Origin of the sequence: Rhizobium sophorae (assembly GCF_013087515.1) — a bacterium.
GTDB classification, from domain to species: domain Bacteria; phylum Pseudomonadota; class Alphaproteobacteria; order Rhizobiales; family Rhizobiaceae; genus Rhizobium; species Rhizobium sophorae.
Genome location: NZ_JABFCN010000070.1, coordinates 170,679 through 284,752, shown reverse-complemented (window position 1 = coordinate 284,752; position 114,074 = coordinate 170,679). Strand labels below are relative to the sequence as shown.

Here is a 114,074-nt window from a genome sequence, read left to right as displayed (position 1 = left end):
GTAGAGAAATTACGCGTCGTCGGCTTCGAGGACAACACGATACCCCGCTGACTCCAGACGTTTTAGCGGTCGAGCACGGAGCGGATCTCGACGAGGTTCGAGCGCACCCTCAGAATATAGAAGCCCATGGTGGCGAGATGGCTCGGCATGATCCAGCCGTCCTCGCGACCGTTCGAGATGATCGCGGGCTGGATGCGCAGTGCGGCCTGGAACTGCCGCGTCGTGCTGCCCCAGATCGCGCCGAGATTGCGTTCCTGCACCACCTGCGAGAAATCCGCCTGGGCGGCGGCAAGGATGGCGTAGTAGGCATAGAGCTGGCCATAGGCGAACCAGAACCGGTCGTCGGCGCGTGTATCGAACCAGCCGCGATTGTGGTTTTCCGAGCGCTCGGCGAGCATGTCGGACGTGCCGCCGAGATCGTTGGCAATGCGGTCGATGAACTGCATCAGATTGTCGGCGCGGCCGTCGAAAATGACATTGCAGAGGGCGAGATCGGTGTTGAACTTGCGCAGGCTGCCGATCGCCGAGCGATAATAGGAAGGCGTCGGCGTCTTTGGCCCGAAGGGATTGAGCCCGAAATACCAGCTGTTTTCGTCGAACTGCAGATTGCCACGCGCGCTCTGCAGGTCGTTGTTGATGCCCGACGTGCCGCGCACGCGCCCAAGCGTATCGACCAGCTCCGCCGAGGTCCGCCGGACCGCCTGATTGACGCCGCGCTGGAACGACGCCTTGTTGTCGAGGAAAGGCGTATGGTCCCAGTCGATGCCGAAGAAGCCCATCTTGTAGAGCAGCATGGAGGAGATCCACGCGTTCTGATTGACATTGAAATCTGTCAGATCGGCCGCGACGTCGACGATCGCCGAGCGCTGGCAGGTCTTGGCAGGCGCAGCATTCGTCCCCTCGGCGACCGGCACTTCCTGCCCGGCGGCAACCTTGCGTTCGGAAAGCCGGTACTGGTCGACGAAGGCGGTGTTGAAATTCGACCAGACCTGTGTCTGCCAGAAGAAATAGCCGTAGAGCCCGACGAGCAGCACCACGAACGCGATGACCGGCAGCCGGATCATCCAGCTCCGGCGCTGATACCAGCCGTGCGCGGCAAGAAAGGGCCAGAAGGCCCAGGCGGAAAACAGGCGGGCCCAGCGGCCGATCGTCTGGCCGATCTGCCTGAAAAAACCGGCTATCCGGTCAAGCATCGTCGTCTCCTATCAGGCGAGGCGAACATCGGGACATTGCTGCCCCGCTGCATCCCACATATGCGCTCGATGGGCCGAGCACAACACGAGCCCTTCGATTTTTCGGAATGAAAGCATTGTGGAAGAGGGGTATTGCCTCGACCGGCGGGTCAGGAGCGCAGGAAAGGCCAGCTGAAACGGAAGGACCTGCGCGCCGTGTCGATCAGAGGCGCTCCCGATGTTTCCGGCGGCGGTTCGGCATAGGTCGGAAACCTTCTGGCGAATTCGAGATCGGCACGGCTCTTGCGCCGCTCCAGATCCTGAGCGACCAGCATGCCCTTCTCGAACAGCCTGATCGGCGCGGCGATATCGGGAAAGAGTTCCGGCTTGATCCTCACCTTCATGCCCGGCCGGTCGGTATCGACCTGCGCCTGGTAGATGATCAGCCGCTCTTCCACGTCGATGAACAGCTTGCGCAACAGCGCATTGCAGGCGGCGATCCGGCCGTTCAGCGAATCGACAAAGGTCTGGAACAGGCCGATGAAACGCTCGCGCCGCTGGCTGTCGTCGCGCATCTCGTGCTCCCCGGCGGAAATCCGCTCGGCCTCCGCCTTCAGCGCCCGCCGCTCCGCCTCCATCTGCTCCCAATGCGCCCTGTTGCCATAGACGCCGATACGGCCTTGCGTGGTCAGCGCCTTGGCATTGAGCTCCTTCATCTTGAGGCGGGCGATATCGATGGAAACGACCAGCCGACGCCTCTGCTCGACGATATCGACAAGGCTGAGTTCGGCCGCCTTGTGCCGGTCGGTGAGCGCGGCGCGCTGGCCGGCGATAAGCCCCGCGAGCGCGTCCGATTTCGTCAAAAGGTCGAGCAGCCGCTCGATGACGGGCGCCTCGCGCACGCGTTCGGTATACATGCGCCACATCCGTTGACGCGACACCCAGCCGGCCATCTTCTCGCGCAGCGTCAGCCCCCGGAAACTGTCGAGATCGGCAGAAACCTCGGCCGTCAGCCGATCGAGGCAAAAGACCAGCTCGGCCAGTTGGGCGTCGAGCGCCGCAGCATCAGCGATATGGGCCTGGAAGCGGGCATTTTGCTCGAGGAAGACCTCGTCGGCCGATCGTGTTTCGTCGCCGCCGAAGGCACCGATCGCGGCCACGCAATAGGCTCCCTCGGCCGCAATCCTTTCGGCAAGGCTGCCTGCGGCTTCATACTGGCTGTCGAATGGCGGGGGTTTGCGCACCAAGCCTCTCCAGGGAATCTCCTGACCCCAAGCTAGTCGCTTGCGGCGCCAAAGAAAACAGGCAGCGTCGCGGGCTTCAGACCGGCTCGGCGATCCAGGCGCCGTTCATCGCGTCGTCCCAGTGCCTGCGGCAGAGCGAGACATATTTCTCGTTGCCGCCGACATCGATCTGCGCGCCTTCGTGCAACACTTCTCCTTTCGCGTCGAGCCGCACAACCATCGTCGCCTTGCGTCCGCAATGGCAGATCGTGCGCACCTCGCGCATTTCGTCGGCGATCGCCAGCAGTTCCTGCGAGGCCGGAAACAGCTTGCCCTGGAAATCGGTTCTTAGCCCGTAGACCATCACAGGGATGCCGAGCCTGTCGACGACGCGAGCCAGCTGCCAGACATGGACAGGCGTCATGAAATGCGCCTCGTCGACGAAGATGCAGGAAATCGGCGCCCCTTCGCCGCTCAGCGTCGCGACCAACAGGAACAAATCCTCATGCGGCTCGAAGGGAATGGCGCTCGCCTCCAAGCCGATCCGCGAGCCGATGACGCCTCGGCCCGCGCGCTCGTCGAAGGCGGCGATCAGCTGCACCGTGCGCATGCCGCGCTCCTGGTAATTGTAGGAGGCCTGCAGCAGCATCGTCGACTTGCCGGCGTTCATCGTCGAGTAGTTGAAATAGAGTTTTGCCATCCGATTTCTCCTTGATCGGCTTATTGAAAGCTCGGAATGGCAAAGAAAAGCCCTGCGTCAGCGATAATCACAGGAATCCAGCCCGAAAACCGCTGAAAGCCCCTAAAACAAGGCATTGCCAAAAAATCCGCGGACGTCGCAATCGCATAGGTCGATACGGCGCAAACGCACGGAGGTCGCTTGTCAAACTCGACTATTGATGGTTGGCTTGGGAACCTAAAGACTGGGAGTCTAAAATGAAAACAACAAGCACGTTCAAACTCGTTACCGCAACTGCCGCCGCCGCCCTCTCCGTTGCGACCGCCGCCTTCGCTGCCGACCCCGACAGCTGCTCCACCGTTCGCTTCTCGGACGTCGGCTGGACGGATATCACCGCCACCACCGCCACCGCATCCGTCGTCTTGAAGAGCATCGGCTATCAGACCGACGTCAAGGTTCTCTCGGTGCCGGTCACTTATACCTCGCTGAAGAACAAGGACATCGATGTCTTCCTCGGCAACTGGATGGAGACGCAGGAGAAGGACGTCCGTCCCTATCTCGACGACAAGTCGGTCGAATCCTTCGGCCCGAACCTCGTCGGCGCCAAGTACACGCTCGCAACCAACGCCAAGGGTGCGGAACTCGGCATCAAGGACTTCAAGGATATCGCCGCTCACAAGGACGATCTCGACGGCAAGATCTACGGCATCGAGCCCGGCAATGACGGCAACCGCCTCATCATGGACATGATCGAGAAGAACGAGTTCGGCCTGAAGGATATGGAAGTCGTCGAATCCTCCGAACAGGGCATGCTCGCCCAGGTCGCCCGCGCCGACAAATCAGGCAAGCCCGTTGTTTTCCTCGGCTGGGAACCCCATCCGATGAACACCAACTTCAAGCTGACCTACCTCTCAGGCGGAGACAAAGTCTTCGGCCCTGACTTCGGCGGCGCCAAGGTCTTCACCAACGTGCGTGCCGGTTATCTCGACGAATGCCCGAATGTCGGCATGATGTTGAAGAACTTGAAGTTCTCCCTCGACATGGAGAACCAGATCATGGGCAAGATCCTCAACGACGGCAAGGAGCCGGAAGCTGCGGCTTCCGAATGGCTGAAGGCGAACCCCGCAGCGCTCGAGCCCTGGCTTGCGGGCGTCAAGACCCGCGACGGCAGCGGCGAAGCCCTCGCGGCCGCCAAGACCGGCCTCGGCCTTTGATGATATGAACGGGGCGGCTCGCCGCCCCGTTTCATTTTGTCCGATTGTTGTTTTTTTGGATAGGCGCCCCCTTGAATTGGATCACCGAATTTAAGATTCCCGTTGGCCCCTGGGCCAAGTCCTTCGTGGATTGGCTGACCTCGAACGGCGAATGGTTCTTCAACCAGATCGCCTTCCTGCTGTCGAGCGCCATAGACGGCCTGCTCTTCGTGCTGCAGAAGCCTCATCCGCTGATCGTCATCGCTGCCATCACCGCCATCGCCTTTTGGCTGCGCCGGTCGATCGCGGTCGCCGTCTTCACCTGTCTCGGGCTGCTGCTGATCGTGAACCAGGACTACTGGAAGGAAACGACGGAGACGCTCGCGCTCGTGCTCGCCGCCACCTTCGTCTGTATGGTGATCGGCATTCCGCTCGGCATTGCCGCCGCCCGCCGCCCTTGGGTCTATGCTGCCATGCGCCCGGTGCTCGATCTCATGCAGACCATACCGACATTCGTCTATCTGATCCCGGCGCTCATCCTGTTCGGCCTCGGCATGGTGCCGGGCCTGATCGCGACCGTCATCTTCGCAATCCCCGCCCCGATCCGGCTGACGCGCCTCGGCATCATCTCGACGCCGCCGTCCCTCGTCGAAGCCGCCGTCGCTTTCGGCGCGACGCCGATACAGGTGCTGCGCAAGATCGAGCTTCCCTTCGCCACGCCGCAGATCATGGCGGGTCTAACCCAGACCATCATGCTGTCTCTGTCGATGGTCGTCATCGCCGCCCTTGTCGGCGCTCCCGGGCTTGGCGTTCCCGTCGTCCGTGCGCTGAACACCGTCAATATCGCCAAGGGCTTCGAGGCGGGCTTCTGCATCGTTATCCTGGCAATCATTCTCGACCGGATGTTCCGCACCGCGGGTGAAGGAGGCGCTGCATGACCGCGGTAAGCTTTAACAATGTCAGCATCGTCTTCGGCGATCGGCCGGAAACCGCGCTTGCTATGGTCGACCAGGGCAAATCGCGCGACGAGATCGGCGCCGCCACCGGTCTGGTGCTCGGTGTGGCCAACGCCTCGCTGACGATCGAGGAAGGCGAGATCCTGGTGCTGATGGGTCTTTCCGGCTCCGGCAAGTCGACGCTGCTGCGCGCCGTCAACGGGCTCGCTCCCGTGGTGCGTGGCGATGTTGCGGTCTCGGCGGCCACCGGCCCCGTCAACCCCTACAGATGCAATGCCAAGGCGCTACGCGAGCTGCGCACCCACACCGTCTCCATGGTGTTCCAGCAATTCGCCCTCCTGCCCTGGCGCACCGTCGCCGACAATGTCGGCTTCGGCCTCGAGCTCGCGGGCATGCCGGAGGCCGAACGCAAGGTCCGCGTCGGCGAGCAGCTTGAACTCGTCAACCTGACGAAATGGGCGGACCGCAAGGTCAACGAACTCTCAGGCGGCATGCAGCAGCGCGTCGGGCTTGCCCGCGCCTTTGCCACCGGCGCCCCGATCCTGCTCATGGACGAGCCTTTCTCGGCGCTCGACCCCCTAATCCGCACCCGCCTGCAGGATGAACTCCTGGAATTCCAGCGGCGGCTGAAGAAGACCATTCTCTTCGTCAGCCACGATCTCGACGAGGCCTTCCGCATCGGCAATCGCATCGCCATCATGGAGAGCGGCCGCATCATCCAGTGCGGGACGCCCCACGATATCGTCAAGAACCCCGCAGACCAGTATGTCGCCGATTTCGTGCAGAACCTCAATCCGATCAACATGCTGACGGCGGCCGACGTCATGCAGCCAGGCCTCGGCCAGACTGCCGCCGGCATGAGCGTCAGCGCCACCGCCCGAGCCGCGACCCCGCTCATCGATATCCTCGATGCCCTTGCCCGCCAGCCGGGCAGTATCGGCATCGTCGAGAACGGCGCAATCGTCGGCACCATCTCGGCTCAGGATATCGTCGCCGGCCTCACCCGCCATCGCCGCAAGCAGGAAGCTTGATGTTTTCCATCCGCTTTGCCACAAAGCGGATATGAAAGATCAGCCTTCCCCCATACGCGAAACCGACGACGATGCCCGCAAGCTCGCCCGCGTGCTGCTGCGCTCCGCACGGCACGCGGCGATTGCCGTTCTCGACCCCGAGACCGGCTTTCCCTTCGCCAGCCGCGTGCTGATCGCCACCGATATCGACGGCACGCCGGTCATCCTGGTTTCGCAGCTGTCGGCCCATACCCGGGCGCTCGCCAAAGACCGGCGCGCCTCGCTCCTGACCGGCGAACCCGGCAAGGGCGATCCCCTTGCCTACCCCCGTCTGACGACCCAGTGCGTGGCAGAACCTATCGAGCGCAGCAATGCATTCTACGAGCGTATACGCACGCGTTTTCTCGCTCGCCACACCAAGGCGAAGCTTTATATCAACTTTCCTGATTTCCTGTTCTTCCGACTCAAGCCGGAACAGGCCAGCCTCAATGGCGGCTTCGGCCGCGCCTACCAGCTCGATGGGAGCGATCTCATAATCCAGTCGGCCGCGAATGAGGAGATTGCCGCCGGGGCAACAGAAGCAGTGCGAGATTTAGTAGAACGTCACCCCGATGTGGAGGAAAGCCTCGCTATCAGGCTACAGGCGCCGGAATCGGGTTCCTGGCGCATTTGTGGTATCGATCCCTCAGGTTTCGACATGATTTCCGGCGATTCTCTGCTGCGATACGAGTTCGAAACCCTCGCTGTGGATGCCGATCACATTTGTTCAAACATATCTAAAATAGCATACTCGATACCTTAAATTTAGGTATATACAATCTTCGAGCCCAGTTGCTAGTTTTTGATGTCAGCCAAAATCCCGGCTGGCGGCCTGCGCCAACACGCTTGATGTACGTTTCGCATTAGGAAGATAACATATGGAAACCTCTGATTTGGCCGATCACACGAACGTGGCGGCAGCTTTATTGTCGGCCATGGCAAACCCGAAGAGATTGCTGATCCTGTGTAGCCTCGTGAAGGGCGAAGTGGCCGTCGGCGTGCTTGCGACACAGGTCGGGCTCAGCCAGTCGGCTCTCTCTCAGCACCTGTCGAAGCTGCGCGCCCAAAAGCTGGTCAAGACCCGCCGGGACGCACAAACCATCTATTATTCGAGCACCTCCGAGCCGGTCATGAAGATCCTGGCAACGCTCGAAGACATCTACCTCGTGCAGAACCGGAACAGATCCGCCGCTTAATGATAGCGCTGACATGAACGTCGGCCGATGCCGTGCTGCAAGGGAATGTTCCCGGAGGCTTGGCAACGATATTTCAGCACGTGAATCTTATGGCACGACCGGCAAATTTGCGATTTGCCGGTCGTGTTTTTGGAATGGCAAGCCGGTCGCGCTGGAACGCCCGCAATTCCAGACGTAAAACTGCCGCGCACTTTTGCCGCAATTGCTTTAACTGCCGACCACGTCGTTGTTGATGCGGCTCAGCACCACCAGCGACGGACGGGCAGGCAAGCTCGACTTGAAGTCCGGCCAGTTGGTGCCTGCATCCTCCATCGAGGTCGCGTCCTCGTTGTCGGCCATCCGCAATTCACCCGGATGCTGGACCGAGAGGAAGACGCTGCTGCCGTCCGGGGTGAAGGTCGGCGAACAGGCTTCCGAACCGACGGGCGCAATATAGAACAGTTTCGGCAACGCACGGCCCGGGCCTTCGGTATCCATCACATAGACGGAATCGGCAATGCCTTCCGGCGGCGGGCCGTCGGTGGTGACCCAGAGGCGCCCGACCGGATCGACGGCGAGATTGTCGGGGTCGGTGAACCAGCCGGCGGAGGTCGTGGCCGGATGGAACATCGCCTGATCCTCGGCCTTGGCAGGATCGCCGCAGAGAATGAAGACATCCCATTTGAAGCTGTCGGCTGCATAATCCGGCTTTTCGGGACCTCCGGGTGCTGCGAGTTCCAGCAGGTGGCCATGCGGGTTGGGGCCGCGCGGATTGGCGATGTTGACCATCTCCTTCTCGTCGTCGCCCTCACCCTTCGGCAGCCGGTCCTCGTTCTCCGTCATGGCGACGTAAAGCTTGCCGGTGCCGAGATGCGGGATAAAGCCTTCCGGCGCGTCCATCGGCGTGGCACCGACGAGATCGGCCGCAGCGCGCGTCGCCAGCACGACGTCGGCCTTGCTCTTGAAGCCGGCTTCCGCCGTCAGCGGCCCCTCGCCCGCAATGAGCGGGATCCAACGCATCATGCCGTCGCTTTCGAACTTGGCGACATCAAGCGTGCCGTGGTCGAGCAGGTCCTTGTTAGCGGCGCGATCGTTGGGGTTCCAAGGATCGCGGGTGACGAAGCGGTAGATATATTCGAAGTCGTCGTCATCGCCCATGAAGACTACCACGCGGCCGTCAGGGGCGACGCAACACTGCGCGCCCTCATGCGTCATGCGGCCAAGCGAGGTGCGCTTGACCGGCTTTGCGGAAGGATCGAACGGATCGATCTCGACCACCCAGTCGAAACGCATCCATTCGTTCGGCTCTTCCTCGAACTTGAAGCGCGGCTCAATACGGCCGACGGAATAGATGTCGTTCTCGTCCTCATCCCAGCCCTGGCGCTCGACCAGCTCCTGGTTCGGCAATTTCTTATAATCGCCGGCGAAGACGTCCATCGCGCCTTCCTCGCCTGAAAGCATCGTGCCCCAGGGGGTGATGCCGCCGTTGCAATTCGAGATCGTGCCGAACACGACCGTGCCGGTCGGATCGGCCTTGGTCTTCAGGCGGTCGTCGCCGGCAGCCGGACCCGAGATGCCGATCTCGGTGCTCATATGGACGCGGCGATTGTATTTGCCATCCCTGACGATCGCCCACTGACCAGCCGTTTTCCTCACTTCGAAGATCGAGACGCCGAGGGCGGCCATGATGGCGCGGATCTGATTGTCCGTCAGCTTCTCGCGGTAGTTTTCGTCGGTCAGTCCGGGAAACATCAGGAAAGGCGTTGCATATTCATGGCTGACGACCATCAGCCCATGGTCGGAGCTCTTCTCGCCCCAGGGCAGCGGCAGAAACTGCGTGAAGTCGTTGTTGTAGCCGAACTGTCGCTCCGCCGCCTTGCCGTCCAGAGTCGCGATATCGAATTCCGGGCTGTCGGCAAACAGTGCATCACCCCAGCGCGCCAGGATCTGGCGCTCATAGCCCTCTGGCCAGTGGTCGGCGGTATCGCGCACGCGCTTGAGTTCCGGGAACGTCAGGCTGGAATCGGCAGCCTCGGCATGCGCGGTTCCGAGCGCCGGCGAAAGTGCCGCAGCGCCCATCGCCGCGAGAAAGCCCTTGAGCACGCTGCGGCGGCGAACGCCCTCTTCGAGAACGGCGCCGTAACTTGGCGCGAATGCATGGCGCCGCGTGGGGCGCGCCCTTGTCTTCTGGCGGTCAGACATCAGTATCTCCGATCGAAATATCGTTTGATTTCAGTGAATTGATGAAATGCAATTGCGCCCTGCGAGCCATCGTTTTTTGTAGCAAGCCGAGGCAAAGGATTGATGACGGGCAGCTTGCAGTGCCTGACCCTGGATATTTCCGGATTGATCGAAGCAAGTTGAGCCTTCTGTCAGGAGAGGCTCTGGGGACTTTTCCCGTTGACGCCTTGGGAAGCCCTGATAATTTGACCGGGCAGTAAAAATATGGGCGTGAAGCCCCGGGAAATGGCCGTCGGCGGCCAGGAGAACAGCATGTCCAATCGCCTCAATGCACCGAACGATCTTCGCGCCTTCTGGATGCCGTTTACGGCAAATCGCCAGTTCAAGAAGGAGCCGCGTTTGTTCGTCGGCGCCAAGGACATGTACTATACGACCCATGACGGCCGTCAGGTGCTGGACGGCACGGCTGGCCTCTGGTGCGTCAATGCCGGCCACTGCCGCCCGAAGATCACCGAGGCGATCCGCGAGCAGGCCGGCGAACTCGACTACGCACCGGCCTTCCAGCTCGGCCACCCTAAGGCCTTCGAACTGGCAAACCGCCTGGTCGACATCGCCCCCGAAGGCCTGAACCACGTTCTCTACACCAATTCCGGTTCCGAATCCGTCGAGACCGCGCTCAAGGTGGCGCTCGCCTATCACCGGGTGAAGGGCAATGGATCACGGTTCCGCCTGATCGGCCGCGAGCGTGGCTATCACGGCGTCAATTTCGGCGGCATCTCCGTCGGCGGCATCGTCACCAACCGCAAGATGTTCGGCACGCTGCTGACCGGCGTCGATCATATGCCGCACACCCACCAGCCCGGCAAGAACAACTTCACCCGCGGCGAGCCTGAGCATGGCGGCGACATCGCTACCGAACTCGAGCGCATCATCACCCTGCATGACGCCTCCACCGTCGCCGCCGTCATCGTCGAGCCGGTGGCAGGCTCCACCGGCGTCCTGATCCCGCCGAAGGGCTACCTGCAGAAGCTGCGCGAGATCTGCACCAAACACGGCATCCTTCTGATCTTCGACGAGGTCATCACCGGCTTCGGCCGCCTCGGCGCCCCGTTTGCCGCGCAATACTACGACGTCAAGCCCGACATGATCACCGCCGCCAAGGGACTGACCAACGGCGTCATTCCGATGGGCGCCGTCTTCGTCACCTCCGAGATTCATGATGCCTTCATGAACGGCCCGGAGCACATGATCGAGTTCTTCCACGGCTACACCTATTCCGGCAATCCGATCGCTTCTGCCGCAGCACTCGCCACGCTCGACACCTACAAGGAAGAAGGCCTGCTGACCCGCGCCGCCGAGCTTTCCGAATACTGGGCCGACGCGCTGCATTCGCTGAAGGATTGCCCCAATGTCATCGACATCAGGAACACCGGCCTGATTGGCGCAATCGAACTCGACCCGATCGCCGGCGAGCCCACCAAGCGCGCCTTCACCGCTTTCCTGAAAGCCTATGAAAGCGGCCTGCTGATCCGCACCACCGGCGATATCATCGCACTCTCCCCGCCGCTGATCATCGAGAAGCACCATATCGACGAGCTCTTCGGCAAGCTGCGGACCATCCTGCAGAACAACGTTTGAGAAAGCTCTGAAGACTTCCGGCATCACGGCCTGCGGCGGATCTCCTGCATAATTCCTAAAATCGGATTCGCTTTAAGGATAAATTATGCAGCCATTCAAAGTGTTACAGCGACGTTTGCGCGTCTGATAGACGCGCGGCGCTGTAAATCCATGCAGGCCCTTTTGTTGGGAAGACCGATAGGCCTTAGGTCACGGCGGCGACGGAAAGGCAGAGGGCGAATTTCTTCAGCAGCCGGAGATCGAATTGCCCTTCGTTGCCGAGCATCCATTTCAGTGCTTGGCTCGCACTCCATGGCGCCTTGTACGGCCGCACGGAGGTCATGGCGTCATAGACGTCGCAAATCGCAGCAAGACGCGCATGGAAGCTGACCTGTGCTTCGGAAAGCCTGCGGGGATAGCCCTTGCCGTCGATACGCTCATGGTGGTTGAGGCAGACGTCGAGAACGATCTCCGGCATCCCTTCCTGGCGTGAGAGAATTACGTGTCCCTTTTCCGGATGATCGCGGATCATCTTGATCTCGTCCTGGTCCAGGCGCCCTTCCTTGTTGAGTATCTCGAGCGGAATTTCGAGCTTGCCGACGTCGTGCAGCAATCCTGCAGTGCCGAGTATCTGCACGGTCGTCTCGTCAAGTCCGAGATGACGGCCGAAAAGGATCATCAGCGCACTCACCGAAAGGGAATGCAGAAACGTCACTTCGTCCTTGGATTTCAGTCGCGTAACGCTCAGAAAGACAGTGGGATTGTCATCCATCGACTTGGAGACTGAGGAAATCACCGGCGCCACCTGATCGAAGCTGATCCCATCGCCATGCTGGAGCCGGACGAAAACGCTTTCCAGGACCTGCACGGATTTCTGGATGGTCTCGCGTGCTGCCTTGGTGTCGATCTCGATATTGCCGCCTGGCAGACCGTCGATGTCGAGACCTCTGCTGGTGTTGATGATAACACCTTCAATGCCGCTCTTGCGAAGTTTCAGGGCATCGGCTTCACGGCGCAGCAGAAATCTTCGCTTGGATAGAAGAGGGTCCTGCCATGCACCCTCGATCGCCTCCACAAACATTCCGTTGCGCACCTGTCTGGCTTCGATACGCTTGAGCATCCAGATCTCTGTTCCTGAAATATTTCTCTGTTTATTATCGACCGTTCTTTTGCATCGCAGCAATATATGCACGAACGATGATTGTACTCTAATTGGTAGAATCAAGTGTTAATCTCGAAACGGAATTCGACTATTCAGAAAGGCGAAGAGTTTCGCGAAATTCGGCAAGTTCATCGGCACCGCGCAGGTGCTGGGACAGTACCCCCGGAGATCTGCAGACGGCGCCAAGATGGACGATTTTGGATTACTTCGTGCAGGATCGGCTCGATTTTCGTTTCATTTTGTTATCAACTTGCGGAATCTCACCAAAATTCCTAGAAATCTTGCCGTTGCGCCCATTCGAGCCAAATATGGCCGGAGGGCGCATCGATCGCGCCGATATCGATCGTCCTTGGCACGGCCTGGGGGCCGTTGAACGATCCGGAAAAGCCGGCGCGACGCTTCATCGCGGGTCGAATGACCCCATCCAAGGAGACAGACAATGACCCTCAAGACATTGACGGCGACCCTCGTCGCGTCACTCGCCTTTGCGCCGCTTGCCTATGCCGATATCACCATCGGCCTGATCGCGCCGCTGACCGGCCCCGTCGCCGCCTATGGCGACCAGGTGAAGAACGGTGCGCAGACCGCCGTCGACGAAATCAACAAGAAGGGCGGAATTCTCGGCGAGAAGGTCGTCCTCGAACTGGCCGACGATGCCGGCGAACCGAAACAGGGCGTTTCCGCCGCCAACAAGGTCGTCGGCGACGGCATCCGCTTCGTCGTAGGCCCGGTGACATCGGGCGTCGCCATTCCCGTTTCGGACGTGCTTGCTGAAAACGGCGTACTGATGGTCACCCCGACTGCGACGGCCCCCGACCTGACCAAGCGCGGCCTCACCAACGTGCTGCGCACCTGCGGCCGCGACGACCAGCAGGCCGAAGTCGCCGCCAAATATGTGCTGAAGAATTTCAAGGACAAGCGCGTCGCCATCGTCAACGACAAGGGCGCCTACGGCAAGGGCCTCGCCGACGCCTTCAAGGCGACGCTGAACGCCGGCGGCATTACCGAAGTCGTCAATGACGCGATCACGCCTGGCGACAAGGATTTCAGCGCGCTCACCACCCGCATCAAGTCCGAGAAGGTCGATGTGGTCTATTTCGGCGGCTACCACCCGGAAGGCGGCCTGCTCGCCCGCCAGCTGCATGACCTCGCCGCCAACGTGACGATCATCGGCGGCGACGGACTCTCCAACACCGAATTCTGGGCAATCGGCACGGATGCGGCAGGAGGCACCGTCTTCACCAACGCTTCGGACGCCACCAAGAGCCCTGATTCCAAGGCCGCAGCCGATGCGCTCACCGCCAAGAACATCCCGGCTGAGGCCTTCACGCTGAACGCCTATGCCGCCGTCGAAGTGCTGAAAGCCGGCATCGAGAAGGCCGGCAGCGCCGAGGATGCGGAAGCCGTCGCGACCGCGTTGAAGGACGGCAAGGAGATCCCGACCGCCATCGGCAAGGTCACCTACGGCGAGACCGGCGACCTGACCTCGCAGAGCTTCTCGCTCTACAAGTGGGAAGCCGGCAAGATCGTCGCCGCCGAGTAAGCCGTCGCTGACCGCACCGACCGGGCGCCCCTGTGGCGCCCGGTTTCCTATGCGGCACTCGCTTGTCGCGGCAGATCGGCTATAAGTTTCGGAATCGGTTGTAATGTGAGCAATGCCATGACCAGCAGACTCGAGCGTTTCATCGACCAGGGCGTCGGCCGCGTACCTGCCGATATCGTGCTGAAGGGCGGCCGTTTCTTCGATCTGGTCACCGGCGAACTCGTCCAGTCGGACATTGCGATCGGCGCCGATCGCATTGTCGGCACCTCAGGCAATTATGAGGGCGAGACCGAGATCGATATTTCGGGCAGGATCATCGTTCCCGGCTTCATCGACACACATCTGCACATCGAATCCTCGCTCGTCACACCGCATGAATTCGATCGCTGCGTTCTGCCCTATGGCGTCACCACTGCGATCTGCGATCCGCACGAGATCGCGAATGTGCTCGGAGCCGCCGGCATCGAATTCTTTCTCGAATCAGCACTTGAGACGATCATGGACATCCGCGTCCAGCTCTCTTCCTGTGTTCCGGCGACGCATCTTGAAACCTCCGGTGCAGATCTGCCGATCGAGCGCCTCCTGCCCTTCCGCGACCATCCGAAGGTGATCGGGCTTGCCGAATTCATGAATTTCCCCGGCGTGATCCACAAGGATCCCGTCTGTATGGCCAAGCTCGACGCCTTCCAGGGCGGCCATATCGACGGTCACGCGCCGCTGCTCTCCGGCAACGACCTCAACGGTTACCTCTCAGCCGGCATCCGCACCGAGCATGAATGCACGACCGCCGGCGAAGCCTTGGAAAAGATTCGTAAGGGCATGCACATCCTCGTGCGCGAGGGTTCGGTCTCCAAGGATCTCGCGGCGCTGATACCCATTATTACCGAGCGGCTTTCACCCTTCCTCGCGCTCTGCACCGACGACCGCAATCCGCTCGATATCGCCGAACAAGGCCATCTCGATCACATGATCCGCACATCGATTGCAAGCGGCGTCGAGCCCCTGGCGATCTACCGCGCCGCCTCGATTTCGGCCGCCCGCGCTTTCGGCCTCAAAGACCGTGGCCTGGTCGCGCCGGGCTGGCGCGCCGATCTGGTGGTTCTCGACAGTCTGGAGAACTGCCGTGCCGACATGGTCTTCTCGGCCGGCCGCCGCGTCACCGATGCGCTCTTTTCCTCGCGCAGACCGGTTGCGCCAATCGGCCTCGACAGCGTCAAGGCCCGGCCCGTCAACGCCGCCCATTTCGGCGTGCCGGTCGCCGAGGGCGAGACGCCCGTCATCGGCGTCATGCCGGGCAAGATCATCACCGAGCATCGCCGCTATCGCCTGCCCGTCAGGGGCAACGAGACGACGGTCGATCTTGCCAACGACATCATCAAGGTCGCCGTCATCGAACGCCACGGCAAGAATGGCAACCATGCCAATGGCTTCGTCCAGGGCTTCGGCCTGAAGAAGGGTGCGATCGCCTCGACCGTCGGCCATGACAGCCACAATATCTGCGTCGTCGGCGTCAGCGAGGACGACATGGCACACGCCGCAAACCGCCTTGGCGAGATCAAGGGCGGCTTCGTCGTCGTCGAAGACGGCAAGGTCACCGGCGAAATCGCCCTGCCCATCGCCGGTCTTATGAGCCTCGAGCCCTATGAGGAGGTTCGCGACATCCTCCACCATCTGCGCAAGGCCGCCTTCGCGCTCGGCGCCACGCTGGAAGAACCCTTCCTCCAGCTCGCTTTCCTCCCGCTGCCGGTCATCCCGCACCTGAAGATATCCGACCGCGGCATGGTGGATGTGGACAAGTTCGCACTCATCGGGTGATGCGATTGAAACAGGGTTGGCTCCGCAGTGAATAACCTCGACGGTCGCCTTCAGACACAGCAGTCGAACATCAAACCCGCGCACAAAACCCGTCAAGCGCCGCAAGCTTCACTGACCCCGCGCCCGCTACCGCCTCGAAGCCCGGCATCTCAAGCGGTTCCTCGATCACCATGTCATCGGGCAGGCGGAATTCCGCCGGTTTGCGCGTCAGGTTGAAAACGAAGAGCAGTTTTTCTCCGTCCTTTTCGCGGGTGAAGGCGAGCAGGTCCTGGTTGGTGCCGATGAAGGTCATGTCGCCGTCGATCAGTGCCGGATGGCTGTTCCGGAATGCAAGCGTCTTGCGGTAGTGATGCAGCACCGAGCTGTCGCTCGCCTCCTGCGTATCGACGGAAAGTGCTGCCTGCTCGTAAGGCACCGGCAGCCAGCTCTTTTCCGCGGAGGTGAAGCCCGCATGCGCCTTGCCGGCTTCCCAGGGCATCGGTGTGCGGCATCCATCGCGGCCCTTGAAGGCCGGCCAGAAGCGGATGCCGTAGGGGTCGCGCAGGTCTTCGAAGGCGAGTTCCGCCTCGGGCAGGCCGAGTTCCTCGCCCTGATAGAGGCAGATCGAGCCACGTAGCGCCGCCAGCACCGAGATCGCCAGCTTGGCGATAACCGGACGCTCTTCCTCCGTCCGCGCGAAACGGCTGACATGGCGCATGACGTCGTGGTTGGAAAAAGCCCAGCAGACCCAGCCGTCGGTCACCGCTTTCTGGAAGGCCTCGACGCAGCCGCGAATATGCTCTGCGGTGAAATCCGGTCCGAGCAGATCGAATGTGTAGCACATATGCAGCTTGTCGCCGCCGCTCGTATAGGCGCCAACCGTCTTCAGCGAGCGCGCCCCGTCGCCGACCTCGCCGACGGTCGTGCGATCCTCGTACTGATCGAGCAGCGCCCGGAAGCGCCTGAGGAAATCGACATTTTCCGGCTGCGTCTTGTCGTAGAGGTGGTTCTGCATGCCGTAGGGATTGCTGTCGGGCGCATCGAGGCCGGCGTCATCCTCATCAGGCTCGTGCGGCGGATTGCTCCTGAGCTGCTTGTCGCAGAAATAATAATTGACCGTGTCCAGCCGGAAGCCGTCGACGCCGCGGTCAAGCCAAAACTTCACCGTCTCCAGCACCGCATCCTGCACGGCCTTGCTGTGGAAATTGAGGTCCGGCTGCGAAGTCAGGAAATTGTGCTGGTAGTATTGGCGGCGCACGCCATCCCATTCCCAGCCCGGTCCGCCGAAGATCGACAGCCAGTTGTTCGGCGCCGTGCCGTCAGGCTTCGGGTCGGCCCAGACGTACCAGTCCGCTTTCGGATTGGTCCGGCTCGATCGGCTCTCGACGAACCAGGGATGCCGGTCGGAAGTGTGCGAGATCACCTGGTCGATGACGACCTTGATGCCGAGCCTGTGCGCTTCGGCCATCATCTCATCGAAATCGGCGAGCGTGCCGAAGATCGGATCGACGTCGCAATAATCGGAAACGTCGTAGCCCATGTCGGCCATGGGCGACTTGAAGAAGGGCGAGAGCCAGATCGCGTCGACGCCGAGGCTGGCAATATGCGGCAGCCGGCGGGTGATTCCCCTGAGATCGCCGAGACCGTCGCTGTTGGTGTCCTGAAAAGAGCGCGGATAGACCTGATAGATCACCGCACCGCGCCACCAGTCCGCACTCCCGCCTGCCTGCAATGCCATCGGCTACATCTCCTGCCTCGTTTGCGCTCGCCACACTAAAGCGGACGAAACAAAAGACAACCAGGTGAAGCGGTTATGAAGGCATTGCGAAACGCCGCGACGCATCGTCGCGATCCGACAAGGGGGAGACGTGTATAGGCTTGTCCACAACCCGTTTCTACCCTCCGGATTTGGGGTTGCAACGCAAAGCCTTTGCGATAATGTGCGCGCTGACCTGCACGTAAGAGGTCAAACACCGGGAACAAATGTCTAATAAAGGCGAAAAGCCTAGAAAGGTGGACCCACCATGAACCATTTCGCGAAAAAATTTCTTGCCTCTGCGATGCTTGGCACATTGCTGGCGTTTTCGGCCCATGCGGCCACGCTCAACATTCACAATGGTGGCGACCCGCAGTCGCTCGATCCGCAGAAGCTTTCCGGCGACTGGGAGAACCGTATCGCCGGTGACATTTTCGAAGGCCTCGTCACCGAGGACGCCAAGGATAATCCGATCCCCGGCCAGGCTGAAAGCTGGACGATTTCGCCTGATGGCAAGGTCTACACCTTCAAGCTTCGCGACGGCATCAAGTGGTCCGATGGCCAGCCGGTAACGGCAGGAGACTTCGTCTTCGCCTTCCAGCGCCTCGTCGACCCGAAGAATGCCGCCGATTATGCCTATCTGCAATTCACCATCAAGAATGCGGAAAAGATCAACAAGGGCGAGATCACCGATCTCAACGAACTCGGCGTCAAGGCGATCGACGACAAGACGCTGGAGATCACGCTTGAAAACTCGACTCCCTATTTCATCAATGCCCTGATGCATTACACTGCCTATCCGCTGCCGAAGCATGTCGTCGAGGCGAAGGGCCAGGATTGGGTCAAGATCGGCAACATTGTCACCAACGGCCCCTACAAGCCCGTCGAGTGGGTGCCGGGCTCGCATGTCACGACGGTCAAGAACGACCAGTGGTATGGCGCCAAGGACTTGAAGATCGATGGCGCGAAGTTCTTCGTGCTCGAAGACCAGGAAGCCGCGCTGAAACGCTACCGCGCCGGCGAATTCGACATCCTCACCGACTTCCCGACCGACCAGTATGAGTGGATGAAGAAGAACCTGCCGGGCCAGGCGCACGTCGCCCCCTTCTCCGGCCTCTACTATTACGTCGTCAACTCGCAGAAGCCGCCCTTCAGCGACAAGCGCGTCCGCCAGGCTCTCTCCATGGCGATCAACCGCGAAGTGATCGGCCCGCAAATCCTCGGCACGGGCGAACTGCCGGCCTATTCCTGGGTCCCGCCGGGCACGGCGAATTACGGCGAGCCGGCCTATGTCAGCTGGAAGGACCTGCCCTATAGCGAAAAGGTTGCCGAAGCCAAGAAGCTTCTGACCGAAGCCGGTTTCGGCCCGGACAAGCCGCTGCACGCCGTGCTCAGCTACAACACCAACGACAACCACAAGCGCATCGCCGTCGCCATCGCCTCCATGTGGAAGCCGCTCGGCGTCGATGTCGAGCTCGTCAATGCCGAAACCAAGGTGCATTACGACCAGATGCAGCGTGGCCAGGTCGAAATCGGCCGCGCCGGCTGGCTCGCCGACTATAACGACCCGGACAACTTCCTGAACCTCCTGGTGACAGGCGTGCAGATGAACTACGGCCGCTGGTCGAATCCCGAATACGACAAGCTGATCAAGGAAGGCAACGCCGAGACGGATCTCACAAAGCGTGCGGCGATCTTCAAGAAGGCCGAACAGCTGGCGCTGGATGAATCCGCCGCCCTGCCGATCTACTACTACGTCTCGAAGAATGTCGTTTCGCCGAAGATCGAAGGCTTCGTCGACAATATTCAGGACATCCACCGCACCCGCTGGCTGTCGATGAAAGAGTAAGGGAAAACGGTCCTTCCCGCGCGTTGCGGGAAGGACCGGCCCACGACCATGATCAAATACGCCCTCCGTCGCCTGCTATCGACGATCCCCGTTCTCTGGATCGCCGTCACAGCCTGCTTTTTTGTTTTGCGCCTTGCCCCCGGCGGCCCTTTCGATGGCGAAAGGCCATTGCCGCCGGTGATCCTGAAGAACCTTGCGATCCACTACAATCTCGACAAGCCGCTCATCCAGCAGTACCTGATCTATGTCGGGGACCTGCTCCGGGGCGATCTCGGCCCCTCCTTCGCCAGCGAGGATTTCACCGTCGCCCAGCAGATCATGATCGGTCTGCCCTACACCTTCACCATCGGTACGGTTGCCTTCCTGATTGCCATCATTGTCGGCGTCGCCGTCGGCTGTCTTGGGGCGCTCTATCAGAACAAGGCACCGGATTATATTCTGGGCGCGCTCATTCTGGTGGGCGTCGTGCTGCCGAACTTCCTGATTGCGCCCATCCTGCAGCTCGTCTTCGGCATCCATCTCGCTTGGTTTCCGGTCGGCGGCTGGGGCGACGGCTCGATCAAATACCTCATCCTGCCGATCGTCGTTCTGGCGCTGCCGCATGCCGGCCGTATCTCGCGCATCACCCGCGGCTCGATGATCGAGGTAATGAACCAGAACTTCATCCGCACGGCCAAGGCCAAAGGCATCGGCCCCCGCCTGACCGTCATGCGCCATGCGCTGAAGCCCGCCATGATGCCTGTCGTCTCCTATCTGGGTCCGGCTGCAAGCTACCTTCTCACCGGCTCGCTGGTTGTCGAAAGCATCTTCGGATTGCCCGGCATCGGCCGCTATTTCGTCAACGCAGCACTGAACCGCGATTACGGCATGGTTCTCGGCACGGTCATTTTCTACATGGTGCTCATCGTGTTCCTGAATCTTCTCGTCGATATCGCCTATGCGTGGCTCGATCCGAAAGTGAGAAACCGATGATCCTCAACCCCGCAAAACGCGAGCTGCTTGCCCAGGAGCTACTGGAAGCGGAAGGCCTTGCGCCCGAAAGCCGCTCGCTCACCAAGGATGCCTTGCGCCGCCTCGGGCGCAACAAGGCGGCCGTCCTGTCGATCGTCGTCCTGACGCTGCTGATCCTCGTGGCCTTCATCGGCCCCTGGTTCATTCCCTTCAACTATGAGGATCCGGATTGGGCGGCCTTCCGCATACCGCCCTCGATCGAGAGCGGCCACTATTTCGGCACCGACCCGAACGGCCGCGACCTTCTCGCCCGCGTGCTTTACGGCACCCGCGTCTCGCTGGCCGTGGCGCTGACGGCGACCGTTGTCTCCGTCTTTATCGGCGTGCTCTACGGTGCTGTCTCGGGCTATATCGGCGGCAGGCTGGATGCGATCATGATGCGCTTCGTCGATATCATGTACGCGCTTCCCTATATCCTCTTCGTCATCCTGCTGATGGTGATCTTCGGCCGCAACGTCTATCTGCTCTTTGCCGCCATCGGCGCGCTGGAATGGCTGACCATGGCCCGCATCGTGCGCGGCCAGACGCTGTCGATCAAGCATCGCGAATTCATCGAAGCGGCCCGCGCATCCGGGCAGCGGCCGTTCAAGATCATCATCAAGCACGTCATCCCGAACCTCGTCGGACCCGTCGTCATCTTCGCAGCGTTGACGGTGCCTGAAATCATCGCCACCGAAAGCTTCCTTTCCTATCTCGGCTTCGGCGTCCAGGAACCACTGACCTCGCTCGGCACGCTGATCGCCGAGGGAACCGATGCCATGGAAAGCATGCCGTGGCTGCTGGTCTTCCCGGCGGGCTTCCTCGTGGCCCTGCTGCTCAGCCTGCTCTTCATCGGCGACGGCCTGCGCGACGCGTTCGACCCGAAGGATCGCTAAGAATGTCCCAGGAAACACAAAAAGACACACTTCTCGAACTCAAAGATTACTCGATCACATTCAAGACGCCTGATGGAGAGGTGAAGGCGGTCTCGAACATGAACCTGACGGTCAAGCGCGGCGAGCGCATCGCCATCGTCGGCGAATCCGGCTCCGGCAAGAGCCAGACCTTCCTCGGCATCATGGGCCTGCTCGCCAAGAACGGCAAAACCACGGGACAGGCACTGCTTGAAGGCAAGGACGTGCTGGCGCTGAAACCGCGCGAACTCGACCAGATCCGCGGCAAGGACATGGCCATGGTCTTCCAGGATCCGATGACCGCCCTCAATCCAACGCTGAAGATTTCGCGGCAGTTGACGGAACAGCTCGAGGTGCACGGCGGGCTGACGGCGCGCGCCGCATCCGCCGCAGCGCTCGACATGCTGAAACGTGTCGGCATCCCCGACCCAACGCGGCGCTTCCATCTCTATCCGCACGAGCTCTCCGGCGGCATGCGCCAGCGCATCGTCATCGCCATGGCGCTGCTCACGAGGCCGAAGCTTTTGATCGCCGACGAGCCGACGACGGCGCTCGACGTCACCATCCAGGCGCAGATCCTCGATCTCTTCAACGATCTGACGGCGGAGATGAACACCGCACTTATCATGATCACCCACGATCTCGGCGTCGTTGCCGGCCTCGCCGACCGCGTCGCCGTCATGTATGCCGGCCGCATCGTCGAGGAGGCGCCCGTCGATGAGCTCTTCGACAATCCAGCGCACCCTTATACCGCAGCACTGCATGCCTCGATCCCGCGCCCCGACCAGGATGTCGACGACCTCGTCGTCATTCCCGGGCGTCCGCCGAACCTGCAGCACCTGCCGAAGGGCTGCAATTTCTCGCCACGCTGTTCGCAGGTCCAGGACGATTGCATTGACCGCCCGCCACCGCTTGAAACGCTGGCGCCGCGCCATTGCGCCGCCTGTTACCACCCCTTCCCGCGTCGCGAGGAGCTGTTGAATCATGGCTGAACGATCGCTTCTCAGGGTCGAGAACCTGACGACCCAATTCGAACTGCCGGCGAAAGGCTTCTTCAAGCCGCCGATCTTCTTGACCGCTGTCAACAATGTCAGCTTCGACCTCAGCGAAGGCCGCACGCTCGGCATCGTCGGCGAATCCGGCTGCGGCAAGTCCACGCTCGGCCGTTCCATTCTGCGGCTGTTGAAATCGCAGAAGGGCCGCATCCTGTGGCAGGGCCGCAACCTGCTCGACCTGTCGGATGAGGAAATGCGCGCCGCCCGCCGCGACATGCAGATCATCTTCCAGGATCCGATCGCCTCGCTCGACCCGCGCATGACGGTCGGCGACATCATCGCCGAACCACTCACCGTCTTCGAGCCGAAACTCTCCAAAGCCGAGCGCACCGAGCGTGTCCGCGAGATCATGACCGCAGTCGGCCTGGTGCCGGAGATGATCAACCGCTATCCGCACGAATTCTCCGGCGGCCAGGCGCAACGCATCGGCATCGCCCGCGCGGTCGTCACCAAGCCGAAGCTCATCATCTGCGACGAGCCGGTTTCTGCCCTCGACGTCTCGATCCAGGGCCAGGTCATCACGCTTCTGCGCAAGCTGCGCAAGGAATTCGGCCTGACGCTGATCTTCATCAGCCACGACCTCTCCGTCGTGCGCCTGATCTCCGACGATGTGCTGGTGCTCTATCTCGGCAGGGTGGTGGAAGCCGGCGACTGCGCTACCGTCTTCGATCACCCCGCCCATCCCTATACGCAGGCGCTTTTCTCCGCCGCGCCGATCCCGGATCCGAAGCTGGCGCGCCTGCGCACCCGCATCCGTCTGCAGGGTGACCCACCTTCGCCGCTCAACCCGCCGAAGGGCTGCGTCTTCTCACCGCGCTGCTGGAAGGCGACCGACATCTGTCGGACCGAAATGCCGCCGACCGAGGAGGTCCGCCCCGGCCAGAAGGCCGCCTGTTATCACATGGACAGGCCATGAGTGGAGTGAAGGTGGGATTCCATCTTCCTTATTATCGGCGCTTGCCACCTTCATGCTCTCCGCGTATCAGCGAATGAGGACCAGCGCATAACCCCCCGAAAATCGGAATCGATTTTCGGGGGGTTATGCGCCAGTTCAAAGTGATAGAGCGTCCTTAGCGTGTCGTGTTGGACGCGCGGCGCTCTGGTGCAATTCCAGCAGAAGTGTGCAGCTGTTTTGCGATAACGACATGCGTAGAAACAAGGACTTAAAGCCCGAGAGCGAATCTGAAGGATCGCGACGCGCTTTAGTGCGGGGAGGAAAAGGTGAGCAGACGGTTTCTATCGATCGGTGAATGCATGGTGGAACTCTCGCAGGCAGGCGATGGTCTGCTGCGCAAAGGCTTCGCCGGCGATACCTTCAACACCGCCTGGTATGCCCGCGCCTGCCTTGCCGCGGACTGGTCGGTCGACTACTTCACCGCCCTCGGTGACGACGCCATGTCGGATGAGATGCTGGCCTTCATCGACAAGGCGGGCATCGGCACGAGCCTCATCCGTCGCATCAGGGGCAGGACGCCCGGCCTCTACATGATCAACCTGAAAAACGGCGAACGCTCCTTCAGCTACTGGCGCGACAACTCGGCCGCCCGCAGCCTGGCTGCCGATCCCGACCGCCTGCGCGAGGCGGTGGAGAGCGCTGAAGTCGTCTATTTCTCCGGCATCACCCTTGCCATCCTGCCGCATGAGGATGCCGAGACGCTGCTTGCCGAAGTCCGCCGCGCCAAGGCCGCCGGCAAGCTCGTTGTGTTCGACCCGAACATCCGTCCCCGCCTCTGGTCGAGCTACGACGTGATGCATACGACAATCAGCGAGGGCGCCCGCTCCTCTGTGCTCGTCATGCCGAGCTTCGACGACGAGGCGGCCCATTTCGGCGATGATTCCATCGAGGCAACGATCCACCGCTACCGCGCACTGGGCGCCATTCATATCGTCGTCAAGAACGGCGCCGACGGTGTCACGCTGAATTTTGCCGGCGAGCAAACCTTCGTTCCTGCCGAAAAGGTGGAGAAGGTGGTCGACACGACCAGCGCCGGCGACAGCTTCAACGGCGCTTTTCTCGCACGATATCTTGAAGCCGGCGATGCGCCTGCTGCCGCCCGTTTCGCAGCAAAGGTCGCTGCCCGCGTCGTCAGCGAACATGGTGCATTGGTCCCAAGGGAAAAGCTTGGATTGGATGGCGGCTAAAGCGGCGCGATCTTTCAGATTCGCTTAGCGAGACATGCCTTTAGGCCGCACATGCTGACGCAGTATGAACGCCATGTGCGAGCGCTCCCCGCTTTCGGCATCGGTTGCCCGCTGCCAGGGGAAATCAGGACTTCGTCGGCCGATCGGAATCGCGAACTGCCTCGTCATGGTACCAGCAGCTGTCGAGCGCAGCATCGCAGACGTCTGCGGCCTCGCGCTCCATCAGCCTGGCGCGTTCGAACCGGTTGGCGTTTCGTATCGCCTTAACGGGAAACTGGTAGATCGTTGCGGATTCACGATGGAAACCGGTGGGCATGAGATCGCCTCCATTCAGTTCGGCGCATCAACATTTCAGGACCATCTACATAGCACAATGCACATAGTTTATGCAAATCGCATAAAATAAGGGCAATGTTGCAATTGTAATCGGTCGGCATGCTGTCTCGACTAACAGCTTCCGATAATTTGTTTAACACTTCATCATTTCAGCCTAACGCCGCAATTTTCATCCGGTTCCACATGGAAAAAATGCGATTTGATGGGCGATACCGCCAGTGAGCGTTAAAAACAGCACGATTTTCCAAAAGGGAAAAAATCGGCCGACACGCTGATTCGCGATTTTTCTTTCGCGTGGCGCCAAAACTGGCACGCTACGTGCTTTTAAAGCGTCATCCCTGGCGGTCGGATGCGCTTGCGCGCCGAGATCACCTCCGGATTTGCTCACCTTCGTAGCATTGAGAGAGTCACGATGACAAAATATAAGCTCGAGTATATTTGGCTCGATGGGTACACTCCGGTACCGAACCTGCGTGGCAAGACGCAGATCAAGGAATTCGACGCATTCCCGACGCTGGAACAGCTTCCGCTCTGGGGCTTTGACGGCTCGTCGACGCAGCAGGCTGAAGGCCGCAGCTCCGATTGCGTGCTGAAGCCGGTCGCTATCTATCCCGACCCGGCCCGGACCAACGGCGCTCTCGTCATGTGCGAAGTCATGATGCCGGATGGCGTCACGCCGCACGCATCGAATGCCCGCGCCACCATCCTCGACGACGAAGACGCCTGGTTCGGCTTCGAGCAGGAATATTTCTTCTACCAGAACGGCCGTCCGCTCGGCTTCCCTGAGCAGGGCTACCCCGCTCCGCAGGGCCCCTACTACACCGGCGTCGGCTATTCGAACGTCGGCGACGTTGCTCGCGAAATCGTCGAAGAGCATCTCGACCTTTGCCTCGCTGCCGGCATCAACCACGAAGGCATCAATGCCGAAGTGGCCAAGGGCCAGTGGGAATTCCAGATTTTCGGCAAGGGCTCCAAGAAGGCCGCCGACCAGATCTGGATGGCTCGCTACCTCCTGCAGCGCCTGACCGAAAAGTACGGCATCGACATCGAGTATCACTGCAAGCCGCTCGGCGACACCGACTGGAACGGCTCGGGCATGCATTGCAACTTCTCGACCAAGTACATGCGCGAAGTCGGCGGCAAAGCCTATTTCGAAGCGCTGATGGCGCAGTTCGAAAAGAACCTGATGGACCACATCAACGTCTACGGTCCTGACAACGACAAGCGCCTGACCGGCAAGCACGAGACGGCACCGTGGAACAAGTTCTCCTACGGCGTTGCCGACCGTGGTGCCTCGATCCGCGTACCGCACTCCTTCGTCAAGAACGACTACAAGGGCTATCTGGAAGATCGCCGCCCGAACTCGCAGGGCTGCCCCTACCAGATCGCTTCGCAGGTTCTGAAGACGATCTCGGAAGTTCCGACCGCTAGCTCGGCTTCCGCTGCAGCTTGACCTCCCAAGCGGCGCCGGTCCACGATCGGCGCCGTGACCTTCTTCTTTCAGAAGAAAACCGCGGCCAGCGACTGACATAATCGGGGCGATCAGGCCGGCGAAAGCCCTGCAATCCTTGCAATATGGGCTGTAATATTTCCATCATGATCATGCCTCAAAATAGAGAAGCGGGAATCGCCGTTCCGGAACCCCGCTTAGGGGTTAAGCGTTGGCATATCAGTGCGACGCGGATGGAAATCGTGACATGCTGCAACGTCCGGCAAACACTTATAGCGGCGAGAGCTGGACTAATGCCGCAGCCTCCGGGAACCGGCCTGAGAGGCTGGTGATCGTCACCGATGCCTGGCACCCGCAGGTCAATGGCGTCGTGCGCTCGATCGAGAACACCAACCGCGAACTTGCAAAGATGGGCGTCGAGGTTTCCATGGTGACGCCGGAGCGCTTCAACAGCATCCCCTGCCCGACCTATCCTGAGATCCGCCTGTCGATCGCCAATTACCGCCGCATCGCCCGCGAGATCGAAAAGCACAATCCCTCCTACGTGCATATTGCCACCGAAGGCCCGCTGGGGCTGACCGCCCGCCGCTGGTGCCTGAAGAACCGCATGCCGTTTTCGACGAGCTACCACACACGCTTCCCGGAATACGTCTCCGCGCGCCTGCCGATACCGAGGAGCTGGCTCTATTCCTTCGTCCGCTGGTTCCACAATGGCGGCGCCGGATGCATGGTGGCGACGCCGAGTCTTGCCCGCGAACTGTCGGAAAAAGGCATCCGCAACCTCATGCCCTGGAGCCGCGGCATCGACGCCACGCAGTTCCGTCCGATGGAGCTCGAGGAAAACCCGTTCGGCCTGTCGCGCCCGATCTTCATGACCGTCGGTCGCGTGGCGCTGGAAAAGAACCTGCCGGCCTTCCTCGATCTCGATCTGCCGGGTTCCAAGGTCGTCGTCGGCGACGGTCCGGCGCGCGCCGAACTCGAAAAACAATATCCCGACGTCTTCTTCGCCGGCGTGCAGTTCGGCGAGGATCTGGCGAAAACCTATGCACAGGCCGACGTCTTCGTCTTTCCCTCGCTCACCGACACCTTCGGCAACACCATCCTCGAAGCGCTGGCATCGGGCGTGCCGGTCGCAGCCTATCCGGTCACCGGCCCGCTCGACATCATCGGCGAGGATAGCGAAGTCGGGGCGCTCGACCAGAACCTGCAAGCCGCCTGCCTTGCCGCCCTCTCCGCCTCGCGCAGCAAGGCCCGCGAGCTCGCCATGCAATATTCCTGGGAAGCGGCGACGCTGCAGTTCATCAACAATATCCGCGCTGCTAACGGTGTCATCACGCCGAAATGGAAGAAGGCCTGGCAGTTTGCTAAATCGCTTCCGAGAAGCAGAAAGCCCGGCGAAACCGCCGGGCCTCTCCCGTCCGCAGACTGATTGGTTTCACTTGTGAAGTGCGCTGCGAAGCGTGTCGTTCGCAACCGCAATCGCGCTCCGCGCGGCAGGCGTTTCAGCAATGGCGTTCAGGAGCACGAAATCGTGGATCGTGCCGTTGTAACGCATCGACGTGACCTTCACGCCAGCTTGGCTGAGCTTGCGGGCATAGGCCTCGCCCTCGTCACGCAGCACGTCGTTCTCGTCAACGATGACGAGCGCCGGCGGCAGGCCGTTCAACCGCTCCAGCGATGCCTGCAGTGGTGAGGCCGTCGGCTCCTTGCGCTTGGCTTCGTCGGGCAGGTAGGCATTCCAGAACCACTTCATCGCTTCCTTCGTCAGCCACGGGCCATCGGCGAACTGGTTGTAGGACCCATTGTCGAAATTGGCGTCGGTGACGGGGTAGAACAGCACCTGCTGGTCGATGGCGGGACCGCCACGTTCCTTGGCAAGCAGCGTCACCACCGCCGCCATGTTGCCGCCGACGCTATCGCCTGCGACCGCGAGCCGGGAGGCATCGACCTTGAACTCCTTGGCATGTTCGGCGACATATTTGGTCGCGGCATAAGCCTGCTCGATGGCGACGGGATAACGGGCTTCGGGCGAGCGCTCATAATCGACGAAGACGACGGCGGCATCGGCGCCGTTGGCGATCTCACGAACCAGCCGGTCATGCGTATCGGCATCGCCCAGCACCCAGCCGCCGCCATGGAAATAGAGAATGACCGGCAGCGTGCCCTCGGCATGTTCCGGGCGGACGATATGCAGCTTGATGCTGCCTGTCGGGCCAGCCTTGATGACCCTATCCTCTTCCTTGGCAGCAAGCTTCTTCACGTCGCCCTTCTGCGCGCCGGCTAGGACATTGCGGGCATCGGCCGGCGACAGCGTGTAGATCGGCTTGCCGCCGGCAAGCCCGTCGATGAATTTCTGCGTTGTCGGTTCGAGTACCGGATCGGCAAGCGCGCCAACGGCGGAGGCTACGAGCAGTGCTGCTGCGGAAACTGCGGTCTTGATGGTCGACATTGTCTTGTCCTCTCGGTTTCGATGTTCGTCGTGAACACGTTTTATATCGCGCACGATTAATTATCGTACAATTTACATTTCTGCATAGCTACCGTGCATAAAAAGCGGCTACGATTATTTATCGCACGATATAAATTGGTTTAGTTTTGGAGATACCCCATGCAGGATCAGCTAAAGCTCGACAGTTTCATCTGCTTCGCCGTCTATACGGCAAGCCACGCACTGAATCGCGTCTACAAGCCGCTGCTCGATGCGTTGGGTCTCACCTATCCGCAATATCTAGCGATGGTTTCTCTCTGGGAGCAGGACGGCCAGACCGTCGGTGGCCTCGGTGAAAAGCTCTTCCTCGAATCGAGCACGCTGACCCCGCTGCTCAAACGCCTGGAAACCGCAGGTTATGTCAGACGCGAACGCAGCCGGGAGGACGAACGCGTCGTCGTCGTCCGCTTGAGCGAAGAAGGCATTCGCCTGAAGGAAAAGGCGATCGGCATCCCGGGTTGCATCGCCGCTGCCAGCGGTCGCGATGCCGTCGACCTCACCCGCCTCCAGGCCGAGATCGTGGCGCTGCGTGAGGCGCTGAACAAAAGTGTGGCTTAGATTCCCGGATAGCTATCGCACTGCCAGTGACACCCCTCTGCCCCATCGGGCATCTCCCCTACAGGCGGCGAAATCAGATGGATGTTACGGCTTCCCCAAACAATTACCGCTTGGCGGCCAGAGCATCGACAGAGAGGCACTGAGTGTTCGCCTCCTGCCTTTCTCCCTCCGTGTGAGGGTCGGAAGGACGGGTCGAGACCCGTGGCTCGACCCCGGGGTCCGACAGGGCAGAGGGGGTGGCCACACGACGTGCCTCAGAACTCGCCAATCAGCGCAAGCCCAAACCCTATGTTCGCCTCTTCTTGCCTTCGAACGGATTGTCAGGCGAGCGGAAATGGATGCGAATCGGCACGCTCGGCATGTCGAAATCCGCGCGCAACCCGTTGATCAGATAGCGTGTATAGGATTCCGGCAGCGCATCCGATCGGGTGCAGGAGATCATGAAGGCCGGCGGGCGGGCCTTCACCTGCGTCATATATTTCAGCTTGATGCGGCGGCCGGAAACGGCCGGTGGCGGATGCTGGATCTGCTGCGTCTCCAGCCAGCGGTTGAGCCGCGCCGTCGAGATGCGCTTGTTCCAGACCTTGTCGGTATCGATGATCGACTGCATGAGCTTGTCGAGCCCCCAGCCGGTCTGGCCGGAGATAGGCACGGCGCGAATGCCGCGCGCCTGCGGCAGCAGCCGGTCGGTCTTTTCGCGCAGATCCGCAAGCACCGCCTGCCGGTCTTCGATCATGTCCCATTTGTTGAAAGCGAGCACGGCGGCACGGCCTTCGCGAAGCACGAGGTCGACGATCTGCAGATCCTGCTTTTCGAAAGGGATCGTTGCATCGAAGACGATGACGACGGTTTCGGCGAAGCGGATGGCGCGCAGCGCATCGGCTACCGAAAGCTTCTCCAGCTTCTCGATCACCCGCGCCTTGCGGCGCATGCCTGCCGTATCGAACATCTTGATGGTGCGGCCACGCCAGTCCCATTCGACCGAGATGGAGTCGCGGGTGATGCCGGCCTCCGGCCCGGTCAAAAGCCGGTCCTCGCCGAGGAAGCGATTGATCAGTGTAGACTTGCCGGCATTCGGCCGGCCGACGATGGCCACCCTGAGCGGCTTCGTCTCGTCATAGGCCGGCTCTTCGTCCTCGTCGCTGTCTTCGCCTTCCGTCTGTGGAATGTCGACATCTGTAACGGCGACATCCTCCTTGGCGGGATAGGCCCGGTCCTCGCCGATTGCCGCAACGATCGCATCGCGCAAGTCGAGCATGCCCTGCCCATGTTCAGCCGAAATCGGGGTCGGTTCGCCGAGCCCGAGCGTGTAGGCGTCATAGAAGCCGCTGTCTGAACCGCGCGCTTCGGATTTGTTGGCGACGAGCACCACCGGTTTGCCGCGCCGGCGCAGCATCTCCGCAAGGTCGGTATCGACGGGCGTCAATCCGCTCTTGGCATCGACGACGAAAAGCGAAAGATCCGCCTCGTCGATCGCCGCTTCCGTCTGCGCCCGCATCCGGCCCTGCAGGCTTTCCGCGTCGGCCTCTTCCAGACCAGCCGTGTCGATGATCGTGAAAGTCAGGCCCATCAGCCGCGCATCGCCCGGCCGGCGGTCGCGGGTAACACCCGGCGTGTCGTCGACAAGCGCCAGCTTCTTACCCACCAGCCGGTTGAAAAGTGTCGACTTGCCGACATTCGGACGACCGACGATGGCGACCGTGAAACTCATATCTTGTCCTTAACACGATCAGCCCTGAGCGGCGGGCGCCTTGCCGGATGCGGTAATCAGATCAAGCATCATATGGGCGCGATTGGCAACATTGCGCGGGCTGTCGGTATCGTTGACGATCGACTGGAACCACTGCCGCGCCTGCGCCATGTTGCCGGCTTTGTAAGCGGCAAGGCCGAGTGCCTCGCGCGCCGAATGACGGAAGGCGTTGCCCGGAACGGCCATTTCCTCGACCGCCGCCGAAACCTGTTCGTAAGTGCCGTTCTCGATGAGCAGCCAGCCGGCGCGCATCTTGGCGGCATCGCGCACGGCGGCCGGAACGGCATTGTCCTTGCCGATCTCGTTGAAGGCGGCGATTGCCGCCGCGGCATCGCCCTTCTGCACCTGAACGGTCGCGGCGCGCATGCGCGCCAGCACCGGGTAGGCGCCATGGCCTTCCTTCTCGAGTTTGTCGAGCGCGGCCAGCGCCTCGTCGTTCTTGTTCTCGTCGGCTAGCTTCATCGCCGCCAGGAACTGGTCGCCGGTGCCGGAGGAGCGGTTGTCGTCCCAATAGTCGTAGAGAACCTTGCCGGCGGTGCCGACGACGATCAGGATGGCGACGACGACGATATAGCGGCCGAACCGGCGCCAGACGCCCTTCATCTGGTCAGACCGCAATTCCTCATTGACTTCACGGATGAAGCTGTCGTCGTTGAATGCCATTCTCGTCTCCGGCCGCGGAAATACCCATACACCATGCAAAACGCATATTGTCGGGCCTTCTACTCCATTTTGCCGCCGTTGTAAGGGGGATGTGAAAGATTCGTCACATGGCGAGCGGCGAAACCCCGATCAACCATTCGTGCAGCTTCCAGATGATCAGCACCCAGACGACGATGCCGATGACGATGGCATAGAGGTCGTACTTGGCCGAGACGAAGGGCCGGAGCGTGATCTCGCCCGCCCGCTCCCGCCGTTTCAGGGAAATGCGCATGACGACGCCCCAGGCCAGAAATGCGGCAAACAACAGCACGGATGATGTCTCACCATTGGCGAGCAGATGCGCCAATGCCCAGATCTTCACCGACAGCACCATCGGATGTTTGGTCTTCGTCGCGATATGCCCCGCCGGCAGCAGCGAGGCGACGAGACAGATCATCGCGATCAGCATCAGCGTGATTGCTATATGTGCCATCCAGACCGGGGGATTGTATAGCATTCCGGTCACCTGCCGCGCCTGCCCGAAGCCGTAAATCAACAGGATCAGCGTGGCGATGCTGGCAATCGAATAGGCCGCCCGCCAGCCCTTCTCGCCGAGGCTTGCAATCATCGAGCGGCGAAACTCCGGCGACACCACCCGCACCAGATGCACCCCAAGGAAAAGTATGATGCCGACGATAAGCAATGTCATTGCGGATCCCTTCCGTGCCGTTTGTCATGGCTTACCGGCTGGCGCGAGAAAATGCCAGCGCGACCGCAGCTTCGCCGCAATTCTGTCGGAGGGAAACCGCGAACAAATTGTCGCGGTGCCCATGTCTCGTTCCCTCCTCTCCGCCTGCCTTTCTGTTTCGCTCCTCGTTCCGGCAATTGCCGAGGCGGCCGACCGGCCGAAACAGCTCGTTATCATTTCCTTCGACGGCGCCCACGATAACGCACTCTGGCTGAAGAGCCGCGAGATGGCGGCGAAAAACGGCGCCCATTTCACCTATTTCCTTTCCTGCACTTTTCTGATGAACGAGGCGGCGAAGAAGGCCTACCAGGCGCCGCACCAGAAACGCGGAAAATCCAACGTCGGCTTCGCCCAGAGCGACGACGAGATCCGCGAGCGCCTTGGCAATATCTGGCACGCCCACCTCGAAGGACACGACATATCGAGCCATGCCTGTGGGCATTTCGACGGCCGCCTCTGGAGCGAGGCCGACTGGTCGGCCGAATACGCCACCTTCCACGCGACGCTTGAGAATGCCTGGAAGAGCGTCGGTCTCCACGAGCCGGCCGGCTGGCAGGATCTGGTCGATCACGGCATCAAGGGCTTTCGCGCCCCCTATCTCTCGGCAACTGCGGGCGCCGACATGATCGCCGCCGAAAAGAAGGCGGGCTTCACCTATGACGCGAGCCTCGTCACCAAGGGCCCTGCCATGCCTGTCGAGGAAGACGGCATCATCCGCTTCGGCCTGCCGCTGATCCCCGAAGGCCCGAATGACAAGCCGATCATCGGCATGGACTACAATCTCTTCGTCCGCCATTCCAAGGGTGAGGAGGATACGGCCGATTCCGGGGAATTCGAGGACCGCGCCTATGCCGCCTTCAAGGAGGCTTTCGACAGGCAATATGCCGGCTCCCGCATCCCGCTGCAGCTCGGCTTCCACTTCGTCGAAATGAACGGCGGCGCCTACTGGCGTGCCCTCGACAGGCTGGTCAGCGACGTCTGCCACCGAACGGATGTGGCCTGTGTCAGCTATTCGGAAGCGATCCCGATGATCGAGGCGCGCGGGAAATTGCAAACGTCAGGTCTTTGACGGCGTCTAAGGAAATGCTGTAGAGACGGCCCCTCATCTGCCTGTCGGCATCTTCTCCCCGCTGGGGAGAAGAGATTCGCTGCAATCGCTCGCTGAATACCCCGCGCATCAACCGTCGGCGTGCACGACGCCCGTCTCACGTTCCAGGTAGCGCTGGTCAATATCCGGCAGCGGTTCGTCATCGATTGCCGCCTCGAAGGCCTTGAGGCGTTTGTGGATCGAGAGCAACTCGATGATCGTCGTCCAGGAGTTGACGAGATACTGGAACGAGTTGCTGACCTGGCCGAAGGCGGTCGAGATCTGCTGGAAGATACCGTAGGTGATCGTGCCCGCCACGATCGTCGGCACCAGCATGAAGACCACGAAGAGCGCGTCGGCCTGGATATAGAAATAGCGGGCGACGTTGAAATACATGTAGTGGAAATACATGCGGTAATAATTGCGGCGGACGTTGTCGAAGAGCTCCCTGACTGTCAGCGGCTCGGCTCGGTCCGCATGGTCCTCGCCATAGACGAGCTCCTTGCGATAGGCCGCCTCGACACGCTGGTTGCGGAAATTCAGCCCCGGCAGCTTGACGCCGGCGACCGCCAGCAGAAGCGTGCCGAACGCCGACCAGAACAGCGCCAGCCAGAAGAGCGAATTCGCCACCGGCCCGATGAACGGCAGTTCGGTCACGTAATGCGACAGCGCCAGAAGGATCGGAAGGAACACCACGAGCGTCATCACCGAGTTGATGAGACTGATGCCAAGACCTTCGAGCGTGCTCGAAAAGCGCATCGTGTCTTCCTGAACGCGCTGCGAGGCGCCTTCGATGTGACGCAGCTTTTCCCACTTCGACATGTAGAAATTGTTCATCGCCGTTCGCCAGCGGAAGATGTAGTGGCTGGTGAAGAAGTCAGTCATGATCGATACGAACATGCTGAGGAATGCTATCTGGCAGAAGACCCACATTAGGCTGTAGAAATTGTCGACGGAAATGCCTGGCTGCTTCGACAATGCGTTCTGCAGAAGGTCACCAAACGGCCGGCGCCAGTTGTTGATCACAACGCTGATCTGGACGCCGAAGTAGGTCACGAAGATGATCAGTGCCGAACCCCAGATCGACCAAATCTTCCAAGGGTGGTTCAGCGCCTTCAGATGCCATGCACCGCAGAAGATTACTGCCGATAGAAGGAAATAGCCGTAGAACCAGACATTTTCGGGCAGTAGGAAGAACGAAAGGTCGATCGGCTGCTGCTCTTCAGGAATCGGTGCAAAACCGAGGGAAGCACCAAGACCAGCGGCGAAGAAATACCAGCCAAAAATCGCAGCCAGCGTCCAGATTGCGAGCGAAGTGAAGAACGCCTTTGGCTGTGGAAAGAAGGAATGAAACACGGAGGGCTTTGCTTTCCTGAACTGTGAGTCTCGGGAGTGTCGTGGAACACTGATTGTGCCGGAAACTAAGGCAGTTCCAAGGAAGCAGCAATGGGTTCGGCCCATTGTTACAGAGATGTAACCGGTTAAGCGATTTTCCTGATCACCGGCATCACCAGCGCTGCGCAGGCGACGAGTGCCACGGCGGCGATCACCGTCGGGACGGTGAAGTTGCCGCTGCGCTCGGCGATCCAGCCGGCAACGACAGGCCCGACGATCTGGCCGACGCCAAAGGCGGCCGTCATCATCGCCAGGATCCGCCGCGGGCTCTCGGGCGAAAGCTTGCGGCCGATCTGCAGCCCGTAGGCGGTGATTGCCAGGAACGTCGCCCCGAACAGCGCCCCGCCGATCAGCGGTGCGGCAGAAGCCGGCAGCGCAACGGTCGCTAGCACGCCGGTGGCTTCGACCAGAAGCGCCGCGACATAGACGCCGCCAAGCCCGAGCGGCTTGACCAGCGGCTTCCAGGCAAACAGCGCCACCGCCGCCGTCAGGCCGGCAATGAACCAGCACAGGAATTCGACGAAGGGCCCGGTTGCAGAAAGGCGCGCGATGGTGACGAGGAAGGTCGCGGTGATGACATAGCCGAAGCCGAACAGGCCGTAGGACAAAGTCAGCAACACCATCGGCCGGTTCCAGATGAGCGCCGGCTCCTTGCCCGACTGCGCCGATTGCGCCGGCGCCGACGGCAGCAGCAGGAAAACGACGACGAGGCTTGCCGCGCAACAAAGCGCCCCGCCGATCCAGTCGGCGCGCCAGCCGCCCGGCCCATCGTGAAAGCCGAGGCCGATCAGAAACACCATGACCGAGGACAGCGCGATGCCAGCACCCGGCCCGCCGAAATGCGCCGCCTGCACATGATCGTTGCCGGCAGCAGCCCCGTGGCTGAGCACAATCGACGAGGTGAAGACCATCGCAAAGGCGCTGGCGATGCCGGCGAGGAAACGGATGACGGCAAAAATCGCGACGGAATCGGTAGCGGCCATGGCAGCAAGCAGGATGGCGGTTGCCAGCAGCGACAGCAGCGCCACCAGCCGCTCCCGCCCCGCCGCCCAGCCATAGGCGGCAAGCACCGCGCCGACGAGATAACCGACGAAATTCGCCGATGCGATAAAGCCTGCATCCGCTGCCGAAAGCGGCACGCCGATGATCATACCGGGCAGGATCGGCGTGTAGGAGAAGCGCCCGAAGCCCATGGCAGCGGCCATGGCAACGGCGCCGGCAGCGGCGGTGGAGACAAGATTCGGCGGGGAGTGACCGGTGCGCACGAGCATGCAGCGCTTATCGCGCCGCAGCACCGGCATCACAATCAAGTAATTCTGATCGATCGATCAATTTCCCGAAACATCAAAAAATCTCTGCTGCACTTGAAAGGAATTATCTTACGATATATGTTTTACGACATAGTCGACGATATATCTAACGATGAAAGGAAACGGCATGAGAGGCTTTAAAGGCGGCATGTTCGGCGACGCTTTCCGCATGGGCCGCAAATTCGCGGCAGGCGATCTGCAACTAGTCATCCTGGCGCTGCTCGCTGAGCAGCCGCGCCACGGCTACGAATTGATAAAGTTGCTGGAGGAGCGTTCCGGCGGCTTCTACGTGCCGAGTCCCGGCGTCATCTATCCTGCACTCACCTATCTCGAAGAAACCGGTCTTGCCGAGGTCGAGGCCGAGGGCGCCAAGAAGCTCTATCGCATCACCGAGGCCGGCCGCCGCCGCGTCGAGGAAAACCGCGACATGATCCTGCACACGCTCGCCAAGCTCGAGCGCATCGGTGAGAAGATGGCCTATGTGAAGCGTGTCTTCGAAACCGACCGTCACGGCGCCGACGATGGCGATGACGGCGACTTCATGCAGGACGGCGGCGATATCCGCGCCGCCCGCATGCTGCTGCGCTCGGCGCTGCGGATGCGCTATCCCTGGTCGAAACCCGAAGCCGCCCGCATCGCCGGCATCCTCGAACGCGCCGCCACCGAAATCCTGCAAGGCGGCAGGCCGGGAACGCGGGGCTGAAGATGAAGGCCACACAGCGGGTGCTTCAGCGTCCGATGGATGCCAGGAGCAGCGCTGCGGCGCGTCCTTCGAGGCTCCGCCCTACAGGCTACGTACAAGGATGAGGGACGCTGGAGAATGCCGTGCTCCCGATAGAGATGTTGGAAAAAAGCCTTACCCCCGCTCATCCGGCAAGGTGAGAACCACCGGCCCGTTGCGCGTCGCGACCACCGTGTGTTCGTATTGCACGGTCGGCGCCTTCGGATCGGCATAGAGCGTCCAGGCATCGTCGCCGCCTTCGGCCCATGTCGCGCCGAGCGAGAGAAATGGCTCGACGGTGAAGACGAGACCTTCCGTCATCATCCGTTTTTCCGAAGGGTCCGGCCAGGTCGAGAGCTCGGCCGGCTCCTCATGCAGCGAGCGACCGACGCCGTGGCTCGCCAGATTGGCGACCAGCGTATAGCGGTTCTTCTGCGCGAAGGCGCCGACGGCTGTGCCGATCTTTGCCAGCGGCTCGCCTGATTTGACCTGGTTGAGCCCGATCCACAGCGCCCGCTTGCCGTCGCGGCAGAGCCGCTCGATCTTCGGCTTGACCGGCGGCATCGTGAAGGAGGCGCCGGTATCGGCGAAGAAGCCGTCCTTTTCCGCCGAGACGTCGATATTGATGAGATCGCCGGCGCGGATGACGCGCGGGCCGGGAATGCCGTGGGCGATTTCCTCGTTGATACTGATGCAGGTGGCACCGGGAAACTGGTAGCAGAACTCCGGCGCCGAACGCGCGCCCGAATCCTCGAGCACTTTGCGGCCGATCTGGTCGAGCTCCAGCGTCGTCATGCCGGGCTCCATCGCCGCCGCCATCACCTGGATGGCGTTGGCGCAGATGCGGCCGATCTCCTTGAGCTTGGTCAGTTCATCGTCGTTTGCGATAACCATTCGTCTGTTCCGGCCTTGCGCAGGGCGGCAGCGGCCGCCTTAGAGCGCCGCGCCTCCAACAGGAAGCCCTAAGGACGCTCTGTCCCTTCGAATCAGCGCATATTCCCATCCGAAAATCGATTCCGATCTTCGGCGTCATGCGCTCGTCAAGCCGTGGCTTTCGCCTCTTCGCTGCTATCAGTCAACGCCTTTCTGACGATCGGCGCGACTTTCGTGCCGTAAAGCTCGATGCCGCGCATGATCTCGGCATGCGGCATCAGGCCGATGGCCATCTGCAGCAGGAAGCGGTCGTTCTTGAAGAGCGCATGATGGGCGATGATCTTTTCGGCGACCACCTCGGGATCACCGACGAAGAGCGCGCCGTTCGGCCCGCGCGACATGTTGAAATGCGCCCGGTTCGTCGGTCCCCAGCCGCGCTCGCGGCCGATGCGGTTCATCACCTCGGCCTGCGGCCCGTAGAACTGGTCGGCCGCCGCCGCCGTCGTGTCGGCGATGAAACCGTGGACATTGATGCTGGTCTTCAGCTTCGACTGATCCTGTCCTGCCCGGCGCGCGGCCTCGCGGTAGAGATCGAAGAGCGGCGCAAAACGGCGCGGCTCGCCGCCGATGATCGCCAGCGCCACCGGCAGGCCCAGTGCGCCGGCGCGCGCCACCGACTGCGGCGTACCGCCGACCGCGACCCAGAGCGGCAACGGATCCTGCAGCGGCCTAGGATAGACACCGCGCCCGTTGATCGGCGCGCGAAGCTCACCCTTCCACTCCACAACCTCGCTGTCGCGCAGCGCCAGCAGCAGATCGAGCTTCTCCTCGAAAAGCTGGTCGTAGTCTTCGAGATTGTAGCCGAACAGCGGGAAGGACTCGATGAAGGAGCCACGCCCCGCCATGATTTCGGCGCGGCCATTGGAGATCAGATCGAGCGTCGAAAACTGCTGGAAGACACGCACCGGATCGTCGGAGGAGAGCACGGTGACCGCACTGGTCAGCCGGATGTTCTTCGTTTTGACCGCGGCCGCAGCCAATACGACTGCAGGAGCGGATGCCGCATAGTCCGGTCGATGATGCTCGCCGAGCCCGAAGACATCGAGTCCCACCTGATCGGCGAGCTCGATTTCCTCGATCAGGTTCTTCAGCCGCTCCGCCCCTTCGACACCTCTGCTACCGGCAGGCTTCGGATTGACGTCGGCAAATGTGTAAAGCCCCAGTTCCATCATCGGCATCCTGTTGAATTCTCGGTTGAGATAAGGATGCCGGGAATGCAGCGCAAATACAAATTGTGGAACAGAATGTTCGAGAATTTCGATGGCGGCATGATGTCTTTGGCGATCAGGCAGAGCAATCGACGATTAATTCGAATCTGAATTCAATGACTTCGAAGCGCCGGCGGATTCATCTTTCGAACCACCTTAGATCATACTTGAAGCGGCTGGACGGCGTACTCTCGCCGCGCTGTCCAGCCGCCGCTCACATCTTCGCCAGCAACTCCGCCAGTTGGTCCGCAGCCTTGCCCCACCCTTCGTGGAAACCCATCTTCTCGTGCGCCTCCTTGTCCTCGGCGCGCCAGTGCAGCGCCTTGGCCGTATATTTCGTGCGGCCGTTGCCGAGATCTTCGAGCAGGATGACGCCCGTGAAGAAAGGTTTCTCGGATGGTGCCCAGGCGCTGGTATAGGCATCGGTGAAGACGATCTTCTCGTTCTCGACGATCTCGAGATAGACGCCGCGGTTCGGGTATTGATTGCCCTCGGGGTCATGCATGACGACGACGTTGGAACCGCCGGGGCGGACGTCGAGCGTCGCTTCCGCCACACCCCAGGGACGCGGCACGAACCACTGCTTCAGCAGATCAGGATCGGTCCATGCCTTGTAGATCTTCTCGCGCGGCGCGTCGAATTCGCGAACGAGGACGAGTTCATGTTGAGTGCTGGCGGTCATTTCGACATCTCTCCATTTGAATGAAACCTGTTTCCTGTCAGGTCATTACAAGGACGTGTCAGAGTTCGCCGTTCCGACACCGCGCCGGCCTTCGCATTTTTATTTTGCGATTGGCTGCGTGGCCTCTTCCTGCATCTTGTCAATCTGCCGGCGGATATGGGCGGCCTCAGCTGCCGAATGGGCCAGTGCAATGGCGCGGTCGAAGGCTTCGCGCGCCTGGCTGGTCAAGCCAAGCTGCTTCAGCAATCCACCTCGCAGCCCGTGATAATAGAAATAGCCGCCGAGTTTTTCGCCAAGCGGATCGATGAGGTCGAGCGCATCCTGCGCACCCTGGAGCTTGGAGACGACGACGGCCCGGTTCAGCGTTATGACCGGCGACGGCTGGAGACGCTCCAGCGCGCGATAGAGCAGATCGATCTCCACCCAGTCTGTATCCTCGGCGCATTTTGCGCGGGAATGAACAGCGGCGATGGCAGCCTGAATCTGATAAGGAGCGGGCTTGCGGTGGCGCAGCGCCTTGTCGAGCAGCGCTAAGGCCTCATTGATGAACGGTTGGTTCCAGAGCGACCGGTCCTGATCTTCGAGCAGCACGATCTCGTCTCCGGCATTGAACCGCGCCGGCCGGCGCGAGATCTGCAGAAGCATGAGCGCAAGCAGTCCCATCAGCTCCGGTTCCGACGGGAAGATATGCAGCATCAGCCGAGCCAGCCGGATCGCCTCGTCGCTGAAGGCAGCCGCCTCATGCCTGGGGTCGGCCTGGCTGTAGCCCTCGTTGAAGATCAAATAGATCATCGTGCTGACGATCGACAAGCGTTCGGCCCTCTCCTCAGGGCTCGGCGTTTCGAAAGGCACGCCTGCCTTGGCAACGCGTGCCTTGGCCCGGGTGATGCGCTGTTCCATGGCGCTTTCGGACACCAGGAAGGCACGCGCGATCTGCTGCACCGAAAGGCCGGAAACGATGCGTAGCGCCAGCGCGATCTGCTGGGTTGCCGGCAGATCTGGATGGCAGCAGATGAACAGCAGCCGCAGAATATCGTCGCGATAATTGGAATCGTCCAGCCGCTCGATGATATCGCTTTCGGCATCCTCGGTATCGGAGATGACCTCCTCATCCGGCAGAGCCTGGGTCTTCGCCCGCTTGCGCACCGCATCAATGCCGCTGTTGCGGCCGACGAAGATGAGCCAGGCTGTGGGATCGCGTGGTGGCCCTTTCTCCGGCCATGTCCGGATTGCCCTCAGACACGCTTCCTGAAACGCCTCTTCCGCGGTATCGAGATTGCGGAAATAGCGCAGCAGCGCGCCGAGCGCCTTCGGGCGGGCCGATGCAAGCGCGAGGTCGATCCAGGCAATGTCTGTCATGACGAAGCATCTCCCGGCCTGAAGACGTAGAAAGGCCGAATTTCGTAGGAGGTGGAACCGGGATTGACGGATGAAAGCTGTTTCGAGAAGGCGATCGCCTCGTCGAGCGTTTCGAAGTCGACGACATAGAAGCCGAGAAGCGCCTCTTTCGTTTCCGCAAAAGGCCCATCGATGACCAAGGGCTCGTCCTTGCCCTTGCGCACTGTGGTCGCAGCCGTCGTCGGCATCAACCGGCCGACGGGGCCGAGTTTGCCGGATGCGGCAAGCGGCTCCTGCACGGCGTAGAGTTTCTCCATGACGGCCGCCTCCTCCTCCTTGCTCCAGGCGAAGACGGTTTCCTCATGGGCGTAACAAAGGATTGCATAAAGCATTGCTCACTCCTCTCTTTGAATGACGAAGGAGTAACCGCTTACCCGACAGGCCGCATCAAAAAATTATTGACCGGAAATTCGTGATCTTCCGAAGAACGGCGACGCCGTGGCTGAAGAAATGGCCGGGGTTCTTCCGGGACGAGCGGAGCTATAGTCCGGCGCTGATCGCCCCTCACCCCTCGCTCAGCGTCCGCTTGACAGCATTCTTCCAACCCTTGAGCTTCGCCGCCCGCACCTTCTCGTCCATGTCGGGCTCGAATCGCCGATCGCGTTTCCAGGTCGCCGAAAAACCGTCCCTGTCCGGCCACACCCCTGCTCGGCTGCCGGCGAGCCAGGCGGCCCCCAGCGCCGTCGTCTCGAGAATGACCGGGCGATCGACCGGCGCATCGAGCAGGTCGGCAAGGCGCTGCATCGTCCAGTTAGAGGCGACCATGCCGCCATCGACGCGCAGCACCGTGTCCTCGGCGCCATTCTTCCAGTCCTTCTGCATGGCGTCGAGCAGGTCGCGGGTCTGGTAGCAGACGGCTTCCAGTGCCGCCCGGGAGAGTTCCGCCGGCCCGCTATTGCGCGTCAAGCCGAAGATAGCGCCGCGCGCCGCAGCATCCCAATGCGGTGCGCCGAGGCCGGTGAAGGCGGGCACGAGATAGACCTCCTGGGTCGGATCGGCCTTTTCGGCAAGTGCGTTGGTCTCTGCGGCGCTGCCGATGATGCCGAGCCCGTCTCGCAGCCATTGCACCGCGGCGCCGGCGATGAAGATCGAACCTTCCAGCGCATAGGTGGTCTCGCCGTTCAGGCGGTAGGCGATGGTGGTCAGCAGCCGATTTTTGGACCGCACCATGTCGGCGCCGGTATTGAGCAGCGCGAAACAGCCGGTGCCGTAGGTCGATTTCATCATGCCCGGCCTAAAACACGCCTGGCCGATGGTCGCTGCCTGTTGGTCGCCGGCCACACCGAGAATCGGGATAGCAGCACCGAATATATCAGGATCGACCGTGCCGAAATCGGCTTCGCAATCCTTGACCTCCGGCAGCATGGCCGCGGGGACCCTCAGAATTTCGAGCAGATCCTCGTCCCACGCGTTTTCGGCAATGTTGTACATCAGCGTGCGCGAGGCGTTAGTGGCGTCGGTGACGAAGCTCTTGCCACCCGTCAGCCGCCAGATCAGGAAGGTGTCGATCGTGCCGAAGCAGAGATCGCCTCTGGCAGCGCGCGCCCGCGCGCCCTTGACGTTGGCGAGCATCCAGGAGAGCTTGGTGCCGGAAAAATAGGGATCGAGGATGAGGCCGGTCTTCTTCGTGAATAGCCGCTCGAGGTCCTGTCGTTTCAGATTGTCGCAATAGCTTGCCGTGCGCCGGTCCTGCCAAACGATGGCATTCTGGATCGGGCGGCCCGTTTCGCGCTCCCAGACGACGACGGTTTCGCGCTGGTTGGTGATGCCGAGCGCTGCAAGATCCCTAGCCTCGATCCCGGCATCGCGCAGCGCCATGTGGACGGTGGAGACGACCGAATCCCAGATCTCCTCGGGATCGTGCTCGACCCAGCCGGAGCGCGGATAGAGCTGGGTGAATTCCTTCTGGCCCTTGCCGGCGACATGCATGTCGCCATCGAAGACGATCGCCCGCGTCGACGTCGTTCCCTGATCGATCGCCAGAACATATCCGCTCATGAAAACCCTCCCTCAGCATGTCAATTGTCGAAGCAAATCAATAGGACACGGATGCGGGCGAGAAAAGCGAATAAAGCGGAATTGCCAGCCCGCCGACTTTGGGCATAACCTCGCAGCCAACGCTGCAACGCAGCATCGCGATTTCAGGGAGAACAGCATGAGCAGAACAGTCGTCGTCACCGGTTCCACCAGCGGCATCGGCCTTGCGATCGCCACTGCCTTCGCCGAAACGGGCGACAACGTCGTCATCAATGGTTTCGGAAAGGCCGATGAAATCAACGCGATCGTTGATCGACTTGAATCATTGTCCAAAGGCCGGGCGCTCTATCATCCGGCTGACATGACGAAGCCCGCCGAAATCGCCGATCTGATCGAAACGGCAGCGAAGACCTTCGGCGGCGTCGATGTCCTGGTCAACAATGCCGGCATCCAGCACGTCGAGAAGATCGAGGATTTCCCGATCGAGAAATGGGACCAGATCATCGCGATCAATCTGTCGAGTTCCTTTCATACCATGCGCGCCGCGATCCCGCTGATGAAGGCGAAAAAATCCGGCCGCATCATCAACATCGCCTCCGCCCACGGGCTCGTCGCCTCCCCCTTCAAATCCGCCTATGTCGCGGCAAAACATGGTATATTAGGCCTGACCAAGACGGCGGCGCTGGAGCTTGCCGAATTCGGCGTAACCGTGAACGCCATCTGCCCCGGCTACGTGCTGACGCCGCTCGTCGAGAAGCAGATACCAGATACCGCCAAGGCGCGCGGCATGACCGAAGAACAGGTAAAGAGCGAGGTCATCCTCAAGGCGCAGCCGACGCATGAATTCGTCAAGGCCGAGGAAATCGGCGCGCTGTCGCTCTACCTTGCCAGCGATGCGGCCAGGCAGGTGACCGGAACGCATATCTCGATTGACGGTGGCTGGACGGCGGCTTAACCATTTGGAAAAACAACAATAGGAACATCATGAACGACAGCATCCGCTTCATCCTGAATGGCGAGGACATCGCGCTCACCGATGTCGGACCAACCGAGACGCTTCTCGATTTTCTGCGGTTGAAGCGACGCCTGACGGGCACCAAGGAAGGATGCGCGGAGGGCGATTGCGGCGCCTGCACCGTACTCGTCGGCCGGCTGGCCGACGGCAAGCTTGCCTACGAATCGGTCAATGCCTGTATCCGTTTCATCGGCTCGCTGCACGCCACCCATGTGGTGACCGTCGAGCACCTGGCCGGCAGGGACGGCGCGCTGCATCCGGTGCAGCAGGCACTGGTCGATTGCCATGGCTCACAATGCGGCTTCTGCACGCCCGGCTTCGTCATGTCGCTCTACGGCCTTTGGCTGGCGACCGAGAAGCCGAGCCGCCGGCAAATCGAAAAAGCCTTGCAGGGTAATCTCTGTCGCTGCACGGGCTATGAGCCGATCGTCAAGGCCGCCGAGCAGGTGAGCCTGATGCGGCCGAGCACGCTCTTCGACCCGCTGGAACGGACGCGCTCTGAAATCGTCGCACGGCTTTGGGCAATGCAGGCGAGTGGCACGATCAGGATCGCGAATGGCGAAGACCGGCTGATCGTGCCGGCGTCGATGCAGGCTCTGGCCGAAGTCCTCTCGCAGGAACCCGACGCGATCATCGTCGCCGGCGCGACGGATGTCGGCCTCTGGGTGACGAAGCAGATGCGCAGGCTGAGTCCGGTCGTCTTCATCAATCATTTGAGCGAATTGCAGTCGGTCACGGAAGGGGAAGACGGCGTGACCATCGGCGCCGGCGTCAGCTACACCAAGGCCTTCGAAGCAATCTCTCAGAAAATCCCGGCGCTCGGCCGGTTGATCGATCGCGTCGGCGGCGAGCAGGTGCGCAACATGGGCACAATTGGCGGCAACATCGCCAACGGCTCGCCGATCGGCGACAGCCCGCCGCCGCTGATCGCGCTCGGCGCGACGCTGACGCTGCGGTCTCTGCAAGGCCAGCGCAAGATGCCGCTCGAGGATTTCTTCATCGCCTATGGCAAACAGGATCGGAAGCCCGGCGAATTTGTCGAGAGCGTCTTCGTGCCCTATCCGGCAGCAATGAGCCGCTTTGCCGCCTACAAGATCACAAAGCGCCGCGACGAGGACATCACCGCCGTGCTCGGCGCTTTCCTGCTGACACTCGACGATGCCGAGATGATCACCGACATCCGCATCGCCTTCGGCGGCATGGCGGCGACGCCGAAACGCGCCCGCGCGGTGGAGACCGAACTGATCGGCAAACCATGGACGGAAGCGACGATCGAGGCGGCTCGCCCCGCCTTCGACGCCGACTACCAGCCGCTGACCGATTGGCGTGCGACAGCGGAATACCGCCAACTGACGGCGAAGAACCTGCTGACGCGGTTCTATCTCGAGACCGTCGGCGCGCCGGCGGAGCTGAAGCGGTTCGAGGAGGTGGCGGGATGGATACATTGACCACGGGTGCCTGCCGCCCCCCTCATCCGCCTGCCGGCACCTTCTCCCCGCTGGGGAGAAGAGGCATGCCGCAGGACCAGCGCCAAACCATAGAGATCGGATTGTTGGTGCAAGGCTACGGCACTGAGCCGCGAGCGCCCGGAGCATCGGCGACGGGCAATCTATCGACAGGGGGGCGCTAATGGACAAGTCCACCTTCGAAGACCGCAAGCCTATCATCAACGGCCCGATGCACGACTCGCTGCGGCATGATTCAGCGCATAAGCATGTCACCGGAACCGCCGATTATATCGACGACATGCCCGAACCCGCAGGTCTGCTGCATGGCGCCCTCGGCCTCTCCGACCGGGCGCATGCCGAAATCCTCAGCATCGACCTTTCCGCGGTCGCCGCCTATCCCGGCGTCGTATGGGTCTTCACCGGCAAGGATGTGCCCGGCATCAACGACGTCAGCTCCAACGGCAGCCATGACGAGCCGCTGCTGGCCGAAACTTTAGTTCAGTTTCATGGCCAGCCGATCTTTGCCGTCATCGCCGAGACGCGTGATGCCGCCCGCCGCGCCGCGCTGCTGGCAAAGATCGACTATCGCGATCTGCCGCATTGGAGCGATATCGACGGCGCCCTCGCCAATGGCAGCCCGCTCGTCATTACCCCGATGACACTACGGCGCGGCGAGCCGGACACGGAAATGACCAACGCCGCCCTGCGTTTGAAAGGTCAGATGCGCATCGGGGGACAGGAACATTTCTACCTCGAAGGCCATATCGCTGTGGCGATCCCCGGCGAGGACGACGAGGTCACCGTCTGGTCCTCGACGCAGCATCCGAGCGAGATCCAGCACATCGTCGGCCATGTGCTCGATATTCCTTCGAACGCCGTGACCGTCAATGTGCGCCGCATGGGCGGCGGCTTCGGCGGCAAGGAAACGCAGGGCAATCAGTTCGCAGCGCTCGCCGCCATCGCCGCCAAGAAACTCGGCCGCGCGATCAAATTCCGCCCGGACCGCGACGAGGATATGAGCGCCACCGGCAAGCGCCATGATTTCCTCGTCGATTACGAACTCGGCTTCGACGCCGAAGGCCGCATCCATGCGGTCGACGCCACCTATGCGGCGCGCTGCGGTTTCTCCTCCGACCTCTCCGGGCCGGTGAGCGACCGTGCCCTCTTCCATGCCGATTCCAGCTATTTCTATCCGCATGTGCATCTGACCTCGAAGCCGCTAAAGACGCACACCGTCTCCAACACCGCCTTCCGCGGTTTCGGCGGGCCGCAGGGCATGCTCGGCGCCGAACGCTTCATCGAGGAGATCGCCTATGCCGTCGGCAAAGACCCGCTCGATGTCCGCAAACTGAATTTCTACGGCCAGCCGGGTTCGGAACGCACACTCACCCCCTACCATCAGGAGGTCGAGGATAACATCATTGCCCGCATCGTCGAGGAGCTTGAGGAAACGGCCGAATACCGGGCACGGCGCAACGCCATCATCGCCTTCAACCGCGACAGCCGCTACATAAGAAAGGGCATCGCGCTGACGCCGGTGAAATTCGGCATCTCCTTCACCATGACCGCCTTCAACCAGGCCGGCGCCCTCGTGCACATCTATCAGGACGGCTCGATCCACCTGAACCATGGCGGCACTGAAATGGGCCAGGGCCTCTATACCAAGGTGGCGCAGGTGCTGGCCGACAGCTTCCAGGTCGATATCGACAGGGTGAAGATCACTGCGACGACGACGGCCAAGGTACCGAACACCTCGGCCACCGCCGCCTCCTCCGGCTCGGACTTGAACGGCATGGCAGCCTTCGACGCCGCTCGCCAGATCAAGGAACGGCTTGTCGCCTTTGCCGCTGAGAAATGGGATGTGGGAGCCACCGACGTCGTCTTCCTGCCGAACCGCGTGCGCGTCGGCGAGATCGAGATCCCCTTCCCCGATTTCATCAAGCAGGCCTATTTCGCCCGCGTCCAGCTTTCCGCCGCCGGCTTCTACAAGACGCCGAAGATTCACTGGGACCGCAAGGCCGGCCGCGGCACGCCCTTCTATTATTTCGCCTACGGCGCCTCCTGCACCGAGGTGTCGATCGACACGCTGACCGGCGAATATCTGATCGACCGCACCGACATCCTCCACGATGTCGGCCGCTCGCTGAACCCGGCGATCGACATGGGCCAGGTCGAAGGCGCCTTCGTCCAAGGCCTGGGCTGGCTGACAACGGAAGAACTCTGGTGGGACGACAAGGGCCGGCTGCGCACCCATGCCCCCTCGACCTACAAGATCCCGCTCGCCTCCGACCGTCCGAAGACCTTCAACGTGCGCCTTGCCGAATGGTCCGAGAACACTGAGGCCACCATCGGCCGCTCCAAGGCCGTCGGCGAGCCACCCTTGATGCTGGCGATCTCGGTGCTGGAAGCACTGTCGATGGCCGTGGCAAGCGTCGCCAACTATAAGGTCTGCCCGAGGCTCGACGCCCCGGCGACGCCGGAACGGGTGCTGATGGCGGTCGAGCGGATGAAGCGGGTGTAGCAGATGGGAACGCGTCCGGCTGGTTTGTCGGCTGAGCAGGACGGGCAGAGAGGTTGGAGTGGGCGGCACCCCCCTCTGTCCTGCCGGACATCTCCCCCACAAGGGGGGAGATCGGCAAGACCGAACGCACCGCACCTGAATGCCCTGGCATTGCGTCATAAAACTCTACGCCACAGCTGCCTGGTCCCGGGAAGCTCGCGTCTCATGCTAATCTCCCCCCTTGTGGGGGGGATGTCCGGCAGGACAGAGGGGGGTGCCACGCCCACCCGCTCATCGGCCCTCCACCCATGACCGACCTCTCCAGCTTCCTCCTCGCCCACCCAGACTGCATCCTCGTCGACATCACCGGCACGCAGGGCTCAACCCCGCGCGAGGCCGGTACCTTCATGCTGGTATCGCAAACCGCATTGTGGGGCACGATCGGCGGCGGGCAGTTCGAATTCATGGCGATCGCGAATGCGCGGGACATGTTGGCGGGAACCGGCGGGATGGCGGAGATGGATATTCCGCTCGGGCCTGACATCGGTCAGTGCTGCGGTGGGCGCACGCAATTGCGGTTTCGCCGGGTGACGCAGGTGGTTGCCGAAGAAATCGAGGCCAGGCTGACCGGTGAGATCGAGCGCTTGCCCGAGGTCTATCTCTTCGGCGCCGGCCATGTCGGCCGGGCGCTGGCAACGGCCCTTGCGCCGTTGCCGCTGTCGGTGACGGTCGTCGAGACGCGGCAGGAGGAGCTTGCCAACCTGCCGCCCGAGACGAAGACGCGGCTCATGCCGATGCCCGAAGCGCTGGTGAAGGATATTCCGGCTGGCGGCGCGGTCGTCATCCTGACGCACGACCACGCGCTGGATTTCCTCATCGCCCGCGAAGCGCTGGAAAGAACGGATCTCGCCTATGTCGGCATGATCGGCTCGGCAACCAAGCGCGCTACCTTCGCCAGCTGGCTTTCCCGTGAAGGCGGCGGTGAGCGTGCCTGGCTCGAGCGGCTGACGCTGCCGATCGGCGGCGCGGCGGTCAGGGACAAGCGCCCTGAAGTGATCGCCGCCATGACCGCCGCCGAGATTCTGACGGCGCTTGGCGCCTACCGCATGCGCTCGTCTTCGTAATAGGGATCGCGTCCGTCGAGGAAACCGAGATCGCGCTTGACGCGATCGGGCGCCGTGTCGAGATCGAGGCTGGGCATGCGCCAGATCCGCGCCAGCCGGCCGCCGATGCGCCGGAAAATTCCGATGGTCGGCTGTGGCGGGCTCTGTTCGATAGCATAGCAATCCATGACATCACCTCGATGGTTTGATGGTATGAGTTGCAGTTTGCCGGTAAAAATGCTGCAATTCCAATCGAACAACCGTCTGCCTGCATCAAGAGAACTTATCCATGAAGCTGTCGAAACAATTCCCGCTGAATGCGTTGCGCGTCTTCGAGGCCGCTGCCCGGCTCGGAAGTTTCACCAAGGCGGGCGACGAACTCGGAATGACGCAGACCGCCGTCAGCTACCAGATCAAGCTGCTGGAGGAGAATGTCGGCGAGCCGCTCTTCCTGCGCCGTCCGCGCCAGATCGCACTGACAGACACCGGCGAGCGGCTGGCGCCGAAGGTGACCGAAGCTTTCGCCATGCTGCACGACGCGATGGCGACGGCGCGCGACAGCGTCGAAGGCACGCTCGCCATCAGTTCGACCCATACCTTCGCCTCGAAGTGGCTGGCGCCGCGCCTTGGCTCCTTCCACTTGAAACATCCGGCCATCGCGGTGCGCTTTCAGGCGAGTTCGGATATCATCGACTTCGCCCGCGAGCAGATCGATGTCGGCATCCGCTGGGGCGACGGCAACTGGCCGGGGCTGGCGCTGCACCGGCTGATGGGACTGGAGTTCACGCCGATGCTGAGCCCGAAGCTGGCGGAGGCGGCAGGCGGCATCAGGGAGCCACGCGATCTCCTGAACTTCGACCTATTCGACGCCGGCGACATCTGGTGGAAACAATGGTTCGAGGCAGCCGGCGTCACGGAGACGGATCTCGATCGGCGCCCGCGCAACCAGCTCGGCTCTCAGGCGGTGGAAGCCGATGCGGCGATCGCCGGCCATGGCGTCGCCATCCTTCATCCTGCCTTCTATGCGGCCGAGATCGCGCTCGGCCGGCTCTATCAACCCTTCGAACTGACCCGCAGCGACGGCAAGGCCTACTGGCTCGTCTACCCGGAAAACCGTCGCAACGTGCCCAAGATCAAGGCCTTCCGCAACTGGATCCTCGAAGAGATGAAGTCAGCCGGAAATTGATGCATGTCACCTAAAATTGTGCAGCCATTTTCGGACAACGACATGCCGGACCCGGTTCGTGAGCCGGGTCCGGTCCTGTGGCTCGCCTTCAAAATCCCATTTCCGGCGCATAGAAACAGCGCGGCGTATCCTCGTTCGGGAACAGACAGAGATGATAGTCGTTATCGCCGGATTGCATCGCCTTCGTCATCGGCAGCAGGAAGACATGAGCATGCGTGACCAGCCGGTGGTCGCCCGGCATCAGCGTCACACGATATCCGCCTGGCGTTACCGCCACGCTTTTCGAAGGGATCATTTGGCAATCGCCATTATGACTGTTGCCGTTGCAACAATAGGGGTCATAACTCCACCCCGAGGGTGCGTCGTGAGCCATCGCCAACGACGCATACGCAATCATCACACACGTCAGAATGCTGCGCATGGGCATCTTCTCCGTCGATGAATGCGCCGCCGATGATCTAACGGTTCTTATTTTATTCCGGCGGCCTGCAAAATAACTGTAATCGAGTCGTCGTTCAAGGTCTGCTGAATTAGCAGATCAAGCATAAGGCAGAGATAATGCACAGCCTTCTCGGCAGCTTTTAGGCACGGGACAGCAGATCAGCGATGCGGCCGCGATCGGCAACTTCGGCAAAACCGCCGGAGATCGTCAGCGGAGCGCCGAAGATCTCGACGAGCCCCTTGCCGAGGATGAGACCTTCGCCGTCCCGGCATGCGAGAATAGGGTTTGCCGTCGTCTCGCTGTAGCGCAGCAGCGCGGCGAGATAGCCGGGATCGTCGTTCAGATGCGGGAAGAATTCGAAGGGCAGGAGATCAAGAGCCGCGCCGTCCTGCACCGCATCAGGCGAACCGCCGGAAAAAAGCGCGTCGACGGCGATTGTCGGCGTCATCAAAATCGCCCCGGCACTGGTTCCGACGAGGATACCGTCATCACGCGCCCATGCGCGAAGCTTCTCCAGCATGCCACTTTGGCGCAGACGTCTCAGAAAATCGCCGGTGTGGCCGCCGGTGAGATGAATGGCGCTACAGGAAAACAGCCGGCCGATCTCTTCGTCACCGGAAAACGCGTCGAGATCGAAGAAGAGATCGAGAAAAAGCCCGTAGCTCAGATAATACTGCCGTTTCTCGTTGAAAAACTCCCGCTGCGGCTCCGGACCGGAGGGGATATAGCCGATGCGGTTACCGCGCGAAAGAATGAGCGCGGCAAGCCGCCGGTCCATCGGCGCGTTTTCGGCTATGAACTGATCGCTGTAGAGCGCGGTAATCATTCCATTGCTCCTTCGCCCCTGCCGCCTTTGCAGAAATCAGTACGCATGTGCAGTCCTTCAATCTCCTCTTCCCTCCCCGCCAAAATTTCCGCAATGTCACGAGTCGGAGGAAGATAGGGGAACTCGATGTATGAATATGCCATAGCATGGGAATGGCTCGCCTTCGCGGCCCGTTGGTTCCATGTCATTACCGCGATCGCCTGGATCGGATCGTCCTTCTATTTTATCGCGCTCGATCTCGGACTGGTGAAACGCCCGCATCTGCCACCCGGCGCCTATGGCGAGGAATGGCAGGTCCATGGCGGCGGCTTCTATCATATCCAGAAATATCTGGTCGCGCCCGCCCAGATGCCGGAGCACCTGACCTGGTTCAAATATGAGAGCTATTTCACCTGGATCTCAGGCTTCCTGATGCTCTGCATCGTCTATTACGGCGGCGCCGATCTCTTCCTGATCGACCGGCATGTGCTCGATATCAGCCCGCCCGTCGCGATTCTGATCTCGCTGGCGTCGCTTGCCCTCGGCTGGGTCGTCTACGATCTGCTTTGCAAGTCGCCGCTTGGGCGGAACACCTGGGGACTGATGGCGGTGCTCTATATCGTGCTCGTCTTCATGGCCTGGGGCTATACGCAGCTTTTCACCGGTCGCGCCGCCTTCCTGCATCTCGGCGCCTTCACCGCGACGATCATGTCGGCCAATGTCTTCATGATCATCATTCCGAACCAGAAGATCGTCGTTGCCGACCTCATCGCCGGACGGGTTCCCGATCCTAAATATGGGCAGGTCGCCAAGCAGCGTTCGCTACATAACAACTACCTGACGCTGCCCGTCATCTTCTTCATGCTGTCGAACCATTATCCGCTGTCCTTCGGTACGCAGTTCAACTGGGTGATCGCGGCTCTGGTCTTCCTGATGGGCGTCACCATCCGCCACTGGTTCAATACGACGCATGCCAGGAAGGGCCGGCCGACCTGGACCTGGATCGTCACCGTCATTCTCTTCATCCTCATCATGTGGCTTTCGACCGTGCCGAAGCTGCTGACCGGCGAAACCGATGCGGCGGCGGTCGCGCCCGCCTTCCAACAATTTGCCGGCGATCCGCATTTCCCCGCCGTCAAGCAACTGGTCTCGACACGCTGTGCCATGTGCCACGCGGCCGAGCCGGTCTATGAGGGTATCGTGCGGCCGCCCAATGGGGTGATGCTTGAAAACGACGCGGAAATTGCCGCCCATGCCCGAGAAATCTATATACAGGCGGGCCGCAGCCATGCCATGCCGCCCGGCAACATCACCGACATCACGCCGGACGAACGCAAGCTGCTGGTCGCCTGGTTCGAGAGCGCAGTCGAAGGCAAGAAACAATGACGACGACACTCCTGCGCGGCCGCCTGCTTTCCTTCCATCGCGCACCGCTAAGCCTCGCCGATAGCCAAAGCTATCTTTACGAAGAGGATGGCGGCCTGCTTGTTGAAGATGGGCTGATCACGGCAACCGGCCCCTATGCCGACGTCAAGGCAAAAGCAGCCGCGGACACGGCCGAGATTGACCACCGCCCGCATCTGATCATGCCCGGCTTCATCGACATGCACCTGCATTTTCCGCAGATGCAGGTGATTGCCTCCTACGCCGCCAACTTGCTCGAATGGCTGAATACCTATACCTTTCCCGAGGAATGTCGTTTCGTCGAAAGCGCGCATGCCGAAAGGATCGCCAGACATTTCTACGACGAGTTGATCCGCCACGGCACGACGACGGCGGTCGCCTATTGCTCCGTGCACAAGACCTCGGCCGATGCCTTCTTCGCCGAGGCGATGAGGCGCAATATGCGCATGGTCGGCGGCAAGGTGATGATGGACCGCAATGCCCCGCAGGGCCTGCTCGACACGCCCGAGATGGGCTATGACGAGACCCGCCAGGTGATATCGGACTGGCATGGCAAGGGCCGCAACCACGTCGCCATCACCCCGCGCTTCGCCATCACCTCGACACCGGCGCAGATGGAAGCGACATCAGCCCTTGCCCGCGAATTTCCCGACCTGCACATCCAGACGCATCTTTCGGAAAATCACGACGAAATCAGATTCACCTGTGAGCTTTATCCCGACGCGATCGACTATACCGACATCTATGCCCGCTACGGCCTGCTCGGACCGAAAAGCCTCTTCGGCCATGCCATCCACCTGTCCGAGCGCGAGGCTGGTGTGATGAGCGAGGCAGGCGCCGTCGCCGTTCACTGCCCGACCTCGAACCTCTTCCTCGGCTCCGGTCTGTTTCCGCTGAAGGCGCTGGCGCGGCGGGAAAAGCCTGTTCGCATCGGCGTGGCGACCGATATCGGCGGCGGTTCCAGCTATTCGATGCTGCGGACGATGGACGAGGCCTACAAGATCCAGCAGTTGCTCGGCGAACGGCTGAACCCGCTGGAAAGCTACTACCTGATGACCCGCGGCAATGCCGAGGCCCTGTCGCTGGCGGACCGGATCGGCACGCTGGAACCCGGCACTGAGGCCGATCTCGTCGTCCTCGATGCGACGGCGACATCGGCGATGGCGCTGAAGATGGAAGTGGTTAAGACGCTGCCCGAGGAGCTTTTCCTACTGCAGACGATGGGCGACGACCGAGCTGTTGCAGAGACCTATGTGGCCGGCGTTGCGTTGAAAGCGCAGCTATGATGACACATCTCGTTGCTCTTGAAATCAGGCCGTAACAGCTGTCCGACAAGGCCAATTTCCGATAACGCTTCTGCCAATTTCATGTTATGGCCGATGGCCGTATTCAGATGTGAAGGTTCAATTCATGGCCACTCCGCTCACCATCGCCGACCTGAAAAAGCTCGCACGGCGCCGTGTGCCGAAGATGTTTTTCGACTATGCGGATTCGGGCGCCTGGACGGAATCGACCTATGCAGCGAACGAGAGCGATTTCAGTCAGATCAAGCTGCGCCAACGGGTGATGGTCGATATGACCAACCGCACGCTGGAAACGACGATGATCGGCCAGAAAGTGTCGATGCCCGTGGCGCTGGCGCCAACCGGCCTGACCGGCATGCAGCATGCCGATGGCGAGATGCTGGCGGCACGCGCCGCCGAGGAATTCGGCGTTCCCTTCACGCTTTCGACGATGAGCATCTGCTCGATCGAGGACGTGGCGTCAGCGACGACACGGCCATTCTGGTTCCAACTCTACGTGATGAGGGACAAGGATTTCGTCCTCAATCTCATCAACCGCGCTAAGGCGGCCGGATGCTCGGCGCTGGTGCTGACCGCTGATCTCCAGATCCTCGGGCAGCGGCATAAGGACCTGCGCAACGGCCTGTCGGCGCCGCCGAAATTCACCCCGAAACATGTCTGGCAGATGGCGACCCGACCCTTCTGGTGCCTGGACATGCTGCAGACCAAGCGCCGCAACTTCGGCAATATCGTCGGCCACGCGAAAAATGTCACCAGTATCGCGTCGCTCTCGGCATGGACGCACGAGCAGTTCGACCCCCGGCTGTCCTGGGCGGATGTCGCCTGGATCAAGGAACAATGGGGCGGCCCGCTGATCATCAAGGGCATACTCGATCCGGAGGATGCGAAGGCGGCCGCCGACACCGGCGCCGATGCGATCGTCGTCTCCAATCATGGCGGGCGTCAGCTTGACGGCGCCCCCTCCTCGATCAGCATGCTGCCGAAGATCGTCGACGCCGTCGGCGACCGCATCGAGGTCCATCTCGACGGCGGCATCCGCTCCGGCCAGGACGTGCTGAAGGCCGTGGCGCTCGGCGCCAAGGGCACTTATATCGGCCGCCCCTTCCTCTACGGCCTCGGCGCCATGGGCAAGGAAGGCGTATCGCTGGCGCTCGGCATCATCCGCAAGGAGATGGACATCACCATGGCGCTCTGCGGCAAGCGCGACATCAACGATGTAAATTCTTCGATCATCGACGGGCGGCAGTGAACCTGCCGCCAGCACCATAATTGACGCTGTCTCTGCCCTTCTAACGACATGTTAAGCTTAGGTTGCATTTTTTACGTCGCCCCTTGAAAGCACAAAAGTGGTGCTTTATGTTTTACCTATGGCAAGCACAGGCAAGACACCGCATCCATCGCTGCTGCGCTACATGCTGGCACCTGACGACTACGCCCGGCAGGCGCTGGACGACACCATTGCCGCCTATCTCAGAATGATCGAAATCCTGACCAGCCTTGTCGCCGACAAGGCGGGCGCCAATCTCGTCGTGCTACATGACCTTGCCTATGAAACCGTCCGCGAGCAGACGGGCCTGCCGGCGAGACTAGTCACGCTCGGCCTTCGCGATTTCGCCGCCAATCGCGGCGTGACCGCCGATCCGCCGCAATTACCGCTCGATGACAAGCTCTTCGCCATCAAGGGCCCCTCGGACCTTACGATCGCCACGGTGCATGGACGCGTTGCCGTGCCCTTCGATGTCGCGGGTTATTCACGGGGATGGGAGAGTATTTTTCCAGCCTACCTCGTTGCGGGCCAGGATCGCTACGAGATTCACATCGGCGTCACGCCGAATTCCGCTCGGATGGAGGAAAACATGACGAACGAAGGCATTCTCTCACGCATGGGCCGTCTGATCGCGGGCATCGCGAATGCGGCGATCGATAAGGCGGAAGGCGTCAACAAGATCGCCGTCATCGAACAGGCGATCCGTGAGATCGATGCGGCGGCGGAAGACGCCCGCACCGATCTCGGCAAGGCGCGCGCCGAGGAATACCGCATTCAAAGCCGCAGAGACGAAATCGTCGAAGACATGAACGCGCTCGACCAGAAGATCCGCCTCGCCGTCTCCTCGGGGCGGGATGACCTGGCAAAGGTCGGCGTCGCCCGTCAGATCGATCTCGAATCCCAGATCGCAGCGCTCGACAAGGCGCTGGCCGATGCCAGGGAACAGGTGGACGAAGGCCAGAAAGCCTTGCAGGCCGTGCTCGCCACGCGCCGCGAGGCGGATGCTCGCCTTGCCGATTTCAAGCGCAGCATCGCCCGGCATCCCGAACAAGCAGCGACCGGTCACAGCCAGCCCGCACCGGGTGCAGATGCTGCCCGCGCTGCCGCAGCCGTCTCGCGGCTGACCGGAGTTCCCGCTGGCGAGCATGGCCACAGTTCCGAATTGGACGAACTCGACCGGCTGCACCGCGAACAGGCAATCGAAGCCCGGCTCGCACGCTTCAAGGCGGATAACCGATAACACGATGGCACTCCTTTTCTCCCCTGAATGTGCGCCCTTTGCCATCGCCGCAGCGATCCTTGTCGGCCTGACCGCGATCGAGATGCTCGCGATGGTCATGGGTTTTTCGATGACGGAATTTTTGGGAAAGCCGGAGGTTCATGGCCATGACGGCATCCTGGCTTATCTCTCCTGGCTCAATCTCGGCGGTGTTCCGCTGCTGATTCTCATGATGCTGACGCTCGGCTTCTTCGCGATGACGGGCTTTGCCTTGCAGGCCGTCGCCAATGCCTTCTGGGCGCCGCTGCCAAGCTTGATAGCCGTCATACCTGCCGCGCTCGCAACCATCCCCATGGTCAGGGCATCGAGCAGAACCGTGGCGCGGCTCGTGCCGCACGACGAAACCTATGCGGTCGATCTCGACGCCTTGCTCGGCCGGACAGCCGAAGTGTCGATCGGCCCGCTCGATCAGGGACTGCCGGGCCGCGTCCGCGTCAAGGATCAGCATGGAAACTGGCATGTGCTTCGAGCCCGAGCCGCCAAGGGCGAAGGTCCGCTCGCGATCGGCGCTTCTGTTCTTCTCGTCGATCACAAGGCAAATGTGTTTATCGCCATTCCCGCGCCGGTCGACCCCACTGATGCGGACAATCAATCTTTGAGGGAGCAGCAATGATGTACGACGTTATTCTACCAGCCGGCATTGGGATTGTTCTGATCTTCGGCATCGGTTTTGTCCTCGCCTCTCTTTACACGCGCTCCAGCCGCGATGAGGCCTATGTGCGCACCGGTCTCGGCGGCCAGAAGGTCGTACTCGACGGCGGTTCGGTCGTCCTGCCGATCTTCCATTCGACCGCCCGGGTCAACCTGAAGACACTGCGGCTCGAGGTTCGCCGCGGCGAAGGCGATGCATTGATCACCAAGGACCGCATGCGCGTTGATATCGGCGCCGAATTCTATGTGCGCGTGAAACCCGATGCCTCCTCGATTGCGCTTGCAGCTCAGACACTCGGCAACCGGACCAACGACGCCGAGGCTCTCCGCATCCTGATCGAGGCGAAATTCGTCGACGGCCTTCGCTCGGTAGCTGCGACGATGAACCTCGACGCGCTGCAGGAACAGCGCATGGATTTCGTCAAGGCCGTGCAGGAAGCTGTCGGCGCCGATCTCCAGTCGAACGGCCTCGAACTCGAATCCGTGTCGCTGACACGCCTCGATCAGACCGATATCAAGCATTTTAACGCCAACAACTTCTTCGATGCGCAAGGTCTTGCGGCATTGACCCGCATCACCGAGGGACGCAAGAAGGAGCGAAACGAGATCGTTCGCGATACCGAAGTCGCCATCGCCCAGAAGGATCTCGAGGCCCGCCAGCAATCGCTGACCATCGAGCGGACCAAGCGGGAAGCCGAACTCAGCCAGGAACGCGACATCGCCAACAAATCCGCGGCGACACGCGCTGAAACCGCCCAGCAGGAGCAGGCCGCAAAACGCGCCGAGGAGGAAGCCCGCATCGCTTCCGAACAGGCGATCGCCGAACGCGAGGCATCTGCCAAGCAGGCTCGCGAAAGCGCCAATATCGACGCCGCCCGCGCCGTCCAGCAACGCGAAACCGAAGCCAAGCGTGACCTCCAGATCGTGGCACAGGAAAGCGCCATCGCCGTTGCCAACAAGAGCCGTGAAGAATCCGAAGCGAAGGCGGCTGCGGAAACGGCCCGCGCGCTGGCGATAGCAGCAGAAGAAAAGGTTGGCACCGCAAAGGCGATCGAGATCGCCGAACGCGAAAAGCAGATTGCCGTGATTGACGCGCGCAAGAAAGCCGAGACGGAAGCAACCGCCGTCACTGTCGGCGCCGAAGCCGAAAAACAGGCGGCAAGCGACCAGGCCGAGGCCATCAAGACGCTCGCGACCGCCGAGGCGGATGCGGCGATCATCAAGGCCAAGGGCATTCTCGAAACCGGCAAGGCCGCGGCCGAGAGCGAAGCATTGCTCAACGACGCTCGCAACAAGTTGAGCTCTGCTATCATCGAGTTCGAGATCACCCGCGAACGGATCCGCATCATACCGCAGGCGCTCGCCGAGGCGGTCAAACCGATCGAGAAGATCTCCGATATCAGGATATTCGATACCGGCGGCATGCTTGGCCGCGCAAACGGTGCGGCCGGCGGAAACGGCATCGGGCTCGGCGAAGGACTGGCCGGCCAGCTCCTCTCCTACCAGGCGAACAAACCGATCCTCGACAAATTGCTGAAGGAAGCCGGCTTCGAAGGCGACGATGCCATCTCATCCCTCCTTGGAAATCTCGACGGCGCAAAACCGGCAAGACCGGCAACCGCCACAGCCCCGGCAAAGCCAGCAACACCGGCCGCAGCCCCGACACAAACGATCATCCCTCCGGCACCGAAGCCGGCACCAAAGAAGGACTGATCACCGCACAAGCGGGTCTGGACTAGAACAGGATGACTTTAGGCCGGTCCGGCCTAAAATCTGAATCCCGTTCTAAATTAAATAGTTAGAGCATGATGTCGCCTGAAAACTGCTCACACTTTTCGGCATCATGCTCTATCTCACCCAACCCGTTGCCAGCGCGCCTGCCCAGTCGGCACGACCTCTTTCGGCGGCCAGTGCCGACATCGCCATATGGTCGTAGGCGACGGTTCGGAACTGGCATGTCCATCCGCCCGTCGCCTTTTCCAGAATGGCGTAGCTCGCCAGCGGATGGCCGGCCTCCACCTTGTGATAATAAGGCAGTTCGTCGTCATAGGCCGGGCAGCCGACGCTGCCGGGATTGACGATCAGGCGGCCATCGGAGAGGCGCACGGCGCGGGGAATGTGGCTGTGGCCGCAGAGGATCAGCGGCAGGTCGATGCCTTCGGCCAACGCCTCGATCGCTTCGATCGGCTTCAGGAAGACGAAGCCCTCCGGCGAGACCGATTCCAGCCAGTAGAGATTGTCGTCCTTCGGCGTTGCGTGGCAGAGATAAACCTCGCCGCGATAGACTGTATCGAACGGCAGGCCGCGCAGCCAGTCGAGATGGGATGGCGTCAATTGCCGGTAGGCGGCGGCATCCGAAGCATGCATGGAGGCCGGATCCTGCTCGATCAGATAGCGATCGTGATTGCCGCGGACCGACGTCAGGCCGAGCGGTATCAGCAGCTCTGCCGTCCGACCGGCTTCGAGAGGCCCGCTGAAGAAATCGCCGAGATTGACGATCTCATCGATTCCCTGCGCACGTATATCCGCACGCACTGCCTCCAACGCCAGATGGTTGCCGTGAATATCGGCGATCGCTGCAAAACGCATCTTTAGCTGCCTCGATAGGTGGAATAGCCATAGGGCGAAATGAGCAGCGGCACATGGTAATGCGCCGTGACGTCGGCAATGCCGAAGCGGATCGGCACAAGATCGAGGAAGGCGGGATGCGGCAGCGGCGTGCCGCTGGCCCTCAGATAATCGCCGGCGTGGAAGACCAGTTCATAGGTGCCGGCCCGAAAATTTTCGCCAATGAGGATAGGGCCGCCGTCAACCCGGCCGTCGGCATTGGTCTCGACCGTCTTCAGATGTCTGCGGATCTCGCCGTCGAGCTGGAAAAGATCGATCCTCAGGCCCTCTGCCGGCTTGCCGAGGGCGGTGTCGAGAACATGCGTGGTCAGTCCGGTCATGGGGCTGGCTCTTTGATGATATAAGGGGTTTCGAAGAAGAATTCTTCCAGATTATTGCCCGGTCCATCGCGGTCGACGACCAGGAAATCTGAGGCTTGGCCGAGCGCCATCAGCGGATGATGCCAGCCGTTGCGGCGATAGTTCACGCCCTGGTCGCCTCGCGCCAGAAACACCTGCGGCATGCCCGGACGGCCGTTTTCATCCTCGGAGACGATGACGAGAAAAGAGCGGCCCGAGACCGGCGAGAAACTCTGGCTGCCGAATGGGTGGCGCTCCATCATGGTGATTTCATAGGGGAAGGCACGCGGCTGGCCACGAAAGAGGTTGATGATGACGCGCGCGTCCTCGCCGGTCGCTTCAGCGGCGGCCAGCGCGTGAAAACGCTCCGTCGTGCCGCCATTGATAAGCCGCATCGAGGCCGGATCGGCTTCGATGACCTCGCCGAAGGGAGCGAAGGCGCATTTGGTGAGCGGGCGGATCTCGAGAAATTCGGACATGGCCTCACTCGCCTTGGGCATGCCAGTGACGTATGGCATCGATCGCGGAAAGAAGCTCCGGCAGCGTACGATAGGTCGCCTCCCAGATGTCGGAAGGATTGAGATCGAAGACACCGTCGAGGATACGGTTGCCCGTGCCGCAGATTTTCGTCCACGGCAGATCGGGATGCTCGGTCGCAAATTCCGGATGAGTCACCAGCAAGCGGGATGCCGCGGCACCGATGGTGAAATGGCAGAAGGTGACCGCCTTGAAGGTAAGCTTGTCCCCGGCGAACGCCGCCCCATCCATTCCGCCGACGAAAGACAGCGCTTCGGATGCCGCTTCATACATCTCATTGAGATAGTCGATCGCGCGCCGCTCGTTCATTGAGCCTCCGGCAGCATCGACGCCAAGCGCAGCAGCGCAATCCGCTCGACTTGCGCCGTCGCGGTCGCAAACTCCTCGTCCCGATCATTGCCGATCCGTGTTTCGAAGGCCGACAGGATATCGTCCTTGCCGAGCCCCTTGACGGCGATGATGAAGGGAAAGCCGAATTTTTCGACATAGGCCGAATTGAGTTCGGTGAAGCGGGCATGTTCGGCCGGGCTCAGGCGGTCGAGACCGGCGCCGGACTGCTCCTTCCGGCTGTCTTCCGTGAGATCGCCTGATATGGCAAGGCGCCCGGCAAGATCGGGATGAGCGCAGAGCACGCCGAGACGCTCCTGCGGGCTTGCCGCCCGGAAGATGGCGGCAAGGGCCGCATGCACGCCGGCTGCCGTCAGCGGTTCCGTCACATGGCCGGCGTCATAGGCGCGCTCGGCGATGAAAGGCGAATGTTCAAAGACGCCGCCGAAGCGGGAGACGAAATCCTCGCGCGGCATCATCAGAGCGCTTCCGGCTGATGGTGCTTGTGCCAATGTTCGGCGATCTCGATGCGGCGCGGAATCCAGACCTTGTCATGCTTCAGCACATATTCGATGAAGCGCTTCAACGCTGCCGCCCGGCCCGGCCGCCCGACGAGGCGGCAATGCAGGCCGACCGACATCATCTTCGGGCTGCCCGCCTTGCCTTCCTCATAAAGCGTGTCGAAGGCGTCCTTGAGATAGGTGAAGAACTGATCGCCGGCGTTGAAACCCTGCGGCGTCGCAAATCGCATATCGTTGGTTTCGAGCGTATACGGAATGATCAGGAAGGGTTTCCCGTCGACGCCCTTCACCCAATAGGGCAGGTCGTCGGCATAGGAATCGGAGGAATAGAGGAAACCGCCCTCCTCCTGCACCAGCCGAAGCGTATTGTCGGAAGGCTTGCCCTGGTACATGCCGTAGGGCCGCTCGCCGGTAAGCTCGGTGTGCAGGCGCACGGCTTCAAGGATATGCTTGCGCTCCAGATCTTCTGGAAAATCCTTGTATTCCAGCCAGCGGTAACCGTGGCTGGCGATCTCCCAGCCGGCCTCCTTCATCGCGGCAACGGCCTCGGGGTTGCGGGCCATCGCCAGCGTCACGCCATAGACGGTCGCCTGCACCTTGAGATCGGTGAACATCCGCCAGAGCCGCCAGAAGCCTGCACGCGAACCATATTCGTAGATCGATTCCATGTTGAGGTTGCGCTGCCCCGGCCAGGCGGCCGCGCCGACGATTTCCGACAGCAGGTTTTCCGAAGCCGGATCGCCGTCGAGGATCGAGCTTTCGCCGCCCTCTTCGTAATTGATGACGAACTGCACGGCGACGCGTGCCTCGTCCGGCCATTTCGGATCGGGCGTCAGACGCCCGTAACCGACGAGATTGCGCGGATAGGTCTCGGATACCATCAAATCACCTTCTGAAAAGACGGGGAACGGTAGCATCCGCAGCCGGAATGTCGAGACGGAAACTGCTCCGCCGGATTTTGCCTTTACGGCACAAGCCTTTAGCTCATCGCCAGATTCAAGCGATTTTGCGCGCGCTGACCTTGCCCATCGGATGCAGCGAATGAACGCGGAACGGACCGCCAGTGCCCTCCTCGATCATCAGCGCCACGTTCGAAACCGTCACAGGTTCGCAGAGGACAGGCTCGAAGATCGTCCGCAACGCTGGCTCGATGCGCGGCATGTCGATCGCGTTGACGGGGCCTGTCACAGGCATATGGAAGCGGAACTCCTCCATCACATAGGGATTGCCCCAGCGATGAAGGTTGGCGAACTGTGCCGCCGACAGCCCGTCCGGATCGCTGCGTTCGATCTCGGCCTCGCTGAGCGGTGCGCGGAAACGATCGAATTCCTGCACGATCGCCGAGGCGAGATACTGGATCTGCTCGCAGGGCGTGCTCGGCAGCAGGCTGTAAAAATTGCCGAGCCGGGCGACTTCGATACGCGGAATCTGGAAGGGAACGAAGGTCCCGGAAAAACGCATTAGATCGCGCAGGAGTTGCGATTCGGGCATGTCATGGGACAGGTGGAACGGCGCCTTCAAAACGCCGTGAAAACCGTAGCGCCGCGGCACGGCGGTATGGAAGGCGATCTCGTGTATACCGAGGCCACGAACTGCCGGAGGCTCCATCATATCGCCCGAAAACACGTTTCGGCCAAGCCAATTGGCGGCCACGAGCGACAACGGGTCGCTCGCCGGAGGCGTGAAGCAAATGGCATAGCGCATGCAATTTCCTCCATCAAGGAAGTGAGCGCCGTTCAGGTCCGGCGCTGTGGATGCGCAAGCAGATAGGTGATTTGCATGACAGAATAACGAAAGGCAGCGGCGCCTAATTCACGTTTAACGTGAAGCCGCCGCGATGTGGCTTGAAATTGCGAAGCTTTCCGGCAGCAAAAACCCGCAGTCTGTATCGCCTGCGATTGATATCACCGCCTCCGCCAGCCGGTGCGCCAAACCGAAGCTGACCTTGAAGCCGCCGGTCAGCGCGATCAGGCGTGGGTGATCGGGGTGGCGGCCGATCATCGGATCGCGGTCAATCGCCTTCGGGCGAACCCCCGCCCAGCGCTCGACGACGGGGACGTCGCGAAGGCTTGGCACGATCGCCCGCGCCGCCTCGATAAGCACGTCGAGCTGGACGTCGGTGGATGTAGGATCGTCAAAACGGTTCTCACTGGTGCTGCCGATTGCCGCGTGCCCGCCTTCATGCGCGACGATATAGAGCCCGTCGAGGAAGATCGTCGGCAGCGCCGGGTCGATATCGGCTTTCAATAATGCCGCCTGCCCCTTGACCGGCTGGCCGAGCGGTTGTTTCAGCCCCGGCATCAGGCCCTGCAGCAACGGGAAGGACTGATAGCCGGCGGCCAGGATGCAGTGACTGAAAACGATGGTTTCGCCGTTGATTTCGGCCGTACCGCGATCGGGATCGAGGCCGGCAACCGTCGCATGCTCCAGGATGCGAACATGCTTTGCCCGCCGCAGGAAGGCGATGAGCGCTGCCACCAGCAAGCGGGGTGCAACGCGGGCGGCGAGCGTGTCATGCACGAAGCCGCTCTCGCCCGCAGACGCCTCGATCCAGCCGTCTACATCAGGCCCGTCGAGCACATGCCAGTGGAAGCGGCGGTCGCCCGCCCGCCAATGGCGTTCGGCCTCCTCGAAATGGCCGCGCGCTATTGTGTTGAGATGCGGCTTCGGCAGCGGGATCAGGCGTCCGGAACGGCGGTAGCCGGCGGAAAATCCGGTCTCGGCTTCGAGCGCGGCGATCTCGGTTTCGAGCGAGACCAGCGCATCGAACTGGAACTGCTTCTTCTGCGACCACCGGTCCGGCATATGCGGCATCAGCGCGCCGAGCAGGCCGCCGCTTGCACCTTCGCCCAATCTGCCGGCGTCACTGATAAGAGTCCGGATGCCCCGGCGCTCGGCATGGACGGCCGCCCAGAGACCCATGATGCCGCCCCCGACGATCAGCAATTCTGAGGACGATTGACCTGAGACCGGCGCAAGACTATCGGCTTTTTCCATGACAGACGTGAACCCCGATCAGATTGGCGCAGGCGCGCCACAGCCGCTCGAATGGCGCGACGGCGATATGCCCTATTCCACCGCCTTTGGCGATCATTTTTATTGCCAGACTGACGGACGGCTGGAATGCGGCCATGTTTTTCTCGCCGGCAACGGCCTGCCGGAGCGCTGGAACGGGCGACAGGCATTTCTGATCGGTGAGCTCGGCTTCGGAACCGGCCTGAACTTCGCCGAGACCTGGCGGCAATGGAAGCTCCACCGCGCAGACGGCCAGCACCTGCATTTCATCTCCTTCGAACTCCACCCGATGCGCGGCGAAGAAATCGGCCGGGCGCTGTCGCACTGGCCGGAGATCGATGCCGAACGCGAAGCGCTGACGGCGGCGTGGCCGCAAGCGCCTGCTGGCACCGTCTCGCTGAACCTCGATGCCCAGACGAGGCTCAGCGTGGTCTGCGGCCGCGCGCTCGATGGCGTTGCAGCGGCCAAGCCTGGCTTCGACGCCTGGTATCTCGACGGCTTCGCCCCGTCGCGCAACAGCGACATGTGGTCGGAGCAGTTGATGCGCCTCGTCTGCGAGAAAAGTGCAGCCGGCGGCACTTTCGCCACCTATGCGGCGGCCGGCTTCGTACGCCGCAATCTCATCGCCGCCGGTTTTGCCGTCGAACGCCGCCAAGGCTTTGCCGGCAAGCGCGAAATGCTCTGTGGCGCCAAGGCGTCACCCGATCAGCGTACAGATCAGTAGCTGGTGCGCGGCTGCTGCTCGCTCGTTCCGAGCCACTGGCGGATTTTTTCCTCGAGCAGTTCGGGGCTGATCGGCTTCGACATATAGTCGTCCATGCCGGCATCGAGACAGAGTTCGCGGTCGCTTTCGAGCGCATGGGCGGTAACGCCGATGATCGGCACCCGGTGGCCCTGCCCCTTTTCCCGTTCGCGGATCGTCTGCGTCGCCTGATGGCCGTTCATCACGGGCATCGAGACGTCCATCATGATAATGCGCGGCGTATGCCGCTCCCAGGCGGCGACCGCCTCCTCGCCATTGTCGACGACGAGGAAGGAAAGACCCGTGCCTTGCAGGATCTGCGTGAAGACGATCTGGTTGACCTCGTTGTCCTCGGCAACGAGCACATCGACGAATTCAGCGGCCCGCTTCTGCGGCACTGGCGGGGGCGCCGGCACGGCCGCTTCCGTCTGCAGCCGGGCAATCTCGCCCTCGGAAGCCTGCTTGACGCGGCTGGCGCGCACCACTTCGACGACGGTGTTGCGCAGCACGTTGGCGCGCGCCGGTTTCATCAGATGCGCGTGGCCGTTCAGCGCCGCGAATTCCTTTTCGGTACCCGAAATATCCATCGACGTCAGGAAGATGATCGGCAGTTCGACGAAGCGGGGATCGGCGCGCAGCCGGCGCGCGACATCGGCGCCGTTCATATCGGGCATATGATAATCGAGCACGACGGCATCGACGGTGACGCCGAGATTGGCCGCCGCCTCCAGGATCGCAAGACCGGTACCGCCGCCTTCGGCGGCCACGCCGTCGAAGCCCCAGAGCGACAGCTGCTCGGTCAGGATGCGCCGGTTCACTTCGTTGTCGTCGACGACGAGGATACGCGCGCCCTGCACGTTGATCGGCAACGGCTTCGGCTCAAGGCGGGCGGCCGCGACCGCAAACGGCAGGTTGACGGTGAAAACCGAGCCCTTGCCCCATTCGCTTTCGACGTTGAGATAACCGCCGAAAAGGTCGACGAGCCCGGCGGTGATCGCAAGACCGAGGCCGGTTCCCTCATGCCGCCGGGTCGACGAGGCGTCCACCTGCGAGAACTTGTCGAAGACCGATTCAAGCTTCTCCAACGGGATGCCGATCCCGGTATCCTCGATGCGGATGCTCGCCATGATCTCGCCGCCGGCGGCCGGCTGGAAGCCGACATCGACGAAGACATGGCCGCGCTCGGTGAACTTGACGGCGTTGCCAACGAGATTGGTGATAATCTGGCGGAAACGCCCGGCGTCGCCGATCACGGCGGCGGGCAGATCGGGTGCTGCCCGCACCAGGAGCTCGATGTTCTTTTCGGCGGCATGCGAAGACAAGAGTGTCGCCACATCCTCCACCGCTTCGGTAATATCGAAGGCGGCCTTGCGCAGTTTCATCTGCCCGGCATCGATCTTCGAGAAGTCGAGGATATCGTTGATGATCGTCAGCAGCGCATTGCCCGATTTGACGATGATGTCGACGAAGGTCTTCTGGCGCGTGTCGAGATTGGTCTTGGCCAGCAGTTCCGCCATCCCAAGCACGCCGTTCATCGGCGTGCGGATCTCGTGGCTCATATTGGCGAGGAATTCGGATTTGGCGCGGTCGGCGGCTTCGGCACGCGACAAGAGATGGCGCAACTCCTCCTCGCGGCTCTTGAGCTCGGTGACGTCGGTGAAGAGCGCCACCCAATGCTGCCCCTTGCTGATCGTCGCATCCATGTTCACCCAGCGCTCGCCGCCGACGTGGAAGACGGTGGAAATCGGTAGCCTGGCGGCGATATTGTCGCGCCAGCCCTGCAGGATTTCCGCCGCGGCATCGTGGAAATCGCCGCGCGCCGCGCAAAATTCGAACATGCCGAGCCAGCCCTGCCCGGCTTCGATATAGGCGGGCGGAATCTGCAGGATATCAGCCATCGCCCCGTTGGACATCTTGATGATGCCATCCTGGATGATGGCAAGACCTTGCGACATCGCATGCGTCGCATCGCGCATCATCTCGCCGACCCGCTCGAGCGCGGCGCGGGTCTCGTGAATTTCCTTTTCCCGCTCGCGCACCGCCGAGATGTCGGCATAGGTGAGCAGGATACGGTCGTTGGAGATGCGGCGGCTGTCGAAGATGACGGATTTGCCCCCCGCCCAACCGAGCTCGATCGGCTCGGGTACTTCAGCCTCGAACAGATGCTTGCGGAAGGCGTAGATTTCCTCCGGCGTCTGCGTGCCGTCGTAGCGTCCGAGCTCTAAATTGCGGCGGATGACGTCGATGAAGGGGCGGCCGTCGAAGCGATCGTCGAGCGGCAGCTCCCAGATGCTGTAGAATTCATCGTTGACGTAAAGAATCCGGTGGTCGTTGTCGAGGATCAGCACGCCGACCGGCAGCGAGCGCAGGATGCTTTCGATATCCCGATGCAGTATTTCTTCCTGCTTGCGCGACGCAATCAGCGCCTTCTCGCGTTCCTTGAGCGGCGAGATGTCGGAGAAAGAGCCAACGACATAAGTCCGCCCATCCGCCGTCACGACGCGGTTGACGCGCGAAATGACCGGATAGATGTGGCCGCTCTTGCTCGGCATCTCGCTCTCGATCTCCACCGAAATGCCGTCCCTGAGCGCCAGCAGGTTTTCCTGGTAGATCGCCTCGCCACCTTCCGGCCCGAACATTTCATGTTCGGTCATTCCCAGTATCTGGGAGCGGTCGTGGCCGCTGAAGGTGTCGTAATACTTGTTGGCATAGACCAGGCGGTGGTGGTAATCGCGTACGAAGACTGCAACTGGCAGGTCTTCCAGGACCGTGCGTAGAACGTCGAGTTCGTTGACGCTCTCACCCCAGGCCGAATCTCCGGCCGCCGCAGGCTTTGCGCCGTTGCGATAGGCGGCATTGACCACCAGCGGCCGGCCATCCTCGGCAAAGATGCCGATCGGATGGTCGAGCTGCTCCAGCGCCTCGCGCACGCGGGCGAAATCGGCGGCGACGCCGGCGTCGCCAGTCATCCAAGGGTCGCCGGCGATCCCAGCGTCGCCAATCGTCCGGCGCGGCGGCGCTCGCACTTCGAAAATGCCGAGCACATAAGCCCGGTCCGGCGATGGCGAAAAGCTTTCGATCTGGATGCGTTCATGGCCGATGCCTGCCACATCGAAGCAGATGGCGTTTTCCTCGGTGCCGAACACCAGCGCGCGGCGTTCCTTGTCCTCGCGTTCCTCTTCCTCGGGACGGTCGAGAAGCTCGCGGCTGCGCCTGCCGATGAAATCGGAGATCTCGCGGCCTAGAAAACGGGCATAGGCCTCGTTGACGGCGATATACCGCAGCTCGCTGTTCTTGACATAGGCCGGGGTATCCAGATCAGCGATCCGGCGGCAAGCCAACTCCAGAAGTTCCCCGGCTGATTTCAAAAAATATCGCTCCCGCAATGAATGAAATATCGACTACAAAAACTATAACGCCAAGGCTTTTAACAAGGTTTTAACCATAAAATTCGACGGCGGAATTTTACGAGCCGGCTCACCAAGCCGAAGATAATTCGGGATTACCAGCCCGGCTTGCACGAGACTGAAAGGTCGCCCGCTATAAATCCTTTCGACGTCGGGATCCGTTGAAATCATGACGAAAATTTAATGCCGAAACCGCTTGCGCGGCCATTGCGCCGCCGCGATCCGGGCCGAGTCTGAGGCATGGCTTTATGGAAGCCATACCCATGAAAGGAAAATACCATGTCCGTTCTTCATAAAACCATGGCGGCGGGCCTGATTGCGCTGACTTTTGCCGGCGCCTCGCTCGCCACCGCCACCACTGCAGATGCCCGTCCACGCGATGCCTTCTGGGGCGGCCTTGCCGCCGGCGTCGTCGGCGGCGCCCTGCTGTCGGAGGCAGCCCGTCCCGCCTACCCTGTTTACCCTGCCTATCCTGTTTATCGCCCCTATCCCGTCTATAGGACCTATTACCGGCCGTCCTATTGCCATATCGAATGGCGGCACGATCGCTGGGGCGAGCCCTACCGCGTCAAAGTCTGCCCGGAATAGGAAAACCGCATCCGGCGCCGCTTGACCTCCCGGCGGCGCCGACCCAGTACCCTCAACGACGACCAAAACTGGCGGATTTTCATCCGCCAGCTCAAAGTCGTTCAGACCGTGTTTTGCGTTACGGAGAAAGCTCCTCCAGCACGCGGTCCTTGGTTTCTACCGCAAACAACATCGTGATGATTGCACCGACGATCAGAATGGCTGCGAAGCTCGCAAAGACATACTGGATGCCCATGGAAGACATCACCGTGCCGACGAGGATCGGGCCGGCCGATGATCCCAGGCGAAGCCAGGCACTGCCGGTTCCTGTTCCCAATGCCCTGAGGCGCGTCGGGTAGATCTCTGCCGAGTACAGGTAAAGGGAGAATGTGACGGTCTGGACGATCGCATAAGCGAGGCCGCCTAGAACCAAAACCTGGATGGGAGAGGTCGCGCCGAGCCATGCGAGAGCCAGCAGCGGCACGGGAGCGAGAAGCAGCGTACCGGTATACCAGCGCTTGCGTCCCACTTTGTCGATAAGCAGCGCGCAGATGACGGCGGCGACCACGCCGCCGACCGACGTCAGGAAACCATAGAAGATGCTGGTTTGAAGCGGCAGGTTGAAGACCTGTCGATACAGGGTCGGCAGCCAGGTGATCGTACCGTTGGCCACCGTATAGGCGGTAAACCACATCGCCCAGATGGAAAGCGTCCGCTTCAGGTAAATGCCCTGGAAGAGCTCGCGCCAGTCCGACTTGCGGCGGACCGGCGCCTGGATGAGCTTCGGCTCGGGCAGTTCCTTGCCGGCTACGCGAGCACTCTCTTCCATGCGGGTAACGATAGCGTTTGCTTCGCCATAGCGGCCGTTGGCAGCCAGCCAACGCGGTGATTCCTTCAGGAACCAGCGCAGAGGAATCATGATGATTGCGGGAACGAGACCGACGACGAACATCGCCTTCCAGCCGTAAACCGGTACCATGAAGTAGCCGATCAGCCCGGCGCCGACGAGGCCCAGCAGGAACATGACCTCATAGAGGAGGAAGAACTTGCCGCGCCCCTTCGACCCGATCAACTCGTTGATATAGGCGCTGGCGACCGGAACCTCGCCGCCGGTGCCGATCCCCTGGACGAAACGGAAGGCCATCATCATGCCGGCCCCGGCAGCAAACAGGCATGCGACATCCATGCTGACGAAGAGCAGGATGGTGAATAGGAGAACTTTCAGCCGGCCGATCTTCTCGGCGAGCCAGCCAAACAGGATCGCACCGATCAACTGGCCCAGATAGCCCATCGACAGGATCATGCCTGTCTGTGAGGGCGTCAGACCCCACTCGCGTACGAGGACAGGCATGGCATAAGCGATGGCGATGACCGTGTAGCCGTCGAAGAACGTTGCGGCGCCGACGATGTTTCGCGCCCAGAATACCTCGCGGGTGATGGGAAGGCGCTCCAGACGAGCGCTGATTTCGGCCTGAGGATCAGCGGCATTCGCCGTCTCAGCCGGTATAGGCTGCATGACATTCATTGGTTCCTCCTTCTCGCCCCGTGGCCTACCACTCTCCCGGCCAGGGGCGCTTCTGCTTGATGGTTGCTACTGCGCGTCAGTTCGTCCTGTCAGAGCAATGGCCTTCGAAGACGTTCAAGTCTGCTTCGGCCGGTTTCCATGGGTTCCTCCCCCTTCAGAATGCGCCCCTGCGACATGCGCAGGGGCGTCATAGAGGTCACTCGGCAGCCAGGAGCTGATCAACGCGGCCAATACCGGCGGCGTCGAAGGCAGCAAAGATCTCTGCTTCGGCCTTTTCGCCAAGGTTCTTCAGCGGCTCGCGGATCGTGGCGTGATCAAGGATGCCACGGTGGACAAGGCCGAGTTTCAGGGCCACGGTGCCTTCCATGTGAGAGCCGCGGTGATAGACGGCACGCGTCACCGGAAGAAGGCGCTCGAAGATCTTGCGCGCTTCCGGATAGTCCTGCGCCTTGCCAGCTTTGATCAGGTCGATCAGCAGCTCCGGCGCAATATTGCCATAACCGACGAGCAAACCGTCGACATCGAACATGGTTGGCAGCAACCATTCATCGTGGCAGCTCAAAACCTGCAGCTTTGGATTGGCCTTCTTCAGCTCCGGAATTTCGACATACCAGCGCTTCATATTGCGCACGCCGTTCTTGGTGGCGACGACGCCCTCCTGTGTGGCAATCGCAAGCTGTGTATCGAGATCGTATGATGCCTTGGTGGCGTCGGGATACTGGAACAGGATGCACTGGAGGCCAGACTCCTGCCAGATTGCCTTATAGCGATCCTGAGGTGCTCCCTTTTGAAAGCCGAAACGCAGCCAGCCGTGGTTGGGATAGACGAGCGCGCCGGTGGCACCCGCGGCCTTGCATTTCCTGGCCTCTTCAGCGGCGACCTTCGTGCCTTCACCGGTAATCCCGGCAATGATCGGAACGGCACCGTCGACCGCTTCGACATACGTGCGGATCAGAGCAAGGCGCTCCTCTTCCGTGAGGAAGGTGCCCTCGCCGGCATGGCCGAGGATGACGAGGCTTTTGACGCCTTCCATCGAGACCAGCCATTTGGCGAGTTTGGCGTTGGCTTTGTGATCAACTTCACCGTCGCGGGTGAAAGCGGTAACGGGGGCCGGGCTCAGCCCGCGCATATCCATCGGCTGCATATTGGTCTCCTCCTTCGTGCGATCACGGTTCACCCGCGATCGTCTATAGGATCGTTTACGGGAACGTTCCCACTATCGTTCTCGAATTCTCTGGAGTCAATATCTTTTTTGGTGCATGCTGAGAATGGCGGTCGATTGCCGACTCGAATGGAAAAGGCTCAATGAATTCAAAGACGGGTGAAGTTCCGGGGCAGACCCGCGTCACTATTCACGGCGTCGCTGCCGCCGCCGGCGTCTCCAAGTCTACCGTGTCCCGCATTCTGGACGAAAGGCTTCCCCGCTCCGACAGCGAGACCGCGCGTCGCGTGCGCAAGGTTGCCGAAGAGCTGGGATACGTTCGGGACGTTTCTGCAGCGAGCCTTAGGCGCGGCAATACAATGACAATCGGGGTGATCGTGCCCCGGTTGACGGATACGGTCATGGCCATGCTTTACGAAGCGCTGGCCAAGGCCTGCAGCCGTAGTGGCCGCTTCGCGATTGTCGCAACGACCGACGACAAGCCAAAAGCAGACCGGCTTGCGGCCGAGTCTCTGCTGAAGCGCGGTGTCGATGGACTGATTCTTTCGACAGCACGGGAAGATGATGACTTTCCGGACGAGCTGGCAAAACGCGGTATTCCTTATGTGCTGGCACTCCGGACGGATGGCCACAGCCTCTCGTCGGTCGGCGATGACAGGCTCGGTGGTTACCTCGCGGCCCGCCATCTCCTCGATCTCGGCCATCGCAGAATTGGTGTCATTGCCGGCCCATCCTATGCCTCCAGTTCGCGAGGCCGCGTCGAGGGTTTCCGCCACGCCTTGGAAGAGGCTGGATTGAATGCAGATCCCTCATACATCATTCCCTCGACATTCGGCATCGAGTCCGGTGCGGTAGCCGTCGAGACACTGATGCATCTCAGTCCGCGCCCAACCGCTATTTTCGCCGTCAACGACAATACCGCCATCGGCGCCTTGTCGGGACTGACGAAACTCGGCCTTTCCGTGCCGCAGGACATCTCGATCGTAGGCTATAACGACATTCCGATTGTCAGCCACCTCCCCACGCCGCTCACGACGTTGCGGGTGCCGTTCGAGCAAATTGCGTCAAACGCCCTTGATCTTCTTGCTGGTGACAACAGCCCTGCCGACGAGCGTATTCGGATTTCGGCACCAACCCTCATTCCACGGAAATCGACGGCACCGATACGCTAAAGCTCACGCCACGCAGACCATGCTGCCCCATGCGGGCGGCATGCGGCGGCCGCATAAAGAGGAAGGACCAGCATGCCGGAACCGCTCAAGAACCTGCTGCATGAGGCATTGGTCGGCGATATGGCCGATCGCATTGCCGGCAACGCGCCGACCTTCGATAAAAACCGCTTCGTGATGCTGGCAACCGACGGCCTCACCGCGCGGGAGCTGATGGAGCGCTCGGCCCTGATCCGTGACGCGCTGTTTGCCACCCTTCCCGGTGATTTCCGGGAGGCCGCAGCCATTCTGAAGGCGAGCCTGCCTGCCGCCGGCCGGCCGGGGCTCTCCGGCTGGATGCTGCTGCCGGTCAATCAGTTCATCGCCACACGCGGCCCCGATCATTTCGATCTCGGTCTCGATCTCCTGAAGGCGCTGACGCCGCATTTCACCGCCGAATACGGCATCCGCCCCTTTATCCACCGCGACCAGCAGCGCGCGCTGGCCATCATTTCCGGCTGGGTCGACGATCCCGACCAGCATGTGCGCCGGCTGGCAAGCGAGGGGACACGGCCGCGCCTGCCCTGGGCGATGCGACTGCCGCAACTCGTCAAGGATCCGGCACCGATCCTACCCATCCTGACCGCGCTGATGGATGATCCGGAGGATTATGTGCGCCGATCCGTGGCCAACAGCCTGAACGACGTCGCCAAGGATCACCCCGATCTGGTGGCCGCCTTCATCGCCGGCCATATCGACGGCGCTTCCTCCGAACGCCGCTGGCTGCTGAAACATGCCTCGCGCACACTTCTGAAGAACGGCCACGCGCAGGCGCTCGCCAATTTCGGCTTCGCCGCGGCCGCTTCCCTCAAATGCGAACTGCGGCTCCAGAATGCAGAGGTGATGTTCGGCGCAGGGCTGGATTTCGAAATCCGCGTGACGAATGCCGGCGAGATCACGCAATCGCTGATGATCGACTACGCCGTTCACCATGTGAAGAGCGACGGTTCGCTCTCACCCAAGGTCTTCAAGTGCAAGGCGATAAAGCTCGCTCCGGGGCAAAGCCATGCAATTGAGCGTCGCCACGCCATGCGGCCGATCACCACGCGGCGCTATTATCCCGGCGAACATCGCATCGCCATCCTCGTCAACGGCGTGGAGACCGCATCGCAACGCTTCGTCCTCGTCATGCCCTCACCTGACCCAGCTTGAGGCTTTCTTGTGCACTGCACTTGACTTTCCACGCGAACTAGCCCAAATGCGGGTCAGCTTTCACCCTTCCGGCCGCCGCGTGAGCGTGCCCCTGCTGAAAAATACAGACGCAGGAAGAAGGGACAAAAGCGCATTTCGATAGAGCGCCGCACTCCCCATGAGCGGCCAGAAGCGCTGGAAAGCTTTTTCCAACTCACAAGTTCCCACTTCACGCGGGGTTCTTGACGCCAGAATGAAACCGGATCGCATGGTGCGTTCCGGCGATAGTCATTGTGGCGCCCCGAAAGGTTATACCTTGACTAATTTTGAATCGCTTGGTGTCTCCAAGCCGATCGTCGCTACTTTGTTCCAGCTCGGCATCGAAACACCGACGCCGATCCAGGAACATGCCATTCCCCTCCTCCTCGAAGGCCGCGACCTGATCGGCCTTGCCCAGACCGGCACCGGCAAGACCGCCGCTTTCGGCCTGCCGCTGATTGAAAAGCTGCTCGCCGACGAACGGCGCCCCGACAACCGCACGACGCGGACGCTGATCCTCGCACCGACGCGCGAACTGGTGAACCAGATCGCCGAGAGCCTGAAGAAGTTCATCCGCAAATCGTCGCTGCGCATCAATGTCGTCGTCGGCGGCGTCTCGATCAACAAGCAGCAGCTTCAGCTCGAAAAGGGCACCGACATCCTCGTCGCCACGCCGGGCCGCCTACTCGACCTCGTCAATCGCCGCGCGATCACGCTGACTGCGGTTCGTTATCTCGTGCTCGACGAAGCCGACCAGATGCTCGACCTCGGCTTCGTCCACGATCTGCGCAAGATCGCCAAGATGGTGCCGAAAAAGCGCCAGACCATGCTGTTCTCGGCCACCATGCCGAAGGCAATCGCCGATCTCGCCGGCGAATATCTCGTCGATCCCATCAAGGTCGAAGTCACGCCCCCCGGCAAAGCTGCCGACAAGGTCGAACAGTACGTCCATTTCGTCGGCGGCAAGAACGACAAGACGGAACTGCTCCGCAAGTCGCTGACCGAAAACCCTGACGGCCGCGCCATCGTCTTCCTGCGCACCAAGCATGGTGCGGAGAAGTTGATGAAGCATCTCGAGAATGTCGGCTATTCCGTCGCTTCGATCCACGGCAACAAGAGCCAGGGCCAGCGCGAGCGGGCGCTGAAGGCCTTCCGCGACGGCAGCATCAAGACGCTGATTGCCACCGACGTTGCCGCCCGCGGCATCGATATCCCGGCCGTCAGCCACGTCTACAACTACGACCTGCCTGAGGTGCCCGACGCCTATGTCCATCGCATCGGCCGCACGGCACGGGCCGGCCGCGACGGCATCGCCATCGCCTTCTGCGCCCCCGACGAAGCCAAGCTGTTGCGTGATATCGAGCGCCTGATGGGCATCAACATCACCGTCGCAAGCGGCGAAGCGCCGGCCAATATCAGCGGCGGACCCCGCCGTGCCAACGGCAATGGCAACAACCGCAATCGCAATGGCGGCCAGGGTCGCGAAGGCCAGGGTCGTGGCGAAGGCCGTGGCGACCAGAACCGCTCCGAGCATCGCGGCAGCCGTCAGGAACGCCGCCCGCGCCGCGAAGGTGAAGGCAGCGAAGTCCGCGCCGGCGGCGAGGAGCGTCGTCCACGTCCGGAGCGCTCGACCAGCCGCAACGAGGACTTCCGCGGTCAGCGCCGCGGTGAAGCAACCCCGGATCTCGGCCCCGACAACGATCTGGCCTCGACCTCCGATTTCCGCGCCTCTGCAAAGCCGCAGCGTCCGGCACATCACGGCGCCCATGCCAATGGCGAGCCGAGCGGTCATCACCGCGGCAACAGCCGCCATGCCCACGGCCGCCCGGCCCGCAAGCACGGCGAGGACCGCGGCCCGCAGCAGGCCCAGGCCGGCGAACCGCGCCGCGACGGCAACGGCGGCAACCGCCGCGGTGGCTCCAGCTCCCGCAACGGTGGCGGCCAGCGCCGCGAACGCGCCTGATCGTCGAACGACTGAAAAGAAAAAAGGCCGGGAGCTAGCTCCCGGCACCTAATCTGACTCTGGAATACCTACTGGCGCAAAGGTCGGTCGCAGAATTCCGGCTTTGCGGCAATTTTTGCTTTCTGCGCCAGTTATCTTGCCAGCGCTGTCTGGGAAGGGACTAAAAAGGCTATTCCAGTTGCAGATATGGAAAACCGGTCTGCGATCAGAGCCAGATATGAAATAAGGTCGGAAGGGTTAAGGCCCTGTGGGTGCAAAGCCGTTTGCTCGCTCTAGTTCCACATCCAAGCGTCCATCCAAAGATGAATGTAAACGGTCTTATTTCAACGAATTTCGAGCTGATCTAGCGCGATGAAGACAATTCGCACGAAAACTATCATGTAGGAAGACCGAAAAGCGGGAAGCGCAGTTCCACGCGAGCTCCGCCATTGGCGCGGTTGCTAATTGCTATCGTTCCGCCCTGGGCTTCCACAAGAGTTCTTACCACGGCAAGGCCGAGCCCGGCCCCACCAGTTTTGCGGGCGCGGGACGGTTCGGAGCGGACAAACGGTTCCAAAAGAAGATCGATTTCGCCTTCAACAATACCGGGACCCATATCTTCGACCAGGATGATCGCCATATTGTCGCGTTCCTCGAGTGTGACATTTGCGATCTGACCGTACTTCACGGCGTTATCGACGAGGTTCGCGAGGATTCGCCTGATTGCGAGACGATCGGCTATGACGAGTATCTCTCGCCCCTGCGGCAGGGAGCTTAGCGTCACGTTCCAGCCCGACGCCCCCAGATCGACGGTCTCCTGCTCGATGAGAGCTACGAGATCCATAAGCTCTTGATCGAGTGCGCCAACACCTGCCCGGGCAGTCAGCAGCGCATTGTCGAGCAGATCGATCATGTCCGCGATATCGCGGATAGCCTTCTCCCGCTCGGTCAGGTCGGAGATGTGATCGATCCGCAGACGTAGACGGGTTGCGAAAGAGCGCACGTCGTGCTGAACGCCGCTGATGAGTGCAAATCGGCTGCCGATTATCGATTGGAGCCGTGCCTGCAACCGCTCGAACGCCTTCACGAGCGCGACGGTCTCCGGTGTCCGGGCAGGGATGTTGGTCAGTTGCACTGGTTCTCCAGAGGGATCCATTCTGTCAACCGCGGCTGCAAGCTTGGTCAGCGGCAGTATTTCCCGGTGAAGGAGAATAAAGGCAACCAGCGCAAAAAGCGTCCCCACCAAACCAGCGCCTAAGCCGGCCGGAAGACCGAATAGCGTCACGATGAACGGCGTCTTTGTTTGCAGTCGCGCGATGGCGCCATCGTTCAGCCGCACTCGAAACTCGATCGGGTCTATCGCCCCTCCTAATAGACGTGGCCTTCTGGCACCGGATGCGGCGGCGTCAAGCCTGCGGATCGAGATCAGCCTGTCTCCCAGAGCGTTGCTGTAGGCGGCAAACTCCGGCAAATCTTCCATATGCTCGCGCAAGGCAGGTTCCGGCGACAACACCACGCCAGTTGGATCGATCGCAACGGTCAGGACGGATGAACTGGCAGCCATCACGAGTTTTTGGCGCGCTTGCGGTGCAGCGTCAGACAACACTTCCGTAATCGTCAGAATCTGGGTGGCGGACGGATAGGTGGCAACACGGCTGAGGCCATTCGACCAATAGTAAAGCGCGACAAGCGCAATCCAGGCGCTCAATAGGAACGTCACGCCGATGCCGAGGATCCGCGCCGATAGCCCGAGGCGAAACATCACGATACCTGACGCACAGGCACCGTCAGCAGGTAGCCGCCGTTGCGCACCGTACTGATAAGCGTGTTGCCGGGGCTCAGACTCTCCAGTTTCTTGCGCAGCCGCGACACCAGTATGTCGACTGTCCTGTCGAGTGGATCGGCGGTGCGACCATGTGTCCAGTCGAGGATCTGGTCGCGAGAGAGGACGCGGCGTGGCCGCAGCACAAAACACGTCAGAAGATCGAACTCGGCACTGGTCAGCGTCGCCGGCTCTCCATCCTCATCTGTCAGCTGACGGGCATCGAGATCGATGATGAAGCGATCGAAGCTGTATCGTCGGCTCGCAGCCTGCAAAGGCTGCGACTGGGTGCGGCGGAGAAGGGCGCGCACGCGTGCAAGGAGTTCGCGAGGTCCGAAGGGTTTCGAAACATAGTCGTCGGCGCCGACCTCCAGCCCTACGACCCGATCCATCTCGTCGTTCTTTGCCGTCAACATCAGAATGGGGAAAGCGCCTTCGGACCGCATGCGTCGGCAAATCGAAAGCCCGTCCTCTCCCGGGAGCATCAGGTCGAGGATGATCAGATCTGGCCGGACCCTGCGCAGAACGTCGTCCAGCTCTATCCCGTTTTCAGCCGTTCGCACGTCGAAGCCTTCGCGCGACAGCAGAGCTGCGACGAGTCTTCTGATCTCCGGGTCATCATCCACGACGAGGATAGTACGTGCCATTTCTTCCATGGCCGGAAATTGGACCGAAAACCGAGTGCGATCAAGAATGCGGAGGCCATTGCTACAATTCTCTACATGCGGGCAACAAAACCGAACATCTCGACACAGGTTGTTTATCGGCGTGATACCGAAGGCGTCGAATCTTGTCCCTATGTCGACTGCACCCAGCTTTCGGCATTCCTGCAAAGTCTCTGACAGAGAGGACAAGATCATGATGAAGCACATCACGGCCGCTGTTCTGGCCGGCACATTTGCGCTGACTATCGCTGCAGACGCCAACGCGTGGAGCCGCGACCGTTCCGTGAGCGGCACAAATGGAACAGCCTCAATGCACGCAAGTGGCGGCTGTTCGGGCGGATCCTGCTCGCGCAATGTGACCCGCACCGGTCCCTATGGAAAGACCTATTCTCGATCGAGAACGGCAACCTGCGATCAAGCGGGTGGCTCCTGCAGCAGTTCGGCGACAACGACAGGCCCAAACGGCAACACCGTCACCCGTCAGGGGAGCGTCAACTGGTAGTCGACCACAGCCAATTCGCACCTTGATGAGCCGGCGGCGCGCCAAAACCCCAGGAAGTCGCCGGCTTGCATTTTCGATCCATCTCGCAGCTGATGAGGAACGACCATGTCGCCTTTAGATTCCGTAGCTTCGGTACGGTTCGGTGTTCTCACTGTTGCGGCGTCTTTCATGCTGCTCGAATATCTGATCGGCAGGCTCGCGCATCACGACCTCCACGACATGCGAGAAACGGCCGCGACCTTCGGCGTTGCTGCTGGTCATTCCCTCATCCGCGGACTGGAAGCGGCGATCGTCGCTCTTCCCTTCATGTTGGCTTACGAGCACCGCATTTTCGATCTGGGTGCAGGAACGCCCGCCCGGGCAATGCTTCTCTTCTTTGCGGTCGACTTTGTCTACTACTGGCATCATCGCGCCTCCCATCATATCCGCTGGCTCTGGGCCACCCATTCGGTTCACCATTCACCGAGACGCATGAACTTGACCGCGGCACTGCGCCTCGGCTGGACCGCCAATATCTCGGGACATTTCCTGTTCTACCTGCCGCTGGCCTTTCTGGGCTTTCACCCGTTCGCCATCGTTGCGGCGCTCGCAGCAAATCTCGCCTATCAGTTTTTCCTTCATACCGAACTCTCACCCCGTTTTGGGCCGCTCGAATGGATACTCAACACGCCGACGCATCATCGGGTTCACCATGCCTCGGATGCCGAATGCCTCGACAAGAACTTCGGCGGCACGCTGATCCTGTTCGACCGGTTGTTCGGCACCTTTGCGGAAGCGCCGGAGGGCAAGCCGCTGACCTACGGTCTGCGTGGTGGCTCGCAGTCGCACCATCCGCTGCGCATCGTGTTTTCCGAATGGAGAGCAATGGTGCGAGAGGCTCGCGAGGCCCCTAAATTCAGGCAAAAATTCACCGTTCTCTTCGGCCCCGTCACAGGCCGAAAGGCGGCGGCGGCCCGACCTCGCTCGTCCGAAAACGGGCGAACAATCGAAGCTCCCAGCGAAGGCTGATGCTTCCCAGCAGTAGACGAAGAAAGGCAACGTGAATGAAAGGAAACGTTATGAACTTCATCAATCGCCGGAATCCGGCCTCTTGGCTGAGGATCGCTCTGGTCGCCGCCGCCTGCGCAGCGCCTGCTACCGCCATGGCTCAAAGCCAGATGACGCCGGAAATGCGGGCTCAAGCAAAGAAGGTCATCCAAGCCTGCAAGGCTGATCTCAAACAGTATTGCCAGGGCGTTCAGCCTGGCGGTGGCCGGATTGCCGCATGCCTTCAGGCAAATCGGGCGAACCTGACGCCGACGTGCCAAGCCACGCTCGCCGAAGCTCTTCCGAAGTGACGGCATGGATCAGAAGATAACAGATGCGCGCGCCCGGCCGAGGCGAACTGCCAAGGGCAAGGACACCGGCAGACATGCCGGTGTCCCGACGGACGGCGGCGCTTTCATCGATGCCAAAGTTATCGGCGCCCGGCCGCTTTCGCGTCCCGACGGGCGGTTCAGACGTGTCGGCGCCGCTGTAATCGCGCTCGCCGCCATTTGCGCCGTGTGGTTGGGCAACCGCTATCTCGTGTCGCATGCCGTAGAGCAGTTTACCGTGAAAGCAACCAACCTAACCGTCGATTTGACCGGCCCTGCCACGTTGGACGCGACGCGCACGAGCCTGGTCAGCTCTCGGCTGCAGGGAGTGATCGCGATGATGCGTGTCGATCGCAACGACCGGGCCAACCAGGGAGATGTCATCGCCGAGATGGTCACTGACGACCTGAAGAGCGAACTTGGCGCGTCGCTGGCCTCGGTCGATGCCGCGCGCAGGGCAGTCGATGTGGCGATCGCCGACCGCGAGCACGCCGAGGCGGTGCTCGCCAATGCGCAGGCGAATTTCGATCGCAAAAAGGTGCTGGTCGAAAAAACCATCGCAAGTCAGGAATCCTACGATACAGCGGTGGCCACGCTCAGGCAGGCTGAAGCCGATCTCAAGCGCTCGCAGGCGGCGATTGAGCAGGCCAAGGCTCAGGAAGCCTCAGCTACAGCGACCGCCGAGCTCCAGCGGGTCAAACTCGAGGAAGGAACCATTCGCGCGCCCTTTGACGGCGTCGTTATCTCGCGCGATCACTACGTCGGCGACACGATCACCCCGGGGTCGGAGATCGTCCAGCTCGTTGATACGGCTTCGATCATCCTGTCAGCACGTTTCGACGAGAGTTCGATCTCTCGCCTTTCGCCAGGCCAGAAGGCCGTCATTCGGTTCAATGGCGGCGGCAAGGGAGCATCTATAATGGCGACGGTTCTTCGCATTGGCAGGCAAGTCGATACGGAAACGCGTGAATTTTCCGTCGATCTGCGCCCGGACACACTGCCGCCGAACTGGGCTCTTGGTCAGCGCGGGATGACGACGATCGAAATCGATACCAGGAAAGGTGTGCTTGCCGTGCCGGCCGCCGCGATTGAACGGCGACAGGGGAAACCGGGCGTCTGGATCGTTGACGGCGGTCGGGCTTACTGGATCGCGGTAACGCTCGGAGACGCCGGTGGACCGTTCGTGGAAGTAGTAAAGGGGCTGCAACCGGGCGATGTCATCCTGAGCGAGCCGCGCGATGTCTATTTCGGCATGAAGATTGCCGAAGGTGGGGCCAGACGATGAATCTCGCCTTCAAGGACGTCAAATACAATTTCCTGCGTTTTCTGCTGACCATGACCGGCGTCGGGTTCCTCATCACGGCATCGACCGGAATGGTTGGTCTTTACCGCGGCATTGTGGAAGACGCGCTTCTCGTCGTGGAGAAGATCGGTGCGGATCTCTGGGTGGTACAAGGGGGCAGAGCCGGCCCATTTTCCGAAAGTTCCGCCGTTTCGTCAGACATGGACCACCGCGTTGAAGGATTGACCGGCGTATCTTCGGTCCGGCGCTTTGTCCAGATAAGCCAGCAGTTCGGCTTGGAAGGGCGCGATCTGCGCGCCTCCATCACCGGTCTCGATTTTCCAAAGGATCGAGGCGAGTGGGTTCAACTGCAGCGGGGGCGCTACCTTGCCGCCGGTCATTTCGAAGCGATCGCGGACGAAAGCATCGGGCTTGCGCTTGGAGATCGGGTGCGGCTCGCTCAGGACGACTATCTGATCGTCGGCCTGACGCGCGGCATGGTGGACGCCAGCGGCGATGGACTGATGTTCGTTACCGTCAACGACGCGATGGCGATCGCCCAGCGCCGTACAAATGAAGAAATCCTGCTTGCGCGCGCCGCTGCGGGCAAAACAGGCGCCGCGGCGGTCTCCGAAAGTTCCGTTCAGCAGGACAGCAAGATCGCCGCCGTGCTTGTCACTCTCGACAAGGGCGCGGACGAGAATCGAGTGCGAACCAACGTCCTGTCCTGGGGAGATGCCAATATTCTCTCCCGCACCGATCAGCGCGACCTTTTGCTCAATCAACGTCTCTGGCGCCTCAGATTGCAGATCCTGGCATTCACGGGCGTCCTTCTGGTGGTGATGGCGATCGTCATCTCGCTCATCATCTATATGCTCACGATGGAAAATCTTCATGAGATCGCCATGCTGAAGCTCATCGGTGCGCGAAACAGCGTGATTGTCGCCATGATCGCCCAGCAATCCTTCCTGATCGGCGCGGGCGCGCTTGCACTCGGATTGGCGATGTCGAAGCTTATCTTCCCGTTCTTCCCACGAAGGGTGGTCATCGATCCATGGGATTTTGCCGGGCTTGCGCTTGCGGTGGGGGCCGTTTGCGCGTTTGCAAGCCTGCTCGGGATCTGGCGGGCGTTGAAGATCAGAGCCCAGGAGGTGCTGTCGTGACGGCGGAGCCAATCCTGTCGGTGCGCGATGCGGCCCGACATTACCGCAGCGGCGACAGCATCGTCATGGCGCTTGACGGGGTCTCCCTGGATATCCGTGCCGGTGAACTGGTTGCGATCCTCGGACCGAGCGGATCGGGAAAAAGCACGCTGCTTCTGATCGCCGGGCTGCTGGAGCCGCCAAGCGACGGCGAGGTGAGAATTCGCGGCACTCTTGTCTCGAGGGCGGGAGAGGAACTCGACCGATTGCGCGACTTCCGGCGGCGGAACATCGGGTTCGTGTTTCAAAAGGCCAATCTCATTCCCTTCCTGACGGCATTGGAAAATGTTGCGCTGGCAATGGAAATCGATGATGTGCCCGCCCGTGACGCCCGTCGTCATGCTGAACTCCTGTTGACGGGACTCGGTCTCGCACATCGTGTCGGCAATCGTCCATCACGGCTATCCGGCGGCGAGCAGCAACGCGTGGCGATTGCCCGTGCCCTGGCCAACGATCCGACCCTCATCCTTGCCGACGAGCCGACGGCAGCGCTCGACGGCGTTCGCGGGCGTCAGGTCATCGAGCTCTTTCGGCAAATTGCCGACACGAGGGGCGCCGGGATCGTAGTTGTGACGCATGATCCCCGTTCGCTGGATCTTTTTGACCGGACGATCGAGCTGACAGATGGCCGCATCATCGGCGAACGATCGGGGACGGACCGCCTTCAGGCCCACTGACCCCGGCCAATGCAACAAAAAGCTACAAATTTCTACGCCCGCGAGATGGGTGAGCGATATCCGCAGCCTAACGTCATGCTCGGAAGGCTCCGCAGGCGCGGGTCCATCGTAAAGGATAGGGATATGATCAAGAGATTATGGGTCGCGATTGCCCTGGTGATTTCCATGGCGTCGATGGCAGCAGCAGCCACCGTCGCAGTGGCCACGGGCAACGTCAATCTAAGGGCTGGGCCCTCAACCGGATACCCCGTTGTCGTTGTCGTTCCGGTCGGCGCACGCATCGTCACCCATGGCTGCCTGCCGGGCTACACCTGGTGCGATATCGGTTTCGCCAGCTATCGGGGCTGGGTGTCCGCGCGCTATGTCCAAGTGGTCTACAATGGTGCTCCCGTCGTGCTTACGCCGGCCGTTGCGGCTACCGTCGGGGTTGCGGTCGTCGCCTTTAACAAGGCCTATTGGGACAACTATTATGTCCGCTATCCCTGGTACCGGAGCTGGTCCGTTTACGCCGTACCTCCGCGGGCTGTCTATGGCGCCTATCCTCGGGCGCGTGTGGACTCGTATGGCCGATCGGTCGAATGCGCGGATGGAAGCTGCACCGCGACCCGCGGGGTAACCGGGATCTATGGCGGATCGAGCCAGCAGACCAGGACCTGCGCCGACGGGGCATGCACGGCAACTCGCAATACCGTCGGACCTTATGGCGGAACTGCCAGCCGCACGCGGACATGCAGCCGCGCCGACGCCTCGTGCTCGGTCACCCGTACTGGTCCTCGCGGTGGTGCGATGAGCGGAACCCGATTCTTCCGCCAGTAAAGGAGCCACATATGTCGCCTCCTCCCTTGCTATGGAAGCTGTTCGTGTTGACTTCAATTCTTGCTGGTGCCGGTCCGTTTGGGCTGGCATCTGCCGGTATGCCAGATGGCGAATTCGACGAAGAGCTGGAGTTTTTTTGCACGCCAGGCGACAGTCCGGGAGAGGCCTGTGTGAGCCTCTATGTTGACGAGGATGGATATGAGATATGCCTTTTCGACAAGACCGCAGAAACCGAGAACTGCATGAGCAGCTATAGTCAACCCGACAATCGCGGCAAGGGATACGATGGTCCAGAAGGCCCTCAGCAGTTCATCTGATCAATTGTTAGCTTCGTCCAAAAAGCTTCAATTCAAGTGACGGAGCTGATCTAGTCTGCCTGCACCAAGCCTCGCGGCTCCCGGACAAACAGGCGACATCCCACATTCCGGTTAGCCCTGGCAGGTATCTCCGGCCTCTTTTAGTTGAAGCATGTCGTATTTCGCTTAAGCTATCCCCTGGCTTCCACCTGCTGCATGATCCTGCGGTTCGTCAGATAGACACCGGCCACGACGACGACCGTGCCGACGATCAACGGCAGGGTCAACGGTTCGCCGAAGGCGATGAAGGCTTCGAGAGCAACAGCTGGCGGCATCAGGTAAATCAACGAAGCGGCGCGTGAGACTTGGCCGTGGCGGATGAGATAAAGCAGCAGCCCGACGCCGCCCATCGACAGGCCGAAGACCGACCAGGCCAGCGCGCCATAGGCCTGCGCGGCGCCGTCGAAATGCTGATGCTCGAAGACCAGCGAAAGCGGCAGCGTGAGGATCAGTGCGCCGATATATTGCAAGGTCGCGATGGTTCTGAGGTCGCCGGATTGCAGGTGTTTCTTCTGATAGAGCGTGCCGTAGGAGACCGACGCCATCGCGACGAGATTGATTGCCAGCGGCAGGGCGGCATGCGTGAGATCGGCGGTCGCCGGATCGAGCAGCTTCGGCGAAATGGCGATGGCAATGCCGACGAAGCCAAGGGCAAGGCCGAGCTTCTGTGCCTGCTGCAGCCGCTCGCCGATGAGGAAGGGAGCTGCCATCGCCGTCAGCAGCGGCTGCAGCGCCGCGATGATGCCCGATATGCCGGCTGGCACGCCATTGGCGATCGCCCACCAGAGACCGGCGAGATAGAAACCGTGAAGGAAGAAGCCGGAATAGACGGCGCGCAGCGCCGTCGCCCGGCTGTTCGGCCATTGTGCCCGCACCACCAGGCAGAGCGCCAGGAATGCCGCCGCCGACAGCGCGTAACGTATCGAAAGAAAGGTGAAGGGCTCGGAATGCAGCGAGGCGTATTTCGCCACCACCCAGCCCGTGGACCAGAGGAGGACGAAAATGGTGGGGGCAAGGCGATCGAAGGACATGGAGCGGCTCGGGAGAGAAGGGTCGCCGTGCTGATAGCCCCACGCGGCAACTGCCGTCAAAGGCGAAGCATTGATGTTTATTTGAAATTTCGCTGATGGCAGAGACCCAGTGGCGGTCGCGCCAGCCGGCATTTGCCACGGAGGGCGGGCCGGGGAGCCTTAGGCGCGTGACTATATTCGACCGCCTTGACCGAACGAAAAGCGATCACATGCTCAGATTTTGCGCAAGCCTCGAGATCCCTATCCGCCATGCCGCACTGCATCACTTTTAAATGCCCAGATTTTCACCCGTTTTCCGCAGCGCAAAATCTTTTCCTCGAACTGCGCATGGTTCTTGCATTGCCATTTGCGTTGTATTCAAATGAACAAAAAAGGGGAGCCGAGCCTTTGGCATTTGATGAAATGATTACCGGGGACGAAAGTCCCCGCCCGCCTTATGACAAATACTTCGAGTGGTACAACAGCCAAGACCGGGCGCATCTGATTGCCAAATCCCGCGATGCGGAAAACATTTTCCGGAAGACCGGCATCACCTTCGCGGTCTACGGCCATGCCGACAGTTCCGAAAAGCTCATCCCCTTCGACATCATACCCCGCATCATCTCCGCCCGCGAATGGCGCAAGCTCGCCCAAGGCATCGAGCAGCGGGTGATCGCGCTCAACGCCTTTCTGGACGATATCTATCATAAGCAGGAGATCATCCGCGCCGGCCGCGTTCCTCGCGAGCTGATCGAGAACAACGTCACCTTCATCCCCGAAATGATCGGCTTCCGGCCGCCCGGCGGCGTCTACACCCACATCGTCGGCACCGATATCGTGCGCACCGGAGAGGACCAGTTTTACGTGCTGGAGGACAATGCCCGCACGCCCTCCGGTGTCAGCTACATGCTGGAAAACCGGGAAACCATGATGCAGATGTTCCCTGAACTCTTTCATGAGAACAAGGTGCAGCGTGTCGAGGATTATCCATATCTGCTGCGTCAGAGCCTCGCCTCGCTCGCCCCTCCAGGCTGCAAGGGCAAGCCGCGCGTCGCCGTGCTGACGCCGGGCATCTACAATTCCGCCTATTACGAACATTCCTTCCTCGCCGACATGATGGGCGTCGAACTGGTCGAAGGCTCGGATCTACGCGTCATCGACGGCAAGGTGAAGATGAGGACGACACGCGGTTACGAAGCGATCGACGTGCTCTACCGCCGCGTCGATGACGACTTCCTCGATCCCCTGACCTTCCGGGCCGATTCCGCGCTCGGCATTCCCGGCATCATGGATGTCTACCGCTCCGGCAACATCACCATCGCCAATGCGCCGGGCACCGGCATTTGCGACGACAAGGCGATCTATTCCTATATGCCCGAGATCGTCGAATTCTATACCGGCCGCAAGGCGCTCCTCGAAAACGTGCCGACCTGGCGCTGTTCGGAAGCCGACAGCCTGAAATATGTGTTGGAGCATCTGGAAGAGTTGGTGGTCAAGGAGGTGCACGGCTCCGGCGGCTACGGCATGCTGGTCGGCCCGACGGCATCGAAGAAGGAGCGCGCCGATTTCGCCGAGAAGCTGAAGGCCAAGCCGAACAACTACATCGCCCAGCCGACGCTGTCGCTCTCCACCGTGCCGATCCTCGTCAACAAGGGCATCGCGCCGCGCCATGTCGACCTTCGCCCCTATGTGCTCGTGTCGGACAAGGTGCAGATCATTCCGGGTGGTCTCACGCGCGTGGCGCTGAAGCAGGGCTCGTTGGTGGTCAATTCCAGCCAGGGCGGCGGCACCAAAGACACTTGGGTATTGGAGGACTGATGCTCGGAAGAACAGCAAACGGCCTCTACTGGATGTTTCGTTACATCGAGCGCGCCGAAAATATAGCCCGCCTGATCGATGCGGGGTTGCGCATGTCGCTGACCCGCAGCAGCACCGGCGATGACAATTGGGATGGCGTTCTACAAAGTGCGGGCGTACGCGAGGCTTATGACGAAGGCCATAACAAGCTGACCAACGCGGACGCGATCGACTATCTGCTGCGCGATCGCACGAATCCGTCGAGCGTCATGTCTTGCATCGATTCCGGCCGCAACAATGCCCGCATGGTGCGCACCGCCCTGACACGCGAGACCTGGGAAGCGACCAACGAATGCTGGATCGACCTCAAGTCGCTGCTCGAAAAGCGCGTCAAGGCGGCCGAAATGCCAGAGGTGATCGACGTCATCAAACGCCGCGCCGGCCTCATCCGCGGCGCCTTCCATGGTTCGACTCTGCGCAACGAGCTCTATAATTTTGCCCGCATCGGCACCTTCATCGAGCGGGCAGACAATACCAGCCGCATCCTCGACGTGAAATATTACGTGCTGCTGCCCTCGGTCTCGGCTGTCGGCTCCTCCCTCGACAACGTGCAGTGGGAATCGATCCTGCGCTCGGTCTCGGCGCACCGCGCCTATAGCTGGGCCTATGACGGCGAATACCGGGCGATGAACATCGCCGACTTCCTGACCCTCAATGTCCAGATGCCGCGCTCGCTTGCCTATTGCTATGAGAAGATCGTCAGCAATCTCGGCTATCTCGCCCAGGATTACGAGGAGCGGCTTCCTGCCCACGATACGGCGGATTCAATCCGCACCACGCTGCAGACAAGGGCGATCCGGGATATCATGGATCAGGGCCTGCACGAGTTCCTGGAGGATTTCGTCGCGCGCAACAACAAGCTCGGCGCGGAAATTTCCGACGGCTACCGGTTCTATGTATAAGCGGATAACAATATGAGACTGAAGATCAGCCACCTCACCGAATACCGCTACGACGAACCGGCGCAATTCTCGCTGCAACGGCTGCGGCTGACGCCACCGACGACATCAGCTCAGAAAGTGCTCGGCTGGTCTCTGAAAGTCGAAGGTGCCACGCCGGAAGTAGAATATGACGACCAGTACGGCAATCATGTCAATCTGGTCTCGCTGGAAGGCGAGCAGGATGTGACGCGTATCCTGGCCGAAGGCGAGGTCGAGACGGAGGACAACAACGGCGTCACCGGCCCGCATACCGGCTTTTGCCCGCTTTGGCTCTTCCTGCGCGACACGCCGCTGACCAAGGGCGGCAGGCTGGTGAAGGAACTGATCAAGGGCGTCACCGGCGACAATGAGCTTTCCCGCATGCATGCGCTGATGACGGCGATCCACGAGACGGTCGATTATAAGCCCGGCACCAGCAACACCGAGACGACGGCCGAACAGGCGCTGGAGAGGAAGTGCGGCGTCTGCCAGGACCATGCGCACATCTTCGTTGCCGCTGCCCGTGCCCTGCAGGTGCCGGCGCGTTATATCTCCGGTTATTTGATGATGGAGGAAAAGGTCGAACAGGCCGCGACCCATGCATGGGCCGAGGCCCATATTCCCGGCCTCGGCTGGGTCGGCTTCGATCCCGCCAACGAGATCTGCCCGGATGCCCGTTACATCAGAGTCGCCTCCGGCCTCTGCTATCGCGACGCCGCGCCGATTTCAGGCATGCGCATCGGCACGCCGGGCGAAACGCTGTCGGTCACCGTGAAGGTAGAGGACGGCGGACAGATGCAAAGCCAGAGCCAGAGCTGAGCGCACAGCCCGAAAGTGACGCGGCAATTCAAAGCGTTACAAATCCTTTGCGCGCCTGAAAAGTCGTGCGGCGTTCTCACAAAGGGGACAAAAAGGCGGGTGATGCCCGCCTTCTCTTGTCATACGTTGGTCTGCTCAGTGGCTGTCCTTGCCGACCGCATTTCCGCGACATCCCTTGAGGAAGTCGAGGTCGGCGCCGGTATCTGCCCCTTCGACATGCTGCTGATGCAGGAAGGCATAGCCGGATGTGGGCAGATCATGGTTCGGCTGCCATTCCGCGAGCCGCCGTGCCAGTTCCTCCTCGGAAATGTCGAGATGCAGACGACGGTTCGGCACATCCAGCTCGATCATGTCGCCGTTTTTCACGACCGCGAGCGGTCCGCCGACAGCCGCTTCCGGCGAGGTGTGCAGGACGACGGTACCGTAGGCCGTTCCGGACATCCGGGCGTCGGAAATGCGCACCATATCGAGGATGCCCTTCTTCAGCACCTTCGGCGGCAGCCCCATATTGCCGACCTCGGCCATCCCGGGATAGCCCTTCGGCCCACAGTTCTTCATGACCATGATGCAGGTTTCGTCGATGTCGAGGTTATCGTCGTTGATCTTGGCCTTGTAGTCGTCGATGTCCTCGAAGACAACAGCCCTGCCCCTGTGCACCAGCAGATGCGGAGACGCCGCCGAAGGCTTCAACACCGCGCCCTTCGGTGCGAGATTGCCGCGCAGCACGACGATGCCGCCCGAAGCTGTCAGCGCCTTTTCGGCCGGCAGGATAACGTCTTCGTTCCAGTTGACGACGTCCTTGACCTCGTCCCAGACGGTTTCGCCGGATACCGTCAGCGCATCCTTGTGCAGGAGGCCCGCCTCGCCGAGGCGCTTCAGCACCACCGGCAGGCCGCCGGCATAGAAGAACTCCTCCATCAGGTACTTGCCCGACGGCATCAGGTTGACGATAGTCGGGACGTCACGACCGCAGCGGTCCCAGTCGTCAAGCGAAAGATCGATGCCGACACGGCCGGCGATGGCGAGCAGGTGGATGACGGCATTGGTCGATCCGCCGATGGCCGCGTTGGTGCGGATGGCATTCTCGAAGGCTTGCTTCGTCATGATCTCGGAGGGCTTCAGGTCGTCCTTGACCATCTGCACGATACGCCGGCCGGTCAGCTGCGCCATGACCTTGCGGCGGGAATCGACGCCCGGGATCGCAGCATTGCCGGAAAGCGCCATGCCGAGCGCCTCGGCCATGGAAGCCATGGTGGAAGCGGTGCCCATGGTGTTGCAGGTGCCCGACGAACGGCTCATCGAGGCTTCCGCCTCGAGGAATTCGGCCTGCGTCATCTCACCGGCCTTCACCATTTCGGAAAACTTCCACAGATGCGTGCCCGAGCCGACCCGTTCGCCGCGGAAATAGCCGTTCAGCATCGGTCCGCCTGTGACGACGATCGAGGGCAGGTCGCAGGAAGCCGCCCCCATGATAAGCGACGGCGTGGTCTTGTCGCAGCCGACCAGCAGCACGCAGCCATCCATCGGCTGGCCGCGGATCGCCTCTTCCACCGCGAGCGCGGCAAGGTTGCGGTACATCATTGCGGTCGGGCGGAAGGTGTTTTCGGATGCCGAGAACACCGGCACCTCAAGCGGGAAACCGCCGGCCTCCCATACGCCCGCCTTCACCTTTTCGGCGAGCTCTCTGAGATGACCGTTGCACGGGGTCATATCCGACCAGGTGTTCAGGATACCGATCACCGGCCGGCCGTCGAACAGGTCGTGCGGATAACCCTGGTTTTTAAGCCAGCCGCGGTGATAAATCACGTCGCGGCTCGTACCGCCGTACCATTCCTGCGACCTCAGCTTGCGCGGCCATTCCGCTTTCTTTTTCATCGTCTCTATCCTTCAGGATATCGCCGGACCGCCTCGCACGGCCCGGGTTATCGCACTTGTCTCAAGCCAGGGTGTAGGCGGTCTTGACGGTTGTGTAGAATTCGGCGGCGTACTTGCCCTGCTCGCGCGGGCCGTAGGAAGAGCCCTTGCGGCCGCCGAACGGCACGTGGAAATCGACGCCTGCCGTCGGCAGGTTGACCATCACCATGCCGGCCTCGGAATTGCGCTTGAAGTGCGTGGCATGCTTCAGGCTGGTCGTGGCGATACCGGCGGAGAGCCCGAACGGCGTGTCGTTGGCCGTCGCCAGCGCCTCGTCGTAATCCTTGACCCGGATCACCGAGACCACAGGGCCGAAGATCTCCTCGCGCGAAATGCGCATCTGGTTGGTCGCCTCGGTAAACAGCGTCGGCTGCAGGTAGAAGCCGGGCGTGTCGCGCGAGATCACCTCTCCGCCGAAGGCGAGTTTGGCGCCTTCCGACTTGCCGATCTCGATATAGTCGGTATCGGTCTTCAACTGCCGCTCATCGACGACAGGGCCGATATGGGTGCCGGCCTTCAGCGCGTTGTCGACGACCAGCGTCTTCAACTTATCGGTAAGTGCTGCGACGAACTTGTCGTGAATGCCTTCGGTGACGATCAGGCGCGACGACGCCGTGCAGCGCTGGCCCGTGGAGAAGAAGCCGGAATTGGCGGCCGCCTCGACGGCGACGCTGAGATCGGCATCGTCAAGCACGACCATCGGGTTCTTGCCGCCCATTTCCAGCTGGAACTTGCGGTTATGCTCGATGGAGGCGGCGGCGACGCGTCTGCCGGTGCCGGTGGAACCGGTAAACGTGATGCCGTGAACGTCGGGGCTTTCGAGCATGGCCTGGCCGACGACCGAGCCTTTGCCCATGACAAGGTTCAGCACGCCCTTCGGCAGGCCAGCGCGATGGAGGATATCGACGATCGCCCAGGAACAGGCGGGCACCAGTTCGGCCGGCTTGAAGACGATGGTGTTACCGTAGCAGAGCGCCGGCGCGATCTTCCAAGCGGGAATGGCGATCGGGAAGTTCCACGGCGTGATGATGCCGATGACGCCGAGCGCCTCGCGGGTGATCTCGACCCCGATATTCGGACGAACCGAGGGGATGACCTCACCGGCCAGCCGCAGCGCCTCACCGGCGAAAAATTCGAAGATCTGCGAAGCGCGGATGACTTCGCCGGTGGCTTCCGGCAGCGTCTTGCCTTCTTCGCGAGCCAGCAGCGCACCGAGCTCATCCTTGCGCGCCATGATCTCGTCGCCGGCCTTCTTCAGGATAACGTGGCGCTCCCAGATGCCCGAGCGCGACCATGCCGGGAAGGCGGCCTTGGCGGCAGCGATGGCGTTTCTCGTGTCATCTGCGCTGCCGTCGGCATAGAGGCCGACGACCTCATTCGTATCCGACGGGTTGATGTTCTTCGTCGCGTTCGAGCCGACCCATTCGCCGGCGATCAGATTTTGATAAATGGTCATGGGCTAAACAAGCCTCCTTTACCGTTTACGAGCAAAGAGCCGGCCGCCGAATGCGGCCAGGTCTTGAATTCAGAGCTGCCTGACAGCGATCTGTTCCTCTGCGGCCACCTTCAGCGGGTTGCGGAGCGCCAGGCCGAATTCGGCAACTTCGATCTCGAAGACGTCGCCCTCTTCGGTCTTGACGCCGTCAGCAAAGGAAAGGGTTGCCGTGCCGAACATATGGACATGAACATCGCCTGGAACACGGAAGATGCCGTATTTGAAATGGTGATATTCCAGATTGGCGAAGGTGTGCGACATGTTCGCTTCACCGGACAGGAACGGCTTTTCGAAGATCACCTTGTCGCCGCGCTTGATGCGCGAGGTGCCGCGAATATCCTCCGGGGGCGCGCCGACGCGGATTTCCGGGCCGAAGCTGGCCGGGCGCAGCTTCGAATGGGCGAGATAGAGATAGTTGATCCGCTCGGTGACGTGATCGGAAAATTCGTTCGACAGCGCAAAACCGATACGGAAGGGCGAGCCGTCCTTGGCGATCACGTAAATGCCAGCCATCTCCGGCTCTTCGCCGCCGTCGAGCGCGAAAGAAGGCGAGATGAGCGGTGCGCCGGGTGCAGCGGCGCCATAGCCGTTGCCCTTGTAGAACCATTCGGGCTGGACGCCCTTTTCGCCGGCCTTCGGCTTGCCGTTCTCGAGGCCCATCTTGAACATCTTCATCGAGTCCGTCAGGGTTTCCTCGGCGGCTTCGGTGGTCTTCTTGTGCATGGAATCCCGCGTTGCCGCCGATCCCAGATGCGTCAGGCCGGTGCCCGTCAGATGCAGATGCGCCGCGTCAGGATGGGTGATCGGCGGAAGGAAGCGGCCTTCCGCATAGGCCCTCTCAAGATCGACGGCATCGCCGTAGCCATGCGCTTCGATGACCGAGGCAAGCGACTTGCCGCCGTCAGCGGCCTCCATCGCCAGCGCATAGACGCTGACGGCGTTCTTGACCGACCTTGCAGCGCTGCCCTGCTCACGCACGGCGACGATGATCTCTCCGTTTGCACCTTTGATCTGTGAAATAAGCACGACTTCGATCCTTCTCGTTTCGGCGAAGACAGGAAAAAGCTCCGCCTGTCCGGCTCCATCAGGAGCCGGAATCCATCATTCATAGGACTGCGAATGCCTGGCTGGCGCCTTGAGGCGCTCAGCCCTTGTTCTTGTTGTAAACGTCGAAGAACACTGCGGCGAGAAGCACGAGGCCCTTCACCATCTGCTGGAAGTCGATGCCGAGCCCGACGATCGACATACCGTTATTCATGACGCCCATGATGAACGCGCCGATGACCGCACCGGTGATCTTGCCGACGCCGCCGGACGCCGAGGCGCCGCCGATGAAGCAGGCCGCGATGACGTCGAGCTCGAAACCGACGCCGGCCTTCGGCGTTGCCGAGTTCAGGCGAAGCGCGATGATCATGCCGGCAAGGCCTGCAAGCACGCCCATGTTGACAAAGGTGTAGAAGCTCAGCCGCTCGGTATTGATACCTGAAAGCTTGGTCGCCTTCGAATTGCCGCCCATGGCATAGATGCGACGGCCGATCGTGGTCCGGCGGGTGATGAAGGCGTAGATCGCAATCAGCACCAGCATTACGACGAGAACGTTCGGCAGGCCCTTATAGGTGGAGAGCAGATAGCCGATCCACAGGATGGCGAGCGAAACGACCAGGTTCTGGACGATGAAGAAGCCCATCGGTTCGACATCGATCCCGTGGTCTTCGTTCACCTTGCGGCGGCGCCAGGCGAGGTAGAAGAGGATGACAGGCAGGATCACGGTCAGGATCAGCGAGGTCGACTGCACGGGTGTGCCGGCAATGTCGATCATGTCGCCCGGCAGGAATCCGGTGCTGATAACCTGGAACTCCTTCGGGAACGGACCGATGTTCTTGCCGTTCAGAACCGTCAGCGTCAGGCCGCGGAAAACAAGCATGCCGGCAAGCGTCACGATGAACGACGGAATGCGGTGATAGGCGATGAAATAGCCCTGCGCCGCGCCGATTATGCCGCCCACGATCAGGCAGATCAGGCCGGCAAGCCAGAAGTTCATGCCCCATGACACGGTGAAGATCGCCGCGAGCGCACCGACGAAGGCGACGATCGAACCCACCGAAAGGTCGATATGGCCGGCGACGATGACGAGCAGCATGCCGAGCGCCATGATGACGATGAAGGAGTTCTGCAGAACAAGGTTCGTCAGGTTGACCGGCTTGAAGAGAATGCCGCCGGTATAGAACTGGAAGAACACCATGATCGCGACGAGTGCGATGAGCATGCCGTATTCACGAATATTGCCGCGGATATAATCGGCAACGGAAACGACGTTGCTGTGTTCGGTTGTCGGGTTGACCGGAGTCATTGTCTCTTCTCCCCTGAGCGCATGATAGCGCGCATGATAGTTTCCTGGCTTGCTTCTCCCTTCGGCAATTCCGCGACGATGCGTCCTTCGTTCATCACGTAGATGCGGTCACATGTGCCAAGCAGTTCGGGCATTTCCGATGAGATCATCAGAACACCCTTTCCATCGGCGGCAAGCTGGTTGATGATAGTATAGATTTCGTACTTTGCGCCAACGTCGATGCCGCGGGTCGGCTCGTCGAGGATCAAAATATCGGGATCGGAAAACAACCACTTCGACAGCACGACCTTCTGCTGGTTGCCGCCCGAAAGATTGACCGTTTCCTGGAAGACGCCGGAGGAGCGGATGCGCAGCTTCGACCGGTAATCGGTCGCGACCTTCATCTCCTTGATGTCGTCGATGACGCTATTGCTCGAAATCCCGTCGAGGTTGGCAAGCGTCGTATTGTGCAGAATGCTGTCGCTGAGCACGAGACCGAGTTGCTTGCGGTCCTCGGTGACATAGGCAAGACCGGCGTCGATCGCCTTGCGCACAGTGCTGACATCGACAGCCTTGCCATTGACGAAGACCTCGCCGCTGACTTTGTGGCCATAGGATTTGCCGAAGACGCTCATCGCGAATTCGGTGCGGCCGGCACCCATGAGACCGGCAATGCCGACGACCTCGCCCTTGCGGACGTTGACGTTGATGTCGTGCAGCACTTGGCGGTCGCGGTGCTGCTGGTGATAGGCATTCCAGTTCTTCACTTCGAAGATCGTCTCGCCGATCGGCACGGAGCGCGGCGGATAACGGTCGGCCAGATCTCGGCCCACCATGTTCTTGATGATGATGTCTTCGCTGATCTCGTCCGTGTGACAGTCGAGCGTCTTGACGGTCATGCCGTCGCGTAGGACCGTGATCTGGTCGGCGACCTTGCGAATCTCGTTCAGCTTGTGGGAAATGATGATCGAAGTGATGCCCTGATTGCGGAACTCGATCAGCAGATTGAGCAGTGCGTCCGAGTCCTTCTCATTGAGCGAAGCAGTAGGCTCGTCGAGGATGAGCAGCTTCACGCTCTTCGACAGTGCCTTGGCGATCTCGACGAGCTGCTGCTTGCCGACGCCGATGTCGGTGACCAGCGTGTTCGGAGATTCGCGCAGGCCCACCTTGGTGAGCAGCTTCTTCGTGCGGTTGAACGTCTCTTCCCAGCTGATGACGCCGTTCTTGGCATTCTCGTTGCCGAGGAAGATGTTCTCGCCAATCGATAGCAGCGGCACCAGTGCCAGTTCCTGGTGGATGATGACGATGCCGATTTCTTCGGAATCCTTCAGGACCTTGAAGTTGCGCGTCTCGCCTTCATAGACGATGTCGCCTTCATAGCTTCCTGTCGGATAGACGCCTGATAGCACTTTCATCAGGGTCGATTTGCCGGCCCCGTTTTCGCCCACCAATGCGTGGATCTCACCCTGGCGAACCTTGAGGTTCACGTTCTCCAGCGCCTTGACGCCCGGGAACGTCTTGGTGATGCTCCGCATTTCGAGGATGGTATTGTCCATAGTCAAAGTTCCAGCGCCTCCAGCCGTCGAGCGGCTAGGCGATCATAAAATCGAAGACCGGAACCCGCAAGCGCGGGTTCCGGTCCCTCTCATTACTTCAGCTTGTCTTCGGTGTAGTAACCGCCGTCGACGAGGATCTGCTTGTAGTTGGTCTTGTCGACGGCAACCGGCTTCAGCAGATAGGACGGAACGATCTTGACGCCGTTGTCGTAGGTCTTCGTGTCGTTGACCTCGGGCTCCTTGCCGGACATGACGGCATCGACCATGGCAACAGTGACCTTGGCGAGTTCGCGGGTGTCCTTGAAGACCGTCGAGTGCTGTTCGCCAGCAATGATCGACTTGACCGACGGAACTTCAGCGTCCTGACCGGAAACAACCGGGAGCGGCTGGTCCGGAGTACCGTAGCCGACGCCCTTCAGCGACGAGATGATGCCGATCGACAGACCGTCATAGGGAGACAGGACGGCATCGACCTTGGCGTCGGTGTAGTTCGCCGAGAGCAGGTTGTCCATGCGGGCCTGGGCCGTTGCAGCGTCCCAACGCAGCGTGCCGACCTTGTCCATGCCGGTCTGGCCGGATTTCACGACGAGCTTGCCGCTGTCGATGTAAGGCTGCAGGACGGACATTGCGCCGTCATAGAAGAAGAAGGCGTTGTTGTCGTCAGGCGAGCCGCCGAACAGTTCGATGTTGAACGGGCCCTTGCCATCCTTGAGGCCGAGGGCGTCGACGATGGAGCCAGCCTGCAGAACGCCGACCTGGAAGTTGTCGAAGGTGGCGTAGTAGTCGACGTTGGCCGAGTCGCGGATCAGGCGGTCGTATGCGATCACCTTGATGTTGGCGTCATGAGCCTTCTGGAGAACGTCGGAAAGCGTCGTGCCGTCGATCGAAGCGATGACGAGAACCTTGGCACCCTTGGTGACCATGTTTTCGATCTGCGAAAGCTGGTTCGGAATATCGTCGTCAGCATACTGCAGGTCGGTCTTGTAGCCAGCGGCCTCGAGCTGCTTGACGATGTTGTTGCCGTCGTCGATCCAGCGAGCCGAAGACTTCGTAGGCATCGCGATACCGACAAGCCCCTTGTCCTGCGCCATTGCCGGCATAACGAACGAAGCGACGCCGAAGGCAGCCGCAGCCATCAATGAGATAATGGATTTCATTTCTCTCTCCCTTGTTAATAAGCAGCGGACGAAAAATCGCCCGCCCCGAAACTGTGGCAGGTTCCGTATTGGATAGTTACTTCAGATGGTGAGAAACGAAGTAGGTCTCCTCCACGATCTCACACGTGTTGAGTGCCAACCAGCACACGGCGGCAAACTGGTATGGATTCCTATAACTGTCAAATAGAATAAGTGCTAACGTGCATAACAATTTTGGTATATCGTTAAAAAGTATTACTTTTGATGGAGCGCAGCGAGGAGGCTGCAACCATGACGATTGTTTCTGAGCCGTTTTTGATGGATCACGTCGATATCCACAGCGATAATTTCGGCGATGACGGCCTTTTGCGTGCAGGACTTAAGCTGAATCACCTGCGCATGATCGTCGCAATCGAAGATAGCGGACAGATTTCCGCCGCGGCGGAGGTTCTGAACATTTCGCAGCCCGCCGCATCGCGGATGTTGTCCGAAATGGAATCGATCACCAAGACGTCGCTTTATGAGCGGGTGGCCCGCGGCGTGGTGCTGACGACCTTCGGCGCAGCGCTTGCCCGAAGGGCTCGGAAGATCCTCCTGGAGCTTCGCGAGGCGAGCCGCGAGATCGGTGAATTGAAAAGCGGCAAAGGCGGCTCGGTCTTCATCGGCGCGGTGACGGCGCCGGCCATGAGCCTCGTCGTCCCGGCGATCAACAAGGTGCGCAAGGCCTATCCCGGCATTGAGATCAACATCCAGGTGGAGACGAGCAACGTGCTTGCTCGCGAGCTGCTGGCCGCCCGCCATGACTTCATCATCGGCCGCATTCCCGATGATCTCAATCCGCGCCTGTTCGAGGTGAAGGAGATCGGCATCGAGCGCGCCTGCCTGATCGTGCGCAACCGCCATCCGCTCATGAAGCAGAAGACGAGCAGCCTCGCCGACGTCAGGGATTACGACTGGGTGTTCCAGCCGCCGGGCACGCTGCTGCGCCGCACGATCGAGGACGTATTCCTGTCGCGCGGCGTGGCGTTGCCCGAAAACATCGTCAACACCTCCTCGCTGCTTTTGACCTGCGCCATCATCTGCGAAACCGATGCGATCGCTCCCGTCGCCGTCGATGTCGCTCAGTTCCTTGCCAGCCAGGGCTCGAATGCCTCTGATGTGCGCATGCTGCCGATCGATTTCGACATCAATGTCAAGCCCTACAGCATGATCACCGCCAGGGAACGGGCGCTGCCGCCGAGTGCAAGGCTACTCTACGACATCATCCTCGAGGAGAGCCACAAGCAGGCCGGCTGACGAGGCCGCAAGCCCGGCGCCATCTTGTCCGTCTTCAATGTACGCATCGAAAGGAAGGCGGATGCTGTTCGGACAGTCGGTATTTCAATCAGTCCTTGAGCGGCTGAAGGCGGAGGACGGGACGGACGAGGACGCACAGGCGCCAGCGGCCCACCGGGTTCCCGGCCTCGGCACCGGGCTTGCCTTCGACGTCATGGAAGGTGTCTCGGCCGCCTCACAACGCGTCGGCCAGGCCTATTTCGACATTCTCGATCTCGATCCCGCCGCCGCGGTCGCGGAGGAACCGGCGGCTGCGCCTCCACCCGAGCCCGTCATGCCAGACCATCTCGCCCGCATCGCTCCGGAAGAGATCGCTGGGGAACTGGCGATCATTGCCGCCGATACCCAACAGACGCTGAACGAGAAACGGCGCGCCTTTGCCAAGGCCAATCATCCTGATAGCGTCGCAGAACCTTTCCGCGACCATGCCAACAGGCGCATGATGATCGCCAATCTGCTGATCGACGAGGCGATGCGCCGCCTGCCGCACAGATGAAGCTTTCTCGAACGCAGGCAAACGTTCCGAGGCTTTGGAAGAGCCGCCGTTTCCGGCTCGATTCGCGAACTCCATATAGGCTGTTTTTCCTGCGATTCAACCGGTGTCCATGGTACTCAGTTTGATTCTTTCGCGTTCGGGTAGCAGATAAATCCTCCGCTTTTTGGTACCGGCAACAGCGTATTTCGGGACCCCAATAGGCCATGCCTACGCCCTTTTCGGTAGGTTGTAACGCTATTTAGCGGAATGGAATGCGATACAACCTATTGTAACATATGGCGGTGTAAATGTTTTCAGGAGACCGCCCACATGTCATCTACGGAAGATCCGAAGCTGCCACGCAACACTGCGCGCAGACATTTTCTAGGCGTAGCCGCCGCCGCCAGTGCTCGTATTGCCGGCGTGGCAGCCTTGGCCGCAGCAATATCCACCTCTCCCGCCAATGCGCTGGGACGGCTTTGGGGACGGGGCGGCTCCGGTGGACACGGAGGCTCTGGCGGGAGCGGTGGCTCAGGCGGAAGTGGTGGCTCCAGTGGCGGCAGCGGAAGCGGCCCACAATGTTTCCTGCGGGGAACGGCGATCCTCACGGATTGTGGTGAGAAGCCCGTCGAAGATCTGCGCATCGGCGATCGCGTTGCCCTTCCTGATGGTAACACCCGTCCGGTAAAGTGGGTCGGCCGCCAAAGCTTCAAGAAGAGCGGCGCGCGCTGGCACAAGGACGTCGTGCCGATCCGGGTTTCCCGCCACGCGCTGGACGGGCACACACCTCATGCGGATCTCTATCTGTCGCCTGGCCATGCGCTGTACCTGAACGGCGTTCTGATCCAGGTGAAGGACCTCGTGAACGGCACGACGATCGCATCGGTCACTCCCGCCGCCGACGCATCGATCGAGTACTATGCCGTCATGCTCGATACGCACGAAGTTATCCTTGCCGAAGGTGCTGCGGCCGAGTCCTTCCATCTGAAGAACAGCAATCACGAGAACTTCAGCAATTTTGCAGAGTACCAGCGTCTCTATAGTGAGGACCGCATCGTGATGACATCCTTTGCGCCGTTGCTGGGAGGTGGCCGGTCACATTTGAAAGCGCTTCTCCTGCTCGGTGTTTCGCCGCTGGTACCGGTGCGCGATCCATTCGGGGATGCCTGCGAAAAAATCGACGCGCAAGCCAAGGAACTGTCACTCTGACAGGATGGGAATGCGCCGGGGATCGGGCTGGCGGCGCGCGAAGCCGTGCGTCGGTTTTGCGATAGTATCAAACAAAGACGTCAAGCGTGGCGCGCATCGGAAAGATCGCGGCACGCTTCGATTATTCAGCCTTCTTCTCTTCGGCTTTCTTCTCTCCGTCTGCTGCCGGCTCGTCCCCGTCCGCGTCATCGGGTATGACGACTGCCGCCGTCTCCGGCGGCTGCGGCTTGAAGGTCCAAAACAATATATAGAAGGAATAGGCGCCCGCCCCGCCCGCGAGCACGCCCCAGAACGGATCGCCGGTGGTGAACTCGACCGCGGCCCAGCCTAAGCAGACGGCGACGATGGCAATTCGCACCCAAAGATGACGATATGCCGGATGGTTCGGATCGATGAGTTGCATTCCTGCCCCGCGGTCGCATTTGTCGCACTGCCTTCGGCCCGTGCCGCGATTGTCTCTAGAGCTTTTCCTGGTCAGATTAAAGTATTCTCTTGGCTGAAAGGCCGGGCGTCTTTCCGCCAGGTCAGAGGCGATCGGCTCTGCTCAGGCCAAAACCTGCTCCGGCAGAATACTTCAATCCGACCAGAAAGGGCTCTGGTTCGAATCTTGCAAATGTGAAAGATCCGCGGGCTTGACGCGGTCCACAGAAGATGGAATGAAAATTCCAGAATTTTAGCAATTCGGTTTATTTGTTCCGAATTCAAGGGAGGTTAGAATGACAGTGAGATTTGGTCTGCTCGGCGCCGGCCGCATCGGCAAGGTCCATGCAAAAGCCGTCAGCGGCGATGCCAATGCGACGCTCGTCGCGGTCGCAGACGCCTTTCCGCAGGCTGCCGAAGCAATCGCCTCCGCCTATGGCTGCGAGGTCCGCACCATCGAGGCGATCGAGGCAGCCAAGGATATCGACGCCGTCGTCATCTGCACGCCGACGGATACCCATGCCGACCTGATCGAGCGCTTCGCCCGCGCCGGCAAGGCGATCTTCTGCGAAAAGCCGATCGATCTCGACGTCGCCCGCGTCAAGGGCTGCATCAAGGTGGTGGCAGAGACCGGCGCCAAGCTGATGGTCGGCTTCAACCGCCGCTTCGACCCGCATTTCATGGCCGTGCGCAAAGTCATCGACGAAGGCAAGATCGGCGATGTCGAGATGGTGACGATCACCTCGCGCGATCCCGGCGCCCCGCCGGTCGACTATATCAAGCGCTCGGGCGGCATCTTCCGCGACATGACGATCCACGATTTCGACATGGCCCGCTTCCTGCTCGGCGAGGAGCCGGTCTCGGTGCTGGCGACCGCCGCCGTGCTCGTCGACAAAGCGATCGGCGAAGCCGGCGACTATGACAGCGTCTCGGTGATCCTGCAGACGAAATCCGGCAAGCAGGCCGTCATCTCGAACTCCCGCCGCGCCACCTACGGCTATGACCAGCGCATCGAGGTGCATGGTTCCAAGGGCCTTGTCTCGGCCGAAAACCAGCGCCCTGTTTCGATCGAGGTCGCAAACGGCGATGGCTATACCCGCCCGCCGCTGCATGATTTCTTCATGACCCGTTATACCGAAGCCTATGCCAACGAGATTGCCGGCTTCATCGCCGCGATCGAAAAGGGCACCAAGATCTCTCCATCAGGCGCCGATGGTCTCGCAGCGCTGGCACTCGCCGATGCCGCGGTCCAGTCCGTCAAGGAAGGCAAGCTTATCAAGATCGGCTGACGGCCCTCTCCCGACCGGAAGCCATGCATGAGATGGCCGGGCTGCTGCCCGGCCATTTCGCGTTTTGCGGATCTTTTTGTGGGCGTCGCGGCACGCCCTTCAAAGCCACATGCTTGATTGAGAGAAACCCTCAACCCGATTCCTGAATAGTCGCCGACGCCTGGATTCCCTGAACACCCGACAGAACGATATCCTCGTCGATCACCGACAGCGCCCGGTTCAGATGTCCTTCGAAGACGAGGATCTGCTCGTCGGCCACCACCCTGATCTCGGGCATGCCTTCCATGCGCACGATATGCGACTGCCCCAGACCCTCTTCGATCCCTTGCCGAAGAAGGTCGTAATAGCGCGTGCCCGGCCCGGTGATGGCGATCGGCATGCGCTCCGTCAGGCTCAGCATGCGCGATAACCCGTTGCCGAGCGCCAGCCCCGCCTGGCGAAAGGCGAATGCTGGAACGCGATGGCCCTGGCGGGCCTTTGCGGCGATCTTATCGAGCTCCGCCACCGGCACGAACTTTGCCGGAATCGTATCGAGCGGCACCTCGAAGGCGCTGCGCAGGATCGCGTAGAAACCGGCATAGGCCTCGATGCAGCCGCGCGTGCCGCAGCGGCAGAGCCCGCCATTGGCCATGTGCAGCATGTGCCCGAAATTGGGCGCCGATATCTCCTGGCCTGTCTGGTTCCCGCGCCTGACGATTCCGAGCCCGACGCTGTGGCCGAGCGAAAGGGCTGCGAGCGCGCGGAAATCGGCGCCCTTCACGATCTCTTCACGCGCGCCGAGCGCTGCCGCGACCAGCAGCGTCTCGTTGTCGAGGATCACCTTGGCCTGCCATTCCGGCCGGAGCGCTGATTCAAAATCGATCTGCTCGCTGCCGAAGATCGGCGACCAGACGAGAACCGGCTCGGTGGAATTGACCAGCCCCTTGCTGCTGATCGAGATCAGCAGCACCTTTTCCTGCGAAATTTTTGAACGATCGAGAATGCGCGAAAGCCCGGCCCGCACTCCCGCGACGAAGCGGACGGCGCCTGAGGGATCATGCGAACGTTCCTCGCTGAAGCGGTCGATCAGCTTGCCGGCATAATCGACCAGCGAATATTGCACCGCATCCGAGGAAATGATGACGACGATGAGATAGCCGCAATCGCGCCGCTGGCGCAGCAGCACACGCGGCCGGCCGCGGCCGCTTGCCGGCTGCTGTTCCGATTTTTCGATGATCTGGGCTTTTTCCAACTCAGTGGTGATCGCCGAGATGGTGGCCGAGGAAAGGCCGGTGAAATCGGATATTTCGGTATGCGCGAGCGCACCGTGGCGGCGCAGCACGGACAGCACGAGCACGCTGTTTCTCTGCCGGACCAGCTCCGTGCTCGACTTGGTCAGCATGAATGCCGCCCTCTCCTCCTGCTCGCTCTTCCCGTGGTTTCCACTGCATCTCCGGCCGCTGTTGCGCAAGCGAATTAAGCCGGTAGTGCAGTGTTGACAGTTGAAAAAATCTCTGACACTAAATTTCTCGACTGTCGAGAAAAAAATCCGAACCTTTCTCGACAGCTTTTCGCGGTGGCCGGAGGAAGCATGGGCTGGGCCGGTCGCAATCCACTCGGGAGGACATTATGAAGTTTATTTTGAAATTGATGGCCGGTGCGGCCATTCTCGTTTCCGTGCATACCGCTGCCATGGCTGCCGATCTTGTCGTCGGTGTTTCCTGGTCGAATTTCCAGGAAGAGCGCTGGAAGACGGATGAAGCCGCCATCAAGAAGGCTCTCGAAGCCAAGGGCGCCAAGTATATTTCCGCTGACGCGCAGTCTTCTGCCGCAAAGCAGCTTACCGACGTCGAATCGCTGATCTCGCAGGGCGCCAACGCGCTGATCATTCTCGCCCAGGATTCCGACGCAATCGGCCCGGCTATCGAAAAGGCCGCCGCTGAAGGCATCCCGGTCGTCGGCTACGACCGCCTGATCGAAAACCCGGCTGCCTTCTACATCACCTTCGACAACAAGGAAGTCGGCCGCCTGCAGGCTGAAGGCGTCTTCAAGGCCAAGCCGGAAGGCAACTACGTCTTCATCAAGGGCTCGTCTTCGGATCCGAACGCCGACTTCCTGTTCTCGGGCCAACAGGAAGTGCTGAAGGCCGCCATCGACGCCGGCAAGATCAAGAATGTCGGCGAAGCCTATACCGACGGCTGGCTGCCGGAGAACGCTCAGCGCAACATGGAGCAGTTCCTGACCGCCAACAACAACAAAGTTGACGCCGTCGTCGCCTCGAATGACGGCACCGCCGGTGGCGCCATCGCTGCTCTCGACGCACAGGGCCTCGCCGGCTCCGTTCCGGTTTCCGGCCAGGATGGCGACAAGGCAGCCCTCAACCGCATCGCTCTCGGCACGCAGACGGTTTCCGTCTGGAAGGACAGCCGCGAACTCGGCCAGCGCGCCGCTGAAATCGCTCTCGACCTCGCCGGCGGCAAGGACATGAGCAAGATCGACGGCGCCCAGGCTTTCAAGGGCGGCCCGAAGGGCGTTGAAATGCAGTCGGTCTTCTTGAAGCCGCTTGCGATCACCAAGGACAATCTGAACGTCGTCATCGACGCCGGCTGGATCTCCAAGGCGGAAGCGTGCCAGGGCGTCAAAGCCGACAGCGTCGCTGCCTGCAAGTAAGCCAGGGCTGAATTGAAATTGCCGGCGCCGCAGCGGAACACCGCTGCGGCGCCGGATGCGGATGAGAACTCCAACGACGAAGTTTTCTCTGCCTCGCCGCACCATCGCGGGTTTTCATTCCCTGCCGGAAGGGTGTCGCGACGCCACGCGACCGGTTTCCGCAAGCATCGCGATGGTGAGTTGAAGAACGAACGCATGACGCCGATGGCAGCCTCTGGCACTCCGGCGCATCCGTCCAAACAAAGTGGGGGAACGGCAAACCCATGGCTGAAATGGTAAAATCCACAACATCAGGCGGACCGCGAGCGGCGGAAGCCAACCCGGTGAGCCGCTTCTTCCGCGCCACCGAGATCGACACGCGTCTGCTCGGCATGATCGGCGCGCTGATCATCATCTGGATCGGTTTCCACATCATCACCGGCGGCCTCTTCCTGACCCCGCGCAATCTCTGGAACCTCTCGGTCCAGACGACCGATATCGCCGTCATGACGACGGGCATGGTGCTGATCATCGTCACCCGCAACATCGACCTGTCGGTCGGTTCCGTGCTCGGCCTCTGCGGCATGATCATGGGCGTGACGCAGGCCAAGATCCTGCCGGAATATATCGGCTTCGACAGCCCCTTCACCTGGGCGATCACGCTGCTGGTCGGATTGGCGGCAGGCTGCCTGATCGGCGCCTTCCAGGGCATCATCATCGCCTTCCTCAACGTTCCCTCCTTCATCGTCACGCTCGGCGGCCTGCTCGTCTGGCGCGGCGCCACCTGGCTCGTCACCAGCGGCCAGACGGTTGCCCCGATGGACCAGACCTTCCGCATCATGGGCGGCGGCGCCGAAGGCTCGATCGGCGCCACCTGGAGCTGGATCGTCGGCATCTGCGCCTGCCTCTTCGTCATCGCCAGCATCGTCGGCTCACGCCGGCAGCGCCGGCGCTTCGGTTTCCCGCGCCGGCCGATGTGGGCTGAGTATTTCCTCGCCATCCTGAGCTGCGTTCTCATCCTCGGCGCTGTCTGGATCGCCAACAGCTATTACTGGCCGATCAACATCGCCAAGAAATATGCCGAGACCAACAATATTCCCTGGCCCGAAACTGGCCTGGATATCCCCTACGGCATCGCTGTGCCGGTGCTGATCGCCATCGTCGTCGGCATCATCATGACCTTCATCGCGACAAGGCTGCGCTTCGGCCGCTATGTCTTCGCGATCGGCGGCAACCCCGAAGCAGCCGAGCTCGCCGGCATCAAGACCCGCTGGGTCACCGTGCGCATCTTCGCGCTGATGGGCATTCTCGCAGCCATTGCAGCGGCAATCTCCACCGCCCGCCTCAACGCCGCGACGAACTCGCAGGGTACGCTCGACGAGCTCTACACCATCGCCGCCGCCGTCATCGGCGGAACGTCGCTGGCAGGCGGCACCGGCACGATCGCCGGCGCCATGCTCGGTGCGCTCGTCATGCAGTCGCTGCAGTCGGGCATGGTGCTGGCGCATGTCGATACGCCGCTGCAGAGCGTCGTCGTCGGCACCGTCCTCGTCGTGGCAGTCTGGCTCGACACCGTCTATCGCTCCCGTGCCAAGTGAGAGGAGCCCGAAACATGGCTGATCAACGCACTCCCCTCGTGGAACTGAAAAACATCTCGATCTCCTTCGGCGGCATTCACGCCGTCGACAATGCATCAGTCGATCTCTACCCCGGCGAAGTCGTGGCATTGCTCGGCCACAACGGCGCCGGCAAGTCGACGCTGATCAAGATCCTCTCCGGCGCCTACAAGCGCGATGGCGGCGAGATCCTGATCAATGGCGAGCCGGCTGATATCCGCAATCCGCGTGATGCCAAGAAATACGGGATCGAGACGATCTACCAGACGCTCGCCGTCGCCGACAATGTCGACGCCGCCGCCAACCTCTATCTCGGCCGCGAGCTGAAGACCCGCTGGGGCACGCTTGACGACGTCGCGATGGAAGCCTCGGCCCGCGAAGTGATGGGGCGGCTCAACCCCAACTTCAAGCGCTTCAAGGAGCCGGTGAAGGCGCTCTCGGGCGGCCAGCGGCAATCGGTGGCGATCGCTCGCGCCATCCTCTTCAACGCCCGCATCCTGATCATGGATGAGCCGACGGCAGCGCTCGGGCCGCAGGAGACGGCGCAGGTCGGCGAGCTGATCAAGCAGCTGAAGAAGGAAGGCATCGGCATCTTCCTCATCAGCCACGACATCCACGACGTCTTCGACCTCGCCGACCGTGTCTCGGTGATGAAGAACGGTCAGGTCGTTGGCCACGCTCGCACCGAGGACGTGACCAAGGACGAAGTCCTCGGCATGATCATCCTCGGCAAGGTGCCGCCAAAGGCGATCCCCGGCCCCGGCGCCATGCAGATCTGACCGCCGCCAGGCGACAGTCCACAACAATCACGCTCCGCCGCCCGCAAGGTCGGCGGAGTTTTTATGTGCACTCCCATGGCCAACGGATAAAAATACCCATCAAACTGCAAGCATCGGTAATTCTGAGAATTTCGCGATTGAAGCCGACCGCAAGCTAGGCTAAGAACCACCCATCGGACAGGCGATTCAAACCGCCTCAAGCATGCACCCGTAGCTCAGCTGGATAGAGTGTTGGATTCCGATTCCAAAGGTCACAGGTTCGAATCCTGTCGGGTGCGCCATTTCCGTACGGTCCGTTCTGGACACATAGGTTACGGTTTGTTCCTGAGACATAGGTAACACTTTTGGACCGAAAGGGTTCGGCAAAGGTTCAAGCCTGCATGTCTCATCATCGAAGTATCCCAGATCATAATCCATAAAGCTTGTAAGCCAGATATGGTCTTCGACCTGGTTGATGCCGACGGCCTGACTGGCGAAGACCAGACTGAGATTGATCTTCTTCCGCTTGTAGCAGATGCGTCCGCATGTTGTGGCGGTGACTGTCTGGTCGTGGAACGGGTAGTCGAGATCGGGTAGGCCGCGGTAGGCGCGCGGTGAAGCGTCGTAACATTCTGCCGGGCAGGCCATGTTGAGCGCCTGGGTGGGGCCGCTCGGTGTTGAACTCCTCGACGAAGTCGTCGAAGTGGGCTTGCTGCTGCAGGAAATTGGTGCCGGCCGGCTTGGTTGTCTCAAGTTTCAGTGTCAGATGCATGCGCTCATGGCGGCCGTTCTGCTGCGGGTTGCCCGGCTTGATGCGCTCGATGTCGATACCGAGCCTGAGCCACAAGACGGCGAGCCGAGACAGATTGAACAGTCCGTTGGGGCTGGCGAAAGGCACTCCGTTGTCGGTTCTGATCGCCTTGGGCAGGCCGAACTCTTTGAAGACGCGTTCGGTTGGCGAGAAAATCGAGCGCCTCGCTCGCTCCGCGACAGCCTGAGGGACGCTCATGCCCACCTGGACGAAAACGGGTTCCGACCAGGTTCGTTCTATCTGTTTCTGGGGGTTCATCCTCGATCTCCTGAAGGTTTCGGACCGCCAGCGGGGCATCGTCACGAGGGCCCGACCATCAGTCGCTGGCTGATGGCGCCAGGATACCGGGTTCGGACGGCGTGGACGTTGAGATCGATCAAGCCAGGCACGATCGCACTCTCGGTGACGGAGGTGGCTGGCGTCGCAGTCATGGCGCGGCGCGAAGGCGATCGGTCCGTCCTCAACGACTCGAACCATACAAGTGGTTTGATCCAGCGCAATGTTTGAAGCCGGTGTGCATCGTAGCCTCAAAGGGCGCTCCATCTCGTGGAGGACAATACTCAAAGAGGAGAGTCAGGATGTCCATGTTCAGACTGCCAACGATCACGATGCTGGCCTTGCTCGGTGCCGTCGGTGCCATGGGCAGCGCCTCCGCCCAGACGAAAAGTCCAGACCCGGCCCAGTCTGAGGCTAAACCCGAGGCCGACAGATCGGAAATGATGCCCGGCATGATGGGCCGCAACATGATGTCATCGGACATGAATGAAGGAATGCGCATGATGGGGCCAATGCGCGGTCAAATGATGAAGATCATGTTCGTCATCGCCGATAGCGACGGGGACGGCGCAGTTTCTTTCGAGGAGTTGACCGCAATCCACAAACGCGTCTTCGACGCGGTCGACGCGAACAATGACGGCAAAGCCACACCTGAAGAAATGCAGGCGTTCATGCAAGACATGTGATTGGACGCTGGGCATTTGCTGGCCGTTGCATGGGAGCCCAAAGGAGACTTCTCATGACCTACAAGCTCGATAGAACCACGGCGTCTTCATTTCTTCGGCAATGTTGACCAGGTGTTCGAAGCCGATGAAGGAGAACACCGCAATCATGGCGGCACCGAACACGCCGACCCAGGCCGTGGGATTGCCGCCGGGCCATGCCTCCGGCAGGCGTTCGATCAGGCCAACACCTTCGGAGAACCCCGCTCCGACGATGAGGAGGAGACCACCGACGTCAATAACCGTCATAGCACCTGCGAAAGTGATCGAGCTGGCTGCCGCCAGGCATGAAATAGCACCCATTGTCAGCACGAAGCCGGCGTTGATCGAGGATACAGGAAGCGGAAGGAGGACACCTACATATCCAGCACTACCAGCGCTGATCGTCGCTGCCGAGATGATCGCTGTCACGATGACCAGCAACCCGGTCATGATCGTGAACCATTGCAGTCTAAATGCCTACCGACATAGGCGGCCTCACTTGCGCTGACGGGCATTCGCGTGCCGAGTTCGGCAAACGAGGCCGCGCTCAAGCCCATTACTGCGGCGGCACCAAGGAACGCAACCGGTGCATGCATACCCGCCCGCCCGGCGGCGACGCTAACGAGCACGTAAATACCCGCGCCTAATGGTGACGCCGAGACCGTACAGGACGGCGTGCGACGAGGTTAGCGTGCGTGCTAGTCTCGGCCGCATCCCGGCGGTTTCGGCGGTCGTTAAATTCACTTCGCGCTCCCATTGTCGCAAGCACGTCCTCCTGAATTCAATACCGGATCTCGGCCATCAAGGATTTGACCACGATCAACTTACGCAGACTTCCTGTTGGAAAGGCACTTGTGTGAACTTCCGATTATCCTGGCGCTCTTGAAAGGAGAGACGGAATTCTGGCACGCGGCACCGTGCCAGAGAAGCCGGAAAACCGGCAATTGCGTTACATCAATGCCGCCTTGCGACAAATGAAGTTAGATGATTGCAATCGTGGCGGTCCGCGAGAGATGGAGCAGGACATGACGGCACAATATTTTCTCCCGCTATCAACATATCCCGATTCAAGTTCCGGATTGATCATTTCGAACGCCGTAACGTTTGCTAGGTATTACAGCGCGCATCTTCGCGCGTGCGCGCTAACAGTCGCGATTCCGCACATCCCCAACGCATGGTCGTCTTTGCTGCTCGATACTCCAAAGATGATCGAGCATGCCGAGACCCTGAGCCGTGATCGCGCCGAAACGCTGATTGCAGCAGCGACCAACCTCGCAGCGAACGCCAAGGTTGAATTATCTTGCCGAACGGTCCAAACCACCTTGCCGCAGTTGCACGAGACCTCGGCCACCGAAGCGCGCTTTTTCGATCTGGCCATTCTCGAATGTGTCGCGGATGTCCCGGACACTCGTATTGTCGCGGAATCGGTCATATTCGGCTCCGGCCGGCCAGCCGTCATCTTTCCCAGCAAGACCCTTGCTGGCCCAATCGACCATCTGGTCATCGCCTGGGACGGAAGCAGAGCCGCCGCTCGAGCCGTTAATGATGCAAACCCGTTCATTCACAAGGCCAAGCGGGTCTCGGTTCTATCGCTGACGGGTGAAAAACCGCTGTGGGAGCCAAGCGGAGCGCACCTTGCTGAACTCCTGGTTTCGAGCGGCGTCAATGCAGGCGCAACGGTCGCTCGCTTTACCTCGTCATCGATCGGTCAGAGCATTCAGCAGACAGCACTGGAACTGAGCGCCGACATGCTGGTCATGGGAGGATTTGGACACTCGAGGTTGCGAAATTTCGTCCTGGGCGGAGCAACCGATGGCGTATTGCACGAGCCTCTTTTGCCCGTCCTCATGTCACATTGACGAACTGTCCCCCTCCGTGGCTTATGACTGGTTTCGGCTGCTATCGAGCGGCGGGACCCACGTCCCTTGGGCCGACGACCGCCGAAGCCGAAGAACGCGTGCGACGGTTCGGACCGAACTCTCTTTCCGACGAAAGCCGTGAGGGCATGCTGGCAGACTTCGCGCGCCAGTTCAAAAGTCCGCTCGTGCTGGTGTTCGGCGCCCTCCAACACTACCACCGCGAGATGGATACGAGAAAAGAAGCGACCCGTATGTCACTTGCTCGGTCGCCTCATTGACGATCCGGCGCTGGAGTTCGAGAGGCGCCGCGCCGATAACAAAAGAACCAGGGACAGCCCGGCGATCAACGCCTGATGCGCCTTCCCATCAGCCAGAGGAAACCGAACAGTTCGGAGGGCATCGAATCCGTCGCGCTTCCGGTCTTTTGCGAGAAGCGGCCGGGCAATTCAATCTTGCAGGGCCAAATGTTCATCGCGCACTCACGGGTCGGAGAGAGAGCGCTCGACGCGCCCGCTTCGAGAGTCGTCGGATGGTTTCACCAGCAGGACGCCCACGACCGTCCCGACCATGAGGATCAGGATGACGAGGAGAAGCCTCGACATGACGGCGTCTGCAATGACCCTGACAAACATGACGGAAACTCCAGGGACGATTTCATCGTTTGAGGGGCTCACCATGCGGAAGCCAGGGTGATCTTGTTCACCACGCCGCCGACGCCGCGGACGCTTTCCGCGGCCACCCTGGCCGCTGAGCGTTCCAGCTCCGTCTCGACCTCTCCCCTCAGGGTGACCACCCCGTTGGAGACGGTCGCATTGACCATGGGGGGCGTTATTTCGAGCTCGGCTTCCAGGCGGCTACGAACGGCGGTCCCTAGGGCCTCGTCGCCGGAAGCGATGCACTGCCGAGGAACATCGAGAAGCGCTCGCATCAAATCGCGACGGCTGATCATTCCGGCGAGCCTGCCGTTCTCGACGACGGGCAGGTGCTTGATGTCGTGGGCCTGCAGGAGTTCGGCAAGCTGGCTGGCGGTGGCGGTCGGGGTGGCGCTGACGACGGGCGTCGACATCACGTCCTTGACGCGCCAGCTTCGAGCCTTCACATAGTCCGCCAGTGCATCTTCGCGGTCGCGCGTATGCGGTACCGCCCGTTTGGCCCAAGACGACGCAGCAGATCTCCCTCGGTGACGATGCCCGTGAGTCGACCTTCGCTGTCGACGACGGGCACCGCGCCAATCTTGCTGGCGTTGACGATCTCGACGGCTTCCCTGACGTTATGTCCCTCGTCGATCGTCGTCACGGGGGTCGTCATGATGTCTCTGGCAAGCATCGTTCTCTCTCCTTTGATTGGCAAGACGATTACACGCGAAAGTCGATTCGCCGCCTTGACGAGGATCAACAGGCGCGTCGTGTCGCGGCGGACGTCGATGAAACCTGTTCCTCCTACGACGTCCTTTCCCATGGTGCGAGTTCTGTATCTCCGGCATGTCTTCGCCATCCTCTCTGACTAACGCTCGGTGCTCGGCGAGCCTCATCACAGTCATGTCGAACGGCGTGGTCGTCGTGCCTTCCTTCACAAATCCGCGCACATGGATGTTGCCGTGATTGGTGCGCCGGTAAGTCAACCGATGAATGAGATGCGGATAGCCGTGAATGGTCGAAGATGACCGGCCTATCCCGCGTCGTAGGGTGCAGACATGTCGATCTTCAAAGCCTGTGCCGGCTGATGACTTCGATCGCTTCTTCGGCGATGACCTGTTCCTCGTCGGTCGGAATGACAAGGGCGACGATTTCACTTTCCCTCGCGCTGATTACGGTCGCGTTCATCTTGTTCGCAGGCTCGCTCAACGAGAGACCCAGCCAGCCCAGATGGTGAGCGACGCCACTGCGTATTTCTGGTTGATGCTCGCCGACGCCGGCGGTGAAGACGACGGCGTCCACACCGCCCAGAGACACGGCGAGCCTCCCTATCTCGCCGGCGATCCTGAAACAGAAGAGATCGAGGGCTTCCCTGGAGGCCGGATGGAAGTCCTCCAGCAAGACGCGGACGTCGCCGCTTTTGCCGGAAACGCCGAGCAGGCCGCACCGGTGATAGAGAAAATCCTCAAGATGATCCGCGTCGTGGAAATTGTTGCGCAGAAGGTGGACGACAGCGCCCGGATCGAGCGAGCCCGGCCGGGTCGACATCAGAATTCCGTCCAGGGGGGAGAAGCCCATGCTGGTGTCTATACTCACGCCGTCGACCATTCCGCACAGGCTCGCGCCGCTTCCAAGATGCGCGCAGACGACACGGCCGGCGGCCAGGTCGGGATCGTGTTTCCTGAGCTCGCCGGCGACGTACTTATAGGAAAGTCCGTGG

General features: G+C 61.1%; 106 protein-coding genes, 1 tRNA gene and 2 pseudogenes (2 of these 109 cut by a window edge). 58 read left to right on the top strand and 51 right to left on the bottom strand.

What is annotated here, in order from left to right:
• Positions 1-51 carry the final stretch of a PAS domain-containing protein gene (locus G9X64_RS35490; protein WP_168310598.1) on the top strand. The gene continues 411 nt to the left of window position 1, outside the view, so the window shows 51 of its 462 coding nt (coding positions 412-462); its start codon lies beyond the left edge, outside the window; its stop codon occupies positions 49-51.
• Between the two features lie 11 nt (positions 52-62).
• Here G9X64_RS35490 and G9X64_RS35485 read toward each other — a convergent pair whose 3' ends face one another.
• The 3 genes from G9X64_RS35485 to G9X64_RS35475 all read right to left on the bottom strand — a co-directional run bounded on the left by G9X64_RS35485 (position 63) and on the right by G9X64_RS35475 (position 3,095).
• Positions 63-1,193, bottom strand: a complete 1,131-nt coding sequence (locus G9X64_RS35485; protein WP_168310597.1) for a DUF2333 family protein — start codon at positions 1,191-1,193, stop codon at positions 63-65.
• A gap of 149 nt (positions 1,194-1,342) precedes the next feature.
• A complete protein-coding gene (locus G9X64_RS35480) occupies positions 1,343-2,416 on the bottom strand; it encodes a hypothetical protein (RefSeq protein WP_168310596.1) in 1,074 nt (357 codons plus the stop codon).
• Between the two features lie 76 nt (positions 2,417-2,492).
• Entirely contained in the window at positions 2,493-3,095 is a 603-nt protein-coding gene (locus G9X64_RS35475) for a thymidine kinase (protein WP_168310595.1), read from the bottom strand.
• Positions 3,096-3,331: 236 nt separating this feature from the next.
• Here G9X64_RS35475 and G9X64_RS35470 point away from each other — a divergent pair, with 236 nt between their 5' ends.
• The 5 genes from G9X64_RS35470 to G9X64_RS35450 all read left to right on the top strand — a co-directional run bounded on the left by G9X64_RS35470 (position 3,332) and on the right by G9X64_RS35450 (position 7,468).
• Complete coding sequence (locus G9X64_RS35470) at positions 3,332-4,288, top strand: choline ABC transporter substrate-binding protein (RefSeq protein WP_168310594.1); 957 nt, start codon at positions 3,332-3,334, stop codon at positions 4,286-4,288.
• A gap of 71 nt (positions 4,289-4,359) precedes the next feature.
• Entirely contained in the window at positions 4,360-5,205 is an 846-nt protein-coding gene (gene choW, locus G9X64_RS35465; protein ID WP_017961531.1) for a choline ABC transporter permease subunit, read from the top strand.
• Complete coding sequence (choV, locus tag G9X64_RS35460; protein WP_168310593.1) at positions 5,202-6,254, top strand: choline ABC transporter ATP-binding protein; 1,053 nt, start codon at positions 5,202-5,204, stop codon at positions 6,252-6,254. The genes choW and choV overlap by 4 nt, the downstream gene beginning before the upstream one ends.
• 31 nt (positions 6,255-6,285) lie before the next feature.
• The gene (locus tag G9X64_RS35455) at positions 6,286-7,035 is read left to right on the top strand and encodes a HugZ family pyridoxamine 5'-phosphate oxidase (RefSeq protein ID WP_168310592.1); all 750 of its coding nucleotides are present in this window, start codon (positions 6,286-6,288) and stop codon (positions 7,033-7,035) included.
• A gap of 115 nt (positions 7,036-7,150) precedes the next feature.
• Complete coding sequence (locus tag G9X64_RS35450) at positions 7,151-7,468, top strand: ArsR/SmtB family transcription factor (protein ID WP_003561417.1); 318 nt, start codon at positions 7,151-7,153, stop codon at positions 7,466-7,468.
• Between the two features lie 207 nt (positions 7,469-7,675).
• On the opposite strand, the gene G9X64_RS35445 is transcribed toward G9X64_RS35450, so the two are convergent.
• The gene (locus tag G9X64_RS35445; protein WP_171378356.1) at positions 7,676-9,649 is read right to left on the bottom strand and encodes a PhoX family protein; all 1,974 of its coding nucleotides are present in this window, start codon (positions 9,647-9,649) and stop codon (positions 7,676-7,678) included.
• Positions 9,650-9,940: 291 nt separating this feature from the next.
• On the opposite strand from G9X64_RS35445, the gene aptA reads away from it, so the two are divergent.
• Positions 9,941-11,266: an omega-aminotransferase AptA gene (aptA, locus tag G9X64_RS35440; protein WP_168310591.1), complete on the top strand. Its 1,326-nt coding sequence runs from the start codon at positions 9,941-9,943 to the stop codon at positions 11,264-11,266.
• A gap of 184 nt (positions 11,267-11,450) precedes the next feature.
• On the opposite strand, the gene G9X64_RS35435 is transcribed toward aptA, so the two are convergent.
• Positions 11,451-12,365, bottom strand: coding sequence for an HD-GYP domain-containing protein (locus G9X64_RS35435; RefSeq protein WP_171378355.1), 915 nt, complete (start codon positions 12,363-12,365; stop codon positions 11,451-11,453).
• Between the two features lie 239 nt (positions 12,366-12,604).
• Here G9X64_RS35435 and G9X64_RS35430 point away from each other — a divergent pair, with 239 nt between their 5' ends.
• From G9X64_RS35430 to ade, 3 genes are all read left to right on the top strand, one after another.
• Positions 12,605-12,850: a hypothetical protein gene (locus G9X64_RS35430; protein ID WP_168310589.1), complete on the top strand. Its 246-nt coding sequence runs from the start codon at positions 12,605-12,607 to the stop codon at positions 12,848-12,850.
• Entirely contained in the window at positions 12,847-13,950 is a 1,104-nt protein-coding gene (locus tag G9X64_RS35425; RefSeq protein ID WP_168310588.1) for a branched-chain amino acid ABC transporter substrate-binding protein, read from the top strand. The genes G9X64_RS35430 and G9X64_RS35425 overlap by 4 nt, the downstream gene beginning before the upstream one ends.
• A 117-nt stretch (positions 13,951-14,067) precedes the next feature.
• Complete coding sequence (ade, locus tag G9X64_RS35420; protein WP_171378354.1) at positions 14,068-15,765, top strand: adenine deaminase; 1,698 nt, start codon at positions 14,068-14,070, stop codon at positions 15,763-15,765.
• Between the two features lie 70 nt (positions 15,766-15,835).
• Here the strand turns inward: ade and bglA are convergent, their stop codons facing one another.
• Positions 15,836-17,482 carry a beta-galactosidase BglA gene (gene bglA / locus G9X64_RS35415; RefSeq protein ID WP_168310586.1) on the bottom strand — a complete coding sequence of 549 codons (1,647 nt, stop codon included), beginning with the start codon at positions 17,480-17,482 and terminating at the stop codon, positions 15,836-15,838.
• Between the two features lie 286 nt (positions 17,483-17,768).
• Here bglA and G9X64_RS35410 point away from each other — a divergent pair, with 286 nt between their 5' ends.
• From G9X64_RS35410 to G9X64_RS35385, 6 genes are all read left to right on the top strand, one after another.
• Entirely contained in the window at positions 17,769-19,349 is a 1,581-nt protein-coding gene (locus G9X64_RS35410) for a peptide ABC transporter substrate-binding protein (protein ID WP_168310585.1), read from the top strand.
• 48 nt (positions 19,350-19,397) lie between these two features.
• Complete coding sequence (locus G9X64_RS35405) at positions 19,398-20,321, top strand: ABC transporter permease subunit (RefSeq protein ID WP_168310584.1); 924 nt, start codon at positions 19,398-19,400, stop codon at positions 20,319-20,321.
• The gene (locus G9X64_RS35400) at positions 20,318-21,235 is read left to right on the top strand and encodes an ABC transporter permease (RefSeq protein WP_168310583.1); all 918 of its coding nucleotides are present in this window, start codon (positions 20,318-20,320) and stop codon (positions 21,233-21,235) included. Before G9X64_RS35405 ends, G9X64_RS35400 begins: the two co-directional genes overlap by 4 nt.
• Before the next feature lie 2 nt (positions 21,236-21,237).
• A complete protein-coding gene (locus G9X64_RS35395; RefSeq protein ID WP_168310582.1) occupies positions 21,238-22,245 on the top strand; it encodes an ABC transporter ATP-binding protein in 1,008 nt (335 codons plus the stop codon).
• The gene (locus tag G9X64_RS35390; protein ID WP_168310581.1) at positions 22,238-23,224 is read left to right on the top strand and encodes an ABC transporter ATP-binding protein; all 987 of its coding nucleotides are present in this window, start codon (positions 22,238-22,240) and stop codon (positions 23,222-23,224) included. The genes G9X64_RS35395 and G9X64_RS35390 overlap by 8 nt, the downstream gene beginning before the upstream one ends.
• A 305-nt stretch (positions 23,225-23,529) precedes the next feature.
• Positions 23,530-24,450, top strand: coding sequence for a sugar kinase (locus G9X64_RS35385; protein WP_168310580.1), 921 nt, complete (start codon positions 23,530-23,532; stop codon positions 24,448-24,450).
• 124 nt (positions 24,451-24,574) lie between these two features.
• Here the strand turns inward: G9X64_RS35385 and gstI are convergent, their stop codons facing one another.
• Entirely contained in the window at positions 24,575-24,766 is a 192-nt protein-coding gene (gstI, locus tag G9X64_RS35380) for a glutamine synthetase translation inhibitor GstI (protein ID WP_131619636.1), read from the bottom strand.
• Positions 24,767-25,198: 432 nt separating this feature from the next.
• Here gstI and G9X64_RS35375 point away from each other — a divergent pair, with 432 nt between their 5' ends.
• Both G9X64_RS35375 and G9X64_RS35370 read left to right on the top strand, forming a co-directional pair.
• Positions 25,199-26,239 carry a glutamine synthetase beta-grasp domain-containing protein gene (locus G9X64_RS35375; protein ID WP_047611346.1) on the top strand — a complete coding sequence of 347 codons (1,041 nt, stop codon included), beginning with the start codon at positions 25,199-25,201 and terminating at the stop codon, positions 26,237-26,239.
• A 244-nt stretch (positions 26,240-26,483) separates the two neighbouring features.
• Positions 26,484-27,665: a glycosyltransferase family 4 protein gene (locus G9X64_RS35370; RefSeq protein WP_171378353.1), complete on the top strand. Its 1,182-nt coding sequence runs from the start codon at positions 26,484-26,486 to the stop codon at positions 27,663-27,665.
• A 6-nt stretch (positions 27,666-27,671) separates the two neighbouring features.
• On the opposite strand, the gene G9X64_RS35365 is transcribed toward G9X64_RS35370, so the two are convergent.
• Positions 27,672-28,685: an alpha/beta hydrolase gene (locus G9X64_RS35365; RefSeq protein WP_171378352.1), complete on the bottom strand. Its 1,014-nt coding sequence runs from the start codon at positions 28,683-28,685 to the stop codon at positions 27,672-27,674.
• A 159-nt stretch (positions 28,686-28,844) separates the two neighbouring features.
• On the opposite strand from G9X64_RS35365, the gene G9X64_RS35360 reads away from it, so the two are divergent.
• Positions 28,845-29,282, top strand: coding sequence for a MarR family winged helix-turn-helix transcriptional regulator (locus tag G9X64_RS35360; RefSeq protein WP_168313598.1), 438 nt, complete (start codon positions 28,845-28,847; stop codon positions 29,280-29,282).
• Between the two features lie 286 nt (positions 29,283-29,568).
• Here G9X64_RS35360 and der read toward each other — a convergent pair whose 3' ends face one another.
• The 3 genes from der to G9X64_RS35345 form a co-directional block, all read right to left on the bottom strand.
• The gene (der, locus tag G9X64_RS35355) at positions 29,569-30,993 is read right to left on the bottom strand and encodes a ribosome biogenesis GTPase Der (protein WP_168313599.1); all 1,425 of its coding nucleotides are present in this window, start codon (positions 30,991-30,993) and stop codon (positions 29,569-29,571) included.
• Between the two features lie 18 nt (positions 30,994-31,011).
• Positions 31,012-31,695, bottom strand: a complete 684-nt coding sequence (locus G9X64_RS35350) for a tetratricopeptide repeat protein (protein ID WP_168313600.1) — start codon at positions 31,693-31,695, stop codon at positions 31,012-31,014.
• Positions 31,696-31,798: 103 nt separating this feature from the next.
• Positions 31,799-32,383: an NnrU family protein gene (locus G9X64_RS35345; protein ID WP_168313601.1), complete on the bottom strand. Its 585-nt coding sequence runs from the start codon at positions 32,381-32,383 to the stop codon at positions 31,799-31,801.
• 121 nt (positions 32,384-32,504) lie between these two features.
• Here G9X64_RS35345 and G9X64_RS35340 point away from each other — a divergent pair, with 121 nt between their 5' ends.
• Positions 32,505-33,491, top strand: coding sequence for a polysaccharide deacetylase family protein (locus G9X64_RS35340; RefSeq protein ID WP_168313602.1), 987 nt, complete (start codon positions 32,505-32,507; stop codon positions 33,489-33,491).
• A gap of 108 nt (positions 33,492-33,599) precedes the next feature.
• Here the strand turns inward: G9X64_RS35340 and sbmA are convergent, their stop codons facing one another.
• A complete protein-coding gene (gene sbmA / locus G9X64_RS35335; RefSeq protein WP_168313603.1) occupies positions 33,600-34,865 on the bottom strand; it encodes a peptide antibiotic transporter SbmA in 1,266 nt (421 codons plus the stop codon).
• Positions 34,866-34,990: 125 nt separating this feature from the next.
• Entirely contained in the window at positions 34,991-36,175 is a 1,185-nt protein-coding gene (locus tag G9X64_RS35330; RefSeq protein ID WP_171378351.1) for a YbfB/YjiJ family MFS transporter, read from the bottom strand.
• A gap of 166 nt (positions 36,176-36,341) precedes the next feature.
• On the opposite strand from G9X64_RS35330, the gene G9X64_RS35325 reads away from it, so the two are divergent.
• Positions 36,342-36,917 (top strand): PadR family transcriptional regulator, encoded by a 576-nt coding sequence (locus G9X64_RS35325; protein ID WP_168309470.1) that lies wholly within the window; start codon positions 36,342-36,344, stop codon positions 36,915-36,917.
• A 153-nt stretch (positions 36,918-37,070) separates the two neighbouring features.
• On the opposite strand, the gene map is transcribed toward G9X64_RS35325, so the two are convergent.
• The 6 genes from map to glpK all read right to left on the bottom strand — a co-directional run bounded on the left by map (position 37,071) and on the right by glpK (position 43,154).
• Positions 37,071-37,829 (bottom strand): type I methionyl aminopeptidase, encoded by a 759-nt coding sequence (map, locus tag G9X64_RS35320; RefSeq protein ID WP_138386876.1) that lies wholly within the window; start codon positions 37,827-37,829, stop codon positions 37,071-37,073.
• Positions 37,830-37,975: 146 nt separating this feature from the next.
• Positions 37,976-39,037, bottom strand: a complete 1,062-nt coding sequence (locus G9X64_RS35315) for an LLM class flavin-dependent oxidoreductase (protein WP_171378350.1) — start codon at positions 39,035-39,037, stop codon at positions 37,976-37,978.
• A 253-nt stretch (positions 39,038-39,290) separates the two neighbouring features.
• Positions 39,291-39,758: an SRPBCC family protein gene (locus G9X64_RS35310; protein ID WP_168309469.1), complete on the bottom strand. Its 468-nt coding sequence runs from the start codon at positions 39,756-39,758 to the stop codon at positions 39,291-39,293.
• Between the two features lie 99 nt (positions 39,759-39,857).
• Positions 39,858-41,117: an RNA polymerase sigma factor gene (locus G9X64_RS35305; protein WP_168309468.1), complete on the bottom strand. Its 1,260-nt coding sequence runs from the start codon at positions 41,115-41,117 to the stop codon at positions 39,858-39,860.
• Positions 41,114-41,488 (bottom strand): YciI family protein, encoded by a 375-nt coding sequence (locus G9X64_RS35300; RefSeq protein ID WP_011653034.1) that lies wholly within the window; start codon positions 41,486-41,488, stop codon positions 41,114-41,116. Before G9X64_RS35300 ends, G9X64_RS35305 begins: the two co-directional genes overlap by 4 nt.
• Before the next feature lie 172 nt (positions 41,489-41,660).
• The gene (glpK, locus tag G9X64_RS35295) at positions 41,661-43,154 is read right to left on the bottom strand and encodes a glycerol kinase GlpK (protein WP_168309467.1); all 1,494 of its coding nucleotides are present in this window, start codon (positions 43,152-43,154) and stop codon (positions 41,661-41,663) included.
• 157 nt (positions 43,155-43,311) lie between these two features.
• Here glpK and G9X64_RS35290 point away from each other — a divergent pair, with 157 nt between their 5' ends.
• The 4 genes from G9X64_RS35290 to xdhC all read left to right on the top strand — a co-directional run bounded on the left by G9X64_RS35290 (position 43,312) and on the right by xdhC (position 49,220).
• A complete protein-coding gene (locus G9X64_RS35290) occupies positions 43,312-44,088 on the top strand; it encodes a 3-hydroxybutyrate dehydrogenase (protein ID WP_168309466.1) in 777 nt (258 codons plus the stop codon).
• Between the two features lie 29 nt (positions 44,089-44,117).
• Positions 44,118-45,596 carry a xanthine dehydrogenase small subunit gene (gene xdhA, locus G9X64_RS35285; protein ID WP_168309465.1) on the top strand — a complete coding sequence of 493 codons (1,479 nt, stop codon included), beginning with the start codon at positions 44,118-44,120 and terminating at the stop codon, positions 45,594-45,596.
• 181 nt (positions 45,597-45,777) lie between these two features.
• On the top strand, positions 45,778-48,117 hold the full coding sequence (xdhB, locus tag G9X64_RS35280; protein WP_168309464.1) for a xanthine dehydrogenase molybdopterin binding subunit: 2,340 nt from the start codon (positions 45,778-45,780) through the stop codon (positions 48,115-48,117).
• Between the two features lie 287 nt (positions 48,118-48,404).
• On the top strand, positions 48,405-49,220 hold the full coding sequence (gene xdhC / locus G9X64_RS35275; protein ID WP_168309463.1) for a xanthine dehydrogenase accessory protein XdhC: 816 nt from the start codon (positions 48,405-48,407) through the stop codon (positions 49,218-49,220).
• On the opposite strand, the gene G9X64_RS35270 is transcribed toward xdhC, so the two are convergent.
• Complete coding sequence (locus G9X64_RS35270; RefSeq protein WP_012758544.1) at positions 49,196-49,387, bottom strand: hypothetical protein; 192 nt, start codon at positions 49,385-49,387, stop codon at positions 49,196-49,198. The two genes, xdhC and G9X64_RS35270, sit on opposite strands and share 25 nt — an antisense overlap.
• A 101-nt stretch (positions 49,388-49,488) precedes the next feature.
• Between G9X64_RS35270 and gcvA the strand changes: the two genes are divergently transcribed.
• Positions 49,489-50,385, top strand: coding sequence for a transcriptional regulator GcvA (gene gcvA, locus G9X64_RS35265; RefSeq protein ID WP_168309462.1), 897 nt, complete (start codon positions 49,489-49,491; stop codon positions 50,383-50,385).
• Positions 50,386-50,473: 88 nt separating this feature from the next.
• Here gcvA and G9X64_RS35260 read toward each other — a convergent pair whose 3' ends face one another.
• Both G9X64_RS35260 and G9X64_RS35255 read right to left on the bottom strand, forming a co-directional pair.
• The gene (locus G9X64_RS35260) at positions 50,474-50,806 is read right to left on the bottom strand and encodes a hypothetical protein (protein WP_003541942.1); all 333 of its coding nucleotides are present in this window, start codon (positions 50,804-50,806) and stop codon (positions 50,474-50,476) included.
• Positions 50,807-50,966: 160 nt separating this feature from the next.
• Complete coding sequence (locus G9X64_RS35255; RefSeq protein WP_171378349.1) at positions 50,967-51,653, bottom strand: Type 1 glutamine amidotransferase-like domain-containing protein; 687 nt, start codon at positions 51,651-51,653, stop codon at positions 50,967-50,969.
• 126 nt (positions 51,654-51,779) lie between these two features.
• Between G9X64_RS35255 and G9X64_RS35250 the strand changes: the two genes are divergently transcribed.
• The 6 genes from G9X64_RS35250 (at position 51,780) to G9X64_RS35225 (ending at position 59,250) form a co-directional block, all read left to right on the top strand.
• Positions 51,780-53,018 carry a urate hydroxylase PuuD gene (locus G9X64_RS35250; protein ID WP_168309460.1) on the top strand — a complete coding sequence of 413 codons (1,239 nt, stop codon included), beginning with the start codon at positions 51,780-51,782 and terminating at the stop codon, positions 53,016-53,018.
• The gene (gene guaD / locus G9X64_RS35245; RefSeq protein ID WP_168309459.1) at positions 53,015-54,322 is read left to right on the top strand and encodes a guanine deaminase; all 1,308 of its coding nucleotides are present in this window, start codon (positions 53,015-53,017) and stop codon (positions 54,320-54,322) included. The genes G9X64_RS35250 and guaD overlap by 4 nt, the downstream gene beginning before the upstream one ends.
• Positions 54,323-54,446: 124 nt before the next feature.
• Positions 54,447-55,589 carry an alpha-hydroxy acid oxidase gene (locus G9X64_RS35240; RefSeq protein WP_168309458.1) on the top strand — a complete coding sequence of 381 codons (1,143 nt, stop codon included), beginning with the start codon at positions 54,447-54,449 and terminating at the stop codon, positions 55,587-55,589.
• Positions 55,590-55,689: 100 nt separating this feature from the next.
• Positions 55,690-56,847 carry a PspA/IM30 family protein gene (locus G9X64_RS35235; protein ID WP_168309488.1) on the top strand — a complete coding sequence of 386 codons (1,158 nt, stop codon included), beginning with the start codon at positions 55,690-55,692 and terminating at the stop codon, positions 56,845-56,847.
• 4 nt (positions 56,848-56,851) lie between these two features.
• Positions 56,852-57,499, top strand: a complete 648-nt coding sequence (locus tag G9X64_RS35230) for an OB-fold-containig protein (protein ID WP_168309457.1) — start codon at positions 56,852-56,854, stop codon at positions 57,497-57,499.
• On the top strand, positions 57,496-59,250 hold the full coding sequence (locus G9X64_RS35225; RefSeq protein WP_168309456.1) for a flotillin family protein: 1,755 nt from the start codon (positions 57,496-57,498) through the stop codon (positions 59,248-59,250). Before G9X64_RS35230 ends, G9X64_RS35225 begins: the two co-directional genes overlap by 4 nt.
• 135 nt (positions 59,251-59,385) lie before the next feature.
• On the opposite strand, the gene G9X64_RS35220 is transcribed toward G9X64_RS35225, so the two are convergent.
• The 8 genes from G9X64_RS35220 to G9X64_RS35185 all read right to left on the bottom strand — a co-directional run bounded on the left by G9X64_RS35220 (position 59,386) and on the right by G9X64_RS35185 (position 64,885).
• Positions 59,386-60,126, bottom strand: coding sequence for a metallophosphoesterase family protein (locus G9X64_RS35220; protein WP_168309455.1), 741 nt, complete (start codon positions 60,124-60,126; stop codon positions 59,386-59,388).
• A gap of 2 nt (positions 60,127-60,128) precedes the next feature.
• Complete coding sequence (gene uraH, locus G9X64_RS35215; protein ID WP_003541961.1) at positions 60,129-60,485, bottom strand: hydroxyisourate hydrolase; 357 nt, start codon at positions 60,483-60,485, stop codon at positions 60,129-60,131.
• Positions 60,482-60,982 carry an ureidoglycolate lyase gene (locus tag G9X64_RS35210; protein WP_168309454.1) on the bottom strand — a complete coding sequence of 167 codons (501 nt, stop codon included), beginning with the start codon at positions 60,980-60,982 and terminating at the stop codon, positions 60,482-60,484. Before G9X64_RS35210 ends, uraH begins: the two co-directional genes overlap by 4 nt.
• Before the next feature lie 4 nt (positions 60,983-60,986).
• Positions 60,987-61,349 (bottom strand): HepT-like ribonuclease domain-containing protein, encoded by a 363-nt coding sequence (locus G9X64_RS35205; RefSeq protein ID WP_168309453.1) that lies wholly within the window; start codon positions 61,347-61,349, stop codon positions 60,987-60,989.
• Positions 61,346-61,846, bottom strand: a complete 501-nt coding sequence (gene uraD / locus G9X64_RS35200) for a 2-oxo-4-hydroxy-4-carboxy-5-ureidoimidazoline decarboxylase (RefSeq protein WP_168309452.1) — start codon at positions 61,844-61,846, stop codon at positions 61,346-61,348. Before uraD ends, G9X64_RS35205 begins: the two co-directional genes overlap by 4 nt.
• Complete coding sequence (gene puuE, locus G9X64_RS35195; protein WP_020051205.1) at positions 61,846-62,769, bottom strand: allantoinase PuuE; 924 nt, start codon at positions 62,767-62,769, stop codon at positions 61,846-61,848. The genes uraD and puuE overlap by 1 nt, the downstream gene beginning before the upstream one ends.
• Positions 62,770-62,884: 115 nt before the next feature.
• Positions 62,885-63,592 (bottom strand): DUF1045 domain-containing protein, encoded by a 708-nt coding sequence (locus tag G9X64_RS35190; protein WP_168309451.1) that lies wholly within the window; start codon positions 63,590-63,592, stop codon positions 62,885-62,887.
• A 114-nt stretch (positions 63,593-63,706) separates the two neighbouring features.
• Positions 63,707-64,885 (bottom strand): NAD(P)/FAD-dependent oxidoreductase, encoded by a 1,179-nt coding sequence (locus G9X64_RS35185; protein ID WP_168309450.1) that lies wholly within the window; start codon positions 64,883-64,885, stop codon positions 63,707-63,709.
• Here G9X64_RS35185 and mnmC2 point away from each other — a divergent pair.
• Entirely contained in the window at positions 64,884-65,627 is a 744-nt protein-coding gene (mnmC2, locus tag G9X64_RS35180) for a tRNA (5-methylaminomethyl-2-thiouridine)(34)-methyltransferase MnmC2 (protein WP_168309449.1), read from the top strand. The two genes, G9X64_RS35185 and mnmC2, sit on opposite strands and share 2 nt — an antisense overlap.
• On the opposite strand, the gene G9X64_RS35175 is transcribed toward mnmC2, so the two are convergent.
• On the bottom strand, positions 65,621-69,013 hold the full coding sequence (locus G9X64_RS35175; RefSeq protein WP_168309448.1) for a response regulator: 3,393 nt from the start codon (positions 69,011-69,013) through the stop codon (positions 65,621-65,623). The two genes, mnmC2 and G9X64_RS35175, sit on opposite strands and share 7 nt — an antisense overlap.
• 318 nt (positions 69,014-69,331) lie before the next feature.
• On the opposite strand from G9X64_RS35175, the gene G9X64_RS35170 reads away from it, so the two are divergent.
• Positions 69,332-69,640, top strand: coding sequence for a hypothetical protein (locus tag G9X64_RS35170; RefSeq protein WP_168309447.1), 309 nt, complete (start codon positions 69,332-69,334; stop codon positions 69,638-69,640).
• Positions 69,641-69,758: 118 nt separating this feature from the next.
• Here G9X64_RS35170 and G9X64_RS35165 read toward each other — a convergent pair whose 3' ends face one another.
• Together G9X64_RS35165 and G9X64_RS35160 are read right to left on the bottom strand one after the other, a co-directional pair.
• Positions 69,759-71,144 (bottom strand): MFS transporter, encoded by a 1,386-nt coding sequence (locus G9X64_RS35165; protein WP_168309446.1) that lies wholly within the window; start codon positions 71,142-71,144, stop codon positions 69,759-69,761.
• 196 nt (positions 71,145-71,340) lie between these two features.
• Entirely contained in the window at positions 71,341-72,288 is a 948-nt protein-coding gene (locus tag G9X64_RS35160) for a dihydrodipicolinate synthase family protein (protein WP_168309445.1), read from the bottom strand.
• Between the two features lie 161 nt (positions 72,289-72,449).
• On the opposite strand from G9X64_RS35160, the gene G9X64_RS35155 reads away from it, so the two are divergent.
• The 3 genes from G9X64_RS35155 (at position 72,450) to G9X64_RS35145 (ending at position 76,647) form a co-directional block, all read left to right on the top strand.
• The gene (locus G9X64_RS35155; protein ID WP_168309444.1) at positions 72,450-73,478 is read left to right on the top strand and encodes a LacI family DNA-binding transcriptional regulator; all 1,029 of its coding nucleotides are present in this window, start codon (positions 72,450-72,452) and stop codon (positions 73,476-73,478) included.
• A 72-nt stretch (positions 73,479-73,550) separates the two neighbouring features.
• A complete protein-coding gene (locus G9X64_RS35150; RefSeq protein ID WP_168309443.1) occupies positions 73,551-74,666 on the top strand; it encodes a DNA alkylation repair protein in 1,116 nt (371 codons plus the stop codon).
• A gap of 247 nt (positions 74,667-74,913) precedes the next feature.
• Positions 74,914-76,647: a DEAD/DEAH box helicase gene (locus tag G9X64_RS35145; RefSeq protein ID WP_168309487.1), complete on the top strand. Its 1,734-nt coding sequence runs from the start codon at positions 74,914-74,916 to the stop codon at positions 76,645-76,647.
• Between the two features lie 376 nt (positions 76,648-77,023).
• Here the strand turns inward: G9X64_RS35145 and G9X64_RS35140 are convergent, their stop codons facing one another.
• Both G9X64_RS35140 and G9X64_RS35135 read right to left on the bottom strand, forming a co-directional pair.
• Positions 77,024-78,388 carry a sensor histidine kinase gene (locus G9X64_RS35140; protein WP_168309442.1) on the bottom strand — a complete coding sequence of 455 codons (1,365 nt, stop codon included), beginning with the start codon at positions 78,386-78,388 and terminating at the stop codon, positions 77,024-77,026.
• Entirely contained in the window at positions 78,388-79,104 is a 717-nt protein-coding gene (locus G9X64_RS35135; RefSeq protein ID WP_171378373.1) for a response regulator, read from the bottom strand. The genes G9X64_RS35140 and G9X64_RS35135 overlap by 1 nt, the downstream gene beginning before the upstream one ends.
• Positions 79,105-79,720: 616 nt before the next feature.
• On the opposite strand from G9X64_RS35135, the gene G9X64_RS35130 reads away from it, so the two are divergent.
• From G9X64_RS35130 to G9X64_RS35100, 7 genes are all read left to right on the top strand, one after another.
• Entirely contained in the window at positions 79,721-80,623 is a 903-nt protein-coding gene (locus tag G9X64_RS35130) for a sterol desaturase family protein (protein ID WP_168314189.1), read from the top strand.
• Positions 80,624-80,658: 35 nt separating this feature from the next.
• Entirely contained in the window at positions 80,659-80,952 is a 294-nt protein-coding gene (locus tag G9X64_RS35125) for a cysteine rich repeat-containing protein (protein WP_168309440.1), read from the top strand.
• Positions 80,953-80,956: 4 nt separating this feature from the next.
• Positions 80,957-82,255, top strand: coding sequence for an efflux RND transporter periplasmic adaptor subunit (locus G9X64_RS35120; protein WP_168309439.1), 1,299 nt, complete (start codon positions 80,957-80,959; stop codon positions 82,253-82,255).
• Positions 82,252-83,415: an ABC transporter permease gene (locus G9X64_RS35115; RefSeq protein ID WP_168309438.1), complete on the top strand. Its 1,164-nt coding sequence runs from the start codon at positions 82,252-82,254 to the stop codon at positions 83,413-83,415. Before G9X64_RS35120 ends, G9X64_RS35115 begins: the two co-directional genes overlap by 4 nt.
• A complete protein-coding gene (locus tag G9X64_RS35110) occupies positions 83,412-84,131 on the top strand; it encodes an ABC transporter ATP-binding protein (protein ID WP_171378347.1) in 720 nt (239 codons plus the stop codon). Before G9X64_RS35115 ends, G9X64_RS35110 begins: the two co-directional genes overlap by 4 nt.
• 123 nt (positions 84,132-84,254) lie before the next feature.
• Positions 84,255-84,947 (top strand): SH3 domain-containing protein, encoded by a 693-nt coding sequence (locus tag G9X64_RS35105; RefSeq protein ID WP_168309436.1) that lies wholly within the window; start codon positions 84,255-84,257, stop codon positions 84,945-84,947.
• Positions 84,948-84,958: 11 nt separating this feature from the next.
• A complete protein-coding gene (locus G9X64_RS35100) occupies positions 84,959-85,264 on the top strand; it encodes a hypothetical protein (protein WP_168309435.1) in 306 nt (101 codons plus the stop codon).
• A 170-nt stretch (positions 85,265-85,434) separates the two neighbouring features.
• Here the strand turns inward: G9X64_RS35100 and G9X64_RS35095 are convergent, their stop codons facing one another.
• Positions 85,435-86,334, bottom strand: coding sequence for a DMT family transporter (locus tag G9X64_RS35095; RefSeq protein ID WP_168309434.1), 900 nt, complete (start codon positions 86,332-86,334; stop codon positions 85,435-85,437).
• Positions 86,335-86,721: 387 nt separating this feature from the next.
• On the opposite strand from G9X64_RS35095, the gene G9X64_RS35090 reads away from it, so the two are divergent.
• Genes G9X64_RS35090 through G9X64_RS35080 form a run of 3 tightly spaced genes read left to right on the top strand, consistent with a single transcriptional unit; the run spans position 86,722 to position 89,909 of the window.
• Positions 86,722-88,131 carry a circularly permuted type 2 ATP-grasp protein gene (locus G9X64_RS35090; protein WP_168309433.1) on the top strand — a complete coding sequence of 470 codons (1,410 nt, stop codon included), beginning with the start codon at positions 86,722-86,724 and terminating at the stop codon, positions 88,129-88,131.
• The gene (locus G9X64_RS35085) at positions 88,131-89,072 is read left to right on the top strand and encodes an alpha-E domain-containing protein (protein ID WP_168309432.1); all 942 of its coding nucleotides are present in this window, start codon (positions 88,131-88,133) and stop codon (positions 89,070-89,072) included. Before G9X64_RS35090 ends, G9X64_RS35085 begins: the two co-directional genes overlap by 1 nt.
• 12 nt (positions 89,073-89,084) lie before the next feature.
• Positions 89,085-89,909 carry a transglutaminase family protein gene (locus G9X64_RS35080; protein ID WP_171378346.1) on the top strand — a complete coding sequence of 275 codons (825 nt, stop codon included), beginning with the start codon at positions 89,085-89,087 and terminating at the stop codon, positions 89,907-89,909.
• A 135-nt stretch (positions 89,910-90,044) separates the two neighbouring features.
• Here the strand turns inward: G9X64_RS35080 and araD are convergent, their stop codons facing one another.
• The 6 genes from araD to chvE form a co-directional block, all read right to left on the bottom strand.
• A complete protein-coding gene (gene araD, locus G9X64_RS35075; protein ID WP_018243169.1) occupies positions 90,045-91,784 on the bottom strand; it encodes an L-arabinonate dehydratase in 1,740 nt (579 codons plus the stop codon).
• 61 nt (positions 91,785-91,845) lie between these two features.
• Entirely contained in the window at positions 91,846-93,279 is a 1,434-nt protein-coding gene (locus G9X64_RS35070; protein WP_168309430.1) for an aldehyde dehydrogenase family protein, read from the bottom strand.
• A 69-nt stretch (positions 93,280-93,348) separates the two neighbouring features.
• Positions 93,349-94,344 (bottom strand): AraD1 family protein, encoded by a 996-nt coding sequence (gene araD1, locus G9X64_RS35065; RefSeq protein ID WP_168309429.1) that lies wholly within the window; start codon positions 94,342-94,344, stop codon positions 93,349-93,351.
• Between the two features lie 118 nt (positions 94,345-94,462).
• Positions 94,463-95,668 carry a multiple monosaccharide ABC transporter permease gene (gene mmsB / locus G9X64_RS35060; RefSeq protein WP_011653085.1) on the bottom strand — a complete coding sequence of 402 codons (1,206 nt, stop codon included), beginning with the start codon at positions 95,666-95,668 and terminating at the stop codon, positions 94,463-94,465.
• On the bottom strand, positions 95,665-97,203 hold the full coding sequence (mmsA, locus tag G9X64_RS35055; protein ID WP_168309428.1) for a multiple monosaccharide ABC transporter ATP-binding protein: 1,539 nt from the start codon (positions 97,201-97,203) through the stop codon (positions 95,665-95,667). The genes mmsB and mmsA overlap by 4 nt, the downstream gene beginning before the upstream one ends.
• A gap of 92 nt (positions 97,204-97,295) precedes the next feature.
• Entirely contained in the window at positions 97,296-98,360 is a 1,065-nt protein-coding gene (gene chvE, locus G9X64_RS35050) for a multiple monosaccharide ABC transporter substrate-binding protein (protein ID WP_020051228.1), read from the bottom strand.
• Between the two features lie 270 nt (positions 98,361-98,630).
• On the opposite strand from chvE, the gene G9X64_RS35045 reads away from it, so the two are divergent.
• The 3 genes from G9X64_RS35045 to G9X64_RS35035 all read left to right on the top strand — a co-directional run bounded on the left by G9X64_RS35045 (position 98,631) and on the right by G9X64_RS35035 (position 101,358).
• On the top strand, positions 98,631-99,635 hold the full coding sequence (locus G9X64_RS35045) for a LysR family transcriptional regulator (protein ID WP_168309427.1): 1,005 nt from the start codon (positions 98,631-98,633) through the stop codon (positions 99,633-99,635).
• A gap of 61 nt (positions 99,636-99,696) precedes the next feature.
• Positions 99,697-100,170 (top strand): hypothetical protein, encoded by a 474-nt coding sequence (locus tag G9X64_RS35040; protein WP_168309426.1) that lies wholly within the window; start codon positions 99,697-99,699, stop codon positions 100,168-100,170.
• Between the two features lie 309 nt (positions 100,171-100,479).
• Positions 100,480-101,358: a Hint domain-containing protein gene (locus tag G9X64_RS35035; protein ID WP_168309425.1), complete on the top strand. Its 879-nt coding sequence runs from the start codon at positions 100,480-100,482 to the stop codon at positions 101,356-101,358.
• 121 nt (positions 101,359-101,479) lie between these two features.
• Here G9X64_RS35035 and G9X64_RS35030 read toward each other — a convergent pair whose 3' ends face one another.
• Positions 101,480-101,761, bottom strand: coding sequence for a hypothetical protein (locus tag G9X64_RS35030; RefSeq protein ID WP_168309424.1), 282 nt, complete (start codon positions 101,759-101,761; stop codon positions 101,480-101,482).
• A gap of 313 nt (positions 101,762-102,074) precedes the next feature.
• Between G9X64_RS35030 and iolG the strand changes: the two genes are divergently transcribed.
• Positions 102,075-103,067 carry an inositol 2-dehydrogenase gene (gene iolG / locus G9X64_RS35025; protein WP_168309423.1) on the top strand — a complete coding sequence of 331 codons (993 nt, stop codon included), beginning with the start codon at positions 102,075-102,077 and terminating at the stop codon, positions 103,065-103,067.
• Between the two features lie 130 nt (positions 103,068-103,197).
• Here iolG and G9X64_RS35020 read toward each other — a convergent pair whose 3' ends face one another.
• On the bottom strand, positions 103,198-104,448 hold the full coding sequence (locus G9X64_RS35020) for an ROK family transcriptional regulator (protein ID WP_168309422.1): 1,251 nt from the start codon (positions 104,446-104,448) through the stop codon (positions 103,198-103,200).
• Positions 104,449-104,675: 227 nt separating this feature from the next.
• Between G9X64_RS35020 and xylF the strand changes: the two genes are divergently transcribed.
• From xylF to G9X64_RS35000, 4 genes are all read left to right on the top strand, one after another.
• Positions 104,676-105,716 (top strand): D-xylose ABC transporter substrate-binding protein, encoded by a 1,041-nt coding sequence (gene xylF / locus G9X64_RS35015; protein WP_168309421.1) that lies wholly within the window; start codon positions 104,676-104,678, stop codon positions 105,714-105,716.
• A 263-nt stretch (positions 105,717-105,979) separates the two neighbouring features.
• Positions 105,980-107,293, top strand: a complete 1,314-nt coding sequence (locus tag G9X64_RS35010; RefSeq protein WP_168309420.1) for a sugar ABC transporter permease — start codon at positions 105,980-105,982, stop codon at positions 107,291-107,293.
• Between the two features lie 14 nt (positions 107,294-107,307).
• Positions 107,308-108,090: an ATP-binding cassette domain-containing protein gene (locus G9X64_RS35005; protein ID WP_003542059.1), complete on the top strand. Its 783-nt coding sequence runs from the start codon at positions 107,308-107,310 to the stop codon at positions 108,088-108,090.
• A 204-nt stretch (positions 108,091-108,294) separates the two neighbouring features.
• Positions 108,295-108,371, top strand: a tRNA-Arg gene (locus G9X64_RS35000).
• Between the two features lie 46 nt (positions 108,372-108,417).
• On the opposite strand, the pseudogene G9X64_RS34995 reads toward G9X64_RS35000, so the two are convergent.
• A pseudogene (locus tag G9X64_RS34995) lies at positions 108,418-109,021 on the bottom strand (integrase core domain-containing protein); the annotation flags it as partial.
• A 362-nt stretch (positions 109,022-109,383) separates the two neighbouring features.
• Here G9X64_RS34995 and G9X64_RS34985 point away from each other — a divergent pair.
• Complete coding sequence (locus tag G9X64_RS34985; RefSeq protein WP_168309485.1) at positions 109,384-109,842, top strand: EF-hand domain-containing protein; 459 nt, start codon at positions 109,384-109,386, stop codon at positions 109,840-109,842.
• Positions 109,843-109,893: 51 nt separating this feature from the next.
• Here the strand turns inward: G9X64_RS34985 and G9X64_RS36925 are convergent, their stop codons facing one another.
• On the bottom strand, positions 109,894-110,310 hold the full coding sequence (locus tag G9X64_RS36925) for an APC family permease (RefSeq protein WP_246271169.1): 417 nt from the start codon (positions 110,308-110,310) through the stop codon (positions 109,894-109,896).
• A gap of 524 nt (positions 110,311-110,834) precedes the next feature.
• Between G9X64_RS36925 and G9X64_RS34975 the strand changes: the two genes are divergently transcribed.
• Both G9X64_RS34975 and G9X64_RS34970 read left to right on the top strand, forming a co-directional pair.
• Positions 110,835-111,719 carry a universal stress protein gene (locus tag G9X64_RS34975; RefSeq protein ID WP_168309484.1) on the top strand — a complete coding sequence of 295 codons (885 nt, stop codon included), beginning with the start codon at positions 110,835-110,837 and terminating at the stop codon, positions 111,717-111,719.
• Between the two features lie 23 nt (positions 111,720-111,742).
• Complete coding sequence (locus G9X64_RS34970) at positions 111,743-111,997, top strand: cation-transporting P-type ATPase (protein WP_168309419.1); 255 nt, start codon at positions 111,743-111,745, stop codon at positions 111,995-111,997.
• Between the two features lie 201 nt (positions 111,998-112,198).
• On the opposite strand, the gene G9X64_RS34965 is transcribed toward G9X64_RS34970, so the two are convergent.
• The 5 genes and pseudogenes from G9X64_RS34965 to G9X64_RS34945 form a co-directional block, all read right to left on the bottom strand.
• Positions 112,199-112,351, bottom strand: a complete 153-nt coding sequence (locus G9X64_RS34965; RefSeq protein ID WP_018073256.1) for a hypothetical protein — start codon at positions 112,349-112,351, stop codon at positions 112,199-112,201.
• 38 nt (positions 112,352-112,389) lie between these two features.
• A complete protein-coding gene (locus tag G9X64_RS34960) occupies positions 112,390-112,785 on the bottom strand; it encodes a BON domain-containing protein (protein ID WP_168309418.1) in 396 nt (131 codons plus the stop codon).
• 29 nt (positions 112,786-112,814) lie between these two features.
• Complete coding sequence (locus tag G9X64_RS36920; RefSeq protein ID WP_246271167.1) at positions 112,815-113,177, bottom strand: CBS domain-containing protein; 363 nt, start codon at positions 113,175-113,177, stop codon at positions 112,815-112,817.
• Between the two features lie 7 nt (positions 113,178-113,184).
• A pseudogene (locus G9X64_RS34950) lies at positions 113,185-113,398 on the bottom strand (phosphoketolase family protein); the annotation flags it as partial.
• 24 nt (positions 113,399-113,422) lie between these two features.
• Positions 113,423-114,074 carry the 3' portion of an acetate/propionate family kinase gene (locus G9X64_RS34945; protein ID WP_168309417.1) on the bottom strand. 521 nt of this gene lie beyond the right edge of the window, so the window shows 652 of its 1,173 coding nt (coding positions 522-1,173); its start codon lies off the right edge, out of view; it ends in the stop codon at positions 113,423-113,425.

Coding starts and splice junctions, on each gene's coding strand:
- G9X64_RS35485 (WP_168310597.1), bottom strand. CDS start 1,193: ATGCTTGACCGGATAGCCGGTTTTTTCAGGCAGATCGGCCAGACGATC.
- G9X64_RS35475 (WP_168310595.1), bottom strand. CDS start 3,095: ATGGCAAAACTCTATTTCAACTACTCGACGATGAACGCCGGCAAGTCG.
- G9X64_RS35470 (WP_168310594.1), top strand. CDS start 3,332: ATGAAAACAACAAGCACGTTCAAACTCGTTACCGCAACTGCCGCCGCC.
- choV (WP_168310593.1), top strand. CDS start 5,202: ATGACCGCGGTAAGCTTTAACAATGTCAGCATCGTCTTCGGCGATCGG.
- G9X64_RS35455 (WP_168310592.1), top strand. CDS start 6,286: ATGAAAGATCAGCCTTCCCCCATACGCGAAACCGACGACGATGCCCGC.
- G9X64_RS35450 (WP_003561417.1), top strand. CDS start 7,151: ATGGAAACCTCTGATTTGGCCGATCACACGAACGTGGCGGCAGCTTTA.
- G9X64_RS35445 (WP_171378356.1), bottom strand. CDS start 9,649: ATGTCTGACCGCCAGAAGACAAGGGCGCGCCCCACGCGGCGCCATGCA.
- aptA (WP_168310591.1), top strand. CDS start 9,941: ATGTCCAATCGCCTCAATGCACCGAACGATCTTCGCGCCTTCTGGATG.
- G9X64_RS35435 (WP_171378355.1), bottom strand. CDS start 12,365: ATGCTCAAGCGTATCGAAGCCAGACAGGTGCGCAACGGAATGTTTGTG.
- G9X64_RS35425 (WP_168310588.1), top strand. CDS start 12,847: ATGACCCTCAAGACATTGACGGCGACCCTCGTCGCGTCACTCGCCTTT.
- ade (WP_171378354.1), top strand. CDS start 14,068: ATGACCAGCAGACTCGAGCGTTTCATCGACCAGGGCGTCGGCCGCGTA.
- bglA (WP_168310586.1), bottom strand. CDS start 17,482: ATGGCATTGCAGGCAGGCGGGAGTGCGGACTGGTGGCGCGGTGCGGTG.
- G9X64_RS35410 (WP_168310585.1), top strand. CDS start 17,769: ATGAACCATTTCGCGAAAAAATTTCTTGCCTCTGCGATGCTTGGCACA.
- G9X64_RS35405 (WP_168310584.1), top strand. CDS start 19,398: ATGATCAAATACGCCCTCCGTCGCCTGCTATCGACGATCCCCGTTCTC.
- G9X64_RS35400 (WP_168310583.1), top strand. CDS start 20,318: ATGATCCTCAACCCCGCAAAACGCGAGCTGCTTGCCCAGGAGCTACTG.
- G9X64_RS35395 (WP_168310582.1), top strand. CDS start 21,238: ATGTCCCAGGAAACACAAAAAGACACACTTCTCGAACTCAAAGATTAC.
- G9X64_RS35390 (WP_168310581.1), top strand. CDS start 22,238: ATGGCTGAACGATCGCTTCTCAGGGTCGAGAACCTGACGACCCAATTC.
- gstI (WP_131619636.1), bottom strand. CDS start 24,766: ATGCCCACCGGTTTCCATCGTGAATCCGCAACGATCTACCAGTTTCCC.
- G9X64_RS35375 (WP_047611346.1), top strand. CDS start 25,199: ATGACAAAATATAAGCTCGAGTATATTTGGCTCGATGGGTACACTCCG.
- G9X64_RS35370 (WP_171378353.1), top strand. CDS start 26,484: ATGCTGCAACGTCCGGCAAACACTTATAGCGGCGAGAGCTGGACTAAT.
- G9X64_RS35365 (WP_171378352.1), bottom strand. CDS start 28,685: ATGTCGACCATCAAGACCGCAGTTTCCGCAGCAGCACTGCTCGTAGCC.
- G9X64_RS35360 (WP_168313598.1), top strand. CDS start 28,845: ATGCAGGATCAGCTAAAGCTCGACAGTTTCATCTGCTTCGCCGTCTAT.
- der (WP_168313599.1), bottom strand. CDS start 30,993: ATGAGTTTCACGGTCGCCATCGTCGGTCGTCCGAATGTCGGCAAGTCG.
- G9X64_RS35350 (WP_168313600.1), bottom strand. CDS start 31,695: ATGGCATTCAACGACGACAGCTTCATCCGTGAAGTCAATGAGGAATTG.
- G9X64_RS35345 (WP_168313601.1), bottom strand. CDS start 32,383: ATGACATTGCTTATCGTCGGCATCATACTTTTCCTTGGGGTGCATCTG.
- G9X64_RS35340 (WP_168313602.1), top strand. CDS start 32,505: ATGTCTCGTTCCCTCCTCTCCGCCTGCCTTTCTGTTTCGCTCCTCGTT.
- G9X64_RS35330 (WP_171378351.1), bottom strand. CDS start 36,175: ATGCTCGTGCGCACCGGTCACTCCCCGCCGAATCTTGTCTCCACCGCC.
- G9X64_RS35325 (WP_168309470.1), top strand. CDS start 36,342: ATGAGAGGCTTTAAAGGCGGCATGTTCGGCGACGCTTTCCGCATGGGC.
- map (WP_138386876.1), bottom strand. CDS start 37,829: ATGGTTATCGCAAACGACGATGAACTGACCAAGCTCAAGGAGATCGGC.
- G9X64_RS35315 (WP_171378350.1), bottom strand. CDS start 39,037: ATGGAACTGGGGCTTTACACATTTGCCGACGTCAATCCGAAGCCTGCC.
- G9X64_RS35310 (WP_168309469.1), bottom strand. CDS start 39,758: ATGACCGCCAGCACTCAACATGAACTCGTCCTCGTTCGCGAATTCGAC.
- G9X64_RS35305 (WP_168309468.1), bottom strand. CDS start 41,117: ATGACAGACATTGCCTGGATCGACCTCGCGCTTGCATCGGCCCGCCCG.
- G9X64_RS35300 (WP_011653034.1), bottom strand. CDS start 41,488: ATGCTTTATGCAATCCTTTGTTACGCCCATGAGGAAACCGTCTTCGCC.
- glpK (WP_168309467.1), bottom strand. CDS start 43,154: ATGAGCGGATATGTTCTGGCGATCGATCAGGGAACGACGTCGACGCGG.
- G9X64_RS35290 (WP_168309466.1), top strand. CDS start 43,312: ATGAGCAGAACAGTCGTCGTCACCGGTTCCACCAGCGGCATCGGCCTT.
- xdhA (WP_168309465.1), top strand. CDS start 44,118: ATGAACGACAGCATCCGCTTCATCCTGAATGGCGAGGACATCGCGCTC.
- xdhB (WP_168309464.1), top strand. CDS start 45,778: ATGGACAAGTCCACCTTCGAAGACCGCAAGCCTATCATCAACGGCCCG.
- xdhC (WP_168309463.1), top strand. CDS start 48,405: ATGACCGACCTCTCCAGCTTCCTCCTCGCCCACCCAGACTGCATCCTC.
- G9X64_RS35270 (WP_012758544.1), bottom strand. CDS start 49,387: ATGGATTGCTATGCTATCGAACAGAGCCCGCCACAGCCGACCATCGGA.
- gcvA (WP_168309462.1), top strand. CDS start 49,489: ATGAAGCTGTCGAAACAATTCCCGCTGAATGCGTTGCGCGTCTTCGAG.
- G9X64_RS35260 (WP_003541942.1), bottom strand. CDS start 50,806: ATGCGCAGCATTCTGACGTGTGTGATGATTGCGTATGCGTCGTTGGCG.
- G9X64_RS35255 (WP_171378349.1), bottom strand. CDS start 51,653: ATGATTACCGCGCTCTACAGCGATCAGTTCATAGCCGAAAACGCGCCG.
- G9X64_RS35250 (WP_168309460.1), top strand. CDS start 51,780: ATGTATGAATATGCCATAGCATGGGAATGGCTCGCCTTCGCGGCCCGT.
- guaD (WP_168309459.1), top strand. CDS start 53,015: ATGACGACGACACTCCTGCGCGGCCGCCTGCTTTCCTTCCATCGCGCA.
- G9X64_RS35240 (WP_168309458.1), top strand. CDS start 54,447: ATGGCCACTCCGCTCACCATCGCCGACCTGAAAAAGCTCGCACGGCGC.
- G9X64_RS35230 (WP_168309457.1), top strand. CDS start 56,852: ATGGCACTCCTTTTCTCCCCTGAATGTGCGCCCTTTGCCATCGCCGCA.
- G9X64_RS35225 (WP_168309456.1), top strand. CDS start 57,496: ATGATGTACGACGTTATTCTACCAGCCGGCATTGGGATTGTTCTGATC.
- G9X64_RS35220 (WP_168309455.1), bottom strand. CDS start 60,126: ATGCGTTTTGCAGCGATCGCCGATATTCACGGCAACCATCTGGCGTTG.
- uraH (WP_003541961.1), bottom strand. CDS start 60,485: ATGACCGGACTGACCACGCATGTTCTCGACACCGCCCTCGGCAAGCCG.
- G9X64_RS35210 (WP_168309454.1), bottom strand. CDS start 60,982: ATGTCCGAATTTCTCGAGATCCGCCCGCTCACCAAATGCGCCTTCGCT.
- G9X64_RS35205 (WP_168309453.1), bottom strand. CDS start 61,349: ATGAACGAGCGGCGCGCGATCGACTATCTCAATGAGATGTATGAAGCG.
- uraD (WP_168309452.1), bottom strand. CDS start 61,846: ATGATGCCGCGCGAGGATTTCGTCTCCCGCTTCGGCGGCGTCTTTGAA.
- puuE (WP_020051205.1), bottom strand. CDS start 62,769: ATGGTATCCGAGACCTATCCGCGCAATCTCGTCGGTTACGGGCGTCTG.
- G9X64_RS35190 (WP_168309451.1), bottom strand. CDS start 63,592: ATGCGCTATGCCATTTGCTTCACGCCTCCGGCGAGCGACCCGTTGTCG.
- mnmC2 (WP_168309449.1), top strand. CDS start 64,884: ATGACAGACGTGAACCCCGATCAGATTGGCGCAGGCGCGCCACAGCCG.
- G9X64_RS35185 (WP_168309450.1), bottom strand. CDS start 64,885: ATGGAAAAAGCCGATAGTCTTGCGCCGGTCTCAGGTCAATCGTCCTCA.
- G9X64_RS35170 (WP_168309447.1), top strand. CDS start 69,332: ATGTCCGTTCTTCATAAAACCATGGCGGCGGGCCTGATTGCGCTGACT.
- G9X64_RS35165 (WP_168309446.1), bottom strand. CDS start 71,144: ATGAATGTCATGCAGCCTATACCGGCTGAGACGGCGAATGCCGCTGAT.
- G9X64_RS35160 (WP_168309445.1), bottom strand. CDS start 72,288: ATGCAGCCGATGGATATGCGCGGGCTGAGCCCGGCCCCCGTTACCGCT.
- G9X64_RS35155 (WP_168309444.1), top strand. CDS start 72,450: ATGAATTCAAAGACGGGTGAAGTTCCGGGGCAGACCCGCGTCACTATT.
- G9X64_RS35150 (WP_168309443.1), top strand. CDS start 73,551: ATGCCGGAACCGCTCAAGAACCTGCTGCATGAGGCATTGGTCGGCGAT.
- G9X64_RS35145 (WP_168309487.1), top strand. CDS start 74,914: ATGGTGCGTTCCGGCGATAGTCATTGTGGCGCCCCGAAAGGTTATACC.
- G9X64_RS35140 (WP_168309442.1), bottom strand. CDS start 78,388: ATGTTTCGCCTCGGGCTATCGGCGCGGATCCTCGGCATCGGCGTGACG.
- G9X64_RS35135 (WP_171378373.1), bottom strand. CDS start 79,104: ATGGAAGAAATGGCACGTACTATCCTCGTCGTGGATGATGACCCGGAG.
- G9X64_RS35130 (WP_168314189.1), top strand. CDS start 79,721: ATGTCGCCTTTAGATTCCGTAGCTTCGGTACGGTTCGGTGTTCTCACT.
- G9X64_RS35125 (WP_168309440.1), top strand. CDS start 80,659: ATGAAAGGAAACGTTATGAACTTCATCAATCGCCGGAATCCGGCCTCT.
- G9X64_RS35120 (WP_168309439.1), top strand. CDS start 80,957: ATGGATCAGAAGATAACAGATGCGCGCGCCCGGCCGAGGCGAACTGCC.
- G9X64_RS35115 (WP_168309438.1), top strand. CDS start 82,252: ATGAATCTCGCCTTCAAGGACGTCAAATACAATTTCCTGCGTTTTCTG.
- G9X64_RS35105 (WP_168309436.1), top strand. CDS start 84,255: ATGATCAAGAGATTATGGGTCGCGATTGCCCTGGTGATTTCCATGGCG.
- G9X64_RS35100 (WP_168309435.1), top strand. CDS start 84,959: ATGTCGCCTCCTCCCTTGCTATGGAAGCTGTTCGTGTTGACTTCAATT.
- G9X64_RS35095 (WP_168309434.1), bottom strand. CDS start 86,334: ATGTCCTTCGATCGCCTTGCCCCCACCATTTTCGTCCTCCTCTGGTCC.
- G9X64_RS35085 (WP_168309432.1), top strand. CDS start 88,131: ATGCTCGGAAGAACAGCAAACGGCCTCTACTGGATGTTTCGTTACATC.
- G9X64_RS35080 (WP_171378346.1), top strand. CDS start 89,085: ATGAGACTGAAGATCAGCCACCTCACCGAATACCGCTACGACGAACCG.
- araD (WP_018243169.1), bottom strand. CDS start 91,784: ATGAAAAAGAAAGCGGAATGGCCGCGCAAGCTGAGGTCGCAGGAATGG.
- G9X64_RS35070 (WP_168309430.1), bottom strand. CDS start 93,279: ATGACCATTTATCAAAATCTGATCGCCGGCGAATGGGTCGGCTCGAAC.
- mmsB (WP_011653085.1), bottom strand. CDS start 95,668: ATGACTCCGGTCAACCCGACAACCGAACACAGCAACGTCGTTTCCGTT.
- mmsA (WP_168309428.1), bottom strand. CDS start 97,203: ATGGACAATACCATCCTCGAAATGCGGAGCATCACCAAGACGTTCCCG.
- chvE (WP_020051228.1), bottom strand. CDS start 98,360: ATGAAATCCATTATCTCATTGATGGCTGCGGCTGCCTTCGGCGTCGCT.
- G9X64_RS35045 (WP_168309427.1), top strand. CDS start 98,631: ATGACGATTGTTTCTGAGCCGTTTTTGATGGATCACGTCGATATCCAC.
- G9X64_RS35040 (WP_168309426.1), top strand. CDS start 99,697: ATGCTGTTCGGACAGTCGGTATTTCAATCAGTCCTTGAGCGGCTGAAG.
- G9X64_RS35035 (WP_168309425.1), top strand. CDS start 100,480: ATGTCATCTACGGAAGATCCGAAGCTGCCACGCAACACTGCGCGCAGA.
- G9X64_RS35030 (WP_168309424.1), bottom strand. CDS start 101,761: ATGCAACTCATCGATCCGAACCATCCGGCATATCGTCATCTTTGGGTG.
- iolG (WP_168309423.1), top strand. CDS start 102,075: ATGACAGTGAGATTTGGTCTGCTCGGCGCCGGCCGCATCGGCAAGGTC.
- G9X64_RS35020 (WP_168309422.1), bottom strand. CDS start 104,448: ATGCTGACCAAGTCGAGCACGGAGCTGGTCCGGCAGAGAAACAGCGTG.
- xylF (WP_168309421.1), top strand. CDS start 104,676: ATGAAGTTTATTTTGAAATTGATGGCCGGTGCGGCCATTCTCGTTTCC.
- G9X64_RS35010 (WP_168309420.1), top strand. CDS start 105,980: ATGGCTGAAATGGTAAAATCCACAACATCAGGCGGACCGCGAGCGGCG.
- G9X64_RS35005 (WP_003542059.1), top strand. CDS start 107,308: ATGGCTGATCAACGCACTCCCCTCGTGGAACTGAAAAACATCTCGATC.
- G9X64_RS36925 (WP_246271169.1), bottom strand. CDS start 110,310: ATGACCGGGTTGCTGGTCATCGTGACAGCGATCATCTCGGCAGCGACG.
- G9X64_RS34975 (WP_168309484.1), top strand. CDS start 110,835: ATGAAGTTAGATGATTGCAATCGTGGCGGTCCGCGAGAGATGGAGCAG.
- G9X64_RS34970 (WP_168309419.1), top strand. CDS start 111,743: ATGACTGGTTTCGGCTGCTATCGAGCGGCGGGACCCACGTCCCTTGGG.
- G9X64_RS34965 (WP_018073256.1), bottom strand. CDS start 112,351: ATGTTTGTCAGGGTCATTGCAGACGCCGTCATGTCGAGGCTTCTCCTC.
- G9X64_RS34960 (WP_168309418.1), bottom strand. CDS start 112,785: ATGTCGACGCCCGTCGTCAGCGCCACCCCGACCGCCACCGCCAGCCAG.
- G9X64_RS36920 (WP_246271167.1), bottom strand. CDS start 113,177: ATGGGAAAGGACGTCGTAGGAGGAACAGGTTTCATCGACGTCCGCCGC.